Raw genomic sequence first — 114,891 nt, 5'->3', positions numbered from 1 at the left:
CTGATCGGCGACGAGGGGTCGGCGTTCTGGATCGGGCACCAGGCGGCGCGGGAGACCGCGCGCCAGCTGGGCCGGGGCGGTGAACTGAGTCCGCTGGCCCGCACGGTGGCCAAGCGGGTGATCCCGGGGCAGCGGCCGAGCGGTTCGGAGCGGCGTCCGGAGGAGCACGCCCGCGACTTCGCGCGCACGTTGACCTCGGCGCCGCCGATCGGGCTCGCGGAGCTGGCTCCGCTGGTCTCGGAGGCGTTCCTGGCGGGGGACCCGGCGGCCGTGGTGATCGTGAACGCCGCCGCCGGGCACCTGGCGCAGTCGGTGCACCAGGTGCGCACACCCGGGGAGCACCTGCCCGTGGTCCTGTCCGGCGGTGTGCTCACCGGTTCCGCTCCGGTCCGGGAGGCGTTGGCGCACAAGCTCACCATGGGTACCGGCGCGCCGGTGCTGGTGGCGGGGAGTACCGCCGGGGGCGCGGCCTGGATGGCGGCGCTGCGCGCGGGCGCGGACGAGCGGGACGTGGACCTGCACGGCGCGTTCACCCGTCCCGCGGGGTGGTCGGGGGACTGAGCGGTGCCCCGGTTTGCCCGTTTCCGCGTCCGCACCCTACTGTGGGTCCGGTTAGGTTTGCCTAACCTCAAGAGAGTGGGGGAGTCGTGACGGAGCGGCGGGAGCGTCCGAGAAGGACCGTGCACACCGGGCGGGTCGAGCGCGTGGAGCGCCTGACCCCGCACATGGTCCGCGTGGTCCTGGGCGGTGAGGGGTTGTCCGGGTTCGCCACGGCCGGCTGGACGGACAGCTACGTGAAGCTGCTGTTCCCGGCGCCGTCGCCCGACGACCCCGAGCCCTACGACATCGACACGGTCCGGGCCGAGCGCCCCCGTGAGGAGTGGCCGGTCACCCGCACCTTCACGGTGCGCTCCTGGGACGCCGGTGCCCGCGAACTGACGATCGACTTCGTGTACCACGGCGAGGTCGGCCTGGCCGGGGTGTGGGCGGCGGGGGCGCGTCCGGGCGACCGACTCCGCTTCCTCGGCCCCGGTGGCGGGTACGCGCCCGCTCCGGAGGCCGACTGGCACCTGCTGGCCGGAGACGAGAGCGCGCTGCCCGCGATCGCCGCGAGCGTGGCGGCCCTGCCCGAGGGCGCCATGGCCCACGTGTTCGTCGAGGTCGACACCCCCGCCGACGAACAGCCGCTCTCCTCCGGCTCCGACGTACGGGTGACCTGGCTGCACCGCCACGGCGCGGCACCGGGGTCCCTGCTGGTCCCGGCGGTGCGTGCCCTGGAGTTCCCTCCCGGTCAGGTGCGGGCCTTCGTGCACGGGGAGGCGCACTTCGTCCGCGACCTCCGGCGCCTGCTGCGGGTGGAGCTCGCCGTGCCCAAGGAGCACCTCTCGGTCTCCGGCTACTGGCGGTTGGGCCGCGACGAGGACGGCTGGCAGGCCTCCAAGCCGGAGTGGAACCAGAGTGTGGAGGCCGAGGAGGCCGCCGCGCGCGGCCCTGACCCCGGCCCCGCCTCACAGGTCCAGGGCCTCCAGGGCGATCAGGTAGCCCTCGTTGAAGGTCGGGAACTGCGGGATGGCGTCCCGTAGCGCGGCGACCGGAAGCTCCATGCGCACGGCGAGCGCGGCGGTGTGAATCCACTCCGCGGCCTGCGGCCCGAACGCCCAGGCCCCCACCAGCACCCCGCGTCCGCGGTCGGCGACCAGCCCCAGCGTGCCGCGCGGGTCGGTCTCCATGGTCCAGGGCCGGGCCAGCACCGAGGGCAGGTCCGTCTCGGAGGTCGCCGTGTCGATCCCCCGGTCCCGGGCCTGGGCCGAGGTGAGCCCCACCGCGGCGATCTCCGGTTGGGCGAACACCACCCTGGGGACCCCGGTGTAGTCGGCCACCCGGTTCCCGCCGAGGATGTTGGCGCTGACCACCCGGCCCTGGTACTTAGCGACGTGGGTGAACATCGACCGGGCGGTGACGTCGCCCACCGCCCACAGCCCGGGGGCGACCCGGCAGCGGTCGTCCACCGGCAGCGCCGAGCGGTCGAGCTCCACCCCGAGCTCGGCCAGGCCGAGCTGGTCGCCGCGCGGGACGCGCCCGGTGGCCAGCACCATCACGTCCGCGCGTACCCGGTCGCCGCCGGTCAGTTCGGCGAGCACGCCGTCGCCGTCCCCGGTCACGGAGACGACCTCGCTGTTCAGCCGCACGCTGACGCCGTCGCGGTCGAACTGGTCGCTGACCAGCTCGCACAGGCGGGGTTCCTCGCGGTCCAGCAGCCGGGGTCCGCGCTGGACGACGGTGACCCGGGTTCCCATCCGGGCCAGGAACTGGCCGATCTCGACCCCGACGGCGCTGCCCCCGACCACGAGGGCGCTCCCGGGGATCTCGGTGAGGGTGGTGGCCTCGCGGTTGGTCCACAGCACGTCCGGCCCCAGGTCCTCCAGCCCGCCGATAGGCGGGACGAGCACCCCCGAGCCGGTGGCCACGACCACGTGGTCGGCGGTGTACTCGGCGTCGCCGACCGCCACCCGCCAGGGGTCGCGGCCCACGATCCGGGCGTCGCCGCGCAGGACCAGGGCGCCGCGCTCCTCGTACCCGTCGACCTGCCCGGAGTCGTCCAGGTGCCGGATCATCTGGTCCCGGTAGGCGCGCAGGGCAGGCCAGTCCAGGGCGGCGTCACCGACCCCGGCGGCGCCGTCCGCCTCGGCCCGCACCTCGGGTGTGCGCAGCAGGGTCTTGGTGGGGACGCAGGCCCAGTAGGCGCACTCGCCGCCGACGAGGTCGCGTTCGACCAACGCCACCCGGCGTCCGGCGGTGAGCAGACGGTCGGCGACCGTCTCCCCGCCCGGTCCCATACCGATCACGATCGCGTCCAGGTGTTCCATGTGCCTCGCTCCGCCGTGGTCCGGTGTCTCACTCCCCGATGGTCGGCCATCGGCGTGGCGGCGGGGAACCGACACGCCCGGAGAACCCGCTCGGCTCCGCCCCGCCACGCGGCCGGGGCCCTCGTACCGCGGCGCGCCGCCGGGCGGAGCGCACCACCCTCCCGGACGTGATGGAATAGCCGGTCGGTGGTCCGCTCGGTGCCGCCTCGCACCTCGTCTCGCCCGAAGGACCCTCGCGCCGCCATGTCCACGCTCGAACTGTTGCTCCTCCTCGACCTCCTGGGAATCTTCGCGTTCGCGCTGGACGGCTCCCTCACCGCGATCCGCACCGCGCGGGTCGACATCGTCGGTGTCATGGTGCTCGGGATGGTGACCGCCCTCGGCGGCGGCATCATCCGCGACGTCCTGCTGGGTGAGACCCCCGCCACCTTCCAGGACTGGCGGTACCTGGTGACGGCTCTGGCCGGAGGCACACTGGCGTTCTTCCTCAGCCGTCAGCTCACCCACCTGAACAAACCCATCCTGGTGTTCGACGCGGCGGGGCTCAGCCTGTTCGCGGTGATCGGGGCGACCAAGGCCCTGGAGTTCGGGTTCGGCCCGCTCCAGGCGGTACTGCTGGGCGTCATCACGGGCGTGGGCGGCGGCACCATCCGGGACGTGCTGCTCAACCGCGTGCCGACGGTGCTCAGCGCCAACTCGCACCTGTACGCCATCCCGGCGATGATCGGGGCGGTGTTCGTCGTGGTCGTGGACCTGACCGGGTTCGGACCCGGCTGGATCGCGGTGGTGGGTGCCCTGCTGTGCTTCACCATGCGCATCCTGGCCCTGCGGTACCGCTGGAACGCCCCGAGCCCGCCCGGCGCCCCGCCGCTCTAGCCGGGACGCCCCGGTGCGACGGGGTTCGGAGCGGGTCCGGGCGCTCGGTTCAGCCCTCCAGGGTGACCTGCCAGAGGTGGCCGTCGGGGTCCGCGCACACGCCCGAGTACCCCCAGGGCTGCCGCTCGGCCGGGGTGACGACCTCTCCCCCGGCCGCGCCGACCCGCTCCATCAGGTCGTCGACGGCCGACTCGGTGGTGAGCGTCCTGGTCATCAAACACTCGTTGGTGCCGGGCCGGGCCACCCGGCGGCTCTCGCCGAGGACCCAGGCCAGCCCGTCGGCGGGGATCAGTGTGAGCACGGCGTGATCGTTCACCCGCAGGCGCAGGGGTTCGGGCACGCCGTCCTCGGCGGGCTCTCCCAGGGCCGCGAATCCGAAGGCCTCCTGGTAGAAGTCCATCGCCCGCCTCCGGTCGGCGATGGGCAGGGCGATCTCGAAGAGTGGCGCGGGTGTGGTCATGGCCGGTTCCGTCCTTCGCTCGGGCGCCGCGTAGATTCGCGCGGCGCGTGTTCACACCTACCGACCCCCGTCGGCGGCCGAACTCATCGGTCCCTCTCGGGTTCGCGGGCTCCGGGCCGCGGTGCGGCGCAGGGTGGCGACCATGTCGGGGACCGGTTCGGGCGGGCGGGGACGGTGCACGGCGTAGATCTCCCTGGCCAGGTGGGTGCCGCTCAGGGGTCGGCTGACCCATCCGCCGTTGTGCGAGGCGTCGAGGACGCTCTGGGGCAGGAGCGCCACCCCCACCCCCGCCGTGATGAGTGCGAGGGCGACCTCGTAGTCGCGGGTCTCGTAGGCGACGGTCAGGGTCACCCCGGCCGCCTCGGCGGCGGTGTCCAGGCTGACGCGGTTGTGGATACCGGGGGCGCCGCAGATCCACTCCTCGTCGGCCAGGTCCGCCAGGGAGGGTTCGGTGTCCGCGACGGGGTGGCCGATGGGCGCCACCACCCTGAGCGGGTCGACCAGGAGGCGCTCGCGGTGCAGTCCGCCCGCGCGCGGCATCGGCACCCCGGGGTAGCGGTGGGTGATGAGCAGGTCGAGGTCGCCGGAGGTGACCAGCCCGAACCCGTCGGGCGGCTCGATGTCGGACAACGACAGCCGCACGTGGGGGTGCTCGTGTCCGAAGGCGGCGAGCGCGCCGGGGAGCAGGACCTTGCCCGCGCTGGCGAAGGCCCCCAGGGCGAGGCGGTCGGCCCGTTCGCCGGCGACGGCGCGGACGGCGGTCTCGGCGTCGCGCAGCTCGCCCAGGACCCGTTCGCCGTGTTCGAGCAGGACCTCGCCCGCCCGGGTCAGGACGGCTCCGGTGCGGCCGCGCTCCACCAGTCGGCAACCGACCTCGCGTTCGAGTTTGGTGAGCTGCTGGGAGAGCGCGGGCGGGGTGAAGGAGAGCCGTTCGGCGGCGGCCGCGATCGATCCGGCGCGCGCGACCTCCACGAGCACGCGCACCCGGTTGGCGTCCAGCACGCGACCACCCCCTTCCCACGCTTCCCGCCAGGCACGACACCGCCGTACCGGACAAAGTCTGACACAAAGTTCTGCTTCATGATCTTTAGCAGACCCAACTTTAAGTTAATGGTCAGTAGCGGCAGAGTGGGACCATGAGCACCACGACCGCGCCCGCCGTGCCCACGGCCACCGACGTCCGCGCCGCCGCCGAACGCATCGCACCGTACGCCCGGCGGACCCCGGTCATGCGTGCCGAGATCGACGGCCGCCCCCTCACCCTGAAACTGGAGCACCTCCAGCGCACGGGCGCCTTCAAGCTGCGCGGCGCCCTCAACGCCCTGCTCGGCGGGGAGCCCACGGACCGGGTCGTCACCGCCTCCGGCGGCAACCACGGCCTGGGCGTGGCCACCGCCGCGAGCCTGCTGGGCATGCACGCCACCGTCTACGTCCCCGAGACCGTGCCCGAGGCCAAGGCCGAGCCGCTCGCGGACACCGGCGCCGAGATCGTCCGGGTCGGCGAGGAGTACGCCCAGGCCGCCGAGGCCGCGCGGACACGCGCGGAGGCCGGGGGCGTGCGCTACCTGCACGCCTTCGACGACGCCCTGGTCGTCGCCGGTCAGGGCACGCTCGGGCTGGAGATCGCCGCCGACGCCCCCGAGTGCGACTCGATCGTGGTCGCCGTGGGCGGAGGCGGACTGGTCGCCGGGGTGCGGCTGGGCGCGGGCGGCCGCGAGGTCGTCGGGGTCGAGCCCGAGGGCTGCCAGAGCCTGCACGCCGCGCTGGCGGCCGGGCACCCGGTCAGCACCCCCGTGGACTCGGTGGCCTCCTCGGCGCTGGGCGCGGCCACCCTGGGCAGGGTGCCCTTCGAGGTGCTGCGCGCGAACACGGTGACTCCCGTCCTCGTCGACGACGCCGAGATCATCGACGCGCAGACCCGCCTGTGGAAGGAGTTCCGCATCGCCGCCGAGCCCGCCGCCGCCGTCCCGTTCGCCGCCTGGCTGGCCGGGCGCGTGCCCGGCGACCACCCGTGTCTGGTGGTGTGCGGCGCCAACGCTGACTGGCGACTGCACGGCTGACCCCCGCCACCTGCACTGATCCGAGCCGGTTCCTCCCCTTTTCGGTGCGTACGTGACGTGGCGCACTCCCTGTGCGACAGGTCATCGTTACCGGTGAGTCACCCTTACATTGAGGTCGGCTCCGTCCGACAACAAAAGGGAGAACACGTGCTCTACGGTGCGTTGCGGCAGACCGCGGCGGTCCTCGCCCGGACCCTGTGCCGACCGACCATCGAGGGCCGTGAGAACGTCCCGGCCACCGGCGCGGTCCTGTTGGCCAGCAACCACCTGTCGTTCGTGGACAGCGTGGTCATCCCGCTGTCGGTCACCCAGCGCCCCGTCCGGTTCCTGGCCAAGTCGGACTACTTCGAGGGCACCGGGGTCAAGGGGTACGTCACCAGGACGGTGTTCGGTTCCCTGGGAGCCATGCCCGTGCGGCGTGGCAACGCCCGCGACGCCATGATGTCGCTGGACATGATGCTGGACCGCCTCAACGAGGGCGAGGCCTGCGTGGTCTACCCCGAGGGCACCCGCTCCCGCGACGGCCGCCTCTACAGGGGCCGGACCGGCGTGGCCCACCTGGCCCTGGAGTCCAAGGCGCCGATCGTGCCGGTGGCGGTGTCGGGCACCCAGCGGGTGCAGCCGATCGGAGCCAGCATGCCGCGCCCCCACCCGTTCACCGTGCGCTTCGGCGAGCCCATGGACTTCTCGACCGGTTTCGACAGCATGGCCCCCGGCAAGGCCCGCCGGGTCATCACCGACGAGGTCATGGACGCCATCCACGCGCTGTCCGGCCAGGAGCGGGCCGACGGGTACAACGACTTCCGGGGCGAGGAGTAGGGCGCTGGGGCCGGGTCAGCCGCGGGCGCGCGGCCCCGGGCCCAGCAGCCCCACCACGAGCGATGTCACGGCGAGGGCGGCGGCGCACCAGAGCAGCCAGGTGACGCCCACGACCCCCACCACGCTCCCACCGACCAGCGCGCCCAGGGCGATGGCGGCGGTGAAGGCGCCCACGTACAGGCCCGTGGCCTGTTCGACGCGGTCCGGGGCGGCGCGAGTCATCCAGATCTGGCCCGCCACCGACACCCCGCCGTAGGCCAGTCCCCACAGGGCGACGGCCAGACCCGCCGCGACGGGAACCGTGCCGAGCAGGGCCAGGAGGGCCACGGCGGCGGCGATCCCCGCGGCCAGGACGACGAGGGTCGCCCTCTGTCGCCGGGCCGCCGCCGCACCGGCCGCGAAGTTGCCCACCAGCCCGAACAGGCCGTACACCAGCAGGACCAGGGCCACGGCGGAGGCGCCGAGCCCGGCACGCTCCTCCAGTACCGGCCGTACGTAGGTGTAGGCGGCGAAGTGCGCCGTGACCAGCAACACCACCGCGCCCAGACCGACCAGAACCGGCGGTGTGGCCAGGGCGGGCGGGCGTCCCCCTGCGGGGTGCGCGGTGGCGGGCCGGGGCAGTCGCGGCAGTGCGGCCAGCAGCGCCAGGGCCAGGAGCACGGCGGCCGCCGCGAGCAGGGCGAAGGCGGCGCGCCAGCCCAGGGCGTCGCCGACCACGGTGCCCACGGGGACCCCCGCCACGGAGGCCGCCGCGACGCCGCTGACCGTGAGGGAGACCGCCAGCGCGGCGTGGCGCGGGGCCACCAGTCGGAGCGCGACCGCCGCCGCCAGTCCCCAGACCGCACCCATGCCCGCTCCGAGGAGTACCCGGGAGGCCACGAGCGGGCCGAAGCCCGCCGCCAGGGAGGTCAGCAGGTTGCCGAGGGCGAGCACGACCATGGCGGCCGCCAGCACGGCGCGCCGGTCGAGCCCGCCGAGCAGGCGCGGCACCAGCGGGGCCGTGACGGCGGCGACCAGGCCGGTGACGGTGAGACTGGAACCGGCGGCCCCCGTGGAGACGTCCAGTCCCTCGGCCATCGGGGTGAGGACGCCGACCGGCAGCATCTCGGAGGTGACGACGACGAAGGTGCTCAGGGACAGCACCGCGACCGACGTCCACTGTCGTGGCGTGGTGTTCGGCGTGACCGGGCGACGGGTGTGGTCGGCCGGTGGCGGTGTGGGAGGCGTCGATGACGACGCGGTGGTACTCATGGGGCCAGCCAAGCGGGCCCCGGTGCGGCGAACAACGACGATCCGCTCAGCGATCGTTGAACTAGGCTCAACGATATGGCGAGTGCGCGCACGTCCCCGAACGGTACGTTGAACCAGGTCCACGTCCAGCAGATCGAATGCCTGGTCGTGCTGTCCGAGGAGCTGCACTTCGGGCGCACCGCCGAGCGCCTGGGCTACTCCCCCAGCCGGGCCAGCCAGCTCGTCGCCGCCCTCGAACGCCGGATCGGGGCGCGGTTGGTGGAACGCACCAGCAGGCGGGTGGCGCTGACGCGGTTCGGCGCCCAGTTCGTGGACGAGGTACGACCCGCCTACGAGTCCCTGGCCGCGGCCTTCACCCGCGCTCGGGACCGGGCGATGCGCGGGTCGCTGCGGGAGCTGCGCATCGGGTTCCACGGCAGTGTCCACGTCGAGGTCGCCGAGGCCTTCCGGCTGCTGCGGGAGGGGCACGGCGTCACGGTCGCGCTGAGCGAGATCCCGCTGGGGTCGCCGTTCGCGGACGTTCTGGAAGGTCGGTTGGACGCGGCGCTGGTGGAGCTGCCCTCGCACGAGAGCGAACTGACCGTGGGCTTTCGCTTCCCCCCGCAGGAGCAGTTCCTGACGGTGGCCGCCTCGCATCCGTCCGCGCCCGCGGGTCGGATCGGGGTGGAGGAGTTGGCCGGGTTCGACCTGGTGCGTCCGGCGGGCGACGCTCCCGGGTACTGGACGGCCGCGCGGGTACCTCCCACCACCCCGGCGGGCGTCCCGATCCGTTCGGCGACGGGCGTGCGCACCGTGCAGGAGGGGTTGGCCCTGGTCGCGTCCGGTGCGCACGCCATGCTGGTGTGCCGCCCGCTGGCCGAGCAGATCACTCGAGCCGACCTGCGCTGCCTCTCGGTGGAGGGGATGACCGAGCGGTCGCAGCTCGGGCTGGTCTGGCGCACCGACCGCACCGGTCCGCAACTGACGGCGCTGGCCTCCCTCCTGTCCGGTGTGTGCGACTCCCCTCCCACGAAGGTCAAGGGCTGACAAAACACCAGTTCACGACTTGATAGGCAAGTCACAGCTTGCCTATAGTGGGCGTGTGTCCGACGATCTGTTCAAGGCCCTGGCCGATCCGACCCGGCGCCTGATCCTCGACGAGCTGAGCGAGCGATCGGGGCAGACCCTGTTCGAGCTCTGCACACGACTGATCACCCGGCACCAGCTCGGCATGTCGCGCCAGGCCGTCTCCCAGCACCTCGCGGTACTGGAGGAGGCGGGCCTGGTCGAGAGCAGGCGCGAGGGGCGTTACAAGTTCCACACCATGAACCCGGCACCGCTGCGGCACATCGTCGAGCGGTGGCCCGGACCCGACCAAGGGGAGAAGCCGTCATGAGGATTCACATCAACAGCGTCTTCGTCGACAGCCAGGTCAAGGCCCTGGACTTCTACACGAACGTGCTGGGGTTCGAGAAGAAGCACGACGTGCCCCTGGGCGGGCCGGAGGGCGAGAACCGCTGGCTGACCGTGGTCTCCCCGGAGGACCCCGAGGGCGCCGAACTCCTGCTGGAGCCCTCGGGCCACCCGGCCGTGGGGCCCTACCGGACCGCCCTGGTCAACGACGGCATCCCGGCGACCCAGTTCGCCGTGGACGACGTCCAGGCCGAGTACGAGCGCCTGCGCGACCTCGGGGTCACCTTCACCCAGGAGCCCCTCACCATGGGACCGGTCACCACCGCGGTGCTCGACGACACCTGCGGCAACCTCATCCAGATCGTCCACGCGGGCTGACCCGGGCACGGGAGGGCGCGCCCGTGGTCAGTGGTGCGCTCCGTGGTCCGGCTCCTCCGTGGCCGGGGCCGTCATCTCCAGGACGGGCACGTCCAGCACGACCTCGGTACCGCTGGAGAAGTCCAGGGTGACGGCGACGGAGTCCCCGACCGAGAGGGGCTCGGGGATGTCGTTGACCATCACGTGGTAGCCGCCGTCCACGAAGGTGGTGGTGCCCCCGGCCGGGACCGGGATCTCGTCGAGGGTGCGCATGACGGAGGCGCCCGACTCCGTGGTCTCGGTGGTGCACAGCTCGGCGTCGGGCGAGGCGTCGGTGCGCACACCCGTGACGGCGTCGTCCGTGTCGGCGGTGTTGGTGACCGCCAGGTAGACCACGCCGACCTCCGGGTTGGCGGGTTCGGGCATCCAGGCGTCCTCGACGATGAGGGCGTCCGCCTCGGCCCCGCCCCGTTCGGGAGCGGGCGCGGCGGCCTCCTGGACGGTCGTGCCGGAGGAACATCCCGTGGCGAGCAGGGCCAGGGCCAGCAGGGTCGCGGTGCGGGTCTTCATGATGGGGTCCTGAGTCCGGTCGGGCCGCGTCACCACAGGGTGGCGGCGGGGTGGGGATCGTGGGCCGGGGGCACCGCGAAGACGGCGCTCCCCTCGTGGCTGACGAAGGCGTTGAGGGCGTCGCCGCCCTCGTCGAGTTCGCGCTGGACGGCGGTGAACCCGGCACGGGGGTCGGCCTGCCAGGCGGTGAACAGCAGCCCGGCGTCGCGTCGGCCTCCCCGCCAGCCGAGGTCGTAGTTGAATCCGCGCCGGAGCATGCGGGCGCCCAGGGTGCGTTCCGGGCTGGCCAGGCGGATGTGGGCGTCGGCGGGGATGACCGGGTTTCCGTCCCCGTCCCGGGCGGCCAGGTCGGGAAGGTCGTCCTCCCGCTCCCCGCCCAGGGGGGCGCCGTCCGACAGTCGGCGTCCGATCACCCGCTCCCGGTCCGTGGGAGCCAGGTCCGACCACGCGTCCAGGAACATGCGGACCCGACGCACCACCACGTAGGTGCCACCGTCCATCCAGGCGGTGGCGGGGTCGGTGTGGGAGGCCAGGACCTGGGGCCCGAACCGCGCCTCGGCCGGGTCGGGGTTGACCGTGCCGTCGACCTGGCCCATGAGGTTGCGCGGGGTGGCCGAGGGGTCCCGCGCCGTCGCGGCCGCCCGCTGGAACCCGGGCAGCGACCAGCGCACCGTGGCCCGGTCCCGGACCAGTCCGAGCAGGTGGTCCACGGCGGCGCTGACCACGAGCGGGTCCTCGGCTCCCACGTGCAGCATGAGGTCTCCCCCGCACTGGTCGGGGTCGAGCCGGTCGGCCGCGAACGCGGGCAGGTCCTCCAGGGGCGCGGGGCGCCGGTCTCCGAGTCCGGCCCGGTCGAGCAGTCCCGCGCCCAGCCCCAGGGTGACACCCAGCGAGGCCGGGTGCAGCCCCTGGGCGGGCGCCTCGGCTCCGAGCGCGGACAGACCCCGTTCGTGCAGGTCGAAGGCGTGTTCCCCCCACACGGACAGGACCTCCCGCGCCAGCTCTGACACCTCCTCGGGTTCTTCCGCCGCCAGGTCCACGGCGACCACGTGAACGTGGGCGGGAGTCGGGGTGAGCAGCGCCGGCGGACGACCATCCTCGGGACCGCCCAGGGACAGGGTGAGGTCCCGGGCCGGGTCCCAGACGTCCAGGGTGCGGGCGGCGCCCGCTCCCAGCAGACCCCCTGCGGCCAGGCCCGCCGCTCCGGCGGCGCCCAGCCCGGACAGGAGCCCCCGTCGGGAGACCCCGGTTCCGGCGCTCACAGCAGTTCCGAGGCGAGCACGGGCAGCAGCGGGGCGATGTCGTCGGCGCCCACCCCTTCGTCGAACATGCCCGCCGCCTCACCGCCGGGGGTCAGGACCAGGACACGGCCTCCGTGCGAGACCAGGTACTCGCCCTCGGAGACCTCGGGAGCCTCGATCGGGATGCCGTAGTCCAGGGCCGCCCGCACCGTGTCGTCCACGTCCCCGCGCACCCCCTGGAAGTCCGGGTCGAACCGGTCCAGCCAGGTGCGCAGCTGCTCGTCGGTGTCCCGTTCGGGGTCGCTGCTCACCATCACGACGTCGAAGCGGTCGGCGTCGTCCCCGGCCTGCTCCAGGGCGAGGTTGATCTCGGCCATGGTCATGGGGCACACGTCGGGGCAGCTCGTGTACCCGAAGAACAGCAGTGTCAGCCGGTCGTCGGCCACGTCGGCGAACCCCCAGGGCTCACCGTCGACGGTGGTCAACCCGACACCCGACGCGGCCATGGGCTGGTCGGAGAGGTCGAGGTAGTGCTCGGCCCCGGCCAGGTCGGGTCCCCCGCAGGCGGTGGCGCCCAGCAGGGCGGCGGCGAGCACCAGGGAGCGTACGGGGGCCGGGCGTCGGTTCTTCATCGGTCGGTTCCTCACGGGACGGTGCGGTCGGGTCGGGGACGCGGGGGGCGCGGCGGGAGGAGGCGGGGCCTTCACGCCGCCTCCCGGAGCAGGCGGGCCAGGTCGCGGCGGCCCCGGGCCACCCGCGAGCGGACCGTGCCGATCGGGACGCCGGTGAGCGCGGCGACCTCGGCGTACGGAAGACGCTGGACCTGGGTGAGGACGAAGGCGGTGCGCCGGTCCTCGGGCAGGGCCTCCAGCAGGGAGACCAGGGCCAGGTACTCGTCGAACCTTCCCGGCTCCGCGGAACCGGGACCGAGCGCCCGCTCCCAGTCGTCGACCGGTTCGGTGCGCGGCGAGCGCTCCCGGTCGCGGTAGCGGTCGGCGACGGTGTGCCGCGCCACGGACAGCAGCCAGGCGCGCACCGGGGCGCGTCCGGCGTAGCGGGGCAGTCCGCGCAGGGCCCGGTGGAAGGTCTCCTGGGTGAGGTCCTCGACCCAGGCGGGCTCGACCCGGCGCGCGATGTAGCGCACCACGTCGGAGCGGGTCAGGGTGAACAGGGCGTCCAGTGCCCCGGGGGCGCCGGCGCGGGCGCGCAGGGCCAGCCGGGACAGGTCGGAGTGCGTGTGGGCGTCGGAGCGCCCCTCACTTCGGGTCATGCGGATCGGGACTTTCTGTCGCCGCCCACGCGGCCGCCGCGCCGCCGTGGGGCGACGCGGGCCGCGGGGCCGTTCCGGGCAGGCGGTGCCGTGGGCACCGCGGGACACCGAGGGCGGCCTGACGGATACGGGGGTGGGCCCCCGGCCCCTCAAGGGCTCGGTCAGGCGGCCGGAACGTGCGGCGGGCCGCGCAGGACCCGGGAGTGGCGCAGGTAGGGAGCCCGGGCCGGGGGACGCTGGTCGGCGGCGCGGTACCGGGCCGGGGAGGAGGTCCTCTCCACGGTGACGGCGCCGACCACCAGGAGCAGGGGGACCAGCGTCAGCGCCATGAAGCGCAGGAAGGCGAAGAGGGCGTTCTCGCCCCGGTGCAGCCAGAAGGCGCTGACCAGCGCCATCACCAGGTGCATGAGGATCATGGCCCAGGCGGGCATGGGGTCCTGGGAGACCAGGGCCGCCCCGGTGTGGTCGGCGTGCCCGCCGCCCGCCTCCTGTGTGGCGGAGAAGGTGACGTGCAGGGCGAGCTGGCCCCACAGCATCCACGCGGTGAGCATCCCGGGGCCGTGCCTGCGTCCCGTGAGGGCCCAGGCCACGGCGAGGACCACGGCGGTACCGACCAGGAGCCCGGGAACCGGGACGTCGTGTCCGGAGCTGACCGTGTGGCCGATCGCGGACAGGCTCACGCACACCAGGGTGAACACCCCGGCGCGCAGTGGTCGGCACTGTTCGCTGTCGGACATGGTCCCCACATCGTCGCACCCTCCGGCCGGCCTCGGGCACGGGGGTGGGGGATCACCCGAACCGCCGCACCGTCCTCCGTTATGCTCGCTGGCGTCCCCGGCGTGAGAACAGAGGTCGCCCGTGTCCGTCTCCCCGCTCACCCTGCTGCATGAGTGGACAGCCCGCACCGACGAGGCTCCGCTGCGTGAGTTCCTGCTGGTCGGAAGGGTGGTGGATCTCTCCGCCCTCGAACGCGACCTGGTGCCCGCCGCCCAGGATCTGGGCGCGGCGGTCACGGTGCTCGGCACCGCCCGCGAGGAGGCACTCGTGCGGCGACCGGACCGCGTGTACGCGCTGGTCGACCGCCCCGTACCCGACCTGGCCCTGTTGCTGGGAGACGAACACGTGGTGGCCGCCTTCGGCTCCGGACCGCCCTCCGGTGGCGAACGGGTCTGGACGGTGCTGCGCGGCGGACCGGACGGGGTCCCGTGGGCGCTGGCCGAACTCGGCGCCTGGATGTCCGCCTGCGCGAGCGACCTCGCCCTGCCCGCCGCCCTGGCCGAGCGGCTCGCCGCCCTGGCCGACCGGCTGGAGGACCTACTGCTCACCCGGCCCCTGGAGACCCCCGTCCGGGTGGTGCACAACCTGGAGGCTCCGCTCGTCGACCAGCTGCCCGAGGGGCCCGTCGACGAACTCACCCTGCACGCGCCCCTGCGCGGGTACGACGCCCCGGCGCTGGCCGCCCTCACCGGGCGGCTGTCCCCGTCCCGTGTACGGCTGGGCGTTCCCGGGTCCTGGGCCGACCAGGACCGGGAGGACGCCGTACGGTCGCTGGCCGAGGCGGGCGTGGTAGCGATCGCGCACCCCGTGGCGGAGGGTTTCCCGGCGCACGGCGGCCTGGTCGAGTGGTGCGCGGGCGATCGGCGTTCCGCGCTGACCTGCGGGTCGGGCCTGGCAGCGCTGACCCGCACGGCCGTGTCGGGAGCCGCCCTGGAGCTGGGCCTGGTCGTCCCCGCCGACCCCTCGCCCGAGCCCGCCCCGCGAATCGGCGCCACCGCCGACGACCCCCGCCTGTCGGAGGTGACCGCCGAGTTGGAGGAGGCGGGCTGGAGCCTGGAGTCCGATGCGGGCCTGCACCGGGTTCGAGGGGCCTTCACCAATCCGGTACCGGTCGCCGCGCGGGTCGCCGAGCTGCTGGAGGAGGACACCGGTCCCGTCCTCGTGCACGCCGAGGGGCCCAAGGGGTGGGCGCTGATCGTGTGGCGGCGGCCCACGCTGCTGCTCGCCTCCGCTCCGCGGGGCAGCGCCTGGCGTCTGTACCGCGTGAACCCGCCCGCGACCCCCTCCTCCCGTCTGGGCGGGGGCGAGGGCGTGTCCCGGGTGGGTCTGCTGCGCACCAGCGCCCCGCTGCACCGGGTCCCGCACCGCGACGTGCTGGCGTTCCTGGAGTCGTTGGGCACCGACCACATCACCCTGTTGGAGCGGATCGGGCACCTGACCACCCCCTGTGACCGCGCGCTCCGGGCGCGGGGACGGGTGCGCGGCGCGGGCGGGGGCCGCACGTGCCAGATGTACTGACCCGAGAGGTCAGTACACCTAGGGCTGGCCGGACGTCCCCTCGGGGATGTGCCGCTCCCCCCGAAGGAACTGACGGGCGAAGGCGGCCGGGGGACGGACGCTCCGGACCCGGGCCCGGAGCGCGCCCAGACGGGCGCGCGCCGCCCGTAGCGCGCGTCGCGGGCCGCCCGGGGGCGGACCGGGCGCGCCACTCTCCGCGCGATCGCCCTCGGCGCCACGGGCCCGGTCGACCTCGGCGACCCGGGCGTGCAGACGGTCCCTGACCTGTTCGGGGGTGTAGGCACGGCGCTCACGTTCGGCCCGCGCGATCGCCACTCCGGTGGCCGCCACACCCACGAAGGCGGCCACACCCAAGGCCTTCCACCACTTCATGCTCTTAGGCTAGTGCGTGTGGCAGACACGAGCATGGACCTGGACGCGGCCGTCGACCTGACCAGAACCGGTGACGTGTGGGTGTTCCGGGGCACGAGCGTGCCCGACCGGGCCATCCAGCTCACCACCAACAGCCCGGTGAACCACGTGGGCATGTCCGTCGTGGTGGACGACCTCCCGCCGCTGATGTGGCACGCCGAACTCGGCCGGTCCCTGGTGGACATGTGGACCGGCACCCACCAGCGCGGGGTGCAGCTGCACGACCTGCGCGACGCCGTCCTGGTGTGGGGGCGCCGGTACGGGCAGCAGGCCTGGCTGCGCCAGCTCGAACCCCTGGCCGACCGGCTGATGGAGGACGCCGCGCTGCGGATGGTCGCCCGGCTGAACGGCACGCCCTTCCCCTCGACCGCGCAGCTGGCCGGACGGTGGGCGCTGGGCCGGATGCCGTTCGGCGGCCGGGCCCGCGAACGCCGGTTGGAGACCGCCTACTGCGCCGAGGTCATGGCCCTCACCTACGAGGAGATGGGGCTGCTGTCCCGAGGGAAGCGGCCGGGCTACTACGACCCGGGGCGGTTCTGGAGTGGGGACTCCCTGGAGCTGGAGGGCGGCTTCTCCCTGGGCGGGGAGATCCGGGTGGACCTCCCGGATGAGTCGACCGGCCCCGTGTAGTCGACGCGTCGGACGGGCACTGACCTGGTCAGGGCGCAACCTCATCGGAGAGGGACACATGACGGAGCATTCTCTGGAGGCGGTGGCCGAGTCCGACCTCGTCGTACGCGGCGGCACGTTCCGCTGCGTGGCCTTCCGCGACCCGGTCGACGGACGGGAGCACCTGGCCCTGGTCACGGGCGAACTGGGGAACGGCGAGGAGGTGCTGGTCCGGGTGCACTCCGAGTGCGTCACCGGTGACGTGTTCGGGGCGCTGCGCTGTGAGTGCGGCGACCAGCTCGACGCGGCCCTGGCCACGATCCTCACCGAGGGCCGGGGCGTGTTCGTGTACCTGCGCGGCCACGAAGGACGCGGGATCGGCCTGGTGAACAAGGTGCGCACCCAGGTGCTCCAGGACGAGCGCGGGTTGGACACCGTCGACTCGGCCACGGAACTGGGCCTGCCCGTGGACGTGCGCGACTACGGCCCCGCCGCGCGGGTGCTGCGGCACCGGGGCGTGCGTTCGGTGCGGTTGCTGTCCAACAACCCCGCCAAGGTGCTGGCTCTGGAGGCCCACGGGGTGCGGGTGGCCTCGCGGGTTCCGCTGCTGGTCGCCGCGCACCAGCACAACGCCCGCTACCTGACCGCCAAGCGCGACCGTCTGGGGCACGACCTCCCCCACCTGAACGGTGACGCGAGGAGGGCGGGTGGCTGACCCGGCCTCCTGGGCCGTCGACTGGCCCGGCGCGCGGGGCTGGGCTGCGGCCGTTCTGTACGTGTCGCTCGTGGGCGTGGCGCTGGTGGTGGCGGTCCGCCGCCACCAACGGTGGCCGCTGGGCCCGGCTGACCTGGTCACGCTGGTGCGGGTCGGCCTCATCGGCGCGGTGACGGTGCTGGTGGCCGAGGGCGGCCCGGCCGGGCCGGTGGTGGCGGTGGCCTCGGTCGCCCTGGTTCTGGACTGGGTGGACGGGCGGGTGGCCCGGGGCACGCGCACGGAGTCGGACTTCGGGGCCCGGTTCGACATGGAGGCCGACGCGTTCCTCATCCTGGCCCTGAGTGTGTACGTCTCCGGGGTGCTGGGAGCCTGGGTCCTGGTGATCGGGGCGATGCGGTACCTGTTCGGGGCCGCCGCCCTCACGGCGCCGTGGCTGCGGGGCCCGTTGCCGCCGAGCACGGCGCGCAAGACCGTGGCCGCCGCGCAGGGGATCGTGATGACCGTGGTCGCGTCCGGCGTCCTGCCGCTTGGAGCGGCGGAGGTCGTGACGGCGACGGCGCTGGCCGCCCTGCTGTGGTCGTTCGGACGTGACGTGGTGGGGCTGTGGCGGGCGCGTGCCCCCGGGGCCGCGACCGCCGAGAGGAAGAGGTGACGGATGGGACGGACAGCTCGGGCTTTTTGGGTGCGCTCCCCCGGTGTGGGCGAGATCCGGGAGGTGGAGCTGCCCGCTCCCGGCCCCGACGAGGTGCTGGTGCGCTCGCTGGGATCGGGCATCAGCCGGGGGACCGAGACGCTGGTGTTCGGCGGCGGTGTGCCGCCCAACCAGTACGGGGTGATGCGGGCCCCCTTCCAGGAGGGTGACTTCCCCGGTCCGCTCAAGTACGGGTACCTGAACGTGGGGGTGGTCGAGGAGGGGCCCGAGGAGTTGGTGGGGCGCACGGTGTTCACCCTGTTCCCCCACCAGACCCGGTTCGTGGTGCCCGCGTCGGCGGTGTCGGTGGTTCCCGACGCGGTACCGGCCGCCCGGGCGGTGCTGGCGGGCACGGTGGAGACCGCGATCAACGCGCTCTGGGACGCCGCTCCACTGGTGGGCGACCGGGTGACGGTGGTCGGCGCGGGCATGGTGGGCTGTTGTGTGGCGCGCCTGCTGGCCCAGGTACCGGGAACCCGCGTCCAGCTGGTGGACGTGGACCCCGGGCGCGCCGCCGTCGCGGACCGCCTGGGGGTGGACTTCGCCCGCCCCGAGGAGGCCGAGGGCGGGCGCGACCTGGTCTTCCACACGAGCGCCACCGAGGCGGGGCTGGTCCGCTCCCTCAGGCTGCTGCACGTGGAGGGCGAGGTGGTGGAGCTGAGCTGGTACGGGGACCGGAGGGTGATCCTGCCGCTCGGTGAGGACTTCCACTCGCACCGGCTGAGCGTCCGGGCCAGCCAGGTCGGCATGATCTCCCCGGCCCGGCGCTCGCGCTACGACCACTCCGAGCGCCTCAGCCTGGCGCTGCGCCTGTTGGAGGACCCCGCCTTCGACGCGCTCCTGACCGGGGAGAGCCCCTTCGAGGAGCTGCCCTCCCTGCTTCCGAGACTGGCCGCCGGGGAGCTGTCCGCCCTGTGCCACCGCGTCGTCTACGAGACCTGACCGTACCGACCGATCCTGACGAGCCTGGGGAGTCCGCATGTTCAGTGTCACCGTCCGGGACCACCTGATGGTCGCGCACAGCTTCCGGGGGGAGGTCTTCGGCCCCGCGCAGGCCCTGCACGGGGCGACCTTCGTGGTGGACGCCACCCTGCGCCGCCCGGAGCTCGACCCCGACGGCGTCGTCGCGGACATCGGCGCCGCCACCCGGGAGCTGGCCGCGGTGGTGGCCGAGCTCAACTACCGCAACCTGGACGAGGTGCCGGAGTTCGCGGGGAGCAACACCACGACGGAGTTCCTGGCCCGGGTGGTCGCCGACCGTCTGGCGGAGCGGATCGGCGCCGGTGCGCTGGGACCGCACGCGGCGGGGTTGGCGTCGGTCGCGGTGACCCTGCACGAGTCGCACGTGGCCTGGGCCTCCTACGAACGGGAGCTGTGAGCGCCTCGGAGCCCGCGCCGGTGCTCTTCGTCGTGCCCGAGGCGAGCGCGCCCAGCGGCGGGCACACCTACGACCGCAGGATCGCGCGGGCCCTGGAGGCGGTACTGGGCGCGACGGCCCGGCAGGGGCGGTCCAACGGCGCGCACGGAACGATCGGAGGACCGGCGCCGGACGGCGCGGGGGTGTGCGGAGGCGGGGAACCGTCAGGCCCCCCGGTGCGGGTGGTGACGGTGCCGGGCGCCTGGCCGCGTCCCGGCCAGGACGGCGCCCGCGCGCTGGGCTCCGTCCTGGCCGGGGCCCCCGAGGGCGCGCGTGTGCTGGTCGACGGGCTGGTGGCGTGCGCGCTGCCCGAGGTGGTGGTGCCGTGCGCGCGACGCCTCCGGCTCCACGTGCTGGTGCACCTGCCCCTGGCCGACGAGACGGGGCTGGCGGAGGTGGAGGCCCGCGATCTCGACGCCCGTGAGGGGGCCGCGCTGCGGTGCGTCGACGGTGTGGTGGCCACGAGCGCGTGGGCGGCGCGGCGGCTGGTCGCGCACCACGGTCTGGCCGAGGACCGCGTGGCGGTGGTGCGGCCGGGGGTGGAGGCGGCCCGGCTGGCGCCCGGGAGCGGTTTCGAGGCCGGTTCGGGGCGGGTGCCGCGGCTGTTGTGTGTGGCCTCGCTGACCCCGCGCAAGGGCCACGACGTGCTGTTCGACGCCCTCGCACCGCTGGTGGGGCTCGGGTGGGAGTGCGTGTGCGCGGGGCCGGGCACACCTCCCCCGCTGCCCGGCGCCCTCGCGGGGCGGGTGCGCTTCACCGGTCCGGTGACCGGGCCGGAGCTGGAGGACGCCTACGCCTCGGCCGACCTGCTGGTGCTGCCCTCGCGCGCGGAGACCTACGGGATGGTCGTGACCGAGGCGCTGGCGCGGGGCGTGCCGGTGGTGGCCACCCGGGTGGGCGGTGTCCCCGAGGCCCTGGGGCGGGCGCCGGACGGTCGGCTGCCCGGGGTGCTGGTCCCCCCGGAGGACGCGGTGGCGCTGGAGCGGGTGCTGCGGGGCTGGCTGACCGATCCCGGTCTGCGGTCGGGCCTGCGGGTGGCGGCGCGGCTGCGGCGGGAGGGGCTGACGCGGTGGCCCGAGGCGGCCCGGGAGCTGGCGGCGGCGCTGGGCCGCTGACGGTTCCGGTGCGGGTCACCCGTGTGACGGGGTTCTCCGACCGGTTCCTGTCCCGGTGTCGGACCCGGTGGTACCGTGCATAGGGTGCAAAAATTCTTACGATGCATTTTTGCCTCCCCAGCAGAACTCCCCCACCTGCGCGCCCGCACCCGTCACTCGTTCACCAGAGGCCAGCCTTGAGCACCACCCAGTCCCAGGGCACCGCACGCACACCGATCATGCGCACCCTGAGCGGGCTGCTGATCGTCCTCGGCGTGACGATGCTCAGCGGCACGATCGTCTCGGTCGCGCTGCCCCAGATCCTCGGTTCCCTCCAGGGAACCCAGTCCCAGTACACCTGGGTGGTCACCGCGACCCTGCTGGCGTCCACCGCCTCCACACCGGTCTGGGGCAAGCTCGCCGACCTCTTCCCGAAGAAGCGGCTGCTCCAGATCTCGATCGTGCTGTTCATCGTGGCCTCACTGTTGAGCGGGTTCGCCCAGAACACCGAACAACTCATCGCCTTCCGCGCGCTCCAGGGGCTCGGCATGGGCGCCTCCCAGGTCCTGGTCCAGGCCACCATTGCGGCGCTGGTGAGCCCCAAGGAGCGCGGCCGCTTCAACGGGATCATCGGCGCCATCATGGCCGTGGCCACCGTCGGCGGCCCGCTGATCGGCGGAGCCCTCACCGACTCGTCCTGGCTCGGCTGGCGCTGGTGCTTCTTCATCGGCGTCCCGTTCATGCTGGTCGCCCTGGTCGTGCTCACCCGCACCCTGCACCTGGTGGAGGAACGCCGCACCGACGCACGCGTGGACTACGTCGGTGCCACGCTGATCGCCGCGGGTGTCAGCACCATCCTGCTGTGGGTGACCTTCGTCGGCGGCAGCTTCGCGTGGGCCTCCTGGCAGACCGGGGCCATGGTCACCGGCGGGCTCGCCCTGCTGGCCGCCGCCGTGTGGGTGGAGAACCGCGTCGCGGAACCCGTCATCCCGCTGCACCTGGTGCTGCGCCGCGAACCGATGATCGCGATCGTGGCCAGCGTCGCGGTCGGCATGGCGATGTTCGGCGGAGCGGTCTTCCTCGGCCAGTACTTCCAGCTGGCCCGCGGCTACTCACCGACCGCCGCCGGGCTGCTGACCACCCCGCTGATGCTCGGCATGATGCTCTCCTCCACCGTCTCCGGGTGGATGGTCTCCCGCTCGGGGCGGGTGAAGTCCTACGTCGTCACCGGGCTGGTGTTCCTGACGCTCGGCTTCCTGCTGCTGTCCACCATCGACGCGACCACCTCCCTGTACGTGGTGTCGCTGGGCATGCTGGGGGTCGGCGTGGGCGTGGGCCTGTCCATGCAGAACCTGGTGCTGGTGGTCCAGAACTCGGTCCCGCTGCGCGAACTCGGGGCCGCCAGCGGGGCGATCACGTTCTTCCGGTCCCTGGGCGGCACCATCGGCGTGTCCGTGCTCGGCGCGATCCTGGCCAACCGGGTGAGCACGAACGTGACCGACGGCCTGGCCGCCTCGGGTGTGGAGATCCCCGCCGGAGGCGCGGACGGCTCCACCCTGGACCTGGCGGGCATGCCGCCCTTCCTGCGCGAGATCGTGGAGGGCGCCTACGGCAGCTCCACCGGCGACATCTTCCTGGTCGCCGCGGGGATCGCCGTGGTCGGTCTGGTCGTGGCGCTCTTCCTGCCCCGGGTCCGGCTGCGCGACACCGTGGACATGGAGCCGCCCGCGGCCGAGGACGAGGACCCGGAGTCGGCACACCGGCGCGGCGAGGGCGCCCTCTCGTCCTGAGCGCCCCGGTGGCGGTCCCGCCGGGGCCGTGAGGGGAAGGGGAGACAGATCCGGGCAAAGGCTTCCCGGATCGGCCCTCCCGTGCGCGGTGGAACTGGCACCCTGGAAGGAGGCGACCGTCCGCTGACGGCCGTACTCCACCGGGAGGGGTCCCGATGAACCCAGTGTCCGAGAACCCGCCGCCCGTGTTCGACCCGGGGTGGCTGGCCCTGCGCGAGGAGGCCGACTCCGGGGCCCGCTCCCCCGGCTCCCTGGCCCCGCTGCGCGGCCTGCTGTCCTCCCGGGGCGCACCGGCACGCCCGGTCGGAATCGCCGACCTCGGCTGCGGCGCCGGGTCCCAGGGGCGCTGGTTGGCGCCCCGGCTGCCCGGCCCCCAGCACTGGACGCTCTACGACCGCGACCCCGGGCTGTTGTCGACGGCCGGGGCCCGCCTGCCCGCCGTCTCCGCGGACGGCGCCCGGGTGAGCGCACGGATGTGCCTGCGCGAGGTGGGGACCCTGTCCGGCGACGACCTGGCCGGGATCGACCTGGTCACCGGGTCGGCCCTGCTCGACCTGCTCACACGCGAGGAGCTGGACGCCGTCGTCGGGGCCGTCGCCGCCGCCGGGTGCCCCGCGCTGTTCACCCTGTCGGTGACCGGGCGGGTGGAGTTCTTCCCCGGCGAGCGCGAGGACGCGGCGCTGACGGAGGCCTTCAACGCCCACCAGCGGCGCGGCGGTCGCCTGGGGCCGGACGCGGTCGGGGCCGCCGCCGCGTCGTTCGCGGAGCGGGGCTACCGGGTCCTGACCCAACCGAGCCCCTGGCGCCTGGGCCCCGAGCACGCGCCGCTGGTCCGCGCGTGGTTGCGGGGGTGGGTCGGGGCCGCTCTGGAGCAGGACCCGGACGCCGCCGCGGGCGGGTACCTGGAGCGCAGGCTCGGGGAGTGCGACCGGGGCGAGCTGGGTGTGCTGGTACACCACGACGACCTGCTGGTGGTGCCCGGCGGGGGGACGGGTTCGCCGTGAGACGCGCGGGGTGGCCGCGCGCGCTGGTCGGGGCAGCGATCCTGGCGGGTGTCGTGTGGTGGTTCCCGCTGGAGGCCCTCACCTCCGCGTTCGGCGCGGTCGACGCGGCCACGGTGGTGGCCGCGTTGGGAATCGGCCTGGTCACGACCGCGCTGTGCGCGACCCGTTGGGCGGTCGTGGCGCGCGGGGTGGGGCTGCGGCTGCCGTGGACGCGTGCCGTGGCCGACTACTACCGCTCGCTCTTCCTGAACGCGGTGCTGCCCGGCGGGGTCCTGGGTGACGCGCACCGCGCGGTCGCCCACGGGCGCGCCGCCGCAGACCTGCCCCGCGCCGTGCGGGCGGTGCTCCTGGAGCGCATGGCGGGCCAGGTGGTGCTGGCGGCGCTCTGCGCCGCGCTGTTGTTCACGCTGCCCACCGCGCTCCTGGGCCCCGGGCTGCTGGCGGTGACCGCCTCCCTGGGGGTGTTCGGCACGGTCGCGCTGGTGGTGGCGGTGGGCTGGCTCCTCGGCCGCCGCCGGGGCGCGGCCTGGTGGCGGATGCTGTCGGCGACGGTCGCCGACACCCGGGCCGGTCTGTTCACGTGGTCGACCGGCCCGGGCGTGCTCGTGCTGTCGGCGGCGGCGTTGGCCGGACACCTGGTCCTGTTCCTGGTGGCGGCACGGGCGGCGGGCGTCACCGAGGCCGCCCCGACACTGCTCCCCCTCCTGGTCCTGGCCCTGGTGGCGATGGCCGTCCCGGCCAACCTGGGCGGTTGGGGTCCGCGCGAGGCGGTGACGGCGCTGGCCTTCGGAACGGCCGGGCTCGGCGCCGACCTCGGGCTGACCGTGTCAGTGGCGTACGGGTTCCTCGCGCTGGTCGCCTCCCTTCCCGGTGGGGCGGTGCTGCTGTGGAGGCTGCTGCGGGTCGAGCACCTTGAGGTACCCGGAGAACGCCGTCACCAGGTGGGCCAGAAGATCCCGGCCCTCGGTGGCGGTGGCGCGTGAGGGCTGCCCGACCACCCCGGTGCGGGTGTAACGGGAGAGCCCGGTGGTGAGCATGTGGTCACGCCGGTCGGCGAGGTGGTCGGCCTCCTCGTAGCCCGGCCGAACCAGGTCGGGTCGCACGTGGAGCAGCACCGAGGTCTCCAGCTCCCCCGCGTGCATGTCGCGGTCGTTGGTGGTGCTCATCCGCGCGGCCCGGCGCGCGGCCTCCCAGTCGTGCGGTCCGGGAAAGAGCGCCATGGCACCGCGCGAGGCCTGGACGAGGTTGGCCAGCACGTGGTTGCCGCCGTGCCCGTTGACCAGCACCAGCTTGGGGGTGCCCGCCGCCCTGAGCGAGTCCGCGATGTCAGAGGCCATCGCGTACAGGGTGGGCGCGGTGACGCTCACCGTCCCCGGCCAGGCCTCGTGTTCGTGTGAGCAGCCGAAGCTGATCGGCGGCAGGACGCGCAGTCCGGGGTGGGCGTCGGCCAGGCTGCGCGCCACGGCGCAGGCGACGACGGTGTCGGTGGTCAGCGGCAGGTGGGGACCGTGCTGTTCGAGGCTGCCCACGGGAAGCAACGCCACTCGGGCGCCCCGCGCGCGCTCTTCCTCGCTGGTGCTGCCGGGGAGGGGGTCGGTGAAGTCCATGGCCCCATCCTCCCCTGCCGTCACGACGGGACGGAGCGCACCGGCGCGGCGGGCGCGCCGGGGAACCTTGACCTCAACCTCGATTGAGGTGGTGTGCTGGTCTCCGTGGACGTGTTCGCACTGACAAGGAGGAGCCGTGACGGGGAACAGTGACGGGGTCCGCGGATTCACCGCTGAGGGGATCGAGGGGTGGCGGGCCTGGGACGAGGGGCGCGTGCGGATCGGCCCGGCGGTCGGCAAGGAGGACGGAGGCCCGCTGAGCGCCTACTACGCGCGGTTCGACCGGGGGGCGACCGCCGCGCTGCCCGCCCCCTGGGAGGAGGTGTGGGTGGTCCTCGCCGGGTCCCTGATCCTGCGCACCCCCGACCGCACGGTCACGGCGGGACCCGGCGACCTCCTGCACGTCCCGGCCGACTCCCCGGGGGAACTGCGGGCGGAGGAGGACACCACGCTCGCGTGCGTGTCCGTACCGGCGCACTGACCGCGTCGCGTCCGCCGACCACCGGGGGCGGTGCCCGCTCGGCGCGAGCGGACACCGCCTGCCAGTGGCCCAGGCGTCCGCGCCAGGCGGTGAGTGCGTGGGAGGTGCGCACGGCGCGATCGGGGTGGACCGTGGCCACACCCCGGACCAGAGCGTCGGCGACGACCGCGGGCGCCGGTCCCCGGGGCGCAGCCGAGACGGCGCCCACCCCCTGAGCACGGCCGACGATCGCAGGCGCCGGTCCCCGGCGGGGTTCCCCGGAACTGTCCGACCCGCACCGTAGGGTGCGCGCATGGACACCTCCCGACTACGGCCGATGTTGGCCACCGAACACGCCGAGATCGTCGCCGACCTGCGTGAACTGACCCCCGAACAGTGGGACCGCACCTCCCTGTGCGACGAGTGGACCGTGCACGACGTCACCGCCCACCTCGGCGCGGGCATGACGACCGGCCAGCTCGCCTGGATCGCCTCCATCCTGCGCGCGGGCCTGCGCCCCGCCGTGCACAACCGCAGGCAGATCGCGCGCTTCGCCCGGGCCACTCCCGAAGAGACCCTGGCCCGGTTCGCCGCTCTGGGCTCCGAGGGGGGCGAGCCCGTCCGGCTGCCCACCGGCGACACCGCGCCCTGGCTCGGCGAGCTGGTCGTACACGGGCAGGACATCCGTCATCCGCTGGGGATCGGGCGCGAGCCCGCGCCCGAGGCCGTGGCCGCGGTGGCGCGCTTCTACGCCTCCCGCGACTTCGCGGTCAACAGCAGGTCCCAGGTGAAGGGTCTGCACCTGCGCGCCACCGACGCGGAGTTCACCGCCAACGACCCCGGGCTGCCCGTGGTGGAGGGGCCCCAGCTCGCGCTCGTCATGCTCATGGCGGGCAGACCCGCCTACCTGGACCGGGTGGAGGGCTCCGGCGTGCCCGAACTTCGGAGCAGACTGGCGGGCTGACGCGGCGCGCCTCCGGGCGTTCAGTCGTGGGCGGCCCAGTACGCGGGGAGCTCCGTCCCGAGTTCCTCGGCCGCCTGCATGGGCAGGGAGTGGGTGGTCCCGGGCCACACGGTGACGGGTTCCCTGCCCAGTTCCCGGGCCCGGTCCGCGGCCTCCTCCCCTCCCGCGAGGGAGCTGTCGCCGGCCAGGTCGATCCGGACCGGCATCCGCATCGAACGCCACTCCTCGTCGGTGAGGGTGCGCGGCACGAAGGTGGCTGAGGAGTGGTGGCGCGACCCCTCGTCGATCATCACCGACATCGGTGTGCGCTCGCGCACCTCCTCCACCGTGATCCCGCCGATCTCCGCCATACCCCGGTCCTTCCACGACTGCGGTACGGGGAGCAGCAGCAGCGAGGACCACAGGTAGGTGGAGGCGGGCATCCCGCGCACCACCATCACCGGCTCCAGCAGGGTCAGGGAGGCCACCCGGCCGGGGTGCTCCAGGGCGTGGACGGTGGCGACGGCCCCTCCGAAGGAGTGGCCCACCATGTGGACGCGGTCCAGCTCCAGCCCCACGAGCACCTGCTCCACCCAGGCCCCCTGGTCGTCGAAGGAGCCGAACGGCACCGACTGCGTGGACATCCCGGCGTCGCCGATCGCGTCCATGGCGTACAGGGTGCGCTGGCCGATCCAGTGGACGAGGTTCTCGCCCCACATCGGCGCCCCGGAGCTGATCCCGGGCACCAACATCACCGGAGCCGCGTCCCCGCCCCGGCTCCCCTCCTCGTCGGCCGCCCACTCGTAGACGCGCGCGGAGCCGTACTCGGTCATGACGTCGTGGGTCCGGGTCGGCGCGGGCAGGGTCGCCATCACGTCCTGGTAGGCGTCGAGGTAGGCCCCGTAGCCCTCCTGGCTGCGCCAGTGCCCCACGGTGGCCTCCGGCGCGAGGATCGCGACCGCCTTGTCGACGACCAGCCAGGCCACCAGCAGCGCTCCCAGAGCCAGGAGCACCTGGCGGCGCCGGGGACGGCGGCTTGTTCGATCACTCATGACCCCTCCGATAAATACGATCGTATTGACCCCGCGCCCCGAGTCTACACACATCTCAATACAGTCGTATTGACCCTGGGATAGACTGCGGCCATGAGCAGCGCGGACAGTGACCCGAGACGGACCGAGATCCTCCACGCCGTGTGGGGAGTGATCGCCCAGAGCGGTATGGGCGCGGTGTCCATGCGCAACGTCGCCGCGACCGCCGGGGTCTCCGTCGGACGCATCCAGTACTGGTTCCACAGCAAGGACGAACTCATCCGGGCCAGCCTCGTGGCGATGCTCGGCGGCGCGGAACGCCTCCACGCCGACGCCACCGAGGGGGTCGACGACCGCGAGGCGCTCTGGGAGCTGGTCGGCCATCCCATCCCGCGCGCGGAGACGGCGCGCGCCGGGGTGTCGGTCTTCCACCAGTACGTCGCCGCCGCGGTCCACCACCCCGCCCTGGCGGCACTGCTGGCCGAGGCCAAGGACGGCGAGGAGGCCGAGGCCACCCGGCTGCTGGCCCGGCTCGCCCCCGACCTCCCCGACCCGCGCGAGGCCGCCCGCGCCCTCATGGCCACCGCGGACGGCCTGTCACTGCGCGTCCTCATCGGCGGGCTGTCCTCGGCGGAGGCCGAACGGACCCTGGGCGACCAGCTCGACCGGCTCCTGGCCTGACGGCCCGAACGCAGCGCCCCACCGACGCGTTCGCCCCGGTGAGCGGAGACACACACCAGGCCCCCGAACCCACTCACACGCGCGAAAAACCAGGCGAGACGGGACGTACCGTCGCCTAGTCTGGAAGCCGCTGCGGCGTTCCCGGAGGATGCACACCATTCGTCCCGGAATACCGCCGCGACCAGCGGGGTTGACCGTTCGTCGGCACAACCGACACCCCGCCCTTCCCCCTGATCCAGGCCATCTCGAGCGCGCAAGGAAGTACGTGAGCAGGCAACCCGACACACCCACCTCCGACGAGGTCGCGGACCCGCGCGCGACCCGACTCGTCATCCCGCTTCTCCTGGTCTCGGCCTTCGTCGTCATCCTCAACGAGACGATCATGGGTGTGGCCCTGCCCGAGCTCAACCGCGACCTCGGCATCACCGTGTCCACCGGACAGTGGCTGACCTCGGCCTTCATGCTCGTGATGGCCGTGATCATCCCCGTGACCGGGTTCCTGCTGCAACGGTTCCACCTGCGGCAGGTGTTCATCGCCGCGATGACGCTGTTCAGCATCGGCACCCTGATCTGCTTCCTGGCCCCGAACTTCGCCATCCTGCTGTTCGGCCGGATCGTGCAGGCCGGGGGCACCGCGATCATGATGCCGCTGCTCATGACGACGATCCTCAACACGGTCCCCGCCGACCGCCGGGGCCGTGTCATGGGCAACATCTCCATCGTCATGGCGGTGGCACCCGCGGTCGGACCGACCCTGTCCGGGCTGATCCTCAGCGTGCTGGACTGGCGATGGCTGTTCGGCCTGGTGCTCCCGATCGCGCTGCTCGCCCTCGGCCTGGGCGCGGCCTTCATCCGCAACGTCACCGAGCCGCGCGCCGCCCGCATCGACGTGCCCTCGGTCATCGTGTCCGCCTTCGCGTTCGGCGGACTGGTCTACGGCTTCTCCAGCCTGGGCAAGGCGGCCGACCCCGACGCCGCGATCCCGCCGTGGGCGGCCCTCGCGGTGGGCGCCGCCGCGCTCGTGGTGTTCGTGTGGCGCCAGATCAGGCTCCAGAACGAGGACCGCGCTCTGCTCGACCTGCGGGTGTTCCAGTCCCGCCAGTTCTCGGTGTCGATCGCGCTGGTGCTGGTGAGCTTCATGGCGCTGTTCGGCACGATCATCCTGCTGCCGCTGTACATGCAGAACGTGCTCGGACACGACACGCTCGCGACCGGCCTCACCCTGCTGCCCGGCGGCCTGCTCATGGGTCTGCTGGCGCCGTTCGTCGGTCGGCTGTACGACCGCTTCGGGCCGCGCCCGCTGGTCACACCGGGTGCGGGCGTGGTCGCCCTGGTGCTGTGGGGCATGACCCTCTTCGGTACCGACACGCCCATCGGCTACGTGGTCGCCGCGCACATGGCGCTCAGTGCCGGGCTCGGGTTCATGTTCACCCCGCTGCTCACCGGTGCGCTGGGGTCCCTGCGACCTTCGCTGTACTCCTACGGCAGCGCCGTGGTGGGCACCGTGCAGCAGGTCGCGGGCGCCGCCGGGACGGCCGCGTTCATCGCGGTGATGTCGGCCGTGGCCGCGAGTCGGCTGGGTGACGGTGTGGAGGCGGTCGCCGCCGAGGCGGGCGGTATCCACGTGGCCTTCCTGTTGGGGGCGGCCATCGCCACACTGGCGTTCTTCGCGACCTTCCTGGTCCGACGCTCCGAGGCCGGTCAGGAACCCGAAGCGGTCCCGGCGCACTGAGACGCCGGAAACTGAGACGCCGGAAGGGGGCGGCGGTGGCCACCGCCGCCCCCTTCCCGTACGGGGGCCACCGCCCCGGACCCGCTCACTCCGAGAGCCTGAGCAGGCCCGCCCGGGTGCGACCGAAACCGCACGCCTCGTGGAAGGGCTCCAGCCGGGCTTCGTAGTCGACGTGGAGCCACTCGACTCCCAGACTCCGCAGATCCGCCACGAGAGCGGCCACGACCGCCCGCCCCACCCCGTGGCGCCGATGGCTCCGGGCGACGGCGGTGTCCAGGAGGAACGCGTGTGCTCCCCCGTCCCACACCGCGTGCACGAACCCCACCGCCCTGCCCTCGTCCTCGGCCACCACCCAGGAGCGGCTGTGGCGCTCCAACCGCTCGGACCACGGCACCGGGGAGTCAGCGTGGCCGAACGCCTCGGCGTGCAGGCGGGAGAGTTCATCGTCGTCTACCGGGCGGCGAACGTGGACGCGCATCCGAGCGACACTACTCCTCCACCTCGCGGTGGTCGAGGTCGGAGGTGCCACGGGAGCCGGTACCCGTCGACCCCGCAGGTCCCCTCGCGTACGAAGCCGCGCTCCCTGAGCGACCACCCGGTGGTCGCCCCCCCGTGACCGGACCAGCGCAACGAGCGTGGGCCGATGTCCGGCCCGCGACGGCGGCTCGGAGCGCGGACGGGGGTTCAGCGGAGCGCGGCTCCGCCGTCCACGTACAGCTCGTGCATGGTGATGTGCCGGGCCGCGTCGGAGACCAGGAAGCGCACGGCGGCGGCGACGTCCTCGGGCTGGCCGAGCCTCCCCAGGGGGATGCCGACCTTGAAGCGTTCGGGGTCACCGGTCACGAGCGCCTGGGTGTCGCCCGTCATCGCGCGCAGCATCGGGGTGTCGGTGGAACCGGGCGAGACCACGTTGCAGCGCACCCCCAGGGGCGCCAACTCCAGGCCCAGGGACTTGGTGAGCGCGACGGCCGCCGCCTTGGAGGCGGCGTAGGCGGCCATGCCGGACCGGGGCACCCCGGCGGCGTTGGAGGCGATCGTGACCAGGGTCCCCCGCCCACGGGGTCCCATCCGCCGGGCCACGGCCCGCCCCACGGCGAAGACACCGGTGGCGTTGACCGCGATCATCCGGTTCCAGTCCTGGTCCGTGCAGTCGGCGAGGGGTCCGGTGCTGAGGGTTCCGGCCGCGTTGACGACGGTGTCCACCGGCCCGAGCTCCGCCTCGACCTCGTCGAAGAGGGACTCCACGCGGACGGTGTCGGTGACGTCGGCGACCAGGGTCCGGACGGTGTGCCCGTCACCCTCCACGGCCCGGACGGTCCCGGCGAGGCCGTCGCGGTCGACGTCGACCGCCGCGACCCGGGCGCCGCGCGCGGCCAGGTCGGCGGCGACCGCACGCCCGACGCCGCTGGCGGCTCCGGTGACGACCGCCACAGCACCGGTGATCCCGTTCATCCGCACTCCGTCCGCCATCGCCGTTCCCGCTGGGGTTCGCGGCAAGTCTCGGGGCGCCCGGGGGCCGGTGTCAACCGTCCAGCTGTACTCGGACACCACCCCTGTGACCCCACCCCGAGAACGCGTACCGCCGGAGGTGACCTAGCCTGGTTGCGGCCCGGGGACCCCGGACACCACCCCGCGACGAGCCCGAGGAACACCGTTGAGCATCACCGCCCTGACCGCCCGAGCCTTCCGCGTGGTGGCCGTCTTCGAGGCCTTCACCTGGGCCGGGCTCCTTGTCGGCATGTACGTCAAGTACCTCGGAAGCGGCAGTGAGCTGGGCGTCCAGATCTTCGGGCCGGTGCACGGCGGCGCGTTCATGGTGTACGTGGTGCTGACCCTGGCCGCCGCCTACCGGCTGCGCTGGGGCGTGTGGCCGACCCTGGTCGCCCTGGCCGCGTCCGTGCCTCCGCTGGGCACGCTGCCCGCCGACTGGTGGCTGCACCGGACCGGGCGCCTCACCGACCCCGCCGCCCGCACGACCGTCCCGGACGACGCCGGTGGCGCCGCGGAGGAGCCCGCCCGGGTCTCCTGACCCGCCACACCGGCCACGGGGCCCTCCCCTACCTCCGGGGACACTCTGATACCAGAGGAGAACCGGGTCCCCTCCTGTCCGGTACCGGACAACGGAAACTCCCAAGTGACCCTTTGCGTACCGCGAGTCCGCCATGTTCTGGTGAACGGGCACGTCACGGCTCCTACGCAGAAGGGACCCCCATGCCGTACCCACACGGCCCCGACCGGCGCGCCGTCCTCCGGGGCGCCGCCGTCGCCTCCGGCACGGCGCTGGCCGGAGGCGCGTTCGGCGTCTCCACGGCGCACGCCTCCGTCGGAACCGGCGCCGCCGCCGAACCGGCGATGTACTTCCGCGCCGACTGGAACGCCCGGCCGCCCACCACCCCCGTCCAGGTCCTGGCCACACCGCCGAGCTTCGTGGTGGTGCACCACACCGCGACCCCCAACGCCACCGACCACTCCGAGGCGCACGCGCTGGCGCTGTCCAGGTCCATCCAGAACTTCCACATGGACAGCAACGGCTGGGCCGACGCGGGCCAGCAGTTCACCATCAGCCGCGGCGGCCACGTGATGGAGGGCCGGGACCGCGCCGTCCCCGCCGCCCGGGAGGGCAGCCACTGCGTGGGCGCCCACGTGGCGAACAACAACAGCACGTGCGTGGGCATCGAGAACGAGGGCACCTACATGGAGGAGGGGCCCACCCAGGCCCTGACCGGCTCCCTGGTGGCCACCCTGGCCTGGCTGTGCGGCGCCTACGGCCTCAATCCGCATGAGGCGATCCTGGGACACCGGGACTTCAACGCCACGGCCTGCCCCGGCGACGTCCTCTACGCGATGCTCCCGGAACTGCGCGACGCCGTCACCGGCGTGCTGCTGGCGGCGGGGGCGGAGATCGGCACGCGCACGGTGCCCCGCGAGGACCGCCCCTCCTACCCGCCGGTCCCCCGGGACGAGCCCCGGCGCGCGTTCGAACACGGACCCGGCCGGGGTCCCGACGACATCACCCGCTGACCGCACCGTGAGGACGTCTCCCCGTTCGGCGTCACTCACCGGGTGAACCATCGTCAGGGGGCGGTGCCCGTTCCAAGGGGCGCCGCCCCCTGACACGTGTCGGCCGCGCGCGGGCGCGGACCAGCCGACCGCCGCGCTGGTGGACTTCCTCCGGCCCTGCTGGTCTGGGGCGGGCGGAACGCCTGGATCGCGCCGGAACGCTCCCGGGAGCCGTGCCGGACCCGATGATGGACACGCGTGCGGACGGTGCGGCAGGGTGACCGGAGACGGTGCCCTCCGGCACCGGCGGCCACGAGGTTCAGGGAGTGCACGCATGTCCCAACAGGTCCAGGGTGTGATCTCGCGCGCGAAGGGCGCACCCGTCGAACTCACCACCGTCGTCGTCCCCGACCCCGGCCCCGGCGAGGCCGTGGTCCGGGTCCAGGCCTGCGGGGTCTGCCACACCGACCTGCACTACCGTGAGGGCGGCATCAACGACGAGTACCCCTTCCTCCTCGGCCACGAGGCCGCGGGGGTCGTCGAGTCCGTGGGCACCGGAGTCACCCACCTGGCACCCGGCGACTTCGTCGTCCTCAACTGGCGGGCGGTGTGCGGAGAGTGCCGCGCGTGTCGGCGCGGTCGGCCCCAGTACTGCTTCGACACCCACAACGCCGACCAGCGGATGACCCTGCTGGACGGCACCGAGCTCTCCCCCGCCCTGGGCATCGGCGCGTTCGCCGAGAAGACCCTGGTCGCCGCAGGTCAGTGCACCAAGGTCGACCCCGCCGCCTCCCCCGCCGCCGCGGGGCTGCTCGGGTGCGGGCTCATGGCGGGCATCGGCGCCGCCGTCAACACCGGCGGGGTGACCCGGGGCGACTCGGTGGCGGTGATCGGCTGCGGGGGCGTGGGGAGCGCGGCCGTGGCCGGGGCCCGAATGGCCGGAGCAGCCCGGATCATCGCCGTCGACTTGGAGGAACGCAAGCTGGAGTGGGCGCGCGGGTTCGGCGCGACCCACACCGTGAACGCCCGGGAGGCCGACCCGGTGGAGGCGATCCGCGAACTGACCGGCGGCTTCGGAGCGGACGTGGTGATCGACGCGGTCGGTCTTCCCCAGACCTACGAGCAGGCCTTCTACGCCCGCGACCTGGCCGGGACCGTGGTGCTCGTGGGGGTGCCCACTCCGGAGCAGCGCCTGGACCTGCCGCTCCTGGACGTGTTCGGTCGCGGCGGGGCCCTGAAGTCCAGCTGGTACGGGGACTGCCTGCCCTCCCGCGACTTCCCCATGCTGGTCGACCTGTACACCCAGGGCAGGCTGGACCTGGACGGGTTCGTCACCGAGGAGATCGGGCTCGGTGACGTCGAGGAGGCGTTCGCCCGCATGGAGCGCGGCGAGGTACTGCGATCGGTGGTGCGACTGTGAGTGACACGCGAGTGGAACACCTGACCACCTCCGGGGTCTTCACCCTGGACGGCGGCTCGTGGGAGGTGGACAACAACGTCTGGTTGGTGGGTGACGACGACGAGGTCGTGGTGGTGGACGCCCCGCACGACGCCGAGGCGATCGTCGCCGCGGTGGGCGGTCGCCGGGTGGTGGCGGTGCTGTGCACCCACGGCCACAACGACCACGTCAACGCTGCCCCGGCCGTGGCCGACGCGACCGGCGCCCCGATCCTGCTGCACCCCGGTGACCGCGTGCTGTGGGACATGACCCACCCGGACCGGGCGCCGGACGGCGACCTCGCCGACGGCCAGACGGTGCGGGTGGGCGGCACGGACCTGACCGTCCTGCACACCCCGGGGCACGCGCCGGGGGCGGTGTGCCTGTACGCCCCGGAACTCGGTGTGCTGTTCAGCGGCGACACCCTGTTCCAGGGCGGGCCGGGGGCGACCGGGCGGTCCTTCTCGGACTTCCCGACCATCGTGGACTCGATCCGCACCCGCCTGCTGACCCTGCCCGAGGAGACGGTCGTCAACACCGGCCACGGCGGTTCCACGACCATCGGGGTGGAGGCCCCGCACCTCCAGGAGTGGGTGGACCGGGGGCATTGAGCACGTCCCGGGACCGGGGGCCTCGGTCAGGACGCGGAGGTCCGCTCCGTGCACACCTGTTCCGAGGGGGCGATCTCGTCCACGCTGAGCACCGCGATGACGATGAAGCAGTACTCCCGGCCCGGGTCGAGACCGCTGACCCGCGCCTGCCCGGAACCGGGTTCGGCGTCGGCGAGGTTGCCCGGCGTCTCCCCCGCGACCCCGCCGACGACCTGGTGGGCGGCGGCAGGGTCGGAGTTGTCGGTCCAGCTCACCGTCACGGTGTGCCCGGCGTCGTCCAGGGTGACGCCGCCGGGCGCGGCATCCTCGACCAGCCCCGCCGGGGGCGCCGCGCCGCCGGAGGCCTCCCCTCCGGTTCCGGAAGGTTCGGCCGCGTCGCCGGGGGTCCGCGCGGCCTCGGGTGAGGCGACGGCGTCCGGTCGGAGCTGGCGCAGGAGATCGCCCCCGGCGCTCGGGCGCAGGATCGCGACCGCCCCCAGGGCGACGGCGACGAGGGCGATCGCGACGACGGTGACACCGATGAACAGCGGGCGCCGCGCGGCGGGCCCCTGAGGACGGGCACCGACCTCCTGGGGACGCGGCGGCTCCGGCGGGGTCGGCTCCGGCGAGGTCGGCTCCCGGTGGGGTGTCCGTCCGGTCCCGGCCCCCTCCGGGGGCGCGGGGGCATCGTCGACCGCCGGCGCTGCGGGGGCGGAGGTCCCCGCCCAGCCGGGCAGGGCGGCCCAGGCGATCTCGGGATGGTCCGCCAGGAGGCTCGCCGCGGAGGCCGGAGCGGGACCGGCGTCGCCGGAGGGTCGCGAACCCGGCCCGTGGTCGCCCTCCGGCGGGTGGGAGTCGGCCTGTGGGGCGTGCTCAGGGCCGGAAGGACCGCCGGAGTCGCCCTGGACGTCACCGGGCGGGGTCGGTGTGGTCTCGCGTGCGGCGGGGGTGGTGACGGCGCCCGGTACCGTCGCGCCGGTGGCGTCGCCGGGACCGGCGACCGCGCCGGGCACACCCCACGGGTTGGCTGGCGCGGAGGGCACGGGCAGCGGCCCCTCGGCGGCGGAGGGCTCCGGGGCACGCTCCGAGTGCGCGGGGGACGCGGGGGCGTCGGGCTCCCGTCCCGCGTCCCCGGCGGCGGCCCGCTGGCCCGCACCACCCGGTACCGCGACCGCGCCGGGCACGCCCCAGGGGTTCGCGGCGGTGTCGGTCGTCTCGGGTTCCGGCCCGGCACCGGCGGGCGCACCCGCCTGCCCTCCGGGCCCCGAGGGCGCCCCCTCCCCCGCCCCGGCCCCTTCCCCGGCCAGGTCGCGGGCGAGCTCGGCCGCGCTCGGCCGACGGTCCGGGTCGCGGGACAGCACCCGGTCCAGGAGCGCCCGCAGCCGCCCCGGCAGGTCGGCGCGCGGCAATCGGGGTGCGTCCTCCGAAAGGGCCCTCTCCCGGTAGGCGAACGGGTCACCGACCTCCCCCGGCCCGCGCGCGAAGGGCGGATGCCCGGCGAGCAGAGCCCAGAGCACCGCGCCCAGCCGGTAGGTGTCGGAGGCGGGGGTCAGGGGGTGTCGGCCGCCCAACGCCTCCGGGGACGCGTACGCCACCGCGACGGGGTCCAGTCCGACGGGTTCCGCGCGGCCCTCCACCGGCAGGACACCGCCGACGTCCGCGAGTACGGCCCCGCCCGGGGCGCGCAGCACGTTGGCGGGCTCGACCCGGTGGTGCAGCAGCCCGCGTTCGTGCAGGGCGGCGAGCGCTTCCGCCACCGCGCGCCCCACGGCCAGGACCTCCGCGACCGGGAGCGGCCCCCGGTCCGCCATGGCGGACGCGTAGTCCCCCTCCGGGTGGAGGTCCATCGCGACGAAGGCCCGACCGGACGAGGTGCGCCCCCCGCCCACGGCCCGGACCAGCCCCGCGACCCCGGACAGCTCGACCAGTCGGTCCACCTCACCGGCGCCCGCGTCGTCGCGCATGACCTTCAGGGCGACCGGAGCCCCGTCGCCGTCGCGCCGCGCTCGGTAGACGGTCGAGGCCGCCCCCCGGTACAGGACTTCCGGGGAGTGGAACCCCGGTGCCAGCCTGTCGTGCCGTTCCTCGCCGCTCATCGGCGTCCTCTCCGTTGCCGGTCCCGCCCGGGAGCGTCACGCCACACCAGTGGCCGGGGGTCGAACCACCAGGTGAGTCTCCTGGCCCGGGGCCGTGACCCGCGCACCGCGCGCTGGTGGTCCCGCACGGCCCGCCCGGCCTCCCCTGCCACCCGGTCGTCGACGTCGACCCCGCCGCCGAACCCGACGCTGTTCACCGCTCCGGCCAGGCGGTCGAGCCGGTCCGGCGGGGCGTCCGGAACCAGGGCGCGCGCGGCCGCCACGGTCTCGGTGACGGTGGCCCCGGCCTCCGGGACGGCCCCGGCCAGTCGGAGCGTGTCGCGCAGTTCACGCCAGGCCCCCAGGACCCGCGGGGCCGGGGGCCCCGAGTCCAGGCGTGCGGCGCGGCGCCCGAACCGAACCACGGGGACCGCCAGGACCAGGGCGAGCAGTCCGGCCGCGCCGGTCAGCACGAGGGGGACCGCACGCGACTCGTCGGGTCGGGTCCGCTCGGACTCCCCGTCCTCGGTGGCGGGGGACGCGTCCAGCTCTCCGGCCTCGGGGCCGTCCGCCTCCGGTCCGCTCTCGGGGGACTCGTCGGCACCGGCGTCGTCCCGCCCGCCGGGAGTGACGTGGTAGGGCACCCAGCCCACCCCGTCGAAGTACACCTCACCCCACGCGTAGGCGTCTCCGGTGCGTACCTCGTACACGTCGCCGCCCAGGTCTGTCCCGGGCGCGAACCCCACCGCCACCCGGCTGGGCAGCCCGGCGGCCCGTGCCAACAGGGCGAAGGCGCTCGCGAACTGTTCCGAGGTCCCCGATCCGCCCCGGCCCCCGGGCGCGGCCAGGACCGCGTCGACGTGCGCGTAGCCGTGCCCGCCCGCGGACTCCGGGTCGAAGGTGTGGGAGTCGCGCAGGTAGTCGGCGATGGCCCGGGCGCGGTGGTGGTAGTCGCCCTCGGCGGCGATCTCGGCGACGACCTCGTCGAGGATGGGCGGAGCTCCCGGAGGCAGCTCCCGGTAGAGCTCGTACACGTCGCCCACCGGCGGGGCCGACCCCGACAGGTCGACCCCCGACCAGTCCGCCACCGTGCCGACCACCTCGTAGTCGCGTCCGGCGACGGCGCCGTCCCTGGTGACGACGGTGCCGGTGAGGGCGTCGTAGCCGAGCGAGTCGAGATCGACCCGGCGCGGCGCGCCCACCACCGGTGCCCAACTGCCGGGCAGGTCGTCGCCCACGCTGACACGCGCGGTGACGTCGCCGTCCGCTCCGGGAGGCGGCGGGACCGGCGCGGGCAGGACCCGGTCGGCGTTGCGGTAACCGCTCTCGGGGAGCCAGGTGGTGCCGGTGAAGTCGGCGAGCGCCACCCAGCGCAGTTCGACGGGCTGGTCGGACTCGACGGTGAGCAGCGGCTGGTCCGGTTCGGCGGCCCATCCCGGGAGGTAGCTGAGCGGGTTCCGGGCCTGTTGCGGGTCCATCGGCGGGGCGAGCACGGCGCGCGGATCGCCGGGTTCGGCGGTCCAGCCCGAGAGCAGCACCGGCCCCGCGAACACCGCCAGTGTCGCGGTGAGGAGGCAGAGGAGACCGGTGACGGCCGCGTCGCGGACCGGGGAGGGGCCGGCGGGGCGTTGGTCCACCTGGATGCCCAGGGCCGGTGAACCCGTGTCGCCGCCCGTCGCCGTTGCCGACCGCGTGGTCATGACGAGGACCGCCGCAACGCCGATGAGGCCGATCGCGGCGAACCCGGGCGGGGCGACCGGACCGTTGAGCACGACGGCGCCCACGAGCAGCACCAGGCCCGGCAGCAGAGCCAGCCCACGGCGTTCGGCCCGCCAGGCGAGGGCGGTGGCGGTGCCGGTGACCCAGGTCGCGAGCAGCGGAAGGGCGAGCGTGTCGACGGTGAGCGGGGTCGGCGCCGTGCTGGTGAGGATGCGCGCCCCCGAGTGCAGCAGCGCCTCACCCGCCCCGAGCAGGACACCGTCCCCCTCCCCCGGGACCCACGCGGCGGCGGCCACCACACCGGCCAGCGGCAGGGGGACACCGGTGAGCACCGCGCGGAGCGCGCTGTACCGGGCCCGCAGAAGGAGCGCGACCGCGACCGACACCGCGGAGCACACCGCCAGCACGGCCAGGAGGACACCGGAGGAGGCGTAGGAGGCGGAGACCACGACCCCGCCCGCCGCGGTGGACAGGACCAGGCCCGCGCGGGCCGGGAGCGTTCCCGGGAAGGAGGGGGCCGGGCGACCGGGTGGAGCGACCCCTTCTGGGGCGGGGGCGGTCATCGTGGCCATGGTGCCTCGTTCCAGCGATCCGCGAAGGACGCCGCGTCCGCCGCGGCGACGAGCCTGACGGAGTCGGGCGCGGGAGGCGGTACCCGCTGGCCGACGACCACGGCGACGAGGCTGGGGTAGCGGTCGGACAACTGGCCGAACAGACGCAGGTCCGTGGCGTCGGCGGTACCGCTGACCAGGATGGCCGTGTCGCCCTGGCTCCGGCTGCGGGCCAGGTGGAGGGCGTCGGCCAGGTCCGTTCCGGTGGTGGGAGCGGCCTCGGCGAGCAGGTCGAGCAGTGGGGGCAGACCACCCCCGCTGTCCCTGCCGCGTCCGCTGACCAACCGCAGTTCGCAGTGGAGCGAGGCCCGTACCCCGGTGGCCAACAGCGAGGCCGCGGCCCCGGCGACCTCGTCCAGCCGTTCGTCGGCACCGGACGCGGCCCGGTCGTCGACGATCACGCACAGGCGTGTCTGCGAGGTGTCGACGTACTCGCGTACGACGAGTCGGTCCAGGCGGGCGGAGCTGCGCCAGTGGACATGGCGCAGGTCGTCGCCCGGGGCGTAGTCGCGCAGGGTGTGGAAGGTGAGCGTGCCGGCCTTCGCTCCGTCGACCTCGCCGTCCGGGTCGGCGACGCTGCCGACCGGCACCGCCCTCAGGTACTGCCACGTGGGATGGACCCACACGTGGTCGGTGCCACCGTGGGTGCGGGTGCTCCGCGCCAGGCCGAGGGGGTCGGAGCGGCCCGCCCGCAGGGGGCCGAGCTCGATCAGGCCGCGCCGAAGGGGCTGGAGCCAGTAGTCCGACCCCCCGGAGCCGCCGCCCCGCAGCGGGGCCAGGGGCACGTCGTGTTCCCCGTCCGGGCCGACCACCCGTTCGCTGATCCGCACGCCCCGGCGGCCGGTGTTGCGCGCCCGCATGTGGACCCGCACGGAGCGTCCCGGAGTCGTGCGGGTCCCTCCGGGCAGTGAGCGGGTCGTGGTCACGGCGGCGGGTCGGCCCGCGAACAGGGTCGCCGCCGTCACCGCGAGGAGCGCGAGGGCACCGAGCAGGGCGAGTTCCTGGTAGTCGGACAGGATGCCCGCGGCGAGCAGTGACGCCCCCGCGACGGCCACCAGCCATCCCCTCGTGGTCGGCATCAGCGGGTCGCCGTCGCCCCCGGCTGTCCCGGTTGGGGGGCCGGGGTGGCCGACAGGATCTCGTCGAGCACGTCGACACCGGTGCGACCGCCCACGGAGGCCTCAGGGGAGAGCACCAGTCGGTGCGCCCACACCGGCTGCGCCAGGGTCTTGACGTCCTCCGGGGTGACGTAGGGGCGGCCGGAGACCAGGGCGAGGGTCCTTGCCGTGTGCGCCATCGCGACGGTGGCCCGGGTGGACAACCCGACGCTGAGCGCGGGGTGGTCGCGGGTCGACCGGGCCACGCGCAGCACGTACTCGTACACGGCGTCGTCGACGTGGGCACGACGGGCCGCCTGGCGCACGCGTTCCATCCGTTCGGCGTCGGTGTGGGCGGGCAGGGCGTCCGGCGAGGTGAGGCGGTCGCCGCGCATGATGGCCAGTTCGGCGGCGGGGTCGGCGTATCCCACGGTCAGCCGCATCAGGAACCGGTCCAGCTGGGCCTCGGGCAACCGGTAGGTGCCCGACATCTCCACGGGGTTCTGAGTGGCCACCACCAGGAAGGGCGCGGGGACCGTGTGGCGTACCCCGTCCACGGTGACGGCGCCCTCCTCCATGACCTCCAGCAGCGCGGACTGGGTCTTGGGGGAGGCGCGGTTGATCTCGTCGGCGATCACGACGTTGGCGAAGACCGGCCCGGGGTGGAACTCGAACTCCCGGGTGGCCTGGTTGAAGACGGTCACCCCGGTCACGTCCGAGGGCAGCAGGTCGGGGGTGAACTGCACCCGCCGCCAGACCCCGTCGACGGTGGAGGCGACGGCGCGGGCCAGGGTGGTCTTGCCGGTACCGGGCACGTCCTCCAACAGCAGGTGCCCCTGGGAGAGCAGGGCGACCAGGGAGAGCCGCACCACCTCGGACTTACCCAGGAGCGCCGACCCGACGGAGGAGGCCATCGCGTCGAAGGCGTCCGCATGGACCGCCGCCTCGTCCGTCGAGAGCGGCACGGAGGGAGCAGCGTGCAGGGTCACGGGGGTGTCCTTCGGGTTACGGAAGGCGGGTCAGGGAGTCTGCTCCGGGCCCGCGGGGTGTCGCTCCTGGGGGACGAGCGGGGTGTTCGGGTCCTGTGTCTGGGTCTGATGCCCGCGCTGCTCGTTGAGTTCGCGCTGGGTCTGGAAGGCTCCGTAGACCACGATCCCCGCCGCCAGGACGGCGGCGACGATCAGGCCGACGACGACGGAGGGCCACACGTGGTGGCGCCGGCGCCAGTAGCGGCTGGAACCGTACAGCAGGGCGGCACGCAGCTGCCGACGCCGCAGGGCGTCGGCCTGGAGGACGTAGCGCTCGGTGTGGGGGGTGGTCTGGAACGCTTCGGGGAGCGGGGTGGGGGCGGGGGGTTCGGGATGGGCGCCAGCGGGCCCCGGGTCCGGGGCCCGCTGGTGTGGCGGGGCCCCCGGCACACCCTGGGTGCCGTAGGGGGTGCTCACTCGAACAGGTTGTCGAGGTAGCTCTTGGTATCGCGGTAGCCGTCCACCGTGCCGTCGACGGCGTCGATCATCCTGGAGAAGCCCCGGTTGGTCATCTCGAAGGCGATGTCGAACTCGGCCGCCCTGTCCTGCAGGGCCTTCTCACCGCCCTCGAACTTGCTGATGGTGTCCTTGGTCTGGGTGTTGATCTCCTGCATGATGGCCTTGAAGTAGCCCAGGTACTGGCGCTGGTCGGCGCTCAACTGGTCCAGCGCGTCGATGTCCGCGCCGACCTCGTACTTGTTCACGCCCATGGCGTCCTCTCCCCCGCTTCGCTGTTACGAGATCTTCCGGCTCAGGTAACTGAGCTCGTTCTGGGCCTTGGAGAAGTCCTCTTCGCTCTGGACGTCCGCAGAGTTGATCTTCTCCTGACCCAGGTTGAGGTTGACGCCGTACTTGTTGCACCACTCGACGAGCGCCTGGAAGCCCGTCACGAGTTCGGCCTGGCCCTGTCGGTAAGCCCTGAGCGCGCTGCCCTGGAGCGCCTGACCGTCCTGGTCCAGGACGTCGATCAGGGACTGCATGCGGTCACTGAGGCCACGGCTCTGTTCGTCGAGGCGTGCCCCGCCCTGCGACATGGAGTTGGTTTCGTCTGAGGCGACGTTGTTGGCCACGTGTCCCTCCTCTTCCCCTCGGCTCCCCCTGGCCCGCGCTCGACGCCGGTGTCTCAGGGGCGCTCGATCCGTGTGTTCGGGGGAGGTCTGTTCACGGTCACAGATCACGACTCGAACCGGAAAGTAGTGAAGGTCGCGCCCCCTGTCAACGGAAAGTGGCGTTGGGAACGCAGTGTGACCGGAAGAGGACACATTCTCATCGCCCAGGCCCTCACGAGCGTCCCACAGAGTACCGGCACCCTTCACAAGGGCGCCCATCGACACTGCCATCCACCTGGGGCCCGGACCCGGAGCCCCCAGAAGCGACGAAAGGCGGACCATGACCGACTCGGAGGTCGGAGCCGACACCGATGAGGCCCGAGCCGCGGCGCGGATCGCCCAAAGGGTGAGCGGCGCACTGGACGGGGTCACGCCCAGCTTCGAGACCACGGCGGACCTACTCGACGAGGCCGCTGTCGAGGCCAAGATCAACGGCGCCTTCTCCAAGTACTTCATCGACCACAAGCAGGATGTACAGACAGTCGAGAAGAACGGCACGACCATCGCGCACAATGTGGAGGCGGCCGCTCAGCGTATCTCCGACACTGATCACGAGGCAGAGGAGGGCTTCGATCACCGTCCCCTCACCCCGCACGACGCGGGGGTCCAGGATTACGACACCACCCGCCTCCTTCGTGAGATCAACCGCTTCAACCAGTACCCCGCCTGAACCGATTGCCCCCATCCAGCCGAGCACGGAGGAACAGGTACATGCACGACGCGTCAGGCGGCCCCGGTCACACGTTCGAGTTCGATCCTCCCAACACCGGCGTGCAAACCTTGGTTCTGCGCATTCAGTGCGCCACCGCATGGAACCTCGCCCGCCGGATTCTGGGCGACGCGGATGCGGAGCACACTTCCCTCACCAACGCGGCGAAGCAGTTCTCCGATCTCATCAGCGATGACATCAGTTCCGCCGCCTCCTACAACGAACAGGAGTGGCGCAGGGCTTGCCTGGTGTTGACCTATTCGGCCGGCGTGGCGAACTATTGGCTTCAGGACGTGATCGACTTTCGGGAAAGTCGATCTGAACTGATTCGCGACTACGCCAAGGCCGAAGCTGTTCTCAGGCAAATACACCAACCACTCTTCAAGATCAATACTTTCCTCGCAGTCGACGAGGACGTCCTGTCCTCCCACAGAGAAGCTTTCAACACCGCCGCGGCCACGCTCCTACGTGACTACAACAGGCGGGGGGACGACCTCAAGGACACCTTGATAGAAACGGCGCGCGAACGCGCGACCATGCTCGAGGAGGGTCCTGAGACGAAGAATCTGAAGGAAATGGTGGAGGCTGGCGTTCTCGGCTGGAGCGCGTACAACATCCTCGGAGCACACGAGGACATCCCCCTCCCCGTCACGGAGGCCGAAGCCGTAAAGTTGTCGCGGGAACTCGAACCCTACCTGAACGGGGACAAGGAACCGAATGATCGCTTCTACGAGATCCTCGCTACCATAACGGCGGTCAGCACCAGGGCCGCCCTCCTCCAAGAAGCCAACAGGTCTCATTTCGGGAATCCTCGGAACTTGGGCGAGGAGGAGATCGCCTTCCTTGAGAAGTTCTACGAGGAGCTGGAAGGCATGACTCCACACGGCATCGTACGCATCGTGCCGTGGCTGGAGGGAGACGATGGACCGGAATGGAATCCGGAGCAACGTCGGGCCTTCATGTCGAGCGTCGCCGACGGCCTGATCACCCTGTCCGACGAGGGTATAGGCGGAGGCCAGGACAAACTCCCCAATAGCACTCAGAGGCTGGCCAACGGCCTGCCCGCAACTACGTGGGAAGAGGACAAGGGACGATTTGATTGGTTGAGCGACAAGGTCTTCGAGAATGGCCTGAGACCGTTCACCGAATCCGCCCTCGGAATCCATGAACTGGGCTGGAAGCCCACGGGTTCCCTACAGTGGCTCCAGGACGCCGTGGAATTCAGCGACTTGATACAGCACACCTCCACCGACCTCCATGGCGGAACTGAATTCTCCGCCAATCTCACATTGAGCACGGGCCACCACATTGACAACATCACAGGTGATGTACTGAAAGAACCTAGGTCGCACCTGGACGAGCTTCTGAAAATCAACCTCATCGAGGATCCACAGATACCACTATCCGATCTCCTGGACGTGACCACAAGGAATGAGCAGGCCAACTACGACATCCTCACCGGAGAGCGGAGTCACCCCGGCCATGATATCGATGACCCCCGCAGCGAGGGCATGCCGGAGTTCAAGGAGAACTCGCAGGCACTTCTGGGCCTGTACGCCCACAACTGGGATGATGACGGAAAGGCTGTCGCGGGACTCACCGACTGGATTCCGGAATTCGCCCAGGGAACGCCAGAACAGGCACAGATGGCCGGAGAGGCAACCGTCGCCCTCATGGAGACTCTTGCGGGAGGAGAACACGGACAACCTTTTCATGACACGCACGAAGTCGACAGCTCCGACCACAACCGGGCAGTCACCGAAATCAACCCCAAACTCACCGAGTCCTTCAACAAAATTTATCTGACATACGAAGATGACTTTATCCTGAACAGTAAAACCAACGAGTACGGAGCTGTTTCATTTTCCGACGAAGGACTCCTTCTACATACGTCTGGAGAGAACGCCCTTCAGCTCACTCGCAACACAAAACAAGGATTTCTTCAGTTACTGATAGCTGACGACGACAACGTGGCATCAATAGTCGCGGCGACCGAACTCCTGGAGCTCCGTACTATCGACGCTGCCATAGGAAACACCACGGAAGGCGCCGCTGGCATGGCAGGCGCCAAAGTGAGCACTCTACGCAACCTCGTCCACAACGCCATGATCGCGGAGTACGATTCTCGCGACATGGACAGCGAGGACGCCAGACAGCGCGCAGCCGATGAATGGCAGACCTCCTTCAATATCCGCGTGGCCATTAACAACGGACTCCTCGGAGAAATACCCTATGCAGGAGGAGTGGCAGCCAGCACCGGAGAGGTCGCGCTCCGTTTCAATGAAGTCTCTGACAAAGAAAAATTTCTGGAGGAGTGGGACGAGGATGCACGGAAACGGGAACAGGAGCGGAAACAAGAATGGGAGTCAGAGCATGGCGAGGACGCACCGTCCACAGATTTCGTCAACACTGATGGCGCCAACTTCCACGCACAACTCCAACTGCTCCAGATTTACCTGGACCGCGATGCGATCGACCCGCAGACCCTGAAGGAGAAGGGATTCCTCCCAGACCAACATGACGTCGACAAGGACCCCGTGCATCCCGCCGTCGTGGAGACAGTATCCGAAAACCCTGAAGGAAACTTCCCCCGACTGGTCAAGCTTCTCGAGGAGGCCGGTGAAACTTCTGAATTGAGCGGAGGACACGAGGACTGGGTAAAGGACTATCTCGAATGGGTGGAAAAGTCCTACTACCCGGAGGTCCACGTACCGAAGTCACTGAAGCAATGGTGACCGGAATCCGGGTGTCCTCCTCGATGAGGCGATGACGAACCACCACGTCATCGGGCTCACGGCGGTCAGCCGCCGATGCGGACGGTGGAGACCGCCTCATACACGCCCAGGGACCAGACGGCGGCCACGCACATCCCGGCGACCACCGCGATCTCCACCCCGTTGAGCAGGCGGCGCAGCGAGGCCCTGGGGACGTCGGTCAGACGGATCGCGCTCAGCGCGGCCACCGCCACGCACGCCACCAGGACCACGGCGGGCAGCGCCCCGGCCAGGGCGGGATGGGCCGTCGTGGCGGCCACCCCGGTCACGGCCAGGCCCAGCACACCGGTGAGGCGGACCGGCAGCACGTGGGACACCCGGTCGAACAGGCGGGACCGCATCAGCAGGGCGAGCGAGACCAGGGCGGCCAGAACCAGGTCGCGGCGCCCGTCACCGGTGAGGGCCAGCAGGCCCACGGAGAGCGTCGCGGCGACCGACACCCCCAGGATGGTGCCGGTCAGCATGCGGTCGCTGTTGGCCAGGCTCTCCTCGAAGCGCTGGTTGTCGGTCTGGCCCACCTGACGCACCTCGTAGTCCAGCCCCGACAGGCCGCCCAGGGCCAGCGCCATCCGGGGCAGCGCCCCGATGCCCAGGGCCAGTAGGACGGCGAGCAGGCGCACCGCCATGGGCCCGTCGGTGAACAGGCCGAGCCCCACCAGCAGCACCAGTGAAGCGGTGACCACGCTCAGCCCGGCCAGGTAGGGCAGCAGGCGGTGGGCCAGCGCCCAGCCGCCGACCGAGGCGGCCAGCGCCCCGAAGCAGGCGAACAGGACGGTCACGATGGGCGTGGGAGCCGTGGCGCCCACGCCCAGGACGGCCAGCACGGTGGTCAGGGCGCCCCATCCGCAGGCGGCGGACTGCGCGGCGTGGGCCACGCCGGGAAGGTCGCGGGAGCCGGCCAGCCACACCGCGCCCAGCGCCGTCAGCAACCCGAGGACGGACACCGCGAGGTCCAGCGGCGAGGAGCGGACCAGGACCAGGGCGACCATGACCAGCAGCGGCCCCAGGGCGGCGAGGGACAGCCCGAAGCCGAGCGTGGTGGTGGGTTTCCACAGCCACGCGCGCTCGTCGACGCGGTCCTCCACCGTGCCGCGCACGTCGTCCACGAAGGACGGGCGGTCCGGTGCGGTCACCCGGTCCAGAAGGAGGACGTCGCCGTCGCGCACGCCCGCCTCCACGAGCGAGCCCTCGGAGGGGATCGGGGTGCCGTCCACGGCGACCAGGTTCCAGCGGGCGGACCGCAGGCCGTCGTCCGCCGGGGAGCACACGCGCACGACCTGCGGCATCAGCGCCGCCACGGACACCCCTCCCGGCAGGACGAGGTCGGCCCACCGATCCGGTCCGGTCACCGTGACCCGGCAGTATCCGCTCACCTGGGGCTCCCCGCGTTCGTCGTCGGTCGTGATCGGCGCGCGGCCGCCCGGGGGCGGGTGCGAACCGCAGACCCCGCGCGAGGATCTCACCGGGCCGTGGCCCGGTTGTCCACAGACCCGGTGACACCGGTTGTCCGGCACCGCCGGGGCGCGGGATCATCACGGTAGCAAGAGTGCGTTCCCGGCGTACCGGGCGCACGTGACAGGAGAGGTGCCAGTGACGACGACGCTGGTTCATCGGCCCGCCCGTACGGCGGTCCCGGACCCCGGCCGGACACCCCTGGTGATCGCGACCCCGCCGCAGCTACCGGAGAACCCCCCGGCGGCGAGTTCCTCGGCGATGATCATCATGCCGATCATCACCGGGTCGGGCTCGCTGATGATGACCATCACCCTGGGCAACCGGCCGCTGTTCGCGGTGGCCGGGGCCATGATCATGCTGGCCAGTGTCGCGGTCGGCATCGTCATGTTCGTCGCCCAGCGCAACGGGCCGCGCAAGCGCATCCGGGAACAGCGCGAACGCTACCTCGACTACCTGGACCACCTGCGCGAGACCGTGCGCGAGGTGGCGGGGCTCCAACGGGCCGCGGCGCTGTTCCGGCACCCCGAGCCGCACCTGCTGGAGGAGACCGCCCGGCTCACGGCGCGGCGGTGGGAGCGCCGCCCCGGCGACCCCGACTTCCTGGATCTGCGCGTCGGTGAGGGCACCCGGCCGCTGGCCCGGCGGCTGAACCTGAACATCGACCGCACCAATCCGCTGATCGTCTACGACCCGGTCTGCCAGGGCATCGCCGAACAGATCGTCGACCTGTACTCGGAGGTGGCCGAGCAGCCCCTGGTGCTGCGGCTGCGCGAGTGCGGCGTGGTCTCGGTGGTCGGCGACCGCGCCGCCGGACGCCAGGTGGCCCGTGCCCTGGCGGCCCAGCTGGTGACCTTCACCGCCGCCGAGGACGTCCGGCTCGGGGTGGTGCGCCACCAGCGGCTGACGTCGGAGTGGGACTGGGTGAAGTGGCTGCCCCACAACACCTTCGACGGCGCCCGGGACGGCCCGCTGCCCGCGAGGCTCGTGGCGGGGCACACCGTGGAGATGACCGAGCTGCTGACCGCCGAGATCGAGCAGCGCACCATCGACATGCAGCGCAGGCGGGGCGCTCCTCCCGGACCTGGTACGCAGCGGCTGGTGGTGCTCGTCGACGGCGAGTTCCAGGCGACCCTGTCCGGACTCGCGGCGGAACCGCCGGTGACCTCACTGGCCGACATCGGCATCCACCTGGTGTTCCTGGTGGGCGACCGACGGGAGGAGCCCGGCCACGTGGACACCCGGCTGTACGTGGGCGCCGACGGGACCCTGCGGGAGGACCGCGAGCGCGCGCCGCAGCGGCCGGGCGAGGGCCCCGGGACGGACGACGACCCCCCGCTGGAGGGCTCCCTCGACCGGGTCGGCCCCGGACTGCTCACCACCCTGGCCCGGACCCTGGCACCGCTGCGGCTGGCCGCCGGTGACAGCTCCGACACCATGCACGCCACGGTGGGGCTGCCCGAGATCCTCGGGGTGCCCGACGTCGCCCGGTTGGACACCGAGCGGGCCTGGCGGCCCCGGGGCACCGGCGACTTCCTGCGGGTGCCGATCGGCGTGGGACCGGAGGCCAACACCGTCCTGCTGGACCTCAAGGAGTCGGCGTTCGGCGGCATGGGACCGCACGGGCTGGTGGTGGGCGCCACCGGCTCGGGCAAGTCGGAGATGCTGCGCACGCTGGTGGCGTCGCTGGTGATCAACCACCCGCCCGACCAGCTCGCCCTGCTGTTGGTCGACTTCAAGGGCGGCGCGACCTTCGCCGACACCGACCGGCTCCCGCACAGCGCCGGGCTCATCACCAACCTGGCCGACGACGACGGTCTGGTGGAGCGCTTCCGCGAGGCCATGTTCGGCGAACTCAACCGGCGCCAGCAGGTACTCAAGGACGCCGGGAACCTGCCCAACCTGCACGCCTACGAGGCGGCGCGGGCCCGCAGGCCCGAACTGGAGCCGCTCCCGCACCTGCTGGTGATCATCGACGAGTTCTCCGAGCTGCTCACCGCGCACCCCGACTTCGCCGAACTGTTCGTGGCCATCGGCCGTATCGGCCGGTCCATCGGCGTGCACCTGCTGCTGGCCACCCAACGGCTGGAGTCGGGCAAGATCAAGGGGTTGGAGTCCCACCTGTCCTACCGGATCGGGCTGCGGACCTTCTCGGAGTCCGAGAGCCGCGAGGCGATCGGGGTGGGCGACGCCTACCACCTGCCGCCCGAGCCCGGTTCCGGCTACCTGAAGGTCGACACCACGGTGTTCGAGCGGTTCAAGGCGGCCATGGTCTCCCAGCCGTACGTGCCGCCCGCCCAGGAGGAGACCGAGGAGGTGCCCCAGGTCCTGCCGCTGATCTCCTTCAACGGGCTGGCGTCGCTGGTTCGGCCCGTGGAGCAGGCGGACACGGACACGGACGCACCGGAGGCGGACGCTCCCACCACGCTCCAGGTGGCGGTGGACCGGATCGTGGAGTCGGGGCGCGATCGCGTGCGCCCGGTCTGGGTGCCGCCGCTCCCCGACGTCCTCACCCTCGACCAGCTCCTGGAGCGGGTGGACGAGGTCCGGACGGGGTCGGACGGCGCCCCCGACGAACCCGCCCCCGAGGAGGTCCGGGCGATCATCGGCCTGGCCGACCTGCCCCGCGAGCAGCGCCAGTACGCGGCCGACCTCGACTTCACGGGTGGGGAGAGCAACGTCGTGGTGCTGGGCGGTCCGCAGTCCGGGAAGTCGACCCTGGCCAGAACCCTGATCGCCAGTCTGGCCTGGCGCTACCCGCCCGGCCGGGTGGCCGTGTACGCCATCGACTTCGGCGGGGGTTCCCTGGCACCGTTCGCCGAACTGCCGCACGTGGCGGGTGTGGCGGGCCGCTCCGACCTGGAACTGGCGCAGCGCATCCTGGCCGACGTGCGCGTCCAGCTGGACCGGCGGGAGAAGGTCTTCCGCCAGGCGAGGCTGGACTCCTCCGCCGCGCTGCGCCGGGCCCGGGCCGAGGGGCGCCTGCCCTCCGGTACCCACGGCGACGTCTTCCTGGTCATCGACGGCTGGGCGGGGCTGCGCGAGGCCTACCCGGACGTGGACGACGTCCTCACCGACATCGTCTCGCGCGGCCCGTCACTGGGTGTGCACACGGTGCTGACCAGCTCCGCCGCCAACCAGGTCCGGACGAAGTTGCAGTCGCTGTTCGGCGGCCGGTTCGAGCTGCGCCTGACCGACCCGTTCGACTCCCAGTTCGGCCGCAAGGTCGCCGAGCGTATGCCCAAGGACGTGCCGGGCCGGGGGTTGAGATCGGACGAGGCCTTCGTCCAGGTGCCGCTGCCGCGGCTGGACGGCGTGGCCGAGGACACCGACCTCGGGGACGGAGTGCGTGACGCGGTGGCCCGGCTCTCGGCCCGGTGGCCGGACCCGCCGGTGCGCCGGGTACGGGTGCTGCCCGCCCTCGTCCCGCTGACGGAGCTGCTCCCCCGGCATCAGGGCACGGATCTGGTGCTGGGCATGGCCGAGGGCGACCTGGGGCCCGCGCTGTACCGGCCCCGCGAGGACCCGCACCTGATGGTCTTCGGCGACCCGCAGAGCGGCAAGAGCACGCTGATCCGCTCCCTGGTCCGGCAGGTGATCGCCCGCCCGGCCAGCGAGGTGGGCGTGGTGATGGTCGACTACCGGCGCGCGCACCTGGGGCTGGTGCCCGAGGAGTACCTGCTGGCGTACAGCACGAGTCCCCAACAGACCCAGGGCGTGGCGGGTGAGCTGGCCGGGCTGGTGCGCGAGCGACTGCCGGGCCCGGACGTCACCCCCCGTCAGCTGCGTGAGCGCAGCTGGTGGGAGGGGTTGGACGTGTTCGTGTTCGTGGACGACCTGGACCTGGTGGCCGGGCGCAACAACCCGCTGGCACCGTTGGCGGACCTGCTCACGCAGGGCGCCGACCTGGGGCTGCACCTGGTCACGGCCCGGCGGACGGGCGGGGCGTCGAGATCGATGTACGAACCGGTCTCCCAGACCCTCACCGACATGGCCACACCGGGCGTGCTGTTCTCCGGCGACCGGATGGAGGGACGGCTCGCCAACGGGGTCGTCTCCCGCCGCCTCCCCCAGGGCCGGGCCCTGCTGGCGCGCCGGGGTCGCCCCGCCGAGCAGGTGCAGGTGGCCTGGACCGATCCGGTGGAGTGAGTTCGGCCCACGCCCCCTGGGGCCCGCCGATCGGCGGGCCCCGGGAGCAGCAGGGCGTGCCGGACGCCCGGGGCCCACTGGCACCGGGCCGCACCGGGTGTCGGGGCGCGTCACCGAGGGGGAGACCGGGACGCCCGGCTCCGGAAGCACCACGGGTGGTGGCGGCGCCGTCCGTGAAGGCGCCGCCGGGGCGTTCTGCTCCCCTGCCTCAGGGGGTCAGGCCCCGCAGTTGGTGTCCCTGACGGTGAGGGAGCGCTCCCCCACGGCGGCCGTGACGTCGATGCACACGTTCATGGCCTCGATCAGGACCGGACCCGCGCTCGCCCCGGTGCCGTCCCGCCACTGGGGAGCCCCTCCGTCGCTGCGGCGCAGGCCGATGTCGACGTAGGCGGAGTCGCTGTTCGCGACGACGATCGCGCAGTTGTAGCCGTAGGTCGGTTCGTAGAAGACGTAGACCTGGCCGCCGGGGTCACCCGGGACCGACAGGGGCCACCCGTCGGCGTCCTGCGTGTACGCGGGCGCGTCGTCCCTCGGGTGGGCCGCCGTGCACTGGTCCGCGGGAGAGGCGCCCTGGGCCGCAGTGGAGGAGGTCAGCACCATCCCGGACGCCACCAGCGTGGCGGCGGCCGCCACCGCCGCCCAGCGCCCCCTCTTGTTCACGGTCCTCGGCACAGCCGTCCTCCCCGCCCGATCCGTTGACTCGTGCGACACCGCTACCACCTCTCACAGGCCGGGGTGCTCCGCGCGGAGCCGCCCTCCGTGGTCCCCGACCCCAGGGCGGTGACCGTGAACGAGAAGCACCGCTGGTCGACCCGGGTGAAGGTGTGGGACGCGGCCCCGGCCTCCACCGTGGTCTCGGAGCCGATCTCCACACCGTCGCCGTGCGGGGTGATCCGGTAGCCCTCGGCGTTCTCCGCCGCCGTCCAGGTGACGGTCACCGAGGTGCCCGACACGCTGTGCGCGACCCCTCCGGGGGTACCCACCTCGACCTCGGGCATGGTCACCGGGGGACCCGTGGCCGACTCACCGACGACACCGCCGTCGCCCCGTGAGGTGACGCTGAACGTGTAGGTGGCTCCCGGTACCAGCCCGGTGACCTCCAGGGCGGTTTCCCCGGTGGTGCGGTTGCTGGGGGCGGGGGCACCGTCGGCCGTGGCGGAGACGAGGTAGTCCGCCGCGTCGTCCGCGCCGGTCCAGGACACGGTGGCGGTCTCGTTGCCGGTGGCCTCCACGGTGACGGCGCCGGGGGAGCCCGGCGCCTGCGCACCGGGCGTCACCTGCGGGGACTGGGCGGCGGGTCCGGTGCCGTGCGTGTTCGCGGCGCTCACCCGGAACCGGTAGGCCGTGCCGTTGTCCAGGCCGGTGACCACGGTGTGCAGCTCGGAACCGCCGACCGTGGTCTCACCGCCCTCCCAGGTGATCGTGTAGGACTCCACCGGCGCGTCCGGAGAGTAGGCCTCGGGCCAGCTGAGTTCGACGCTGGCGTCCCCGGCCTCCGCGGTGACGGGGGTGGGAGCCCCGGGCGGGCCCGTGGCGGGCGCGGTCTCGCCCCCTCCCTCGGAGGCGGGGGCGCCGGTCTCCTCCTCGGTGGGCCCGTCGCCGCCGCCCTCCTCCGGTCCGGGTCCGTCGGGCGTCCCGCCGGTCGGTCCGGTGGGCGGCGCGGGCGCCACGGGGTCGGGCGCGGTGGTGTCGCCGCGGATCTCGCCGGGGCCGGGCGGGGGGTCGTCGGTGTCCACCAGGGTGGCCTGACCGGACTCGTCCACCACGGCGGCGACGCCGGTCTCCGGGGAGTTGACGAACAGGCTGCCCTCGCGCGCCTGGAGTTCCAGCGCCCCCTCGGCTCCGGGCAGGGTGACGGTGTCCAGTTCACGGCCGTTGGGCGCGTAGGAGCGGACGAGGCCCTCCGCCTCGAAGGGCACGTAGACGCGTCCGGAGAAGGGGACGGCGACGCCGCCGCCGGGTCGGCCGACCGGGAACAGCGTGGTCTCGGCCGCGCCGTGGGGGTGCAGGAGCGTGACGATCTCGTCGTCCTCGGTCTTGGTGACGGCGGCCATCTCCCCACGTGTGCGGGCAGGCATGGCGGAGTCGCGCATGGGTGCGGGCATGGTGACCATCACGGGGTCGTCTCCCGAGCGCATGGCCACCACCTGGTCGCCGCCCCGGTCCACGGCCAGCGCGCCGTCGTCGAAGACGGTGACGCCGATGTCGGAGCCCGGTGAGGCGACGGCGACCGTCTGGGCGACGGCGGCCTCGCCCTCACTGACGGTGATCCCGACGGCGTGGCCCAGGGTGGGAGCGCCCACCCACAGGGTGTCGGAGTCGTCGAAGGCGCCGCCGACCAGGGGCCCCTCCAGGGTGAGGGAGGCCCCCGTGGCCTGGAGGGTGGCGGGGTCCACGGCCCGGATCTCACCGCCCGCGCGGTCGATGACCACGGCGCTCTGGCGTCCGAGCACCACGCCGAAGTCTCCGGAGCCCAGTTCGAGTCTGCCGGAGAAGCCGAGGTCGTTGAGGTCGACCGAGGTGACCTTGCCGGTGAGGGGGTCGGTGAGGATCAGGTAGTCGTCGCTCTGTTCGATCTCCACGGGCCCGTCGCCCGCCTCGGGCAGGGAGGCCACGAGGTCGATCTCGGCGTTGTTGCCGTTGATGCGGACGGCTTCGCTGGTGGCGGCGTTCCACAGCCAGGCCGCGCCGTCGGACATGTCGTCGGACCGGCCCAGGGCGCCGACCCCGAAGGCCGTGCTGACCAGGGCGGTGGCCATGAGGCTGAGCACGAGCCCCGAGGACCCGGCGCGGGTGCGCCGGGCGAGGGAGCCGAGCAGGCGTCGGGACCGGCCCCGCTCACGGGGGGTGGCGTCGGGGCTGGCCGTCCTACGGCTCACCATCCACGTACTCCTTCGGCTTCCGCGGACGTGTCCGGCCTCCCGTGGCGGAGGAGGTGGGACTGGGGGGTTCGCTGGGGGGTGCCCGGGGTGTCGGATTCCTGTACGAAACCAGACGGCGGGTGCGTCGTCAACGCACCGGGGGGCCGTCTGGTTTCGTCTTCTCCGATGCTCCGAACCCCCGGTCCGGTTCCGGATTCCGCCGGGGAATCCGGATCAGCGCCCGCCGCCCGGGTCAGCCGATCCGGAGGGCCGCGATGGTCTCCCCGTCCTCCACGCGTCCGGTCTTCTCGAAGCCCAGCGCCAGGTAGAACCCCTCTGGGCTGCCCTCTCCCGGTACCCAGGAGACGGTGACGCGGGTGAACCCCCGGCGCCGGGCCTCCTCGACGACGCCTTCGACCGCGCGGCGCCCGTAGCCGCGGCCCTGGTGTTCCTTGGCGATGTTGAGCCGCCACAGGTCGGCCCGGCAGTCGGGGTCCTCGTGTTCGGGAGCGAAGGTCGCCATGACGAAGCCGACCGCCTCGTCTCCGTCCATGAGCAGTCGGGGCCAGGCGGTGTCGCGCTGCGTGTAGGCCTGCGCCAGGGAGTACAGGACGGGGGCGACGAACTGCTCCTGCGCCTCGTGGACCTTGATGCGGTTCGCGGCCCCGAAGTTGTCGTCGGTGATCTCGACCAGGCGCGTCGTGGTGGTGTCGGGGGAGGTGGTGCCGGGGGAAGGTGTTTCGGTCATGAGAAGGCACCTTAGAGGGCGCGGCGCGGAGCCGCCACGGGTTTTCCGGGCGCGGGACACGGCACCGGCCCCGTCCGCGCGCGGAGCCGGACCGTCCGTCACGCGGACTCACGGTGAGTGCGCGGTCGGCTCTTGCGGACCAGTAGTCTGCCGTCGCACGACAGACCGGGGCACAAGGGGAGATGATGGATCAGCCGGGATCGGGACCGTACCGGGGCGACGACGCCGACGGCGGGGAGGCGGACGACCCGGCGCCCACGGAGGAGGAGGTCGCGCCCGCCGACCTCGTCCTGGAGCGGGAGCTGCCGGACCTGTTCGCCCGTGTGGCCGGGGTGTACGCGCGCCACCTGGGGGCCCTTCTGGTCGTGTCCGGGGTTCCGCTCGCGCCGCTGGTCCTGGCCGCCCAACTCCACGTGGTCTGGCCCGCGCGGGAGGGGGCCTATCTCGACGGGGCCCTGGAGAGCACCGCCGACCCGACCGGGGGCCCCGCGCTCGTCATCCTGGCGGGCCTGGCGGTGCTCGCGCTGCTGCTCGCGCCGATCTCGATCGGTGGATCGGTCCTGCTCGGCGGCGGAGCCCTGCTCGGTCGGCGGATCTCCGTGCGCGACGCCTGGCGGTGCGCCCTCCGCCGCTATCCGACCACCCTGGCCTGGACTCTGGCTCTCCTCGCCGTGGTGGGCGCGGCGGCCGCGCTCGCGCTGCGGATGCTCTCGTGGGAGTGGCCCGTGCTACTGGTCGCGACAGTGGTACTGCCCCCGACCCTGTTCGTGCTCACCCCGCTGTCGGTGGCGCTTCCGGCGGCCCTCCTGGAGGGGCGCGGCCCCGTCCGCGGACTGGTTCTCGCCTGGAGGGTGGGACGGCACCGTTGGAGGACGCACATGGCGCTGGTGGGCGCGGCGCTGGGTGTCTCGGTGCTGTTCGGCCCGGTGCTGGAGCGCTCACTGCTGCGCTGGTCCGGTTGGTCCGAGGGCGACCTCGTCCTCGTCGGCGTCACCACGGCCGCGTCGGTGCTGGCGGCCCCGCTCTCGCTGCTGCTGATCTGCGCCCCGGCCGTCTACGCGGGCGTACCGGCGCACTGGTACATCACCCCGCCCGCCCTCGACCTCGCCCGGGTCGGGCGCTCGCTCCCCGCGGCCGACGCCGCGCGTTCCGGTGCGCCCCGGGTACGGGCCCGACACCTGGTGACGGCGCCCTCCCTGGCCGTCCTCCTGGTGGTGCCCGCGCTGCTCGGTCCGGCCGCGCTGACCGCCAACCCCTTCGGGCTGCCCGAACTCACGACCTCGCCACTCCCGACCGTGACCGGGGACGTCCAGACGGTGGAGATCGCCGCGACGGAGGAGGGGGCGCTGGTCGGGGCGGCCCACAGCAGCGTCCTGGTCGAACGGTGCGCCCCGGACTGCGAGGTCGTCGTCGACGCGTGGGGGGCCGACCGCGGTGCCGGGTTCTCGGTCGAGGACGGCCGTCTACTGCGCACCCACTGGCGGACGTGGGCGCACGACAGGATTCTCACCCGGGACGAGGAGGTCCGTCACGAGGTGGGGCTCTACCTCGCCGTGTGCGAGGACGCCCTCGACTGCGACACGGACGCGGACGAGGTGTACCTGCGTCCGGTCGTCACCGACCTCCACCAGGCGCGGTCGACGGTCGCGCCCCTGGCGTCCGGGGGTCTGGTCGTGGCCTCGTACACGGTTCCCGACGACCGGATCGACCCGGACGAGGCCTTCGACGGGGACGTCGGAGGCCTGCGCCTGCACGTGTGCGCGCAGGACACGTGCGCGGACCCGCGTGTCCTGGACCTGACCGAGGGAGGGGCCGCGCGGTTGGAGGTCAGCCACCTCGACGCCTCGACCTCGCCCGGGGGAGGTTTCGCGGTGGCCGTGGCGGACGCCGCCTACGGCGCGCTGTCGCTCGTGACGTGCGCCGACGACGACTGCTCGGACCCCGAGGTGACCGAGCTGGTCGGCGACCGGTTCCGGACCGAGAACGAACACGACCTCACGGCGAGGTACGGCGCGCGGGTCGAGCACCGCTCCGACGGCTCCCCCGTGGTCGCCTACCGGGACGCGGTCAGCGGCGAGGCGCGGGTGGTGGACTGCCGCGACGCGGAGTGTTCGGAGTTCACGGACACGGCGGTGACCGGTCCGGGGTGGTCGCGCCCCGTACCGGGGCTGGCGGTCGACTCCCGGGACCAGGTGCGGCTGCTGACCCCGGGCCTGCGGGACGAGAGACTGACCCTCGTCACCTGTCTGGACCGTCCCTGCGCGGAAACGGACACCCGGCCGCTGATCGACCTCGGGTTTCAGGAGGGGCCCGTGGTCACCGCCCTCGCCCTGGACTCGCGGGACCGGCCGCACATGGTCTGGGGAGTGGGGTGGTGGACGGAGGGCCACGGCCCGACCAACGCCACGTCCCGCTACCTCACCTGCGCCGACCCCGACTGCGGGACGTCGCCCGCCACGCCGTGATCGACGGCGAACAGACGCGGGGCGTCACACACGCGCGCCGGGGTGGGATCGTCCAGCTCCGGTGCGCGCATGCCGTCGGGGGCGCACCCCTGGTACACGCCGACGTAGGCGCCGTCGTCGGCCCGGTAGGTGGTGAGGTAGTGCGTTCCGGCGGCCGTCTCGATCAGGAGGTCGTCCCCCACCCCGGGCCCGTAGGCCTGGACGGGGGCCCGGTACTGGCTGTGGGCGTCGCGGTCGAAGCCGTCCACGAACCAGAGCTGCCGTGCCCCGAAGAGGTCCGCCGGGGGGTCGGGGGCCTCCTCCCGAACCGTCTCGCCGGTGCGCGCGTCCAGCACCCGGGTCCTCTCGCCGTTCTGGACGTACACCAGGCCGGGGTCGTCCACGGGGAACCGCGCCCGCCACTCGAACCCGGAGCGGGCGGAGACGGGTTCCTCCGCGTGGGTCCACAGCAGTTCGCCCGTGTCGGTGTCCACCGCGCCGACGTCATCGACCAGGAGGCCCCCGTCCGGGCTGAGGGCCGCGTGATCCCGGCTGGCGAGCCCCTCGGGAAGCGGGACCTCGTCCGTGACCCGTCCGTCCGCCAGGTCCACCCGGCGGAGCAGACGGGGACCGTCGTCCTGGCTCGCGACCACGAACGCGGCGTCGTCGGTCAGGGTGCCCGGTACGGGCTCACCGCCGAGGGAGGCCGACCACTCCACCGCTCCGGTGGCCGCGTCGACCAGGTGGTGGGTTCCGGAGTCCCGCACGCCCTCCAGCAGGACGTGGGTGTCGTTGGCGGGAGGTGTTCCCCGGAGGACGATCCCGGTGTCGGCGTCGACGGCCTCCCACTCCAGGGAGTCCGTTCCGGGGGCGAGGAGGTACGTCGTCCCCTCCCACTCCCGGTTGTCCCCGGCGTGGACGACCAACCGCTCCCCCACCCACTGGGTCGCGTGGACCCGGAAGGCGCGCCCGGGGTCGACCTCCTCGGCCCAGAGCTCCTCCATGGTGGCCAGGTCGAACGCCCGGAAGCGCCCGTGCTCCTGGTAGTGGAGCACCCCGTCGCGAACCGTGGCTCCGGCGTTCACGTGTTCCTGGGGAACCAGGAGGTCGACCGGGTAGAGCCGGGCCAGCGGGGTCCGCACGAGCCCGTCCTCGGGCAGGTGCAGCACGTACTCCCCCTCCAGGGGCAGTGACCAGCGCAGCGCGCCCGGCGCACCGCAGTCGCCCGTGTCCGAACAGGTGACGAGCGTGTCCGGGCTGATCACGGTGGCCTCCTCCGCCACCGGCTCGCGTTCGGGCTCCTCGGTGGAGCACCCCGTGAGCAGGAGCGCCCCCGTCAGGCCGAAGGCGGTCAGGGCGCGGCGGCGGCGCCGGGCGCTCCCGACGGAGAAGGAAGGGCGAACCGGGGTGGACATGCGCGCATCGTAGCGAGTCGGACCGTCACCCCGGTAACGGGACGCGTCCGGTCGCTCACTATCCTGCCCGGGCACCGGACGTCACATCGGAGAGGGAGTCATGAAGTCGGACGACAGGCCGCCGGAGGGTTCGCTCGCAGCCGGGAACGCGCCCGCGGACTCACCGAAAGCGCCGCTCTCCGGGCCCGGCGACCGTGGTGGCCTGCGGTTGGTCAGGAGCGTGCCCGCCGCGTTCCCCGCGGTGGCGGCCGCCTACGTTCGTCGGCTGTGGCCCCTGGTGGTCGTGACCGCGGTGCCCCTGCTGCCCGCGGTGCTGGTGGGTGAGGCGGCGTTCCTGTGGGCCGCCGCGGACACGGTGGTGGTCAACGGGGCCGTCGAGACGCGGGGCGACCCCGGTACCGGTCTCTGGGTGCTCCTGGGGCTGGCCCTCGTCACCGCTCTGGCCGTCGCTCCCGTGGCCCTGGGCGGAGCCGTGCTGGTCGCCGCGGGGGCGCTCCTGGGCCGCCGTGTCCCGGTCGGGGCCGCCTGGCGCCGGGCGCTCCGGCGCTATCCGACCGTCCTGGGGTGGCTCCTCCTCATGCTGGTGTGGGCGTCGGTCGTCCTGGGGCTGCTGTTCACCGGGTTGTTCGTCCTGGAGTTCACACCGTGGCTGGTCCTGGCGGTGCTGGTACCGCCTGCCGTGTACTCCCAGGCCGTCCTGACCGTGGCGCTCCCCGCCGCCCTGCTGGAGGGGCACGGGACCTTCCGTGCGGTGGCCGTCTCCTGGGTGATGGGGCGGCACCGGCGCGCGTCGCACGTGGTCTTCGTGGGTCTGGCCTTCGGCGGTGGCTACCTGGTGAACCGGGCCGAGGAGCGTCTGGCGACGTGGGCGGCGCACCTGCCCGTGGACCCCTACCCGGTCATGGTCGCGCTCGCCCTGTTCGGGGCCCTGCTGGCCCCCCTGTGGGCGGTGCTGGTGACCGTCCCCGCGACGCTGGACAGCACGGGGCGGCCGTGGACGGCCCACCGGGACCTGGACCTGGCGGCGGCGGACCGGGAACTGCCCGGGCACGTACCCGAGGAGGCCGCCCCTCGGGCCGTTCCACGCGGGCGCGCGCTCGCCGTCCCCGTGCTGCTGGCCCTGGCGGTACTCGTGCCGACGGCGCTCACACCGGTCGCCCTGTGGGCCACGGACACCCCCCGGGTGTTCACCAGCCCGGTGGAGGGCCTGACCAACCCCGAGGTCACCGTCGCCATGGCCGGTCGCGGCGACGACGCCCTGGTCACGCACGCGGGCAGGACGGTGCTGGCGTCGGTCTGCGACCCCGACTGCGCCCCGGTCGGCGACGGCCTGTGGACCCGGGGTGCCGGGGCGGCTCCGGCCGGGGACGCCGGGTTCGTGTACACCAACTGGCGGGAGTACCGGCACGAGGACGACCAGAACGCGCCGCACGAGGACTCCGGCCTCTACCTGACGGAGTGCTCCGGGCCCGACGCCGTGGCGTGCTCGGAGGGCAGCCCCGGAACACCGCTGCGCCACTTCGGCGGCGACCACTACGACACCTACAGCGCGGTCGCGCCCCTGGACGGGGGGTGGGTCGTCGCCTCCTACGTGCGCCCCGACCCCCGCACGGACGAACTCCACGGTCTGGACGACGTGGGCGGGTTGGCCGTGCACGTGTGCGAGGACACCGCGTGTTCCGCCCCGACCACCGTGGACGTGCCCGGCGAGATCCGCGTGGGGGGCTTCCTCGCGGACGGGACGCTCCTGGACGTGGCGGCCTCTCCCGAAGGCGGGTTCGCGGTCGCGGCCTACGACGGCGCCCACGGCGGGGTGACCCTGGTCCACTGCCCCGACACGTCGTGCGGCGAACCGGAGGTCACCGAGGTGGCCCCGGCCTCCCTGGTGAACGAGTACGAGGACCGTCTGCTGTCCCGGTTCGGCGCCCGTGTGGAGTACCGCCCCGACGGCACCCCGGTGGTCGCCTACCGGGTCGCCCAGGGCGGTGCCGCGCACGTGGTGGACTGTCACGACGCCGCCTGCGCCGAGTCCACCGACCGCGCGTTGACCGGGCCCGGCTGGGCCCGCCCCGTACCGGGGCTGGCGATCGACTCCCGGGGCAACCCCCAGCTCGTCACCTTCGACATGGCCGATGAGCGGGTCGTACTCGTCTCCTGTCTGGACCCGGGGTGCGCCGAGACGGAGACGGTGCCCCTGCGCGACTTCACGGAGGAACCGGCGCTGACGGCGCTGACCCTGGACGAGGACGACCGCCCGCACCTGCTGTGGGCCCAGGCCGACCCCGCGAGCTGGTTGCGGGAGGACCGGGTCGTCTCCGAGTACGTGCGCTGTCTCGACCCCCTCTGCGGCGCGGCCCCCGGCAGCGCGGACGTCTCGCCCGGAGCCTGATCCCCGCTTCCCCGCGCGGTGTCAGAGTCCGTAGTCGACGGTGAACAGGCGGGGCGCCGCGCACTCCGCCTCGGGGCTGGCCGCGTCCCAGGAGGGCGGCCGGACCCCGTCGGGCGCGCACCCCAGGAAGGCTCCGAGCACGTGGCCGTCCGCGTCCAGGTAGGTGGTGAGGTGCCGGGTTCCGGCGGCCAGTCCGTCGAGGACCACCGGGCGCTCCATCCCGGGTCCCCGCAGCTCGGCGGGGACCAGGTCCAGGGCCTCCTGCGCCCGGGTGGCGTCCTCCTCGGGCACGGCGCCGTCGTCCGCGCGCAGTTCCGGGGGCAGGGCCTCGGCGGGGTCCTGCCTCTGTCCGGTGAACGCGGGCAACAGGGCGTCGGTCTCGGCCGCGGCCTCGGTCCGCTCCGCCACCACCTCCCCGGTGCGCGCGTCGACGGTGCGGTAGCCGCCGCCCCGTGCGACGTGCAGGAGCGTGGCGCCGCCGTCCGTGGTCAGGGAGACGACCGACCCGGTCCCCTCCCTGTGCCAGAGCGTGCGGCCGGTGTCGGCCTCCACCGCGACGAGCCCGCGCGTGTCGCATCCGATCGCACGCCATTCACACCGCCCGGTGTTGAACACCACCTCTCCGGTGTCGGTCGCCCACAGGTCGTACGAGTCGCCTCCGGCTTCCTCCGGACGTTCGAACACGAGGTCCTCCCGCCCGTCCACGACCCGGGCGATCCGGGAGGGCCCGTCCTCGGAGTCCTTCAGCGGTACCGCCAGGTACAGCGCGTTGTCGGCGGCGAGGTTCGTGTTGAGCAGGGTTCCGGCGACCTCGTCGGACCACTCCACCGCACCGGTGGCGGCGTCGAGCAGGAGGACGCGGCGCGGGCCGCGCGCACGGGTGTCCTCGTGCTCCTCACCCACGGCCACGTGGGTGTCGTTGCCGCGGACCCAGACGTCGGCCAGGTCGTCCGGCACCTCCGTGCCCAGGTGTTCGACCCCGTCACCGGCGGATCGGAGCAGGTGGACGGGGGCGCCCTCCTCCCCGGGTCCTCGTGTCCGCACCACCACGGTCTCCCCCGCCGTGTCCACACTCGCGACCGGCTCGTCGAACGCCTCCGACCACAGTTCGGCACCTGTGTCGGCGGCCCTCGCGGTGACCCGGGAGTCGCCGTGGTAGTAGAGCGTCCCGTCCGCGGCCACGGCACCGGGAGCCCGCAGGCCCCGGTCCATCCACAGCTCCGGGGGCACCACCTCCGACGGCCACTCCGGTTCGCGGAACAGCCGGTGGTCGCCCTCCAGGGGCACCGACCAGCGCACCGCGCCCGCCTCACCGCAGTCACCGTTGTCCTCACAGGTGACCAGGGCCTCCGGACTGATCACCGAGGGCGGGGGGCCGTCCGCCCCGTCCGTGGAGCAGGCGGAGAGCACGAGGGCGCTCACCAGCCCGAGGACGGGCAGGGCGGGGCGGCGCGGGGAAGGGGAGGGTGGTGACTGAACAGCGGTGGTCATGCGCGCATCGTAGCGGGCGGTGTCGGCGCCGCCCTGAGGGGACCTCACCGTCGTACGAGGCGCCCGATCGCCCCGTGGCACGGCTTGGAGAACCCGGCACGGACGCGGGGTCGCGGCTCCCGGTGGAACGGTCGCCCGGGTGTTAGCCTGAGCCCGCCCGGAGGCTCCCCGGCACACCACGGTTGACCTGCGCGGGGGCGGACCGAGCGACGCTCCCGGACCAGTGACGGAGGTGGTGCGTGTGGCGCACCGGTACACACCACAGCGGGTGGTCGTGACGCCCCCGGGTTCGGCGCTCTTCCTGGTCGTGACGGTGCGCGACGGAGGGGAGGGTCCGATTCTCGACCTGCTGTCCGACATGGCGGGGCTGCGCCGGACCGTGGGGTTCCGTTCGCCCCGGGGACGACCTGAGCTGCACCGTCAGCATCGGGTCGCGCCTGTGGGACCGCCTGTACGAGGGCGCGCGACCGGCGGGGCTGCACCCCTTCCGCGCCCTGGACGGGGCCCGGCACCGCGCGGTGTCCACACCGGGCGACCTGCTGTTCCACGTGCGCGCCGAACGCGCCGACCTGTGCTTCGAGCTGGCCCGCAGGGTCATGGAACGGCTCGAGGGGCACGCGGACCTGGTCGACGAGGTGCACGGCTTCCGCTTCTTCGACCAGCGGGACCTGCTCGGGTTCGTCGACGGCACCGAGAACCCCGAGGGGGCGCTGGCCGTGGCCTCCGTCCTGGTCGGCGACGAGGACCCGGAGTTCGCCGGGGGCAGCTACGTGATCGTGCAGAAGTACCTCCACGACCTGGGCTCGTGGAACGCGCTGACGGTGGAGGAGCAGGAACGGGTGATCGGCCGCCACAAGCTCAGCGACGTCGAGATCCCCGACGACGACAAGGCCCCCGACTCCCACCTGGCGCTGAACACGATCACCGGCCCGGACGGGCGGGAGCTGAAGATCGTCCGGGAGAACATGGCCTTCGGTTCGGTGGCCGAGGGGGCGTCGGGAACCTACTTCGTCGGCTATTCGCGGACCCCCGACGTCACCGAGCGCATGCTGCGGAACATGTTCCTGGGTGATCCTCCCGGGAACCACGACCGCATCCTGGACGTGTCCACCGCGGTGACGGGCGGCCTGTTCCACGTGCCCACCGAGGAGTTCCTGGAGGCTCCTCCCCGGGCCCGCGACTTCGGCGACGGCGACAGCGGCGGGTGAGCGGGGCACACCGGGGCGACACGCCCATCCGGTGACGCCACGCGCGCCTCCCCGCACGCGGCGCGCACGGACGCCAGACTCTGTGTCACTCCGTGTCGCGGTTCGACCACGCCTGGTTGCGGCGTCCCCCGTCGACACGGTTCCTGGCGTGTGACGACGGTCCGCGCCGACCGGAGATCGGAGCGCATGTGCAAGCCCAGTGGCCGGGTGTGGGGGCCCTCGTGAACAAGTGGAACGCCACCCGCAGGTCCCGTATCGAGCAGGAGCGGGAGGAGACCAGGGAGGGGGCCCGGGAGAGCGCCGGGGAGCCCCCGGCGGCGGACGGGCCCGCGGACGCCGACGACGGCACCCGCGCGGGCGACCTGCTCCGCGTGGCGGCCGACGTCTCCTGGCGCGTCCTGGTGATCGGCGTGGTGGCGGGCCTGCTGATCTTCGCCCTGACCCGCGTGTCGGTGGTCACGCTCCCCCTGATCATCGCGGTCTTCCTCACCGCGCTGCTGATGCCCCTGGCCAACTGGCTGCGCCGCCCCAACCCGATCAGGCGGCGCGGGTTCGGACGGGGGTCGTCCACGGCCATCACCATGCTGGTCGCGCTGGCGGTCTACAGCGGTGCGGTCACCCTCATCGTGACCCCGGCGATCGCGAGCTTCGACGACCTGGTGGAGAGCGTCAACAGCGCCGTCTCCCAGCTCCAGTCCATGGCCCTGCCGTTCGGTCTGGACCCGGCCCTGCTCACCGACGCGATCGACAGCGCCTGGGAACAGGTGCAGTCGCTGATCACCGAGAACAGCAACCAGATCCTGAGCGGCGCGTGGACGGCGACCACCGCCGTGACCCGCGTGGTGCTCGGGATCGTGCTGATCCTGGTACTGACCATCTACTTCGTGCACTCCGGCGACAAGCTCATGGACTGGATCGCGAGCCTGCTGCCGGTGCGCTCCCGCCCGGTCCTGCGCCACTCGGCGCGCGTCTCCTACGAGGTGATGGGCAACTACGTGCGCGGGGTGGCGCTGGTGGGCGTGATCGACGCGATCGGCATCGGTATCGCCCTGCTGTTGCTCATCGACACGAGCCTGGCCATCCCGCTGATCGTGCTCACGTTCGTGGGCGCGTTCCTGCCCATCATCGGCGCCTTCCTGAGCGGACTGCTGGCGGTACTGGTGGCGCTCGTGACGGAGAACTGGGTGGTGGCGCTGATCGTGCTTGGGGCGGTCCTGCTCGTGCAGCAGCTGGAGAGCAACGTGTTCGCGCCGCGCATCTACGGACGGGCCCTGGAACTGCCGTCCGCCGTGGTGCTGATCGTGGTCACGGTCGGCGGCATCCTCGGCGGCATCGCGGGGCTGTTCCTGGCCACGCCGATCGCGGCGGTCCTGGCCGCGCTCCTGCGCAACCGCGCGGTGCGTCCCTCCGACTACTCCGACGTGGACGCGCGCGGGTCCGAACGGGCCGGAGGCGGGTCCGAACGGGCCGGGGGCGGGCCGACCCCTCCCCCGGCCTGAGGCCGCGGCCTGGGGATCGCAGCCCGGGGACCCTCAGCCCCGGGCGCCCGACAGCGCGGGCCGCGCGGCCGCTGACCCACCGTGGACCCGGGCGACGGCCTCGGCGACCCTCTCGACGAGGGGCGCGGGGACACCGGCCAGGTTGATCCGTCCCGAGGGCAGGCCGTGGACCGCGTGTTCGTCGCGGAGCCGCCCCATCTGGTCGGCGGTCAGGGGCAGGCGCAGGAACATGCCGCGCTGTTCCCGGAGCGGCTCGAACGCGGTGGAGCCGGTCCGCTCCGCCAGCGCGTCGGCGAGACCGTCGCGCAGTCGGCCCAGGCGTTGGCGCATGGAGTCGAGTTCACCCAGCCAGTCGGCGCGCAGACCCGGCCGGGTCAGGATCTCGTGGACGATCCGCGCCCCGTGGTCGGGCGGCTGCGAGTACCCGGCGCGGGCGGTGGTCTCCATGACCCCGTAGGCGAGGGCCCGGCGGGCGGGGTCGTCGGAGACGACCACGGCGCAGCCGGTGCGTTCGTTGTACAGGCCCCAGGCCTTGGAGGCGCTGACCGCGACCACCGCTTCGGGGACGACCTCCAGCATGCGGCGCACGCCCTCCAGGTCGGCGTCGAGACCGTCCCCCAGGCCGAAGTAGGCGTGGTCCACGAACGGCACCACCCCGCGCGCGGCCAGGGCGTGGGCGAGCTCCTCCCATCGGTGGCCGGGCATGGCGGTGCCGGTGGGGTTGTGGCAGCACCCCTGGATCAGGAGGGCGTCTCCGGGCGCGGCGGCGGCGACGGCCGCGAGGGCGGCGTCGGGGTCGGGTCGGCCGTCCGGGAACAGCATCGGGTACTCGCGGACGCGCAGTCCGGCAGTGGTGAGGATGCTGCGGTGGTTGAGGTAGGCGGGGGTGCCCAGGTGCACGGTCCGGTCGGGACCGGTGGCGGCCAGGAGTTCGGAGAGCAGGCGCAGGGCACCGGTACCCGCGACGGACTGCACGGCCAGGATCGTGTCGCGGACGGCCGCCGAGGGGAACAGCGTGCGGGTGAGGGCGTCGGTGAAGTCGCGGTTCCCGGCGGGGCCGAGGTACTCCTTGGAGGGCGCGCGTGCGGCCAGGTCGCGTTCGGCCTCGGCGACGGCGCCGAAGACCGGCGACGACCCGGTGTCGTCGCGGTAGACGCCCACGAGGAGGTCGAGGCGGTCGGCGCGCGGGTCGGCGTCGCAGGCGGCGGTCAGACTCCACAGGGGGTCGGTGCGCGGCCGCGGCGGGGAGGGCATCAGCACGAGGGCTCCATCTCGGGTCGGTGGTCTTCGGTGGCGTCGGCGGCCGGGGGCGGCGCGGTGGCGGGTGTCGGCACGGGGGCGGGTGTCGGCGCAGGGGCGGATGTCGGCGTGGTGGTCCGTGAGGCGTTCCCGGCGGACCCGGCGCCGCGGGAGCCGAGCAGGTTGAAGGCGACCACCCCGGCCAGGACCAGCAGGAGGGTGGCGGTGGTGACCGCGGTGACGGGCTCCCCGAACAGCGGGACGGCCGCGACGAGGGTGACGACAGGGCTGAGCGCTCCCAGCGTGGCGGCGACCGGGCCGCCCAGGGCGCGGATGGCGGTCGCGTAGCACAGCGCCGCGAGCACACCGACCCCGATGCCCTGGACGGCGACGTACACCGCGACGTCGCGGGGGTCGGCGCCGAGCAGCGCCGAGGGCGCGGCGCCCAGCAGGACCAGGCCCCCGACCAGCAGCGCCGAGGGGGCGCAGACCACGATCGCGGCGCTGACCGCGTCGAGCCCGGTCGCGCGCAGCGCCAGGGTGTACACCGACCAGACCAGCCCCGCGCAGAGCAGGACCACGACCCCGGTGGCCTGGTCCGGGGAGACGGCGGCGGCGACCGGCACCGCCGCTCCCAGCACGATGAGGACGAGCGCGCCCAGCTGGGCGGCGCGGGCCCGGGTCCGCCAGAGCGCGAACGCGAGAGCGGTGACGAACAGCGGGACGGTTCCGGGGATGACGATGCCGACGAGCGCCGCGCTGGTCAGGGACCCTCCCCAGGCCGCGAGGAGGAAGTACGGGAGACCGGCGCCGACGCACAGCGCCAGCAGCACGCCGGGGCGTTCGCCGCGCGCCCGGCGCAGGGCCCGCGGAATCCACGGCGCCAACACCGCCAGCGGCGTGAGGAACCGCAGGAGCGCGGCGTCGGGGGCGGTGAGGTCGGAGGCGCCGATCCCCCGGATGCTGAGGGCGAACCCGGCCCACAGCACCACGGTCGCGGCCATCGCGGCCAGGCCCGTGGCGAGCGAGGGGGACGTTCCGGCAGGTGTGCTCATGGGTGCGAAGGTACGGGGATCGTCGGGGTCGGCGATTGCCGGTGATTGCCCGATCGGCGCCGCATTTGGCAGAATCTGCCCCATGCGGCGACTGGACGAGACGGACCTGCGGATTCTGCACGAGCTCCAGGGCGACGGACGGATCAGCAACCAGGAACTGGCGGACCGCGTGGGGCTGTCCCCCTCGCCGTGCCTGCGCCGGGTGCGCCGTCTGGAGGAGGCCGGTGTGGTGGCCGGGTACACGGCGGTGGTCGACCCGGCGTCGGTGGGGCTGGACATCACCGCGTTCGTGCGGCTGCGCCTGGACTCGCACAGCACGGGTGTGGTGGAGCGCGTGGAGGAGGCCATCCGGGGTGTCCCGGAGGTCACCGAGGCCTACCTGTTGGCGGGCGACCACGACTACCTGCTGAAGGTGGCCGCACGCTCCTTCCCCGCCTACGAGGAGCTCATGCGGTCCAAGCTGCGCTCCATCCCGTCCGTGTCCTCGATCGAGACGACCTTCGCCATCAGCGTCACCAAGCCGGGTTCTCCCCTGCCCGTCGACTGAGCCGGGCGTTGGCACGGCTGCTCCGTCCGTCGGGGGTCGACGGGTCCGGTGTGGCCGACGCGGCCGGGGAGCGCGATCCGCGGCGATGGCGTCCCCACCCGCGTGCGCCCCCCGGCCGGCTTACGTATGCTGAGCATCTCTCCCGACGACACCTGCTCACTCCGGGTAAGGACGAGTATGAGCCAGACCGCGACCGGACCGCGCGACGCCTTCGACGACGACTGCCCCAGCCGCACCGTCCTCAACCACGTGGCCAGCCGATGGGGGACGCTCATCGTCACCTGTCTGCGTGACGGCCCCCAGCGCTTCTTCATGCTGCGGGACCGGATCGGCGGGATCAGCGAGAAGATGCTCTCCCAGAACCTGCGGCTGCTGGCCGAGGACGGGCTCGTGGAACGCCGGGTCGAACCCACCAGCCCTCCCCAGGTCACCTACACCCTGACTCCGCTCGGCGAGGAGCTGGGCGAACGCGTCCAGGCGCTCGTGGACTGGGTGAGCCTGCGCACCGACGAGATCGTGGCGGCCCGGGAGCGCGGGGCACGGCCCTAGAGGGGCCGCGGCCCCGCGCACCCGGCTCAGGTACCGCCGTCCTCGCCCCCGGTCACGGGCTCGGCACCCCCGGCCGCAGGCACCCTCCTCAAGACGAGGGACACCACGGCGGCCAACACGACCAGGATCAGGGCGGCGACGGCCGCGTTCACCTGGAGGCCGTGGGCGAAGGCGGCGCGGGCCGCGTCCAGGACCTCGGCACCCACCGCCTCGGGCAGGCTCTCGGCCACCTGGTGCGCCGCTCCGATCGTCGACCCCGCCGACCGCGCCTGGGCCTCGGACAGCTCCGCGGGGAGGGAGAGCGACGTCCTGGCCGCGTAGAGCCCCGCGCTCACCACTCCGATGACCGCGATCCCCAGGGCCGCACCGAGCTCCTGCGTGGTCTCGGCCATACCCGCGACGGTGCCCGCGCTCTCCTGGGGTGCCGTGGACATGACGACGTCGGTCCCCAGTGCCGACACCGGCATCAGTCCGGCGAACATCAGTGTGGAACCGACGACCACCACGGCCAGTGCCGCGTCGGCACCGGCCTGGGTCAGCAGGCCGAACCCGAGGGCGGCCACGAGCAGCCCGGTCGCGAACACCACCGCCGGTCGGACCCGACGGACCACCGTGGACGCGGCCAGGACGGACGCCACCCCTCCCGCCACCATGGGCAGCATCCACAGGCCCGCGACCATCGGCGACAGCCCCTGGACCATCTGGAGGTACTGGGCGACCAGGAACTGCACTCCCGCGATGAGAAGTGCGGTGGTGCTCAGGGTGACCAGCGCGGTTCCAAAGGCCCGGTTCCGGAACAGGGTGACGTCGAAGAAGGGGGCGCTGGCCCGGAGCTGGCGCCGGACGAACGACGTCAGCAGGACGGCTCCCACGGCCAGGGCCAGCAGTGGCGTCAGCGCGAGCCCGTCCCTGACCGTCTCCTTGATCCCGTACACGAGGGTGAGCACGCCGGTGAGGGACAGGAACACGCTCACCAGGTCCAGCGGGCCGGGCTCGGGGTTCCTGTGCTCGGGCAGGAGTCGGCCGCCGAAGAGCAGCAGGGGGAGCATCACGGGAACCGCCAAGAGGAAGACCGATCCCCACCAGAAGAACTCCAGCAGGACGCCGCCGACCACGGGGCCGAGCGCCCCGCCGGCCATGAAGCTGGTCATCCAGAGGCTGATCGCCACCGAACGCTGCGCCGGGTCCCGGAACAGCGTGGTGATCAGCGAGAGCGTGGAGGGCGCGAGGGTCGCCCCGGCCACACCCAGCAGGGCCCGGGCGAGGATGAGCATCTCGGGGCTGCTGGAGAAGGCGGCCAGGACGGACACCGAGGTGAAGGCGGCGGCCCCGATCATCACCATGCGCCGCCGCCCGAGGCGGTCGCCGATCGTCCCCATCGTGAGCAGGAGCCCGGCGACGAAGAACCCGTAGACGTCGGTGATCCAGAGCAGTTGGGTACCGGAGGGATCGAGGTCCGCGCTCAGCTGCGGCACGGCCAGGTGCAGCAGGGTGAGGTCCATCATCACGAGCATGGCGGGGACCAGCAGGAGCGCGAGACCCGCCCATTCCCTCCGGCCCGCGCGGGGCGGGGCGTTCACGTTCTGGGTCACGGTGGGATCTCCTCACTCGGCCATGCGGCCCGCGGTCACTGGTGGAACGTGGGACACCCTAGGAAAGCTGGCCATTTTTCGTAAGTAGCCACCTGTGAGTAAGTCGCTATACAAAAGTGAGCCTGCAGGTGAGAGCGGTGACCCTCGCTCTATTGGTCCCGGATTTCGGAGATCCTGCGTTCGACCCCGTCCAGGAGCCAGGCCAGCGCCCGCTCGAAGACCTCCTCCGGCGTGGGGGGCGGCGCGTCCATGCGTTCGATGGCCGGATGGCGCCCGGGCTCGATCCACCGCGCGAGGTAGCCCTCCTGCACGCTGGCGAAGGACTCGCCGTCCGGGGAGGTCCAGCGTCCGGCGCGGTCCGCCTCGACCACCCGGCCGACGTGTCCGCGCACCAGCCCGTCGACCGCGCCCACCACCGCGTACGCCTCCTCCTCGGGCAGACCGGTCCCGTCCAGGGCCCGCAGGGCGGAGTCCATCCAGGCGAAGCCGTTCGGCCCGACGTAGGGGCCGGAGGTCATCTCGACCAGCCAGGGGTGGGCCCGGAAGGAGGCCAGGTCCTCCCGGGCCCAGGCCTCCACCCTCTCCCGCCAACCGCCGGGGCGGGTGTGCGGCGGGGTGGCCTGGCCGACCATCTCGTCGACCATGAGGGCGAGCAGGGCCGCCTTGTCGGGCACGTAGGTGTACAGGGTGGCGGTGCCGACACCCAGACGGGCGGCGACCCTGCGCATGGACAGCGCCTCGACACCGTCCTCCTCGGCGACGGTCATGGCCGCCTCGACCAGGCGTTGCACGGTGAGCTGGTGGCGGGGGCCGCGCCGGGGGCGCCCCAGCCCCGACCAGAGCAGGTCGAGTGTGGCCTCGATGCTCTTGCGTGTGACTCCCATACGCCCCCCACCTCGGACGACCCTCGCCCTTTGCCATAACTCCATACACCGTTCTATCCTCATCGAACACTGTACGGAGTTTTTGGGGGAGCGCCATGGACGAGTCCACACCGAGGACCGGACCCCGCCCGGTGCCGCGCGGCACCGGTCGCACGCTGGCCCTCGCCCTCGTCCCTCTCGCCGCCCTCGCCCTGACCTCCTGGACCATTCGGGCGTGGGCCGAACCGCTCCCGGGCCCGGTAGGGGAACCGCTGGTGCGTTGGGCGCTACCGCTCCTGGTGCTGGTCCCCCTGGTCGGGCTCCTGTGCCGCGCCGAGCGCGTCCCCCCGGCGGCGATCGGCCTGACCACCCCGGGCCGCGCCTGGCGCCCGCTGCTCGCCGCGCTGCTGGCCTGCCCCTTGGCCGCCGCACCGATCGTGGGCGGCGCGGTGCTGACCGGCGGCGCCAGTCTCGACACGTCCGCGCTCGCCCCGGCAGCGCTGGCCGCCCTGGTCGCGGCCCTGCTGACCAGCGGGCAGGTCGCGGCCGAGGAACTGGTGTTCCGAGGTCACCTTCAGCACCGGCTGGGTACGTTCCTGTCGCCCCTGGCGGCCCTGTTCACCCAGGCCGCGCTGTTCGCCGGAGTGACGGGCCTGGTCCTGGGAGAGTCGGCCGACCCGTTCGGCCTCGTCCTATCGGGCGTCCTCTTCGGCCTCCTGCGCACGGTCAGCGGCGGCGTCTGGGCACCGGTCGGTGCCCGCCTGTCGCTGACCTGGACCACCGTTCTACTCGCGCAGGCCGACCTCGCCTTCGCCTCGAACGCGCCGTTCTGGAACACGCTCCTGAGCGTGGCGACCGGCGTGGCCGCCTACCTGGCGGTGCGCCGGACGTGCCGCACCGGCCACCAGGGCGCTCCCCCCTCCCCCGAGGAACCCGCCCCCCGTCACCGGCGCGCCCTTCCGGTGCGCGGTGTCCTGTACGACGTCGGGTCCAGCTACGTGCCCGGCCAGCACTCCCGCGAGCGCTGGAACCCCGATGCCGTCCACGAGGACCTGCGCGTGATCCGCGAGGATCTGCACTGCACGGCCGTCACCCTGTTCGGGCACGACCTGGAACGGCTGGAACGGGCCGCCCTTTCCGCCCTCGGCCACGGCCTGGACGTGTGGTTGCAGCCTCGCTCCCACAACGCCAAGCCAGCGGAGCTGGTGGAGCACGTGGGGCACGCCGCCGACCTCGCCCGGCGACTGGACGCCGACCACCCCGGCCGGGTCGTCCTCAACGTGGGCTGCGAGCTGACCGTCCTCAACCGGGGCATCCTGCCCGGCCGCGACGTCGACCGGCGCGCCCGGGCCCTGGCCGTGTTCGGCCTGTTCCCCGCCTACCACGACGCACGCCTGAACGCGCTGCTCCGCCGCCTGGCGGCCACCGCTCGCGAACGCTTCGCCGGGCCCCTCACCTACGGGTCGGGGACATGGGAACGCGTGGACTGGACCCCCTTCGACCTCGTGGGAGTGGACTACTACCTCGACGAACTCACCCGGCCCACCTACCGCCGGGGGCTACGGGCACTGGAGCGCTGGGACAGACCGGTGGTGGTCACCGAGTTCGGCTGCTGCTCGTACCGGGGGGCCGAGGCACTGGGCGGGGGCGGGGCCGACGCGCTGGACTGGAGCGACCTGGACGACCGACGGGTCACGGGCGGCCTGGTCCGGGACGAGGGCGTCCAGGCCGACACCGTCGAGCGGCTGCTCGACGTGTACGAGACGGAGAACGTGCACGGGGCGTTCCTGTGCATGTTCGTCGAGGGCGACTGCCTCCCCTCCGACGATCCCGCCCGGGACTGCGACATGGCCAGTTTCGGGATCGTCCGCCCGCCGCCTCTCGGCTCGGGCCTGTCCTCCGACGACGGCCACTGGAAACCCAAAGAGGGTTTCCACGCCCTGGCCCGCCGCTACGGAGCGGACGCCGAGGTTCCCCGGTAGGACCATTCCGAAACTCCGCGAGAATGGCCAGCCCTTCCATTACCACGAACGGGGGCCCGGGCACAGCTTCCCGGACCGCCCATTCATCCGCCCGGAATCGGCCACCCGAGGGGCCATGTAAACGATCTTGCGATTGGCCTCGGTGCGACCCGGCTCCATCTCCGGTCAACCATTCGTCGTTCACCCCAAATGCCCGAATCGACCTGGGGAAAAGGAGGCCCTCCCCAGGAGAACACCGAACCGGACCATGCGCGCGGCTCCCGCGCCACCGCCGCCGGGGCGACGGCAGCACCCTCATCCTCACCTTCCTGAGCTGGGACGATGACAAGACTCCCCCCAACGGGAGTCCCTGCGGCCACCTCCCCAGGACGGGGCGCGGCCGACGCACCCTCACCTACCCCGCACCCGAGAAATTCATACTCCGACACCCACGAGAATTCGCGGAACCGACGACCGGAGTAACGAAGTTCCTGGCCAGGATCGTGTTCCACCGATTCCCTTGACACCGGCCCAACCGGGGTGAAACTAATACTGTCGACCCTCCGGACACGATCCACGCTCCACCACCGAAGGCCACCGCAGTCACAACAATGGCCCTCACCCCCATCCAGGCGAACGGCCCACCGTACTCGGGCGTCGCGCCACCCTTTCCCGACCGACTCCCCCAGAAGGAATCCGTCACACCCGGAGGACGACCCGACACCCGAGCACGAACAAGGGGCGAAGACTTGACTCACACGTTTCCCCCGGAACTCGACGACGCCCCCGCCCGGCGGAGCAGGTTCACGGAGTCCGGCTACCTCGTCCTCCCCGGCTTCCTCCCCGCGGCCCTCGTCCACCGTCTCCTTCCCGAGGTCGACCGCTGGGTGGACGAAGGACTGCGCGCACGCTCCATCGCCGCCTGCCTCGACCCCGACACCCACGGAACGCCGCCCGTCCTGGAACTGGAACTGCCCGCACACGGCGAACTGCTCACCCACGAGCCGCTCATGCGGGTGGTCGCCGAACTCACGGGCCCCTCCTTCGTCTTCCACCACCTGCACAGCGACCGGCACGGCGACGCGACCGGCGGCAAGGCCTGGCACCACGACCACGAGGCCCACGACGGCCAGGACCCCGGCCCGCTGATGGTCCACGCCCTGCACTACCTCGGCGGTCTCGACCCGAGCGTCGGCCACCTCGCGGTCCTACCGGGCTCCCACCGGGAACACGCCGCCAAGCAGGCCCGCGCCCACCTGGGCACGAAGGAGCTCCCGGGCGAGGTCGTCATCGACCGGCTCCCGCCGGGGTCGACCGTCCTGATGAACTCCGCCCTGTTCCACGCGCGCAGACCGGCCCCCGAGGGAACCGGCGACACACGCCCCCGCTACTTCGTGGACGCCTCGTACTGCCAGACGAGCGCCAGGTGGCGACCGGTGAAGCCGTACTGGCGCCATATGCTCACTCGGGCGCGCGAGCTCGACCTCAGCGGCGGGCGCTGGCCCGAGCTGTTCGCCGAGCGCCACTTCACCGAGTACACGACCACGGGACAGGGCTCCACCACATGAGACTGATCGAGACGGTGCCGTTCTCCACGGTGCTGGAGGTCTACCGGGGCGACCACCCGGTCGACCGCCCCCACGCCTCCAACACCAACCAGGACGGCGAGGACGTCCTGCGCATGGCGGACCACCTCCTCGGCACCTGGCACCGGGTCCTGCTCTCCCGGGAGGAGGTCCTCGGCGTGGTCCTGCCCTGGCACCTGAGCGAGGGCGGCGGACGCGTGCTCGTTCCCCGGTCGGGGCGGACGGTGGGCGAGGCCGCCGACCTGGTCCGCGAAGGCGGAGCGCGGATGAGGGCGGCCAACCCGGTCTGCTCGGACAAGCTCGCGCTGTTCCGTGAGGCGCCCATGACCCCCGTCTACCTCAGCACCGTGCCGGTCCCCCACCCCGACTACTCCGACCTGGAGACGCGGACCGGGCTGATCCACCTGGACGGTCTGCACCGGACCGTCGCGTGGGCCCTGTCCGACCGGCTCCCGGAGGACGAACGCACCGAGGCCTTCGTCGCGGACACCCCCGACACCGCCCCGCCCGGGGCGCCCCGCACAGGCACCGTCTGAACTGGAGGCCCACGCCCTTGACAGGTACGACAGACCCGGCCCTGACCCTCTCCGACCTGTTGGCGCGCGGGGCGCGCTCCCACCCCGACCGGCCCGCGCTCTCCGACGGGGTCCGCTCCCTCGACTACGGGGAGCTGCTCTTGGCCGCCGACCGGGTGGCGGCCCGCCTGGCCGTGCGGGGCGTGGGCCCGGGCGACCGGGTCGCGGTGCTGGGTCCGCGCGACGCCCGGGTCGTGACGCTGTTGTACGGGGTGCTGCGCGCGGGGGCGGCGGCCGTGGTCGTCGACCCCTCCTGGAGCGGTCCGGACGTGCGCGGGCGGCTGGAGGCCACCGGTGTACGGCACGTGCTCAGCGCCGACCCCGACCACACCGCCCCCGCCGGGCACCGGAGCGAGGTCGTGGACCCGGCCGCACTGCCCGCCCCCGGCCGGGTGTGGGCGGGCGGCGAGCCCCCGCACCGGGTACGCGCCTCGGACCCCGCCTACCTGTCCTTCACCTCGGGGTCGAGCGGGGAGCCCAAGGCCGTCACGGTCACGCACGCCAACACCGTGCACTACGCGCTCTCGCTGCGCGACCGCCTCGGCCTCACCCGCACCGACGCGCCGTGCGTCGCCCACGTGACCACGCTCGCCGCCGACCTGGGCCACACCTCCTGGCTGCTCGCGCTCGCGACCGGAGGGTCGGTGCACGTGGTGCCCGACGACCGCACCCGCGACCCCGAGGCCTTCTGGGAGGCCCTGGCCGCCGCGGGTGTGTCGGTACTCAAGACGACCCCCTCCCACCTGACGGCCCTGCTGGAGGGACGGCCGCGCCGCGCCCCGAGGCTGCACACGCTACTGCTGGGCGGTGAGGCGCTGCCGCGTCCACTGGCGGCCGGACTCCTCGACCGCGGGGTGGCCGCCCGGGTGGTCAACCACTACGGTCCCACCGAGGCCACCATCGGCGCGAGCTGCTTCGTGGCGTCCTCCGCCACCGACCTGCCCGTGGACGAGGCCACGGTGCCCATCGGCACGGCGATCGGCCGCAACGTGCTCCACCTGGTCGACGCCGAGGGGCGTCCGGTGCCCGACGGCGTCGACGGGGAGCTGCTGATCGGCGGCCCCGGCGTCACCGCGGGCTACTTCGGCCGACCGGAGGAGACGGCCCGGGGCTTCCTGCCGGGAGAGGACGGTCCGAGGTACCGGACCGGCGACCGCTGCCGCCGCCGCGAGGACGGCGGCCTGGTCTTCTCCGGGCGCGCCGACCGACAGGTGAAGATCCGCGGATACCGGGTGGACCCGGCCGACGTGGAACAGGTGATGGACGGCTTCGCGGGCGTGGCCCGATCGTCGGTGGTCGTGCGCCGGACCCCGGCGGGAGCCCAGCTCCTGGCCGCGGTGCGCCCGACCGACCCGGGCGGCGACCCCGGTGCGCTCCTGACCTCCCTCGACTCGTACCTGCGGGACCGGCTCCCGGCCTACTCCGTCCCGCGACCGGTGGTCGTGGTGCCCGAGTTCCCCACCGGGCCGAACGGCAAGCTGGACCGGGACGCCCTCTCGGCCCTGGTGGACCGGGCCCTGGAACGCGGCGGCGACCCCGGCACGGGGTCCGCCGGGGGGTCGTCCGACGGGGGATCGGACCCGGCGCCGGACGCGGACCCCCTGGTCACGACCATCCGCGACCTCTGGGCGAGCGCCCTCGGACTCCCGCTCGTGGCCCCGCACGCGGACGTGGTGGAGCTCGGCGGCGACTCGATCCTGGCCATGCGCACGGTCACGGCGCTGCGCCGGGCCGGGTACCGGGTGGCGTTCGAGGACTTCTACCTGAACCCCACGCCCGCGCTGCTGGCCGCGTCCGCCACCCCGGTCGCACCGGACCCCGAGCCCGCGCCCGCGACGGGCACCGACACGGCCGGGCGGCTCGCCCCGGCACAGCGCTGGCTCTTCCGGCAGCCGCTGCGCGACACCCGGCACTGGAACCAGTCCGTCGTCCTGCGGTGCGGGGTACGGGTGGACCCGGCCGCCCTCTCCTCGGCCGTCGTCCGGGTCCTGGACCGCCACACGGCGTTGCGCCGACCCGTGGGGGCGGGAGGGCCGGGTGTGCCCCGCCCGGCCGCCGAGGTGGACGCGGTGACCTTCTCCTCTCTGCCCCGCGACCCCGGCGAGGTGGCCGAAGCGGTCGAGGAGACCTGCTCGGAGCTGCACCGGGCCCTGGACCCCGAGTCCGGCCGACTGGTGCGCGTCCACCTGTTCTCCGGAGCCGACAGCGTTGCCGGCTCCGGCCGGGCCGCCCGGGCGGGCGGCGCTCACGACCCTGGCGGCGCTCACGGGTCAGCGGGGACTCCCGGGTCGGCCCGGGAGGTCGGTCCTCCCGGGACGCTCGGCGCTCCGGAGGCCTGCGCGACGACCGGTACCGACGACCGGCTGGCGGTGATCGCGCACCACCTGGCCGTCGACGGCCTCTCCTGGCGGATTCTGCTCGACGACCTCGCGCACGCCTACCGCTCGGCACTCACCGGAACCCCCGCCCCGATGCCCGCGACCGCCGACTTCTACCGCTGGGCGGCGACCACCGCTCCCCCGACGCCCCGGACCGCCGCACGCAACCTCCGCCCGCCCGCCTCCCCCGACGGCGTTCCCGCCGCCCTGACCTGGGCCCTGGACGAGGACGCCACCGCCCGTCTGGTCGGCCGCCACGGCCGCTCCCAACGCCTGGAGGCCTTCCTGCTGACGGCCTTCGCCGATGCCGCGCTGCGCCGGAGCGGACACCCCGACCTCACCGTGGAGGTCGAGACCCACGGCCGCGACACCACGGCCCGGGGCGACGCGTACATGGACACCGTGGGCTGGTTCACGGCCGTCAAGCACCTGACGCTGCCCGCCTCAGAGGCCTCGGGGCCCGCCGCCGACACCGGGGCGAGCGGCTCCGTGGACGTGCGCACCGTGGTCCGCACCGTCTCCGCCGAGACCACCACACGGGTCGAGCGCCTGGTGCGCGAGACCCCGCAGATGCCGATGGACACGGACGCGCCGCGCCCCGACACCGGGTTCAACTTCCTGGGCACGTTCGAACTACCCGACGAACCGTCCCTGGCCTGGACGGTGGCGCCGGAGTCGGCGGGGGCGGCCCGCTGCCCCGGAGCGGACCCCCACCACCGCCTACGGCTCACCGCGAGGATCGTCGAGGGGCGCCTGGTGGCCGACCTCGTGTACGCCCGCCCCCGTACCTCCCACGAGGAGGCCCACGCGGTCCTCGGGGAGTTCGGCGCGACCGTGTCAGCCGAGGTCGGGAGCGCTCCCGCTCCACCCCGTGAGAGCGCCGTCTCCACGTCCGGACAGCTCCTGCTCACCGGGGCCGCCGCACCCCGGACCGCCCGCCTGGGGGTGCGCGAACCCGTCCGGGCACTGCTCACCGGAGCCACCGGCTACCTGGGGCGCCACCTGCTGAACGCACTGCTGGAGCGCGGCGCCCGGGTCACCTGCCTGGTCCGGGGCCGCGACGACGCCGACGCCGCCGCCCGCCTGTCCGGGACGTCGGACCACGGACCGAACCCCCGCAGCGGCCGGTTCGACGTGGTCGCCGGAGACATCGGCGCGGCGGGGCTGGGGCTGTCCGAGCGGGGCCTTGACCGGGTCCGGGACGTGCGGGCCGTCGTGCACGCCGCCGCCGACGTGCGCCTGGTGGCTCCCCCCGGCGACCTGGAGCGCACCAACGTCGAAGGGGTACGCCGCCTGCTCGCGTGGATCGACGCCGAGGTGCCCGGCGCCCGGCTGCACCACCTGTCGACTCTCGCGGTGGCGGGCGGCGTGGACGGGGTCCCGCGCCGGTTCAGCGAGGCCGACCTGCGGATCGGCCAGCGCTTCCGCACCCCCTACGAGAGGACGAAGTTCGCCGCCGAGGAGGAGGTCCGCGCCTGGGCCGCCTCGGGCCGCCCCTGCTTCGTCCACCGCAGCGGACACGTCGCCGCGCACAGCCGCACGGGCGCCTTCCAGCGCAACGTCGAGGACAACCGCATCTACCAGCTGGTGCGCGGCTACGTGTTGGCCCGGGCCGCGCCGAGCCGCCCCGCGGAGTCGTTCGCCTTCTCCCACGTCGACACCGTGGCGGCCGGGATCGCCGCGATGGTGTCGCACGCCCACGCGGCACCCGGGGTGTACCACGTGGAGTCCCCCTACACCGTGCCGCACGACGAGCTGGTGGACTGGCTCGTCGGCCTGGGACACCCCGTCCGGCTGACCGACGACCACGGGTTCGCCGAGGCGCTGTCCCGGGTGGAGCGGGATCATCCGACCGCCGCCCGGCTGGCCTCCGCCTGGTCCCAGCTCGGATCACGCAACGTGGTGGTGGACAGCTCCCACACGACGTCCGCGCTCGAACGCGTCGGCGTGCGCTTCGCACCGCCGACCCGCGCGTGGTGGTCGGCGGCCATGGCCTGGGCCACGGACGCCGGCTTCCTGCCCGCACCGCCCCGGTGACACCCACGACGAAGGGAACGGCCCGCCAGATGAGCGAGAACACCACGACCGAGATCGGTTGGGGGAGCACGACCCTGGACACCCGTCGCGACCTGTGGTCGATGGCGCTCGGCGACGACGAACGCGCCCTGCTGTGGCGGGACGCCCGCGCCGAGCGGTGGGAGGACGCCGCACCGCTGCGCGAGCGGCTGCGTTCGTTCGGCTCGCAGAGCCTCCGAGCGGTGGGTTTCGCGCACGTGCCCAACCTGATCGACCCGGCGGCGGGCGAGGACGAGGTCATCGCCGCGCTCTCCTTCGTCCTGCGCGACTTCGGCGAGATCATCCCCCAGAACGCCGAGGGCGCCCTGTGGCGGGTGCTGCGCGACCAGGACGGCGACGGCAACACCGAGCTCGGCTTCCACTGCGACACCTGCGACCTGCTGGTCCTGCTGTGCCTCCAGCCCGCCGTGCGGGGCGGCGGGTACACCAAGCTCGCCAGCGCCCGCCACGTGCGCGGCATCATCGGACGGGAACGCCCGGACGTGCTCGCCACGCTGGAGGAGGACTGGACCTTCGACCGCACCGGCCGGGCGGGCCAGCAGGTGATCGTCTCCCCGATCCTGTACTCCGAGGAGGACGGGACCGTGGGCTGCTACTACCAGACCCGGACCGTGCGGACCTCCCCCGAACGCGGCGGGCCGCCGCTGACCGCACGCCAGTGGGAGGCGCTGGACGTCCTCGACGAGGTCCTGTACCGGCCGGAGATCGCCTTCCAGCTGCGGCTCGAGGCGGGCGACCTGCTGGTGATCCGCAACTCCCGGGTGCTGCACGGACGCTCACCCTACGTGGACGTGCCCGGCCCGGGCAGCCGACGCGTGCTTCGGGCGTGGATGAGCGCGGGTGCCCGGTGAACGCGGCGGACGAGGGCGCGCGCCACGGGCGGGGCGTCGCGGTGGTCACCGGCGGCGGCAGCGGACTCGGCCGGGCGGCGGCGCTCGCCCTCCTGGCGGACGGCTGGTCGGTGGCGGTCGCGGGCCGCCGCAAGGAGGCGTTGGAGGAGACCGTCGCCCTCGCGGGCGCCGACGCCGACCGGATGGCGGCGGTACCGACCGACATCTCCCGGACCGAGGAGGTCACGGCGCTCTTCACCGCCGTACTGGAGAGGTTCGGCCGGGTGGACCTGCTGTTCAACAACGCGGGGGCGGTCGTGCCCCGCGTGCCCGTACGCGACGTGACCGTCGACGATTGGAACCGCATCATGGACACCACGGTGACCGGCACGTTCCTGTGCGCCCGGGAGGCGTTCCGCGTGATGTGCGAACAGTCGCCCCGGGGCGGGCGCATCATCAACAACGGCGCGCCGTCCGCGCACGCCCCCCGGCCCAACGCCGTCGCCTACACCACGGCCAAGCACGCCGTCCTGGGGCTGACCAAGGCGCTGTCCCTGGACGGCCGCGACCTGGGGATCGCCTGCGGTCAGATCGACGTGGGCAACGTCGAACCCTCCGACGGCCTCCCCCAACCCCCGGCCCGTCAGGCGGACGGGAGCACGGCGGTGGAACGGACCATCCCCGTGGAGCGCTTCACCGAGGCCCTGCTGCTGATGGCGTCGATGCCGCCGGGGTCGAACGTGCAGTACCTGACGGTGCTGCCGACGACCATGCCCTTCGTCGGGCGGGGGTGAACGGGTGTTCGTCAGCGCGAGGAACTTCGACGAGTACCGGTCCATGTTCGGGCTCACCGACCACGACCTGTCGCTGAGCCTGCTCGACTGCCCCGGCGGCGCCGCCAGCTTCGCCGCCGAGGCGCGGGCCCGGGGCACACGCGTCACGTCGGTGGACCCGGAGTACGGGGCCGGGCGGGGGAAGCTGGCCGAACTCGCCCTGTTGGAGAACGAGCACAAGCACGCGGAACTGGTCGAACCCGGGGCCGACTTCGTGTGGACGTGGTTCGAGGGCCCCGAACAGTACACGCGGCTGCGCTCGGAGTCGGCGCGCAGATTCGGTGACGACATCGCCGCCCACCCCCGGCACTACGTGGAGGGCGCGCTGCCGCACCTGCCCTTCCCTGACCGCTCCTTCGACCTCGTGCTCAGCTCGCACCTGCTGTTCTCCTACGGCAGGCAGCTGGACGAGGGGTTCCACCGCGAGGCGCTGCTGGAGCTCGTGCGGCTGGCCCGCTGGCAGGTGCGTCTGTACCCGCTGTTCCAGCACGCCGACTTCACGCGCTACCCCGCGCTGGAGCGGATGCGCCACTTCCTCGCGGACTGCGGGGTGACCTCGCGGGTGGAACCGGTGGAGTACGCGTTCGACCCAGGAGACCAGGAGATGCTGGTGCTGGAGTGCGCCGAGCGCGGCGTGCTGCCCCGCAGCGCCGACGTTGCCCACCAGCGCGACCCCGTGCGCTGGCGGCACCGGGACGGCTGAGGGCCGCGGACCCCGGGGGCGCGCCCGTCGCGGGCGCGCCCCCGGGGCCCACACGGGCCCTCAGGCCTTGCGGGCCACACCACCGTACTGGTCCAACCCGCGCCGGGCGGCGAGCTCGCCCTCCAGGGGACGCCACCGGGGGCAGGGGACCACGCCCGGCTCCAGCAGCTCCAGGCCCTCGAAGCGCGCGGCGACCGCCTCCGGGCTGCGCAGCCGGTACGGGTTGTCGCCGTGCTTGTTGCCCTCCTCGATCGCCGCGTTGTAGGCCTCGCTGGTGTTGGTGCCGTCGTAGCTGGCCAGGTAGCTCCCGGAGGGCAGGGCGTCCAGCAGGGTCCGGACGACCGGCTGGAGCTCCTCGTCCGTGACGTGGCCGAGCACGCCCATCAGCATGAGCGCCACCGGCTGGTCGAAGTCCAGGGTGCGGGCGGCCTGTTCCAGGATCGCCTCGGGGTCGCGCAGGTCGGCGTCGACGTAGTCGGTGACTCCCTCGGGGGTGCCCACCAGGAGGGCCCGGGCGTGCGCGAGCACCAGCGGGTCGTTGTCCACGTAGACGACACGGCACTCGGGGGCGATCCGCTGCGCGACCTCGTGCGTGTTGTCCGCCGTGGGCATGCCGGTGCCGACGTCGAGGAACTGGCGGATGCCCGCGTCCCGCGTCAGGTGGGTGACCACGCGCTTCAGGAAGTCCCGGCTGGTGCGAGCCAGGTCCACGATCTCCGGGAAGGACTCGGCCACCTGGTCGCCCGCGACACGGTCGATCGGGTAGTGGTCCTTTCCGCCCATCCAGTAGTTCCAGATCCGGGCCGAGTGGGTCCGGGTGGTGTCGATGGGCGAGGGGCCGGGGAACCCGCCGGAGACGGGCGTGGGTGCGTCGGACATCGGGGCGCCTACCTCTACACGCAGGGGGTCGTGCCCCACGGCCGGGTGGCCGCCGGTCGTTCGGGGACGGCGGTCGCACCCGTCCCGGGGCCGTTCGCCCCCACCTTAGGGGAAGGCGCCGCGAATGCGCGTATGTCAGGCATGTGCCGTCGGTGGCCCGTACCGCCCGGACCGCCCGAATCCGGGCACCACCCGCCCGTCGGCGGACCTCCCGCCCGCCGAGGCCCCCGCCGATGAGGGGCCCCAACGCGCGGAGACGTCAGCCGGGGTGGGGGCAGGCGGGCGGGGGCAGGGGGCGGGGGTAGGCGGGGCGGGGACGTCAGTGGGGACGTCGCCCCGTGCGGATCAGGCCGGGCCGTCCCGGAGCTCGCGCTTGAGGATCTTGCCCGAAGCGTTGCGGGGCAGCTCGGAGACGATCCGGACCGTCTTGGGGACCTTGAACGGCGCCAGGTTCGCGCGCACGTGCTCCACCAGCTCCCCCGGCAGCGCGTCCGCGTCCGCGTCGGCCGTCGGGACCACGAACGCCGTCACCGCCTCGATCCACCTCTGGTCGGGCGTCCCGACCACGGCGGCCTCGGCCACTCCCGGGTGCGCGAACAACACGTCCTCGATCTCACGGGAGGCCACCAGGACCCCGCCGGTGTTGATCACATCCTTGATCCGGTCGACGACCTCGATGTACCCCTCGGTGTCGGCGCGCACGAGGTCACCGGAGTGGAACCAGCCGTCCCTGAAGGCGTCCGCGGTCTCCTCCGGCTTGTCCCAGTAGCCCTCGCACAGCTGCGGCGACCGGTAGACCACCTCGCCCAGCTCCCCCGGGGCGACCTCCGCCCCCTGTTCGTCGACCACCCGCAACTCCACGAACAGCACGGAGCGCCCCGCCGAGGAGGGGCGGGCCGCGTGGTCCTCGGGGCGCAGCACCGTGGCCAGCGGCCCGATCTCGCTCTGCCCGAAGCAGTTGTAGAAGCCCAGGTCCGGCAGGGCGGCGCGGAGACGGTCCAGGACCGGCCCGGGCATGATCGAGGCGCCGTAGTAGGCCTTGCGCAGGCTGGACAGGTCGCGGTCGTCGAACGAGGGGTGGTTGGCCATCGCCACCCACAGGGTCGGGGCGGCGAAGAAGGCCCCGTGCCCGTCCGCCTCGATCCGGCGCAACAGGTCCTGGGGGTCGGGCGCCTCCACCAGGGTGTTGCGGGCGCCCAGCGACAGCCACGGCATCAGAAAGACGTGAAGCTGCGCCGAATGATAGAGGGGCATCGCGTGCAGGGGGTTGTCACCGGCGTCCATGTCCAGCCCCACCAGGCACGACAGGTACTCGTGCACCAGGCCACGGTGCGTCATCATGGCGCCCTTGGGCCTCGACGTGGTGCCCGAGGTGTACAGGAGCTGCACCAGGTCGGTGTCGGCCACGTCCGTGTCCAGCGCGAGCACCGAACCCCGCGACGCCTCCTCCAACAGCGACCCCGGGGCGTCCCGCAGCTCCAGCACCTGCTCCACGCCGGTCTCGGTGCGCAGGGCGTCCACGGCCGACCGCAGCGCCGGGTCGACCAGGGCCACCGTGCTGCCGGACTGTTCCAACAGGTAGGCGAGTTCGGCCCCCTGGAGGGCGAAGTTGATGGGCACGTGTACGAGCCCGGCGCGGGCACAGGCCAAGAACCCGATCAGATAGGCGTCGGAGTTCCTGCCGTAGGCCGCGACCCGGTCGCCCTTGACGGCTCCCGTGGCCAGGAGGCGCGCGGCGGCCCGGGTCACGGCGTCGTCGAGCTCCGCGTAGGTCCACTCTCGGTCGGCGAAGACGAGCGCGGTGTTACCCGGAGATCGGACGGCGCTCCGGTGAAGGAGGTCGTCCACGCGGCTGGAGGTCGTCACTGCGGTCATGGCACCTGGTCTCTTCCCGTCGGTGCGGCCCGGAGGGAGCCGGGCCGCGCACACGGCCACCATCCTGTTGCCCCGGGTTCGTCCCGGCAAGACCCACAGACACGGGAACGCCCGGTAGCTGGCCGGTGGGAGCCGACCGCAGGGCCCAGACGCCCGAGGTGCCCCCTCCCAGCGAAGGCGCGATCCAGTCGGCGCGCGGAACCCGGGAAGGCAGGTCAACCCTCACTGTCGGGAAGCCGGTTCACCGTGACCACCGACCACACCGTCACACCGGCCAAGACCACCCAGACGGCCCACATCACCCAGAGCACCCAGAAAGCGCCCACGGTCACCGTGGCCGAGCCCAGGGCGATGAGGGTCATCCCGGTGGAGGTCACCAACAGTCCGGTCGTTCTTCGGGCTCGTTTCAGGTCCTCGTCCATGGGGAGACCCTAGGAGTTTCGGCAGGGGCCCAACCCACGGCATGGGGTCACTGGCGCCCGGCATCGAGCGAGCGGTCGGCGACCGGCCCGTCCCCCGTGGGGCTCACCGACCGCCATCGATGCGGAGCACCAGGCAGGTCGGTCCGTCCCCCCGTGGGCTCACGGCGGCGCTGACGCTGACTCGGTAACGCCCCTCCCCTCCTTACCGGGTGCGGCTCCTCATGCCCGCTTGCCCTTGGCGATCTGGTCCACGCGGGCCGGACTGATACCCAGCTCGGCGGCGATCGCACGCACCGTCCGCCCCTGATCCCGGAGTTCGGCGACGGCAGGCTGACGGACGGCCTTCAGGGCCATCTCGATGTCGGCGAGAGCGGCCAGGAGGTCCCCGACGAGTTGCGCCCGGGTGAGAGGGTCGGGCTCTTCGGCGAGCGCGCCCGGGAGGGTGGTGGGGAATGTGCGCAGGTGTACGAGGGTTTCGCGTGCGTCCATGTGTCGAGTCTAGGCGTCTGGACATGACCTCCGGGCAGACACCACGCGTAGCCCCAGGGGTCGCCAGGTCATCGACCCGGGGACGGTGTCACGACACGGACCACCAGCCCGACGGTCGAAGCTCGCCAGACTGCGCACAAGTGGCGGGTTCACCCGAACCATTGCTGTTTGACCAGTGACGTCCCCTCGAACTCCTCCGGGATCGCGTCCATCAGCACTTCGTTCACCGTCTCCCCCAACCAGCGGTTGGAGTTGCGGCGCACACCCTGACGTTTGAACCCCGCCTTCTCGTACGCCCGGATCGCCCCCGTGTTCGGCTCGAGGACCGTCAGGTACACGCAACGCAGGTTGGTGACGTGGAACGCGTAGTCCAGGACCAGCCACGTCGCCTCCGAACCCACCCCTCGACCACGGCCTTCACCCATCGCCACGACGTACTCGCCATTGCCGCGCGGCTGGTCGGTATACACCTTGGCGATCCCGACCGGTGTTGGCTCCTGACCGGTGAGGTCGTAGATGGTGAAGCGGAGTTCGTGATCCGAGGCCCGATCGTAACCGTCGACAAGGATCTGTTGAGTGACCTGGAGCGGCTGCGGCGTCCGCCGGTTGTAGCCGACGATCGTGGGAATCTCCTGCTCCCACCGCCAGTACCGTTCGACCAGATCCGGCCGGATCGGACCGATCCCGGCTAGGACACCGCGCAACCAGATCAGAGGTTCGCTCATGTGATCTTCTCCTTCGGGGGTGGCGCCAGCACGAGGGCGCACCTGCGGATGCGCTCTTCTCATCGGGGACAGCTCTCGCTGGCCCATCCCCACGTGTGTGGGGCTCACGTCCTGCGCGAACTCACACTGGAGGCTCAGTCCGGCCCATCCCCACGTGCGTGGGGCTCACGCTCACCCGAACGGGTGTTCAGCGTCAGAGGGATTGAAGCGCCGACAGCAAACTAGCCTCTCCAGAATCATTCAACTACGTTGGGTAATGGAATGTGTTCAATGTGAAAGCTGGAGAATCCTTGCGAACCCCGCTGCTGTTCAACACCGCCGCGTTCGGCACCACGGTGGCCGTCGTGCTCGCCCTGGCCAGCGGCCCGGCCATGGCGGAGGAGCTCACCTTCGAGCGGGCGATTTCGGCTGCGGTCGGCGCCACCGCGAGCGACCACGTCTCGGTCGACCAGACTGGTCGGAGCGCGCAGGCCGCGACGCTCGAGGAGCGAGTCAAGAAGGTCATCGCCGCGCAGCTCGACGTTCCTGAGGACCGGGTCGTCAACACGGCGTCCCTGACCGAGGACCTCCAAGCCAACGACCTGGGAATGATCGAGCTCGCCCAAGGCTTGGAGGAGGAGTTCGGCATCACCATCCCTGATGAGGAGATCGAGTTCACGACCGTTCAGTCGGTCATCGACTACGTCGAGGGCAAACAGGCCTGACCAGGACACTTCTCGTGGGCGAACACGGTCTCCGAGCGGCCTGTGCCGCTCGGAGGCTTCCGCGAAATGCCGTACCCTCTCCCCGCGACGGCACGCCCCCGGCAAGAGAACACGGCTGCGCACCACAGCAGCGATCCTTCTCCTCCAGCGCCCGAGTGGGACGTGCGCCCCTCCAGATCCGGAGACGACGCCCCGGAGCCCGGACCCCTCCCTCCTTTCGGGGACCCCGCTTTGTCGGCCTCGCGTGACCGGAAGGAAGTTCCGGTCAGCCTGAAGGCACCCCGCAAAAGGGACATGTCCTGAACAGTCTGGCCGGTCACACCCCCGTTTTCCGGGGCATCACCGCCAGACACGCCTCAGCGGGCCCACCATGGAGGCTCCACATCCGACCTCCACACAGAGTGAGCCCGAATGAGTGACACCGCCCCCGAGGGCTGGCACGTCAAACTTGAGGAGAAGTGGTGGGGCTACCGTCTCCACCTGAGCGCCCCGGTCGTCGAAGCCATCGAGGAGACCAACGAGTACCTCGATCCGGTGCACTTCGTCCTCGCCACCATCGAGAACGAACCGATCGGCTGGGCGATCGAGGCCTACCTGGTGAGCGAAGCCCTGCTGATGGGCCTGGAAAAGAACGACAAGGGCGTGGTCCTCAACGCGAGCTGGCTGGCGATCTTCGTCATCGTGCCGACCCCGGGAGAGATCGACTGGAACGACGCGGCCGCGGTTCACACCCCGACCGTCGACCCCAGGAGCATCGACACCTCGGCCGAGGGGACCAAACTGCGCTGGAGCGTCTTCGATGGCACGCGCTGGGGGCCTGAGGTCGCCTTCCCCCTGGACAACGTGCACTCCAGCGGGGTGGCCGCCGCCGTGTACCAGGACAGCCTCTACTGTGTGCATCGCGGCGGCGGCTCGGACACTACCCTGTACTGGTCCCGGTTCGATCTGAACGCCACGGGACCCGGGCAGAAGGGCGTCCTCAAGAATCAGCAGTTGCCGGGGCAGAGGTCATGGAACCGACCGGCGCTGACCGTGCACGATGATGGTCTCCTCCACTGCGTCTACCGCAGCGCCGATGAGAGCGCCGACCTGTACGAGACGACCTTCGACGGCACTGCGTGGAGCTCGGCCCAAGCCATCAAGGGCCAGCGTTCCTGGACCGTGCCCGCGTTGGTTTCGGCGGGCGGGGTCCTGCACTGCGTCTACCGCAGCGCCGACGACAGCGGCACCCTCTACCGGACCATCCGTAACGAAGGCACCTGGCAGCCAGCCGAACCCCTGCACGCCGAGGGCGTGCCCACCTCGTACTGGTCGACGGACACGCCCCCGTGCGTGGCCGTGCTCGTGGAGGACTTCGACGCCCGTCTCTACTGCGCCTTCACCGACAAGGACAGCCAGGAGCTGTGGTTCTCCAGTACCCGGGTGTGGCAGGACGACTGGTCGGCCCCGGAGAAGATCTCCGGACACCGCACCTCCACCGGAGCGGGCATCGCGAGCTGGGCGACCCCGGAAGGGCCCTCCGCCGTTCTGGCGGTCAGTGAGGCGATGAACAACACGGCCTTGGGCTGGAGCGAGCTCTCCCCTGACGGAGATGTGCGTGGTCCCTTCGCCCTCTCGGACCTGACCAACCGATCGGCTCCGGTCCTGGTGCCCTTCCACCCGGTCAACGACGAACTCAGTACTCAGGTGATGTGCCTGCACATGGCCGACTGACACACCCGGGACCCGCTGCCCCGAAGCAAGTGCCCGGCCGCGAGTCCGGCTGTCCAGGACGCTGCGATCGAAACGGAGAAACGCATGTCCGACCTTTTCTTGGCCCTGGGGAAGTGCCGCGGCCACATCTCGCTCCAGTGGCAGGTCGCGAACCCCGGAGCGTGGGACTCGGTCGCGCTGTACGACCGCGAACCCGCTCAGGCCGGGGCCGACGGCTACCTGGCCAACCAGTGGCAGTGGGCCACCAGGGGCTATCCGGCCGACTACGGGCACGGGGCCTGGGCCACGACTGGCAAGCTGTACGAGACCGGCTACACCTACGACGGCCGCCAGTACTGGGCCGCCTACATCACCTACGATTACGGACGCGGTGCCTACCGGGTGACCCACCAGTACGGACCGGCCTCGCGCGAACTCGACTTCGCGCACGCGAGGTGGACCGAAGTGCACTGAACCCAAGATCGCTCCGGCCACACCATCACCACCGTCCAACGGATGTGACGGCACCACGAAGGCGGTGGTGATGGGTGGTGCCGGGTCCGTTTCTTCCCTACTGGCACTAGTTCGGGTCAGAAGGGACGCATCTGTGGGTAGGCGGCCCAGTCGCGGAGCTAGGCCGTGCCCGCCGTGGCCGACGTCGCCGGTTGTTCGGTTCTAGCTAGCAGCCACCGGCACGAGACAGGGGCTCACGCCCTGTCTGCGTTGGTGTACCAGGGACTGTCCGGTCCATCCCCACGTGCGTGGGGATCACGCCGGACTCGTGACCGACATCAAGGCCACCCGCGGTCCATCCCCACGTGCGTGGGGCTCACAGATCGTCGATGGTGACGGTACCGGCGAGAACCGGTCCATCCCCACGTGCGTGGGGCTCACGGCCTTCACGTCGTTGATGAAGTCGAGCAGGTCGGTCCATCCCCACGTGCGTGGGGCTCACCGATGCCGATCGGCCATTCGGGGTCCCACCACAGGTCCATCCCCACGTGCGTGGGGCTCACCTCTCCCACTACTGGATCGACCGCCGCAGCACCGGTCCATCCCCACGTGCGTGGGGCTCACCTCTCCACCCACTGCCTCGCACGCAGCGCGCATTGGTCCATCCCCACGTGCGTGGGGCTCACTGCGCGCACCCCGCACGGTCGTGAATCAAGAGGGTCCATCCCCACGTGCGTGGGGCTCACGGCGCCTCCTGGCCGAACCTGCCCATGCCGAGCGGTCCATCCCCACGTGCGTGGGGCTCACCCGGTGCCAGCAGGCCGGGGACGATGCGAACCCGGTCCATCCCCACGTGCGTGGGGCTCACCGACCGTCTCCGGCCCCGCGTAGGCGGTTAGCGGTCCATCCCCACGTGCGTGGGGCTCACCTGGTCCTCGGCATGGTCCTCGGCGCCCTCGCCGGTCCATCCCCACGTGCGTGGGGCTCACTAGCGCCCGGCGTCGAGTGAGTGGTCGGCGACCGGTCCATCCCCACGTGCGTGGGGCTCACTGCCACAGCCATCCGAAAATGGCGCCCATGGCCGGTCCATCCCCACGTGCGTGGGGCTCACGTCGTCCCCTACCCCCGCCGAGGGTGGGGGATCGGTCCATCCCCACGTGCGTGGGGCTCACCGGACTTGCTCCGCTCCGGGCTGGGGATGCTGCGGTCCATCCCCACGTGCGTGGGGCTCACCTGAGTTGGGCGTGGTCGCCCGCCCACACCACCGGTCCATCCCCACGTGCGTGGGGCTCACGGGACGAGACGACCCAAGGCGCGAGCAGGGATCGGTCCATCCCCACGTGCGTGGGGCTCACAAGATCGGGATCACGCCCATGGCCGGCCCCCGCGGTCCATCCCCACGTGCGTGGGGCTCACGCCGACGACTGGTGATCGCAGATACCTGGGTACGGTCCATCCCCACGTGCGTGGGGCTCACGATCATCGCGATTGAGCGCACATACCGCATGTCGGTCCATCCCCACGTGCGTGGGGCTCACACCTGGACGAGCACGCCGACCGGTTCGACCTGCGGTCCATCCCCACGTGCGTGGGGCTCACGAGGCCGTCGAGCAGCTGGGCACGATCCGCGTCGGTCCATCCCCACGTGCGTGGGGCTCACTTCGGTCCGCTGCAATCAGCGGTGAGGCGGGGCGGTCCATCCCCACGTGCGTGGGGCTCACAACCCCCGCGTGAACCATTGGTTGAACTGTTGCGGTCCATCCCCACGTGCGTGGGGCTCACGTCACCCATTACTCCGCCCAGTACTCTCTCCTCGGTCCATCCCCACGTGCGTGGGGCTCACCAACGTCAGCGGGACCGTGCTCGGACACCGCGACGGTCCATCCCCACGTGCGTGGGGCTCACCCATCCAGCTTGATGTTCGTGAAGATCACGGCCGGTCCATCCCCACGTGCGTGGGGCTCACTGAGGGGCCGGGAGAGGTCCTCCCAGCCCCCCGGTCCATCCCCACGTGCGTGGGGCTCACTCAGGACACCGACGCTGGTTCGGCAGCACGTCGGTCCATCCCCACGTGCGTGGGGCTCACCGGGTCACAAGATCCCGCTTTCCCTGGTGCTGCGGTCCATCCCCACGTGCGTGGGGCTCACCGCCTCGGGGCCGAGGCACCCCGCCTCGGCCCCGGTCCATCCCCACGTGCGTGGGGCTCACGAAGAAGCCGGTGAACCGTTGCCGCTGGACACGGTCCATCCCCACGTGCGTGGGGCTCACGCGGCCTTGTCAGCCACCAACTCCGGCACGGCCGGTCCATCCCCACGTGCGTGGGGCTCACCTGGTGGGCGACCTGATGGTCGCGGAGGCGGACGGTCCATCCCCACGTGCGTGGGGCTCACCCAGCATCAAGGCAGCCGCCTCGGCCACTTCACGGTCCATCCCCACGTGCGTGGGGCTCACGCATGTACACGGGTTTCACAGGGCCTCGACCTCGGTCCATCCCCACGTGCGTGGGGCTCACCTTAGCGACAGCGGGGTTTCGGTAGATGACGCCGGTCCATCCCCACGTGCGTGGGGCTCACCTCAGGAACCACAGAGGAAGATGAGGAGTCGCCGGTCCATCCCCACGTGCGTGGGGCTCACGGCGGCCTGGTCGCCTCCGCCGACGGCATGCGCGGTCCATCCCCACGTGCGTGGGGCTCACGTCGGGGTGTTCGTCCACCAGGCGCGCCCCGTCGGTCCATCCCCACGTGCGTGGGGCTCACCTGGCGAGCCCGCCCCGGCCGCGCCTGTGGAGCGGTCCATCCCCACGTGCGTGGGGCTCACAGGGGCCTTCTTAGTGGCGACGCGCGAGGTGCCGGTCCATCCCCACGTGCGTGGGGCTCACGTCATCATGTCGAACACCGCGACCCCGGGGGGCGGTCCATCCCCACGTGCGTGGGGCTCACGCTTAATGACCTGCGACAACACAGGCCGTTATCTCCGCGAGACCTACTGGCCGGTTAAGTAATGGCCGACCCCGGCCAACCCTCACGAAAACCCCACCAACTGTCACTCGCCAACGCTAACTTTGCCTCATCTGATGCTCGCACGCCCCTTGGAGCACTCCCGGAATGGCAGCCAACCCCCCTACCCTCCCTGACCCCGATGATGCACACCCACGCATCGACCTCGATTTGTGGGCCAAGGCCCGCCACCTCAACGGCCACCGGTACCCGTACGTCCTCCACGCCCTCGACGCCACCGCCGCCGCGCTCGTTCTGTGGGACGTCGTCCTGTCCGACGGCCTGAAGCGTCGAATCTCCGCGGGCCTGGGCACGGACGATACCCATGCCCGCGCTCTGGTCGCCTTCTGGGCCGGGTGCCACGACGTCGGCAAGCTCATCCGCGAGTTCCAGGAACAGATCGACCTCGACCTGTCCGCCTACCCCGCCTACCCGCATCCCGGGGATCAGTCCGGCCACGCCTCCGTCACCCACCAGTGGCTGGTCACCGCGCTCGGCGCCCTCGGTTACGACGACGACCACGGATTCACCGCTCACCTGGTGGCACAGCTCCTGGGCGGCCACCACGGGGTCTATCCGGACCCCCTCGACCAGTACACGACGCCCCGCTTCCAGAACGACGTCTGGCAGGGGCAACGCGAGGACGCGACCCGAATCGTCCACGAGGCGGCCGGTTCCCCAGAACCGCCCGCCCGCTTCGAGACCGCGGCCGCCCCGCTGGTCTGTGGCCTGGTCATTCTCGCCGACTGGCTGGTCAGTCAGGAGCACTTCCTCCTCGACCGGCTCAGGACCCCTCCCGGCGACGGTGGGCGTTCGGCCCTCCTGGCCCACGTCCAGGCCTCCGCCGCGAGGATCTCCGACCTGGTGCGGGAGGCCGGGCTGCACCGCCTCACCGTCTCCCCCGCCACGTTCACCGAGTCCTTCCCGGGGTTCACCCCCAACGGTCTCCAGAGTTCCCTGGCCCGCCACCTCCCCGACCTGTGCGCCGAAGGAGGACTGGTGCTCATCACCGCTCCCCCGGGTGAGGGAAAGACGGAGGCCGCCCTGTACACAGCGGACCTGTTGGGCGCGGCGACCGGGCACGACGGCCGCTTCCTGGCCCTGCCGACCATGGCCACCGCGGACCAGATGTACGGCCGCCTGAGGGCGTACGCGCGAGGCCGCTCAGAGGTCAGGTCGCCCCTGACGCTCCTGCACTCCATGGCCTGGCTGAACCCCGAGTACGCACCCACCGACCAGGAGCTGTCCCGCGCCGACGACCTCGCCCCCACGAGCTGGCTCATGAGGGCCAAGCGCGGCCTGCTCGCCTCCTGGGCGACCGGCACCATCGACCAGGCCCTCATGGCGGTGCTGCCCTCGCGGCACAACGCCGTCCGTATGTTCGGCCTGGCGGGGAAGGTCGTGATCGTGGACGAGGTGCACTCGACGGACCCCTACATGCAGATCCTGCTGGAGCGTCTGCTGCACTGGCTCGGCGTCTACCGCGTCCCGGTGGTCCTGCTGTCCGCCACCCTGCACCACTCGGTGGCGAACTCGTTGGTGAAGGCCTACGTCACCGGTTCCAAGGGCAGGGTGAAGCGTTCCGCGCCCGCGTTCGTGGAGAAGATCCAGTACCCGGGTTGGCTGCACGTCCACCCCGACAGCGGAAAGGTCACCACCCAGCCCGAACCCTTCGCGACCACGGAGCGAAACCCCCTGAGGGTCGATCTGGTCCCCGTCCCCCTCAAGGATCGGCGTCCCGATCGGGAGCGGGCGCTCCGCGACCTCCTGGCCCCGCTGGTCGCCGAGGGCGGGTGCGCCGCGGTCATCTGCACCACCGTCGCCGAGTCCCAGCAGACCAGGGACCTGTTGGCCGCGTGGTTCGCCGCTCTGGACGACCCTCCGGAGCTGTTCCTCCTGCACGCCCGCTTCCCCCAGGAGCAGAGGACCCGCATCACCGCGGAACTCACGCGCAGATTGGGCAGGAAGGGGGCCGAGAACGGCGACCGACCCACGCGGGCCGTCATCGTGGCCACCCAGGTCATCGAGCAGTCCCTCGATCTCGACCTGGACCTGCTCGTCACCGACCTGGCCCCCGTCGGTCTGCTGTTGCAGCGCGCGGGCCGCTGCTGGCGGCACGAGCACCTGAGGATCGTCACACGCCCGGCCTGGGCCACGGAGCCGCGGATGGCGGTCCTGGTCCCGCGGGAGGAGCAAAGCGCGCGACACGTCCCCCGTTCCTGGCAGTACGTGTACACCCCGTCCCTGCTGATGCGCACGCACACGCTGCTGGCCCGCAGGGAGGGCGCCCGCGTGAGGATTCCGGAGGACATCCAGTCCCTGGTGGACGACCTGTACGACGATCCGACCCTCATCGAGGACGTCACCGCGGACCTCACGCGGATCGGCGAGGAGTTGGCGCTGCGCACACACGGACGCAACGCGGTCATCCCCAGCAGCCGGGAGGTTCACGGGGACCTGTCCCGGCTCACCCGGGCCGACTTCGAGATCGGTGAACACTTCCTGGCCACACGGTTCGGTGCCGACTCGGTACGGGTCCTGTGCTGCTACCGCGACGCTCGGGGCCGCCTGTGGCTGGACGAGGACCTGACCCGACCCCTGCCCGCCACCGACTCCAAGGGACGGATGTCCGGGGACGACCTGCGTTCGGTGATGGCCCGCACCATCCCCCTGCGCGCCGACCGCAACACCCAGCCGCCGCTGGCCGAGGCCAACCGGGTTCCGCAGGGCTGGGAGCTCAACTTCCACCTGCACGACCTGGTGCTCCTGGTCCACCCGGTCCGCGGCGGCACGACGGGGGAGGCCGCCCTCGGCGACAGACGCCTCTACCTCCATCCCGACAACGGCCTCGAAGAACGTGCCTGACCCTGACCCGGACCCTTCGTCCGGCCGACCTTCCACGGAGTGACGGTGACCCCCTCATACGACCTGGCCGAGCGGCCCTGGCTACCGGTGCGCGCGGCGGACGGGACGCCCGCACCCGCCGTAGGGCTCCGGGAACTGCTGTCGCGCGCCCACGAGTTCTCCGACATCGAACTGCCGATTCCGCCCGCCTCCGCCCAGCTGTGGCGGGTGCTGACCCTGGTGGCGGCCCGTGTCACCGGTCTGGACCTCGCCGACGATGTCGGCGACTGGTACCGGGCGCGCCGCCGGGTCCTGGACGCGGGCGCGTTCGACCCTGACCGGGTGGAGGCCTACTTCTCCTCCCTCTCGGGCCGCTTCGACCTGTTCCACCCCGAACATCCCTGGTGTCAGGACCCGCGCCTGAGTCAGCAGTGCGCCAAGGCCTCGGGGGTGAACAAGCTCGCCTGGGGCCGCACCGCCGGTCAGAACCAGGTGTGGCTGGGCGGCCACCACCACGACCTGGCCCCGGTGCCCCTTCCTCCCGACGAGGCCGCCTGGCACCTGCTGGCCACCCTCGGGTACGGCCCCTCCGGGCGCTGCACCTCGCGCACGGTCGACGGTCGTTCCGAGGCCAACAGCACCGCGGGGCCCCTGCGCGGGACGGTGTCCTTCCACCCGTTGGGGCGGACCCTGTTCGAGAGCCTGGTCGTGAACATCCCCTTCGACGGGGACAGCGAGGACGAGGCCGGGGACGTCGAACCCGCGCCGTGGGAGCGCGACACACCGCCCGATCCGCTGGGGGCGCCCCAGGAGTCCACCGGACTGGCCGGAACCCTGCTGAACCAGGCCTCTCACGCGGTCCTGCTGGTACCCGACCCGGGCGGCGACAAGGTCGTCGACGCCTACGTCACCTGGGCCCGGCGGGACCGCCCGGTCCCGCCCACCGACCCCTACCTCATCCACCTGTTGAGCAAGAAGGGGCAGCGGTACGCCCGCCCCGCCGACGCCACGCGTGCGGTCTGGCGCGACCTGGACTCGCTTCTGTCGGAGGACACCCAGGAACGCTTCCGGCCCGAGCTCCTCGGCCACCTCACCAGCATGAGCCACCTGCCCGGTGACCTGTACCGCGCGTTGCGGCTGCGGGCCTTCGGCTTCGACCAGGACGGGCAGACCCGGGACCGGCAGTGGTTCACCGCCACCACGCCGGCGGTCCTTCGCTGGCTCGAGGACTCCGCCGACCCCTCCGAGGAGGCCGTCGCGGCGCGCACCCGGATTCGGCTCGCACGCCGCTCGGCCGAGTCCCTGGGGTCGCGGCTCAAGAAGGCCCTCACCGAGGCCTGGAAGGAGGGGAACAGCCCGAGCGGCGGCTCCGGGCGGACCGATACCGGGACGGGCCCCTGGCTGCGGCGCGGGCTGTCCCGGTACTGGGCGGAGGCCGAGAGGGAGTTCTGGCGGATCGCCATGGACGCCGACGCCAAGGGCCCCGGCACCGTCTTCTCCCGTCTGGCGCTGGCCTCCTACGACGAGGTGACCGGGCCCTACTGTTCCCGCCCCCGTGTCGCCGCGGTCGTGGAACGGCACCGGCGACCACTGTTCCCGAGGCGGCCCGGCCGCCGCACCGACCAAGGAGGCGACACATGATCGAGACGAAGACACAGGAGAGGGAACGGAAGAAGGGGTGGGAGAAGGAGCCGGTGACGGATCGGCACGTTCTCCGCGCCGCCGACCGGATGGCGGACCACCTCGAGGAGCGGGTGCGCAACGAGCCCGCCGTGCGGGCCGTGCTGCGCAGGGCGAGCGGCAAACGGGTCGACGACCCGGCCGTCCTGCCGGTCCACGGTTTCGTGGCCCGCTACCTGGACCGACTTCTCACTTCCATCGAGGACGACGACCGGGCCCGGTGGCGGTTCCGCGAGGCGGACGTGGAGCGCGCCTTCTACGGGGTGGCCGCGATGATCGCCGCCCAACCCCGTCAGGCTCGCGACCGGACCGGTGTGGAGACCGGTGTGGAGGACTCCGAGTCCGGCCAAGAGTCGACCGAGGAGTCCGCAGGGGGCTCCGCCGGGCAGACCCCGCAGGCCGCGTCCGACCTCGACCAGACCGCCTCCGGCACCGACCAGGGCACGTCCGGCACCGACCGGGACACCCCCGGCACGGACACGGAACGGCGGCCCGCCGACCCGCTGAGGAGGCACTCCAACCTCGGGGCCGTCCTCGGCGACGCCGTCACCCGGGGGCGGCTCAACGCGGACACCACCGAGGAGCGCCTCCACCTGCTGTGCCGTCAGTCCGTGGACGGGGTACACGCACAGCTCCCCCGCCTGGTCCTGCACGCCTGCGACAAGGGCGTCACCCTCGACTGGGGACGTCTGGCCCTGGACCTGTCCCGGTGGGGAGCCGACCGGGACACCGTGGCCAAGGAGTGGGTGCAGTCCTACCACCGCACCATCGAGACCGAGAGGGCCAGGCGCGACGAGGCCCGGGCCCAGAACGACACCGACGACGATTCCGAGGACCACACCGCATGAGCACCCCCGCCTTCCTGGACGTTCACGTCCTGCACACGCTCCCCTACTCCAACATCAACCGCGACGACCTGGGTTCTCCCAAGACCCTCGTCTACGGCGGAACCGAGCGCACCCGCGTCTCCAGTCAGAGCTGGAAGCGCTCCGTCCGGCACCGGGTCGAGGACCGCCTGGGCGACCCGGCGGTCCGTACGCGACGTATCGTCGGAGAGATCGCCCGACGACTCACCGCTCTCGGCTGGGAGCCCGCCCTCGCCGAGCAGGGAGGCCGTCAGGTCGTCCTGTCCGCGGCCAAGAACGGGATCAAGCTGGAGAAGGAGAAGGAAGGGGAGTCGCAGTCGACCTCCGTGCTCTTCTACCTCCCCGTCTCCGCGATCGACGCCCTGGCCGCCATCGCCGACGAGCACCGTGAGGCCGTGGCCAAGGAGTCCGCCAAGAAGACCCCCAAGGGGGTCCTGCCCGCCGACGACGTCGTGGCGGTGCTGCGCTCGCGCAACGCCACCGTGAACCTGTTCGGCCGCATGCTCGCCGAGATCCCCTCCACCGAGGTGGACGGGGCCGTGCAGTTCGCGCACTCCTTCACCACCCACGGCACCAGCGTGCAGGCGGACTTCTTCACCGCGGTCGACGACGTCCCCAAGCAGGACGACCACGGCAGCGGCCACATGAACGTCGGCCAGTTCAGCACCGGCACGTTCTACCGGTACGCCAACATCGACCTGGCCGGGCTGCTGCGCAACCTCGACGGGGACACCGCGGCCGCCCGCGAGCTGGTGTCGGAGTTCCTGCGCGCCTTCCTGGACACCGTCCCCTCGGGCAAGCAGAACGCGACGGCGGCGATGACCCTGCCCGACCTGGCCCACGTGGCGGTGAGGTCGGACCGACCGGTGTCGTACGCGCCCGCGTTCGAGGCGTCGGTGCGCGGCGCGGAGGGGTACGCGCCCGCCTCGGTGTCGCGGCTGAGCGAGTACGCCGGGCGGCTCGGCCAGCTCTGGTGGCCCGGAACCGTCGTGTCCTCCGTCCACGCCGGGGTCGACGGCAAGCCGGTCGACCACCTCGGCGAGCGCCTGACGAGCTACCCCGAGCTGGTCGAGGCCTCCGTGACCGCCGCCTACCCCGGGGACGGGTCGTGACCGGTCTCCTGCTCCGCCTGGCCGGACCGATGCAGAGCTGGGGCGAGCACAGCGTGTTCGGTGAACGCGACACCCTGTCCTTTCCCAGCCGGTCCGGCCTGGTGGGCATGTTCGCCGCGGCCCAGGGCGTGGGGCGGGAGGAGAGCCTGGAACGCTACGAAGGGTTGAGGCTGCTTGTCCGCGTCGACCGACCCGGTGTCCGCATGAGCGACTTCCACACGATCGGCGGAGGCCTGCCCCGGGAGCGGACGGTGCCCACCGCCGAGGGCAAGCGGCGCCCCGAGGGCGCGACCACCATCGTCACCCGGCGGGCCTACCTGGCCGACGCGGTGTTCACCGTGGCCGTCACCGGGCCAGGGGCCGAGGACATCGGCCCCGCCCTGTCGTCCCCGCACTGGCAGACCTACCTGGGGCGGCGCTCGTTCGTGCCCGACCCTCTGCTGGTGTTGCGGGACCGGGTCCCCGACCCCGAACACGAACTGCGCACCACGGTCCCGCTGCCCCACCGCCGTGTCCCCGAGGGGCGGGAGAGCCTCGAGGTCGACATGGTCTCCGAGCAGGTCTGTCCCGGTGAGGCCGACGGCCGGGCCGTCCTCAACGACGTCCCCGTCTCCTTCGCCTCGGCCCGCCGCCGGTACACGAGCCGGGAGGTGCGGGTGGAAAGGACCGCGGTGCCCGCGGCACTGGTGGCGACCAGCATCCGCGCGTACCAGGAACGCCTGTTGGACTATGTCGTCAAGGAGCATCGTTGACCTGGCTCACGAAGATCACCCCCGACCTGTCGGCGCGGCGGGCCCGGGCCGCCTTCGCCAACGCCGGGGAACTGCACCGGCTGATCATCGGCCTGGCCGCACCCCACCTGGGAGAGGAACCCGTGTCCTCTCCCAGGCAGCGCGCCGGTCTGCTCTTCCGGGTGGACGAGGGCCCGGCCGGGCCGCTCCTGCTCGTCCAGAGCCGGGACCGGCTCGACCTGACCCGGGTCGGCGACGGCATCGGGCAGACCGCCGAACGCGACCTGACGCCGTTCCTCGACGGGCTGGAGAAGGGGCGGGAGGTGCGCTACCGGCTGGCCGCCGCCCCCTCCAAGAGGCTTGGCAAGTCGGAGAAGAACGCCGAGCGGCTCGGTGACCGCGCACGGCCGGGCGTGCGCGCCTACACACGACCGCTCCACGGAGAGGACGCCGAACGATGGTGGCTCGACCGCGCCGAGCGCCACGGACTGGAGCCGCACCAAGTGCTGAGCGCCGGGCTGGGACCGGCCCTGGACCCGGGTAGGAGCGGCAGGCGCGGGATACGCCTGCACATGACCCGGTTCGACGGATACGCGGTGGTCACCGACCCCGACGCGGTGCGCCAAGCCGTGGTGGAGGGCGTGGGGCGGGGCAAGTCGTTCGGCTGCGGGCTGCTCAGCCTCGCCCCGGCGGAGTGGTGAGGCCGATGACCGGCGTGAGTGAGCCCCGGGCGGCCAAGAAGCTGGCACGGCCGACCCTGGCGATGTTGCCGAAGGTGTCGGAGAACCTGTCGTTCCTGTACGCGGACATCTGTCGGATCGTGCAGACCGACACCGGGGTGTGCGCCGAGGTCGCCGCCGGGGCGGGCAGCGTGCACCGGGTACAGATCCCCACAGCGTCCCTCGCGTGTCTCCTCCTCGGCCCGGGCACCTCCATCAGCGCACCGGCGCTGGCGACGTTCATGCGGCACGGCACGACGGTGGTCTGTTGTGGATCGGGAGGCATCCTGCACTACGGGAGCACGGTGCCCGAGAGCCGCACCACCGCGTGGCTGGACCGGCAGGTACGGGCCTACGCCGACGACCGGGCCCGTATGGCCGTGGCCCGGCGCATGTACGAGATGCGGTTCGGGGAGGAGGTGGAGGCCGGGATCGGTATCGAGCGCCTGCGCGCCCTGGAGGGCCAGCGCATGAAGGCGCTGTACCGGACCCTGGCGACCAAACACGGGGTGAAGCCGTTCAAGCGCAACTACGATCCGGCCGACTGGGACGGTCAGAACCCCGTGAACAAGGCGCTGTCGGCGGGGAACGCCGCCCTGTACGGGGTGGTGCACTCGGTCATCGCACACCTGGGGTGCTCCCCCGCCCTCGGCTTCGTGCACTCCGGAAAACAGCAGTCGTTCGTCTACGACATCGCCGACCTGTACAAGGCCCGGACCACGATCCCGCTGGCGTTCTCCCTGCACGGTGCGCAGAACCCCGAGGGTCGGGCCCGGACCCTGCTTCGGACGGACCTGCGGCTGTACAAGATGATCCCGCACATCGTCCGGGACATACAGGTACTGCTCGATCCCGGCCTCGAGGACGAGGACGACGAAGGGCCGGAGACGGCGTCGCGTCGGTGGCGGGTGGTCGACCTGTGGGACCCGTCCTCCGGTGCGGTCTCGGGAGGGGTCAACTACGCGGGGACGGGGGACTGATGGGGTCGATGGTGGTGATCGCCACGACCGCGGTTCCGGATCGCGTACGCGGCGCCCTGTCCCGGTGGATGACCGAACCCGACGCGGGGCTGTACGTCGGCACGATGAACGCCCGGGTGCGCCAGGAGTTGTGGTCCGCGGTGAGCGCCTCCGTCGGGGACGGAGCCGCCGTGTGCCTGCACCCCGCGGACAACGAGCAGGGATACGTCGTGCTCACGGCGGGCGAGCGGCGCCGGAGGGTGCTGGACTTCGACGGCCTCCAGTTGATTCGGATGACGGCGCAGGTCGAGGAGGTCGAGGAGAGGGCGCCGGAGTGGCTCCCCGAGGCTCCGGAGCCAGCGGCCGGGAGCCCGGAGGGGGCCGAAGGCGCGGAAGCGGGGTTCGGGGCGCAGGAGAGCCCCTTCGACGACCTGCCCGAGGAGGGTTGGGGGCCGGACCGGTAACGCGACAGGCTGGTCCTCGCCGGGCAGACGCACGGATGCCGAGGCCGTGCGTCACGTTCTCCGGTGAGGTCGAGAGGCCGGGGGGTGTCGTCCACGCCCCGGCCTCGTCGGTGTCGGCCCGTCCCCACATGCGTGGGGCTCGCCACCATCCGCCAGATCCAGGAGGGGAAGGGGATCGGTCCATCCCCACGTGCGTGAGGCTCACAGCCCTGCGGCGTCACCGTACGCGGTGTGGACGGTCCATCCCCACGTGCGTGGGGCTCACGGCGCCGGTGACCCGTCACACACTGCAAATGGAGGTCCATCCCCACGTGCGTGGGGCTCACTTCCAGGACCTTTGGTCGGACGTCCAAGACACTGGTCCATCCCCACGTGCGTGGGGCTCACTACGCCGCCGGCATGTACACCGCCACCGAGTACGGTCCATCCCCACGTGCGTGGGGCTCACGCGAGGCCAGCCATCGACGTGGCAGACTTCGTAGGTCCATCCCCACGTGCGTGGGGCTCACTGGCCGCAATCTCGAACAGGGCGCCAGACTGCCGGTCCATCCCCACGTGCGTGGGGCTCACCGCGCACGGGCCTCGGTCCGCTGCGCCATGACCGGTCCATCCCCACGTGCGTGGGGCTCACCACGTCCTGTGGGTCCGCGTCGAAGAACCCGACGGTCCATCCCCACGTGCGTGGGGCTCACGTCGGCCCGGCCACCGAAGCACTGGTGGACGCCGGTCCATCCCCACGTGCGTGGGGCTCACGCTTAATGACCTGCAACAACACGGGCCGTTATCTCCGCGAGACCTACTCGCAAGTCAATGGAGCCGCCCGTGTGCCGACTACATCCCCCAGCATGTTCTCACGTCCCTGATACACAGCCACTGCCATCGTCGCCGGCGGTGATGCCGATCCCGTACGCACCGGATCACGCGGGCGACTCCACCGGGTCGTTGAGGGCACTTCCGTCCTCGACCCGAGGGCCGAACCGGATCGAGGCCAGTTCCCGCGCCCCGCGCCGGTCGAGTGTGAGCAGGCTGCGCGCGCCCGGCGCGAACGCCGTGGGCCCGCGCCGGGTGGCTGCGCGCAGTCGCCGCCAGCGGCGCGAGTGCGTCCGGTGACTGCGCTCGGTCACCCGCCGCCCGCGCACAATCTGCCCTGTGCGGGCCTCCTGCGGGGTGGCGTCGATCATCAGCACGTGCATCTCGTACCGGCGCAGTCGGCAGAGGAGGGAAAGCAGCACACGGACCGAACCCCGGGTTCCGCACTCGTGGACCACCACCGGCCCGCCGCCGCTCAGCGCGAGGGCCACGTGGACGAGGTGGAGAAGGTGCACCACCCAGCGCCACAGCGGGTACGGGACCCGGGCGAGCAGCCCCCTGAGCTGGTAGCGCGACTGGAGCGAGTCGATGACCCGCACACCGTCCGTGGTGGTCACGGCCCGCTCCTCGTCCCCGCGCAGACCGAACAGCCGCCGCAGCAGGGTGCTCTTCCCGGCTCCGGGCACCCCGGCGACCAGCACCAGGGACCGCCGAGGGTAGACAGCCCCGCACACCGTCTCGTCGTGCGCCATGGGCGCGTACCGCACCCGACCCTGAAACATCTTCGGTAGCTCCTCAAAGCGACCTCGGTGCCGGTGGGGGCTCGGCTCTGCGGTGGGTGTCACCAACGCCGTGGTCGACGACACCACCGCCAACCTACTCCCAGTCGAAGGGCGACGCTCCCCCGAAAGCCCTTCGTAGTCGGGGATGCGTGGCCCGGAGGGCCCACGCCTCGCGCGGCGTCGTCGGGGGCGCGCGGCGGCGGCCCGACGGCTCCTCAGGAGGTGGCGCAACAGGGATCGCGGTTACCGTGGCCGCTCCCGGAACGGTGCCGCTCGCCGCGCCCCGCATTTCGGCCTTCTCCTTTTTCTCGATCCCCTACCTGAGCTCGGTGTATTTCTCCCCCTGGGACGGATGGAGTTCTTGTCCACTTGGCGGTAATCGGCCAGGGACGCGTCGCGGTTCCGGCTCCCGGCCTGAGGGGAGTCGATTCTCTGATCAGGGGGAATCCGCCGATCGGCCAAGAGACTCGCGTCGGAAACGCCCCATGTGTCCGGGGCGGCGCCGGGCCCCCGGTCGGCTTCGGCGTGGCAGCGCCCTGGGGCAGCTCGCAGCCCCAGGTAGTGGGGGCGTGCGCTGTCATCCGGCAGGAGGCGGCCGCCGGTGTTGGAGAGCCGCGACGCCCCGGCGACCGGGCGTGGTTCGGCGCCGTATTCGTGCGGAGAAAAGCGAAACCGAGGGCCTCGAAGACGATCACGAAACTCGGGGTTCGCGGTGGGTTCATGCGCGGAGGGTGACACGCCACCCATGAGGGGTAAACAGATATGGACACGCAAGAGGTCGAAAGACCGCTATTGAGGGCGCGTGAATGGTGTGATTGCGGATATTCATGGTCCGCCTGCGATTCTTGGTGTCGCGGTGGACGGCACGGGCCCTGGTGCCCGGGTTCGGCGACGCGTGCCGCGTCCACCAGGAGGCGCTCGCCCGGGCACGCCCCGGTTCGCCCTCTCCCCTACGTGGGCCTGCCGGTCCCCCGGGAGGGCGTCCACGGCGCCGAGTCCGTCCCGCGCGCCCTCGTCGGCCGCCCCTCACCGGGCCGCGCAGATTCACCCCCTGATCCGCACCCGTGCCCGAACCCGCACACCGCCGGAGGAATCACCGTGACCGACACCGCTCCCGCCGTCCCCGAGACGACCACGCTGACCGCGCTGTTGGAGGAGGTCCCGGACCTGCGGCGACGCCTGGGCGGCACCTCCCAGGACTGGACGATCGACGAGGTCGGCGACGCGAACGTCAACTTCGTGTTCCGCGTGGGCGGCCCCGAGGGGGCCGTGTGTGTGAAACAGGCTCCCCCGTACGTGCGCGTCGCGGGCCGTTCCTGGCCGCTCACCCCGGAGCGCGTCGTCTACGAGTACCGGGCTCTGGAGGAGCACGGCCGGGCGGCTCCGGGCGCGGTCCCCACCCCTTTGCACTTGGAGCGCGACGCCCACCTGCTGGTCATGGAGTTCGTCGAGGGGCAGACCGTGCTGCGCCACCACCTGTCCCGCGGCGGCGTCCACCCGGGTCTGGGCGAGCAGGTTGGCGGTTACCTGGCCCGCACGCTCTTCGCCACCTCGGACCTCGGGATGGACGCCGGGCGCAAACGCGACCTGGTCGCCGAGTTCGAGACCAACACCGAGATGTGCCGGATGACGGAGGACATGGTCTTCACGGAGGTCTACCACGACTTCCACCGCAACTGGTGGACGACGCCCGACCTGGACGCCGAGGTGCTCGCCCTGCGTTCGGACCCGGAGGTGCTGACCGCCGTGTCCCGGCTCAAGTACCGGTACCTCACCAGCCGGGAGGCGCTCCTCCACGGCGACCTGCACACCGGTTCGGTGATGGTGGGGGCCGGGTGCAGTCGGGTGTTCGACCACGAGTTCGCCTGCTTCGGTCCCCTGGGTTTCGACATCGGCGGTTTCCTGGCGCACCTGCTCATCGCCTACTTCGCGGCGGACGCCCGGGACGGAGGGCGCCGTCGGGCCGTGGCCGGGGAGAGCGTCCAGCAGATGTGGCTGTTGGAGGAGGTGGAACGGACCTGGGACGCGTTCCGGGAGGGGTTCTTGGACCGGTGGCGCTCCGCTGCGCACGGGAGCGCCTTCCCGGCGCGGCTGTTCACCGGCCCCGGGGCCGAGGTGGCGTTGGAGGCCGAGCGCAGCGCCTACCTGGAGCGGGTTCTCACCGACGCGGTGGGGTTTTGCGGCGCGGAGCTGATCCGGCGCCTGGTGGGGTTCGCGCGCCCGGTCGACCTGACGGGGATCGGGGACCGGGCCACCCGGGCGGGGTGCGAGATCCGGGCGATGCGGTTGGCCCGTTCGCTGCTCACCGAGGCGGACGGGTACCGGTCGGTGGCCGACGTGACGGCGGCGGCGCGCCATCTGAGGGCCGGGTGGTATCCGGGCTGACCCGCCCGCCTCACTCGTCCCGCGACCCGAGTACCGCCAGGTACTTGTGCCGGTCGCGTCGAACCGACACGAGCCGCCACGGCGAGGGGCGGACCAGCTCCGCCAGTTCGTCCACACTGGCGAACAGGTAGTCGAACCACTCCGTCGCCAGGGCCCCCTGCCTGTTGCGCATGCGGATGCGCCCGGGGAGGTGTCCCGCGGCGCGGTTGCGCTGCTGGTAGGCCAGGTGCTCGGCGTTCGTGGTGCCCGGGTCCATGCCGGTGCCGAGCAGTACGGCCCCCGGCGCCGCCAGGGCCGCCAGGTGCGCCAGGACCGCGGGGGCCCGTTCCGCGTCTTGGAGCAGGCCGAGGTTGTTGCCCAGGAGCAGGAGCGTGTCGAACCGGCCGAGCCCGGTCGGTGGTCGGGCGATGGAACCGTGTCGGGCGTCGACCCCGCGTAGGCGGGCGACCTCGACCGCTCCGGGTGAGGGGTCGATCCCCACGACGGTCCGGCCCCGTTCGTGGAGTGCCAGGGCGTGGCGACCGGCCCCGACTCCCACGTCGAGAACGCTGCCCCGGGCGAGTTCCAGGGCCTCGCGGTCCAGGGGAGGGAGCCGCGCGGAGGGTGTGAAGTACCGGCTGGCGTCGGCGGCGTGGATGACGCCGTCGTCGCGCTCGATGATCTCGAAGGCGGAGCCCGGCGCGGCCCGCGCCTCCCAGCAGCGCCGGAGCGTCTCTCCGAAGGCGTCCCCGACACGGGGACCGGCGTTTCCCATGATGCCGGAGCCTTCCCGTGCAGGCCGGGGCCCACACCCGCCTGAGGACATCGGCCGCCCCCGGGTGCGGGACCGCCCACGAGGTCCGGCCCAGGGGAACGGTTCGTGGGCCCGGGGGACACTGGGGCCCCTCGGGTGCGGCGTTCCCGGCATGACGTCCGCGGTCCGGTGTTCCCGGTCCGCCGCCCCGGCGCATCGGCGCGGCCGAAACCGGGCTTGCGGAGGCCCCGGATGCCCGCCCCGCGTCATGACAGAACACCACCAACCATGACACGTGAGCGTCCACCGGGCCGATCCGGCACGAGGTCGACCCGGTCGTGGGAACGTACCCGGCGTACCCCCGTCGACCCCCGCGAAGGAGCCAGACCCATGAGCGGAACCGTCCTGGACGTCACCGATGCCGACTTCGACGAGAAGGTCCTGAGGCCCCCCTCCCTCGTCCTCGTGGCCTTCCGGGCCGAGTGGAGCGCCCCGTGCCGGGCGCTCGACCCGGTCCTGGCCGAGGTCGCCAAGGAGTACGAGGGCCGGGTGACGGTGGCCCGGCTGGACATCGACCGGAGTCCCGAGACGCCCCCCAAACACGACGTCACGGCGATCCCCACCCTGTTCGTCGTCAAGGAGGGCACCAAGGTCGCCACCCGGATCGGCCCGGCCACCAAGAACAACGTGGTCAACCTGATCTCCCCGCACCTGTGACCGTCGCCGGGCGCTCCACCCGGGCGCCCGGCACCCGCCTGCGGCCCCCTCACGACTCGTCGAGGGGGTCGTGTCACCGCCCGGGCCCGAAGGAGACGCCGGTGGGGACGGCGCCGGTCGCCGGTGCCCGGTTCCGGGTGGGCCCCGCCGGTCGGGCCGTTTCGCCTCCGACCGGGGCCGCTGCCCGGCGCGGATCAGGTTCCGAGGCGTTCCAGCACCGTGCGCGCCGTCTCCAACCGGGCGTGCCGCACCTGGGCGAAGAGCGCGAAGTCGGCCGGGTTCGCCTCGATCAGCTCCTCCTGGGCCCGTGCCTCCGCGTCGCGCCAGGTTCCGACCACCGAGGCCTCCTCCTTGCAGGCCACGTCCGCCACCGCCGTCGCGGCCTCCTCGGCGGTCGGTCCGTCCCGCTCACCGTTCCAGCGCGCGTCGGCTGACGCCTCGGTCGGGGTGGCGTACTCCAGGTCCCGGTCGGCCATGCACGCGCTCCAGGCGGCGAAGGCGCCGACGACCTCGGGCGCGGCCTGGGAGGCCTCGAAGCCCGCGTGGATGTAGGAGTTCAACAGATCGGTGTCCAGGTCCGGGACACCCTCCGTCACCTCCGCCTCCGCCTCTTCGACGCACCCGGCCCCGTCTTCGGCCCCGTAGGCGGCGCGGTGCTCGGTGGCCAGCAGGGTCAGCCGGTCCTGCCGCACCTCCTCCACGAGGCCCTCGTCGGCCGACCCGGGGGTCGCGCCGTACCCGAACCGCTCGGCCACTCGGGTCTCGACCACGCCGTACCTGCCCCGGTGCGGGGGGTCGGTTCCCTCCTCCTCAGGAGCCGGGACGATCCGCCAGTCCATGCCGTTACCCCTCATGCAGTCGCGCACGAGCAGGTCCTCGGCGTAGTCGAGTGTGCGCATCTCGAAGGGGGAGAGCGTGTACGCGTCGAAGGGCAGGGTCAGCGACCGCACCGGTTCCTCGGCGGGTAGGTAGCGGTCCCCGCCGTCCCCGTCGTCCGGGACCCCGCAGGCGGCCAGGACGAGGGCGACGCACAGCGCACCGGCCGCCGGGGCGGGACGTCGTCCGTTCATCGCTGTCTCCACTCCGTGCAGAGGGTGCCGGGAAGGCCGCGCGCCACGCTTCGCGCGGTTCCTCCCCGGCACTTCGGTCAACTGGCCGTCAGCTCGGTCACCAGATCCGGACCGAGCTGATGTTGTTGTCGAATCCGTTGTTGGTCAGGTCCTTGTCCTCGGATTTCTTCTTGGCGAAGTAGGACGGCCCCTTGTAGTTCGCGTCCCGGTAGAAGGAGGCGTCGTTGGACTTCTGGTTCTTCATGGAACTGGCGTTGTCGTTGACGACACGGCAGCCCGATCCGCTCCAGCAGTGGTTGGCCAGGTTGGCGGCGTTGCCGGAGGTCCGCCAGGAACCGCCCTTGAAGTTGTCGTGTTCGTAGAGGTAGACGTACGTGGCCTGCGCCTCGACCATGGGGATGCTCGCGGCCGAGGCCGTGGGAGCGGTGGCGAGCACACCGGCGGTGGCGACGGAGGCCGCCAGGGCGGCCGTGGCGAACAAGCGCTTCTTGACAGACATGGATTCCTTCACATGACTGGAGGGATCGGCGATTTCCGCGACCGAAATGCTTCCGGCCGTGTATCGCCGCGTTCACCGACGACATTAGGCGAGAGACCACAAAAGGAGAAGGCGAAAAATGGCCGCAAGAGGCCAACCCCAGAACATCATTCGTCAAACATTCCCGCATATCGGGACAATAACGGAGAAAAATGGCTAACCGGAGATTCCTCCGGAGGCGGGGCCACACCACACCCGCCACCCCCGAGCCCGCGCACCCGTCCACCCACCCGAGCCCACCCGCTCGCCCCCACCCGCACTCGCATCCGCACCCGAATAAGGGAAACAACTGTTACCCTCACCCCATGCCCGACTCCCGCCTACCTCCCCCGTGGCTACTCCCCCTGGTCCTGGCCGCGTTCGCGGTCCAGACGGACGACTTCGTCATCATCGGCGTGCTCGCCTCCATCGCCTCGGACACCGGGGTCTCCGAGGCCGCCGCGGGACAACTCGTCACCGTCTACTCCCTCGTCTACGCGCTCACCGCGCCCCTGTGGGCCCTTCTCCTCGCCCGGATTCCGCTCGGGCGATCCCTGGTCGTGGCGCTGGCGGTGTTCTCGGCCGCCAACCTCGCCGTGCCCCTGGTCGACGGCTACCCCGCCCTGATGACCCTGCGCGTGACGGCGGCGCTCGCTGCGGCGGTGGTCCTGCCCGCCGCCCTGGCGCTGGCGAGCACCCTCGCTCCTCCGGAACGGCGGGGCCGCCACCTGGCCACCGTCATGACCGGGCTGACCGGTGCCGTACTGATCGGCGTCCCCCTCGGCACGTGGGTGGGAGCCCTCTGGGGCTGGCGGGCCACCTTCGTGGGATGCGGGCTCCTGGGCCTGGCCGCTCTCGTGCTGGCCGCCCGGTCCCTGCCCGCGGGGCCCGTCGAGGAGGACGACCGCGGCCTCCGTGAACTGGTCCGCCCCCTGGCTGACCGGACCGTGGCCGCCGTCCTCGTGGTCACCGTTCTGGTCGTGGCGGGGAACCTGGCGTTCCAGACCTACGTCGCCGTGGTCCTGGCCGAGCTCGCGGGTGTCACCCCGGCACTGCTCGCCGCGCTCCTGGTGTGCTCGGGGATCGGCGGACTCGCGGGCGCCCAGGCGTCGGGCCGCCTGGTGGACCGGTACGGACCGCTGCGCGTGTTCCGCTGCGCGGTGGCGCTCTTCTGCCTCACGATGACGGCCGTGGCCCTGCTGTGGCTGGGCCGCCCGACGTCGCCGTGGACGGTGGCGCCCCTGCTGGTGGCCTGGTCCGCCGCGGCGTGGGCCGTGCCGCCGAGCCTCCAGTCGCTCCTGCTCGACCGTGCGGGCGTGCGGGCTGCGGCGCAGTCCGTGGCGGTGCACAGCGGTTCGGTGTACGTCGGAGCGGCGCTGGGCGGCGCGCTGGGCGGCGCGGCGGTCTCCGCGAGCCCCGGCCTGGTCCCGGTGACCGCGACGGTACTCGCCGGGCTCGGGCTCCTGTTCGTCCCACGACCGCGCTCCCGCGACCGTGGCGCCTGAGAACCGCGCCGCGAGTCGTCGCGAGCCCATCACCGCGCCCCACGGCCCGCGAACCTCTCACCACCGGCAGTCCTCGGGTTCCGACACCGAGGAGCGGACCGATCCCCTGGGAACCGCACGCGTGAAGGGGGAAGACCTCCCTGGGGCCGCGCCGAACCCGACCGGTCGTGGCCCGGAGGCCTACCCCGGGCCACGACCGGGCCCTCACGCGGGTCGGCGGCCCTGAACCGTGTAGATCAGGCAGGAGGAGGAGCGGAACGAGGGGTCGGCCAGCACCCGGCGCACACGCTCCAGGCCCTCGTCGGTCATCCCCACGCCCAGGAACGCCTCACGCAGGTGGCGCGTGTGGTGCGCGATCAGGTGGACACCCGGCGACTCCGCGTTCCACTGCTGCACGTGCGGACGCGGATCGATGTCCACCAGGCCCGCCCGGCGCATCGCCTCGGGGGCGCGGCGCCCCCAGGCGGGGTCGGCTCCGGCCCGTTCCATCACCCGGACCTTGGCGTCCAGGAACCCCTCGTAGACCTCCCTGGCCTGCGCGTCGGGCATCAGCAGGGACGGCCCGTAGGTGATGTCGAACTCGTCCAGTTGAAGCACGCCGCCCGGTTTGAGGGCGCGCACCAGCCGTTCGAGGACCGCCTCGCGCTCGGGCAGGTGCAGCAGGACCAGGCGGGAGTGGATCAGGTCGAAGGAGGCCTCCGGCAGGGGGTCGCGGGTGACGTCGTGGCGCAGCACCTCCAGGCCCGGTTCCGGATCGATCCGCTCCGGTTTGATGTCGGTGGCGACCACCGAGCCCCCGGGGGCGACGCGTCGGGCCAGCCAGCGGGCCACCGATCCGCCCCCGGCTCCCACCTCCAGGCACCGCCAGCCGGGGCCGACCCCGGTCTCCTCCAGTCTGCTGGTGGTCAGCGGGTCGTAGGCGGCGGCCAGGAAGCTGTGCTGGTCGCGGGCGTGTTCGCTGTGGTTGTCGAAGAGGTAGCCGGGCTCGGTGGCGGTGTCGGTCATCGAGGATCTCCTGTGAGGACGGTCGTTCGGGCGCGTACGGCCTCGGCCGCCATCCGGGTGAGGGTGCCCGTGCACACCTTCCCGGTCGGGCCGAGCGGTACGGAGGGCAGGAACAGGACGTGTTCGGGAAGGAGACGGGTGTCCATGCCGTGCCGGTCGCGCAGGTGCGCGAGCAGCTCCTCCTCCGTGGGGGCGGCCCCCGGTGAGGGGCGGACGCAGGCGCACATGCGCTCGCCCAGGTCGGGGTCGGGGACCGGGACGCAGTGGGCCTCGTCCACGCCCGGGTGCGCGGACAGGGCGTCCTCGACCCGCGCCGGATAGAGGGTGACCCCGCCCCGGATCACCGTGCGGCGCAGACGGTCGACGACCCACAGGTCCCCGTCCCCGCCCAGGCGTCCCACGTCTCCGGTGCGCACCCAGCCCTCGCCGGAGCGACGTTCCCGGTCGAGTGCGGGAGCGGCTACGTGACACAGGGGTGTCATCGGCCCCAGGGCCCACACCTCCCCGAGCTCGCCCGGCGCGACGGGACGCCCCTCGCGGTCGCGCACACTGATCCGGGCCACCGCAGGGTCCGGACGCCCGGCCAGCCCCGGCTCCCACCTCCACGGATCGCGGGCGGTGTGGCAGTTGACGCCGTCGGTCGATCCGTAGACGTTGACGACGGGACGGCCGAAGCGCCGGACGCACAGGTCGTACACCTCGCCGTGCAGCGGTGCCCCGCTGGCCACGACGGCGGTCAGCGAGGAGGTGTCGGCCCCGTGGTCGAGCAGGGCCATGCGCCGCAGCATGGTGGGCACACCCACCAGGTGGGTGGGTCGGTGCCGTTCGATCGTCTCCAGGGTCCCGCCGGGGTCGAAGCGCTCCGAGGTGACGAGGGTGGCGCCGTGCCGGACCAGGGCGACCAGTCCCAGGGAGCCGAAGGAGGAGGCGGTCGAGACCAGGAGGAGCACGCGCGGGGGTTCCTGTCCTCGGATCAGGGCGCCCACGTAGGAGCCCCGCCCCCCGGCCATGGCGTTGTGCGAGTAGGCGACCATGGTCGGCTCCCCCTCGGAGCCGGAGGAGAGCAGGACGCGGGCCGGTGACTCCGGGTCCGGGCGATTCCGGCCGGGGCCCCCGGGCAATCGCTCACCGGCGCCCCGTGGCCCCGCGCTCCCCCGGACGTCGGCGACCGTGCCGTCGCGGGGCTCCCCGGGCCCCTGGCACGCCGGGGCGCCGGTGTGCGGGGCGGTCACCGCGTCGACGGCCGCGACGCGTGCCCGCCCCCGGTGAGCCCGTGCGATCCGTGCGGCGCGGGGGCCCTCGGTCACCAGGAGCGCGCCGCGTGCCCGTGTGAGGAGGCCGAGCGCGTCGGCGTCCGAACGCCCGGGCGGGACGGGTAGCACGACGGCTCCCAGCGCCGCCGCGGCCAGGTCGAGGGTGGTCGCGTCCCTGCCGTTGGGCAGCAGCACTCCCACGACGTCGCGTTCGCGCACGCCGTGCGCGGTCAGCAGCGCGGCCGTGGCGCGCACCCGCCCGTCCAGGTCCGCGTAGCTGAGGGTGCCGCGTTCGTCGACGACCGCGTCCCGGCCGGGGTGGGCGCGCACCCGTTCGAGGAAGAGGGAGTACAGGTCGCGGTCGGGGCACCACCCCCGCGCCACCCAGTCGGCGCGCAGCGCGGCCGGGACGAGGTCGGTCAGGACGAGCCCCTCGGCGGAGGTCCAGGTGGTCATCGTCGCGCCACCGCCGACGGGGCGAAGGCCCACGGTGAGCGGGCGTGCGCGATGCCGTCGACGTCCGTAAAGGAGTCGGGGAAGAGGTCGACGACGTGCCGAAGGTCCTCGACCGGCAGGAGCGCGGAGGGCCCGCGGTTCCGCGCGCCGACGCCAACCCCGCGCAGCAGGCGGGCGGCGTCGACCAGACCGGTACGGGCCTTGACTCCGGTTCCGGCGCGGGTACGCAGCGCCAGGGCGGCCGTGACCGCCTCGGCCGCGATCATCCCTCCGAGCACGTCGGTGACGGTGAACAACGAGGGCGCGGGCGGTTCGCCCCCCGCGGCCCACAGGTGGGCCAGGCCCCCGTGGGCCTGGACCAGGTAGTCGGTGGCCGGGGCGGGGGCGTCGGGCCCCTCGTGCACCCACCCGTCGACGTGGACGTGCACCAGCCCCGGAGCCCGCTCGGCGAGGTCGTCCGTGCCCAGGCCGAAGCGTTCGGCGCGTCCGGGCGGCCAGTTGTACAACAGGACGTCGGCACGGGCCGCGAGGTCGGCGGCGGCCTCGCGGCCCTCCGGGCTCTTGAGGTCGGCCTCCACCGCGCCCTTGCCCCGGTTCAGGGCGGTGAAGCGGGCCGAGACGCCGTGGGCGAGCGGCGGTACGCCGCGCATGGGGTCGCCGCCGGGTGGTTCGATCCGCACCACGTCGGCCCCCAGGTACGACAGCAGCAGTCCGGCGAGCGGCCCTTGGATGCGGTTGGTGATCTCCACGACCCGCACCCCGGCCAGCGGCGCCCCGACACGGTGGGCGCGTGGTGACCGGGCGTCGGGGCCGCCGAGCCCGCGCAGCCGCCACGGCGAGTCCGGGCCGGGTTCGGTGGCCGGGCCGGGAGGGCGCAGCGCGACCACGCCGACGCCGGTGTCCAGGGCGGTCGCGCGCACCCGCTCGTAGGGGGTCGCGGCCAGGGTCGCGGCGAGTTCCCCCGGCAGGGGGCAGACCGCCGTGGCGAAGCGCCGCTGGAAGGGCGGCCACCCCGAGGCGACGGCGGCCGCCGGAGCGCCCAGGCGGGTCCAGAACCGCAGCCAGGCCTCGGCGTCCAGGGTCTCGATCTCGAACACGGTCCCCTCGACGGAGCGGAAGGGGGGTCGCGGCCCGCCGCCCCGCGCGGGCGGTCCGTCCGCCGAGGCGGCGGCCTCGGCGACGTGGGGGGCGACGGCCGTCAGGGCGGCACCGGTCACCGAGACCGTCGACCGCACCGGACCGGACGTCGCCGCCGCCATCACCGCCTGGGACGCCAGCACACCCGCGCACACCGACGCGTAGTCGACGGGCAGGTACCGGGCGCCGCCCAGGGAGCGGCCGTGCAGGTGGGCCAGGCCGCACAGGGCCTGGACGTCGCGTTCGTCCTCCGGTTCCACGGTGCTCCCCGGCGGTGCCCACGTCAGGTCGCAGGCGCTGTCGTCGGGTTCCCCCGCCGTCGTGGCCAGGAGTTCGACGCGGCCGACCGGTGCGCTGGCGGGCGGGCGCCCGCCCCCCGCGACGACCTCGCACCCGGCCGCGCGCAGCCGGTCCAGGGCGACCCGGACCGCCGTCGTGTCGCCGACCCCGCGCACGACCGCCCCCGCCAGGGGGGCCGCAGGGGTCGCGTTCGCGGTCACGTCCACCGCCCGGTGCCCGGGGCGCCGGGACGCAGCCCCAACAGGTCGCGCAGTTCTCCCCTGCGCACCTTGCCGGTGCCCGTGCGCGGCAGCTCGTCCCAGGTGAGCACCACCGGGTCGGCCATCGCGGGCTGGTCGGCGACCGCGTTCCGCCACGCCGTGAGGTCCAGCTCCC

The 114,891-nt window shown here is 72.7% G+C and carries 98 protein-coding genes, 2 pseudogenes and 2 CRISPR repeat arrays (2 of these 102 cut by a window edge); of the genes and pseudogenes, 56 read left to right on the top strand and 44 right to left on the bottom strand.

Annotated elements, in window-relative coordinates; all coding sequences use genetic code 11:
• Both ACFYL4_RS08485 and ACFYL4_RS08480 read left to right on the top strand, forming a co-directional pair.
• Positions 1–561, top strand: partial view of a BadF/BadG/BcrA/BcrD ATPase family protein gene (locus tag ACFYL4_RS08485; protein WP_357764557.1) — the 3' portion only. Its footprint begins 480 nt before the window's first position; 561 of the gene's 1,041 nt are visible here — the last part of the coding sequence; the start codon falls outside the window, past its left edge; it ends in the stop codon at positions 559–561.
• A 119-nt stretch (positions 562–680) separates the two neighbouring features.
• Entirely contained in the window at positions 681–1,583 is a 903-nt protein-coding gene (locus tag ACFYL4_RS08480; RefSeq protein ID WP_387517501.1) for a siderophore-interacting protein, read from the top strand.
• Here ACFYL4_RS08480 and ACFYL4_RS08475 read toward each other — a convergent pair.
• Positions 1,509–2,867, bottom strand: coding sequence for a dihydrolipoyl dehydrogenase family protein (locus tag ACFYL4_RS08475; protein WP_387517499.1), 1,359 nt, complete (start codon positions 2,865–2,867; stop codon positions 1,509–1,511). The genes ACFYL4_RS08480 and ACFYL4_RS08475 overlap by 75 nt on opposite strands.
• 243 nt (positions 2,868–3,110) lie before the next feature.
• On the opposite strand from ACFYL4_RS08475, the gene ACFYL4_RS08470 reads away from it, so the two are divergent.
• A complete protein-coding gene (locus ACFYL4_RS08470; protein ID WP_357764548.1) occupies positions 3,111–3,743 on the top strand; it encodes a TRIC cation channel family protein in 633 nt (210 codons plus the stop codon).
• Between the two features lie 49 nt (positions 3,744–3,792).
• On the opposite strand, the gene ACFYL4_RS08465 is transcribed toward ACFYL4_RS08470, so the two are convergent.
• Entirely contained in the window at positions 3,793–4,203 is a 411-nt protein-coding gene (locus ACFYL4_RS08465) for a VOC family protein (RefSeq protein ID WP_357764545.1), read from the bottom strand.
• 57 nt (positions 4,204–4,260) lie between these two features.
• Positions 4,261–5,205: a LysR family transcriptional regulator gene (locus ACFYL4_RS08460; RefSeq protein WP_387517496.1), complete on the bottom strand. Its 945-nt coding sequence runs from the start codon at positions 5,203–5,205 to the stop codon at positions 4,261–4,263.
• Positions 5,206–5,339: 134 nt separating this feature from the next.
• Here ACFYL4_RS08460 and ACFYL4_RS08455 point away from each other — a divergent pair, with 134 nt between their 5' ends.
• Together ACFYL4_RS08455 and ACFYL4_RS08450 are read left to right on the top strand one after the other, a co-directional pair.
• The gene (locus ACFYL4_RS08455) at positions 5,340–6,263 is read left to right on the top strand and encodes a serine/threonine dehydratase (protein ID WP_387517494.1); all 924 of its coding nucleotides are present in this window, start codon (positions 5,340–5,342) and stop codon (positions 6,261–6,263) included.
• Positions 6,264–6,410: 147 nt separating this feature from the next.
• A complete protein-coding gene (locus ACFYL4_RS08450) occupies positions 6,411–7,082 on the top strand; it encodes a lysophospholipid acyltransferase family protein (protein ID WP_387517492.1) in 672 nt (223 codons plus the stop codon).
• 15 nt (positions 7,083–7,097) lie between these two features.
• Here the strand turns inward: ACFYL4_RS08450 and ACFYL4_RS08445 are convergent, their stop codons facing one another.
• Positions 7,098–8,333 carry an MFS transporter gene (locus tag ACFYL4_RS08445; protein WP_387517490.1) on the bottom strand — a complete coding sequence of 412 codons (1,236 nt, stop codon included), beginning with the start codon at positions 8,331–8,333 and terminating at the stop codon, positions 7,098–7,100.
• Positions 8,334–8,408: 75 nt separating this feature from the next.
• Here ACFYL4_RS08445 and ACFYL4_RS08440 point away from each other — a divergent pair, with 75 nt between their 5' ends.
• From ACFYL4_RS08440 to ACFYL4_RS08430, 3 genes are read left to right on the top strand one after another with little or no spacing between them, the layout of a single operon-like run.
• Entirely contained in the window at positions 8,409–9,359 is a 951-nt protein-coding gene (locus ACFYL4_RS08440) for a LysR family transcriptional regulator (protein ID WP_387517488.1), read from the top strand.
• A 55-nt stretch (positions 9,360–9,414) separates the two neighbouring features.
• Positions 9,415–9,708, top strand: coding sequence for a metalloregulator ArsR/SmtB family transcription factor (locus ACFYL4_RS08435; RefSeq protein WP_357764528.1), 294 nt, complete (start codon positions 9,415–9,417; stop codon positions 9,706–9,708).
• Positions 9,705–10,103: a VOC family protein gene (locus ACFYL4_RS08430; RefSeq protein WP_387517485.1), complete on the top strand. Its 399-nt coding sequence runs from the start codon at positions 9,705–9,707 to the stop codon at positions 10,101–10,103. Before ACFYL4_RS08435 ends, ACFYL4_RS08430 begins: the two co-directional genes overlap by 4 nt.
• Positions 10,104–10,130: 27 nt before the next feature.
• Here ACFYL4_RS08430 and ACFYL4_RS08425 read toward each other — a convergent pair whose 3' ends face one another.
• The 5 genes from ACFYL4_RS08425 to ACFYL4_RS08405 all read right to left on the bottom strand — a co-directional run bounded on the left by ACFYL4_RS08425 (position 10,131) and on the right by ACFYL4_RS08405 (position 13,900).
• Positions 10,131–10,652 (bottom strand): copper chaperone PCu(A)C, encoded by a 522-nt coding sequence (locus ACFYL4_RS08425; RefSeq protein WP_387517484.1) that lies wholly within the window; start codon positions 10,650–10,652, stop codon positions 10,131–10,133.
• Between the two features lie 29 nt (positions 10,653–10,681).
• Entirely contained in the window at positions 10,682–11,914 is a 1,233-nt protein-coding gene (locus ACFYL4_RS08420) for a Dyp-type peroxidase (protein ID WP_387517482.1), read from the bottom strand.
• Entirely contained in the window at positions 11,911–12,525 is a 615-nt protein-coding gene (locus ACFYL4_RS08415) for an SCO family protein (RefSeq protein ID WP_387517481.1), read from the bottom strand. Before ACFYL4_RS08415 ends, ACFYL4_RS08420 begins: the two co-directional genes overlap by 4 nt.
• 71 nt (positions 12,526–12,596) lie before the next feature.
• Positions 12,597–13,163, bottom strand: a complete 567-nt coding sequence (locus tag ACFYL4_RS08410) for a sigma-70 family RNA polymerase sigma factor (RefSeq protein WP_357764513.1) — start codon at positions 13,161–13,163, stop codon at positions 12,597–12,599.
• 161 nt (positions 13,164–13,324) lie between these two features.
• Positions 13,325–13,900: a hypothetical protein gene (locus ACFYL4_RS08405; RefSeq protein WP_357764510.1), complete on the bottom strand. Its 576-nt coding sequence runs from the start codon at positions 13,898–13,900 to the stop codon at positions 13,325–13,327.
• A gap of 121 nt (positions 13,901–14,021) precedes the next feature.
• Between ACFYL4_RS08405 and ACFYL4_RS08400 the strand changes: the two genes are divergently transcribed.
• Positions 14,022–15,458, top strand: coding sequence for a hypothetical protein (locus ACFYL4_RS08400; protein WP_387517477.1), 1,437 nt, complete (start codon positions 14,022–14,024; stop codon positions 15,456–15,458).
• Positions 15,459–15,476: 18 nt separating this feature from the next.
• Here ACFYL4_RS08400 and ACFYL4_RS08395 read toward each other — a convergent pair whose 3' ends face one another.
• Positions 15,477–15,830, bottom strand: coding sequence for a hypothetical protein (locus ACFYL4_RS08395; RefSeq protein WP_387517475.1), 354 nt, complete (start codon positions 15,828–15,830; stop codon positions 15,477–15,479).
• 33 nt (positions 15,831–15,863) lie between these two features.
• Here ACFYL4_RS08395 and ACFYL4_RS08390 point away from each other — a divergent pair, with 33 nt between their 5' ends.
• The 9 genes and pseudogenes from ACFYL4_RS08390 to ACFYL4_RS08350 all read left to right on the top strand — a co-directional run.
• Complete coding sequence (locus ACFYL4_RS08390; protein WP_387517799.1) at positions 15,864–16,499, top strand: hypothetical protein; 636 nt, start codon at positions 15,864–15,866, stop codon at positions 16,497–16,499.
• A gap of 58 nt (positions 16,500–16,557) precedes the next feature.
• On the top strand, positions 16,558–17,193 hold the full coding sequence (locus ACFYL4_RS08385) for a GTP cyclohydrolase II (RefSeq protein WP_357764502.1): 636 nt from the start codon (positions 16,558–16,560) through the stop codon (positions 17,191–17,193).
• Entirely contained in the window at positions 17,186–17,845 is a 660-nt protein-coding gene (locus ACFYL4_RS08380) for a CDP-alcohol phosphatidyltransferase family protein (protein WP_387517473.1), read from the top strand. The genes ACFYL4_RS08385 and ACFYL4_RS08380 overlap by 8 nt, the downstream gene beginning before the upstream one ends.
• A gap of 3 nt (positions 17,846–17,848) precedes the next feature.
• Positions 17,849–18,826 carry a dehydrogenase gene (locus tag ACFYL4_RS08375; RefSeq protein ID WP_387517471.1) on the top strand — a complete coding sequence of 326 codons (978 nt, stop codon included), beginning with the start codon at positions 17,849–17,851 and terminating at the stop codon, positions 18,824–18,826.
• Between the two features lie 37 nt (positions 18,827–18,863).
• Positions 18,864–19,262 carry a 6-carboxytetrahydropterin synthase gene (locus tag ACFYL4_RS08370; RefSeq protein ID WP_357764493.1) on the top strand — a complete coding sequence of 133 codons (399 nt, stop codon included), beginning with the start codon at positions 18,864–18,866 and terminating at the stop codon, positions 19,260–19,262.
• A complete protein-coding gene (locus ACFYL4_RS08365; protein WP_387517469.1) occupies positions 19,259–20,416 on the top strand; it encodes a glycosyltransferase family 4 protein in 1,158 nt (385 codons plus the stop codon). The genes ACFYL4_RS08370 and ACFYL4_RS08365 overlap by 4 nt, the downstream gene beginning before the upstream one ends.
• Before the next feature lie 218 nt (positions 20,417–20,634).
• Positions 20,635–22,185: an MFS transporter gene (locus tag ACFYL4_RS08360; RefSeq protein ID WP_357764706.1), complete on the top strand. Its 1,551-nt coding sequence runs from the start codon at positions 20,635–20,637 to the stop codon at positions 22,183–22,185.
• A 155-nt stretch (positions 22,186–22,340) separates the two neighbouring features.
• Positions 22,341–23,189, top strand: coding sequence for an SAM-dependent methyltransferase (locus ACFYL4_RS08355; RefSeq protein WP_387517467.1), 849 nt, complete (start codon positions 22,341–22,343; stop codon positions 23,187–23,189).
• A pseudogene (locus ACFYL4_RS08350) lies at positions 23,108–24,001 on the top strand (YbhN family protein); the annotation flags it as partial. The gene ACFYL4_RS08355 and the pseudogene ACFYL4_RS08350, both read left to right, overlap by 82 nt.
• A 15-nt stretch (positions 24,002–24,016) precedes the next feature.
• On the opposite strand, the gene ACFYL4_RS08345 reads toward ACFYL4_RS08350, so the two are convergent.
• A complete protein-coding gene (locus ACFYL4_RS08345; protein ID WP_357764484.1) occupies positions 24,017–24,796 on the bottom strand; it encodes a creatininase family protein in 780 nt (259 codons plus the stop codon).
• Between the two features lie 136 nt (positions 24,797–24,932).
• Here ACFYL4_RS08345 and ACFYL4_RS08340 point away from each other — a divergent pair, with 136 nt between their 5' ends.
• Together ACFYL4_RS08340 and ACFYL4_RS08335 are read left to right on the top strand one after the other, a co-directional pair.
• Positions 24,933–25,277, top strand: coding sequence for a cupin domain-containing protein (locus tag ACFYL4_RS08340; RefSeq protein WP_357764481.1), 345 nt, complete (start codon positions 24,933–24,935; stop codon positions 25,275–25,277).
• Positions 25,278–25,569: 292 nt separating this feature from the next.
• Positions 25,570–26,220 carry a maleylpyruvate isomerase family mycothiol-dependent enzyme gene (locus ACFYL4_RS08335; RefSeq protein WP_387517464.1) on the top strand — a complete coding sequence of 217 codons (651 nt, stop codon included), beginning with the start codon at positions 25,570–25,572 and terminating at the stop codon, positions 26,218–26,220.
• 20 nt (positions 26,221–26,240) lie between these two features.
• Here the strand turns inward: ACFYL4_RS08335 and ACFYL4_RS08330 are convergent, their stop codons facing one another.
• Positions 26,241–27,251: an alpha/beta fold hydrolase gene (locus tag ACFYL4_RS08330; protein WP_387517462.1), complete on the bottom strand. Its 1,011-nt coding sequence runs from the start codon at positions 27,249–27,251 to the stop codon at positions 26,241–26,243.
• A 93-nt stretch (positions 27,252–27,344) separates the two neighbouring features.
• On the opposite strand from ACFYL4_RS08330, the gene ACFYL4_RS08325 reads away from it, so the two are divergent.
• Both ACFYL4_RS08325 and ACFYL4_RS08320 read left to right on the top strand, forming a co-directional pair.
• Positions 27,345–27,911, top strand: coding sequence for a TetR/AcrR family transcriptional regulator (locus tag ACFYL4_RS08325; protein WP_387517460.1), 567 nt, complete (start codon positions 27,345–27,347; stop codon positions 27,909–27,911).
• 265 nt (positions 27,912–28,176) lie between these two features.
• Positions 28,177–29,643: an MDR family MFS transporter gene (locus ACFYL4_RS08320; protein ID WP_357765636.1), complete on the top strand. Its 1,467-nt coding sequence runs from the start codon at positions 28,177–28,179 to the stop codon at positions 29,641–29,643.
• 85 nt (positions 29,644–29,728) lie between these two features.
• On the opposite strand, the gene ACFYL4_RS08315 is transcribed toward ACFYL4_RS08320, so the two are convergent.
• Together ACFYL4_RS08315 and ACFYL4_RS08310 are read right to left on the bottom strand one after the other, a co-directional pair.
• Complete coding sequence (locus ACFYL4_RS08315) at positions 29,729–30,121, bottom strand: GNAT family N-acetyltransferase (protein ID WP_387517458.1); 393 nt, start codon at positions 30,119–30,121, stop codon at positions 29,729–29,731.
• A gap of 206 nt (positions 30,122–30,327) precedes the next feature.
• Entirely contained in the window at positions 30,328–31,095 is a 768-nt protein-coding gene (locus tag ACFYL4_RS08310; protein WP_387517456.1) for a 2,3-dihydro-2,3-dihydroxybenzoate dehydrogenase, read from the bottom strand.
• A 202-nt stretch (positions 31,096–31,297) separates the two neighbouring features.
• Here ACFYL4_RS08310 and ACFYL4_RS08305 point away from each other — a divergent pair, with 202 nt between their 5' ends.
• The 4 genes from ACFYL4_RS08305 (at position 31,298) to ACFYL4_RS08290 (ending at position 34,692) form a co-directional block, all read left to right on the top strand.
• On the top strand, positions 31,298–31,672 hold the full coding sequence (locus ACFYL4_RS08305) for a DUF3817 domain-containing protein (RefSeq protein ID WP_387517454.1): 375 nt from the start codon (positions 31,298–31,300) through the stop codon (positions 31,670–31,672).
• A gap of 182 nt (positions 31,673–31,854) precedes the next feature.
• A complete protein-coding gene (locus ACFYL4_RS08300; protein ID WP_387517452.1) occupies positions 31,855–32,664 on the top strand; it encodes a peptidoglycan recognition family protein in 810 nt (269 codons plus the stop codon).
• A gap of 313 nt (positions 32,665–32,977) precedes the next feature.
• On the top strand, positions 32,978–34,063 hold the full coding sequence (locus tag ACFYL4_RS08295) for an S-(hydroxymethyl)mycothiol dehydrogenase (protein ID WP_387517450.1): 1,086 nt from the start codon (positions 32,978–32,980) through the stop codon (positions 34,061–34,063).
• Positions 34,060–34,692: an MBL fold metallo-hydrolase gene (locus tag ACFYL4_RS08290; protein ID WP_387517448.1), complete on the top strand. Its 633-nt coding sequence runs from the start codon at positions 34,060–34,062 to the stop codon at positions 34,690–34,692. Before ACFYL4_RS08295 ends, ACFYL4_RS08290 begins: the two co-directional genes overlap by 4 nt.
• 26 nt (positions 34,693–34,718) lie before the next feature.
• Here ACFYL4_RS08290 and ACFYL4_RS08285 read toward each other — a convergent pair whose 3' ends face one another.
• From ACFYL4_RS08285 to ACFYL4_RS08255, 7 genes are all read right to left on the bottom strand, one after another.
• Entirely contained in the window at positions 34,719–36,767 is a 2,049-nt protein-coding gene (locus tag ACFYL4_RS08285) for a protein kinase (protein WP_387517446.1), read from the bottom strand.
• Entirely contained in the window at positions 36,764–39,037 is a 2,274-nt protein-coding gene (locus ACFYL4_RS08280) for a transglutaminase-like domain-containing protein (RefSeq protein ID WP_387517444.1), read from the bottom strand. Before ACFYL4_RS08280 ends, ACFYL4_RS08285 begins: the two co-directional genes overlap by 4 nt.
• Entirely contained in the window at positions 39,025–40,155 is a 1,131-nt protein-coding gene (locus tag ACFYL4_RS08275; RefSeq protein ID WP_387517442.1) for a DUF58 domain-containing protein, read from the bottom strand. Before ACFYL4_RS08275 ends, ACFYL4_RS08280 begins: the two co-directional genes overlap by 13 nt.
• Complete coding sequence (locus tag ACFYL4_RS08270; protein WP_387517797.1) at positions 40,155–41,087, bottom strand: AAA family ATPase; 933 nt, start codon at positions 41,085–41,087, stop codon at positions 40,155–40,157. Before ACFYL4_RS08270 ends, ACFYL4_RS08275 begins: the two co-directional genes overlap by 1 nt.
• Before the next feature lie 105 nt (positions 41,088–41,192).
• Positions 41,193–41,618 (bottom strand): ABC transporter permease, encoded by a 426-nt coding sequence (locus ACFYL4_RS08265; protein ID WP_387517440.1) that lies wholly within the window; start codon positions 41,616–41,618, stop codon positions 41,193–41,195.
• Positions 41,615–41,911: a hypothetical protein gene (locus tag ACFYL4_RS08260; protein ID WP_387517438.1), complete on the bottom strand. Its 297-nt coding sequence runs from the start codon at positions 41,909–41,911 to the stop codon at positions 41,615–41,617. The genes ACFYL4_RS08265 and ACFYL4_RS08260 overlap by 4 nt, the downstream gene beginning before the upstream one ends.
• A gap of 24 nt (positions 41,912–41,935) precedes the next feature.
• Complete coding sequence (locus ACFYL4_RS08255; protein ID WP_387517436.1) at positions 41,936–42,271, bottom strand: hypothetical protein; 336 nt, start codon at positions 42,269–42,271, stop codon at positions 41,936–41,938.
• A 319-nt stretch (positions 42,272–42,590) separates the two neighbouring features.
• On the opposite strand from ACFYL4_RS08255, the gene ACFYL4_RS08250 reads away from it, so the two are divergent.
• Together ACFYL4_RS08250 and ACFYL4_RS08245 are read left to right on the top strand one after the other, a co-directional pair.
• Positions 42,591–42,980 (top strand): type VII secretion target, encoded by a 390-nt coding sequence (locus ACFYL4_RS08250; protein WP_387517434.1) that lies wholly within the window; start codon positions 42,591–42,593, stop codon positions 42,978–42,980.
• A gap of 41 nt (positions 42,981–43,021) precedes the next feature.
• Positions 43,022–45,754 (top strand): hypothetical protein, encoded by a 2,733-nt coding sequence (locus ACFYL4_RS08245; protein WP_387517432.1) that lies wholly within the window; start codon positions 43,022–43,024, stop codon positions 45,752–45,754.
• Positions 45,755–45,819: 65 nt separating this feature from the next.
• Here ACFYL4_RS08245 and eccD read toward each other — a convergent pair whose 3' ends face one another.
• On the bottom strand, positions 45,820–47,166 hold the full coding sequence (gene eccD / locus ACFYL4_RS08240; RefSeq protein ID WP_387517430.1) for a type VII secretion integral membrane protein EccD: 1,347 nt from the start codon (positions 47,164–47,166) through the stop codon (positions 45,820–45,822).
• 340 nt (positions 47,167–47,506) lie between these two features.
• Here eccD and eccCa point away from each other — a divergent pair, with 340 nt between their 5' ends.
• The gene (gene eccCa, locus ACFYL4_RS08235) at positions 47,507–51,394 is read left to right on the top strand and encodes a type VII secretion protein EccCa (RefSeq protein WP_387517795.1); all 3,888 of its coding nucleotides are present in this window, start codon (positions 47,507–47,509) and stop codon (positions 51,392–51,394) included.
• Between the two features lie 216 nt (positions 51,395–51,610).
• On the opposite strand, the gene ACFYL4_RS08230 is transcribed toward eccCa, so the two are convergent.
• From ACFYL4_RS08230 to ACFYL4_RS08220, 3 genes are all read right to left on the bottom strand, one after another.
• The gene (locus tag ACFYL4_RS08230; protein WP_357765583.1) at positions 51,611–52,066 is read right to left on the bottom strand and encodes a hypothetical protein; all 456 of its coding nucleotides are present in this window, start codon (positions 52,064–52,066) and stop codon (positions 51,611–51,613) included.
• 41 nt (positions 52,067–52,107) lie between these two features.
• Positions 52,108–54,276 carry a fibronectin type III domain-containing protein gene (locus ACFYL4_RS08225; RefSeq protein WP_357765580.1) on the bottom strand — a complete coding sequence of 723 codons (2,169 nt, stop codon included), beginning with the start codon at positions 54,274–54,276 and terminating at the stop codon, positions 52,108–52,110.
• A gap of 232 nt (positions 54,277–54,508) precedes the next feature.
• A complete protein-coding gene (locus tag ACFYL4_RS08220; protein WP_357765578.1) occupies positions 54,509–55,003 on the bottom strand; it encodes a GNAT family N-acetyltransferase in 495 nt (164 codons plus the stop codon).
• 185 nt (positions 55,004–55,188) lie between these two features.
• Here ACFYL4_RS08220 and ACFYL4_RS08215 point away from each other — a divergent pair, with 185 nt between their 5' ends.
• Positions 55,189–57,468, top strand: coding sequence for a DUF3488 domain-containing protein (locus ACFYL4_RS08215; protein ID WP_387517426.1), 2,280 nt, complete (start codon positions 55,189–55,191; stop codon positions 57,466–57,468).
• Here ACFYL4_RS08215 and ACFYL4_RS08210 read toward each other — a convergent pair.
• Positions 57,417–58,862, bottom strand: coding sequence for a PQQ-binding-like beta-propeller repeat protein (locus ACFYL4_RS08210; RefSeq protein WP_387517424.1), 1,446 nt, complete (start codon positions 58,860–58,862; stop codon positions 57,417–57,419). The genes ACFYL4_RS08215 and ACFYL4_RS08210 overlap by 52 nt on opposite strands.
• 100 nt (positions 58,863–58,962) lie before the next feature.
• On the opposite strand from ACFYL4_RS08210, the gene ACFYL4_RS08205 reads away from it, so the two are divergent.
• A complete protein-coding gene (locus tag ACFYL4_RS08205; RefSeq protein ID WP_387517422.1) occupies positions 58,963–61,251 on the top strand; it encodes a hypothetical protein in 2,289 nt (762 codons plus the stop codon).
• A gap of 21 nt (positions 61,252–61,272) precedes the next feature.
• Here ACFYL4_RS08205 and ACFYL4_RS08200 read toward each other — a convergent pair whose 3' ends face one another.
• Complete coding sequence (locus tag ACFYL4_RS08200; RefSeq protein WP_387517419.1) at positions 61,273–62,742, bottom strand: PQQ-binding-like beta-propeller repeat protein; 1,470 nt, start codon at positions 62,740–62,742, stop codon at positions 61,273–61,275.
• 407 nt (positions 62,743–63,149) lie between these two features.
• On the opposite strand from ACFYL4_RS08200, the gene ACFYL4_RS08195 reads away from it, so the two are divergent.
• Entirely contained in the window at positions 63,150–63,950 is an 801-nt protein-coding gene (locus tag ACFYL4_RS08195; RefSeq protein WP_387517793.1) for a Dyp-type peroxidase, read from the top strand.
• A gap of 188 nt (positions 63,951–64,138) precedes the next feature.
• Positions 64,139–65,449, top strand: coding sequence for an AI-2E family transporter (locus ACFYL4_RS08190; RefSeq protein WP_387517417.1), 1,311 nt, complete (start codon positions 64,139–64,141; stop codon positions 65,447–65,449).
• Positions 65,450–65,482: 33 nt separating this feature from the next.
• Here the strand turns inward: ACFYL4_RS08190 and ACFYL4_RS08185 are convergent, their stop codons facing one another.
• Together ACFYL4_RS08185 and ACFYL4_RS08180 are read right to left on the bottom strand one after the other, a co-directional pair.
• Positions 65,483–66,703 carry an aromatic amino acid transaminase gene (locus tag ACFYL4_RS08185; protein WP_387517415.1) on the bottom strand — a complete coding sequence of 407 codons (1,221 nt, stop codon included), beginning with the start codon at positions 66,701–66,703 and terminating at the stop codon, positions 65,483–65,485.
• On the bottom strand, positions 66,703–67,743 hold the full coding sequence (locus ACFYL4_RS08180) for a DMT family transporter (RefSeq protein ID WP_387517413.1): 1,041 nt from the start codon (positions 67,741–67,743) through the stop codon (positions 66,703–66,705). The genes ACFYL4_RS08185 and ACFYL4_RS08180 overlap by 1 nt, the downstream gene beginning before the upstream one ends.
• 82 nt (positions 67,744–67,825) lie before the next feature.
• On the opposite strand from ACFYL4_RS08180, the gene ACFYL4_RS08175 reads away from it, so the two are divergent.
• A complete protein-coding gene (locus ACFYL4_RS08175; protein ID WP_357765554.1) occupies positions 67,826–68,290 on the top strand; it encodes an Lrp/AsnC family transcriptional regulator in 465 nt (154 codons plus the stop codon).
• Between the two features lie 177 nt (positions 68,291–68,467).
• Positions 68,468–68,839: a helix-turn-helix domain-containing protein gene (locus ACFYL4_RS08170; protein WP_357765551.1), complete on the top strand. Its 372-nt coding sequence runs from the start codon at positions 68,468–68,470 to the stop codon at positions 68,837–68,839.
• Positions 68,840–68,865: 26 nt separating this feature from the next.
• Here ACFYL4_RS08170 and ACFYL4_RS08165 read toward each other — a convergent pair whose 3' ends face one another.
• Together ACFYL4_RS08165 and ACFYL4_RS08160 are read right to left on the bottom strand one after the other, a co-directional pair.
• Positions 68,866–70,431 carry an MFS transporter gene (locus ACFYL4_RS08165; RefSeq protein ID WP_387517411.1) on the bottom strand — a complete coding sequence of 522 codons (1,566 nt, stop codon included), beginning with the start codon at positions 70,429–70,431 and terminating at the stop codon, positions 68,866–68,868.
• 149 nt (positions 70,432–70,580) lie between these two features.
• Positions 70,581–71,315, bottom strand: a complete 735-nt coding sequence (locus ACFYL4_RS08160) for a TetR/AcrR family transcriptional regulator (RefSeq protein WP_357765546.1) — start codon at positions 71,313–71,315, stop codon at positions 70,581–70,583.
• Positions 71,316–71,410: 95 nt separating this feature from the next.
• Between ACFYL4_RS08160 and ACFYL4_RS08155 the strand changes: the two genes are divergently transcribed.
• From ACFYL4_RS08155 to ACFYL4_RS08125, 7 genes are all read left to right on the top strand, one after another.
• Positions 71,411–73,276, top strand: a complete 1,866-nt coding sequence (locus tag ACFYL4_RS08155; protein WP_387517408.1) for a type II CAAX prenyl endopeptidase Rce1 family protein — start codon at positions 71,411–71,413, stop codon at positions 73,274–73,276.
• 728 nt (positions 73,277–74,004) lie between these two features.
• On the top strand, positions 74,005–74,823 hold the full coding sequence (locus ACFYL4_RS08150; RefSeq protein WP_387517406.1) for a phytanoyl-CoA dioxygenase family protein: 819 nt from the start codon (positions 74,005–74,007) through the stop codon (positions 74,821–74,823).
• Positions 74,820–75,377 carry a DUF6309 family protein gene (locus tag ACFYL4_RS08145; protein ID WP_387517405.1) on the top strand — a complete coding sequence of 186 codons (558 nt, stop codon included), beginning with the start codon at positions 74,820–74,822 and terminating at the stop codon, positions 75,375–75,377. The genes ACFYL4_RS08150 and ACFYL4_RS08145 overlap by 4 nt, the downstream gene beginning before the upstream one ends.
• Positions 75,378–75,394: 17 nt before the next feature.
• A complete protein-coding gene (locus ACFYL4_RS08140; protein WP_387517403.1) occupies positions 75,395–79,831 on the top strand; it encodes an AMP-binding protein in 4,437 nt (1,478 codons plus the stop codon).
• Positions 79,832–79,860: 29 nt separating this feature from the next.
• Complete coding sequence (locus ACFYL4_RS08135; protein ID WP_387517401.1) at positions 79,861–80,721, top strand: TauD/TfdA family dioxygenase; 861 nt, start codon at positions 79,861–79,863, stop codon at positions 80,719–80,721.
• A complete protein-coding gene (locus ACFYL4_RS08130; protein ID WP_387517399.1) occupies positions 80,718–81,494 on the top strand; it encodes an SDR family oxidoreductase in 777 nt (258 codons plus the stop codon). Before ACFYL4_RS08135 ends, ACFYL4_RS08130 begins: the two co-directional genes overlap by 4 nt.
• Positions 81,495–81,498: 4 nt before the next feature.
• A complete protein-coding gene (locus ACFYL4_RS08125) occupies positions 81,499–82,236 on the top strand; it encodes a methyltransferase domain-containing protein (RefSeq protein ID WP_387517398.1) in 738 nt (245 codons plus the stop codon).
• 60 nt (positions 82,237–82,296) lie between these two features.
• Here ACFYL4_RS08125 and ACFYL4_RS08120 read toward each other — a convergent pair whose 3' ends face one another.
• The 5 genes from ACFYL4_RS08120 to ACFYL4_RS08100 form a co-directional block, all read right to left on the bottom strand.
• Positions 82,297–83,115: an SAM-dependent methyltransferase gene (locus tag ACFYL4_RS08120; RefSeq protein WP_357765525.1), complete on the bottom strand. Its 819-nt coding sequence runs from the start codon at positions 83,113–83,115 to the stop codon at positions 82,297–82,299.
• 345 nt (positions 83,116–83,460) lie between these two features.
• A complete protein-coding gene (locus ACFYL4_RS08115) occupies positions 83,461–84,990 on the bottom strand; it encodes a fatty acyl-CoA synthetase (RefSeq protein ID WP_387517396.1) in 1,530 nt (509 codons plus the stop codon).
• 215 nt (positions 84,991–85,205) lie between these two features.
• Positions 85,206–85,412, bottom strand: a complete 207-nt coding sequence (locus ACFYL4_RS08110) for a hypothetical protein (RefSeq protein ID WP_387517394.1) — start codon at positions 85,410–85,412, stop codon at positions 85,206–85,208.
• Positions 85,413–85,631: 219 nt separating this feature from the next.
• Positions 85,632–85,901, bottom strand: coding sequence for a hypothetical protein (locus tag ACFYL4_RS08105; protein WP_387517392.1), 270 nt, complete (start codon positions 85,899–85,901; stop codon positions 85,632–85,634).
• Between the two features lie 149 nt (positions 85,902–86,050).
• On the bottom strand, positions 86,051–86,626 hold the full coding sequence (locus ACFYL4_RS08100; RefSeq protein WP_387517390.1) for a GNAT family N-acetyltransferase: 576 nt from the start codon (positions 86,624–86,626) through the stop codon (positions 86,051–86,053).
• Between the two features lie 473 nt (positions 86,627–87,099).
• On the opposite strand from ACFYL4_RS08100, the pseudogene ACFYL4_RS08095 reads away from it, so the two are divergent.
• The 11 genes and pseudogenes from ACFYL4_RS08095 to cas2e form a co-directional block, all read left to right on the top strand.
• Positions 87,100–87,330: pseudogene (locus ACFYL4_RS08095) on the top strand (acyl carrier protein); the annotation flags it as partial.
• Positions 87,331–87,741: 411 nt separating this feature from the next.
• A complete protein-coding gene (locus ACFYL4_RS08090) occupies positions 87,742–89,043 on the top strand; it encodes a hypothetical protein (RefSeq protein WP_387517388.1) in 1,302 nt (433 codons plus the stop codon).
• Between the two features lie 84 nt (positions 89,044–89,127).
• Entirely contained in the window at positions 89,128–89,496 is a 369-nt protein-coding gene (locus ACFYL4_RS08085) for a hypothetical protein (RefSeq protein ID WP_387517386.1), read from the top strand.
• Positions 89,497–89,765: 269 nt separating this feature from the next.
• A CRISPR array of direct repeats spans positions 89,766–92,414; the repeat unit is 29 nt; unit sequence CGGTCCATCCCCACGTGCGTGGGGCTCAC.
• A 228-nt stretch (positions 92,415–92,642) separates the two neighbouring features.
• Positions 92,643–95,336: a CRISPR-associated helicase Cas3' gene (cas3, locus tag ACFYL4_RS08080; RefSeq protein ID WP_387517384.1), complete on the top strand. Its 2,694-nt coding sequence runs from the start codon at positions 92,643–92,645 to the stop codon at positions 95,334–95,336.
• A gap of 45 nt (positions 95,337–95,381) precedes the next feature.
• Positions 95,382–96,956 carry a type I-E CRISPR-associated protein Cse1/CasA gene (gene casA / locus ACFYL4_RS08075; RefSeq protein WP_387517382.1) on the top strand — a complete coding sequence of 525 codons (1,575 nt, stop codon included), beginning with the start codon at positions 95,382–95,384 and terminating at the stop codon, positions 96,954–96,956.
• Positions 96,953–97,843 carry a type I-E CRISPR-associated protein Cse2/CasB gene (gene casB, locus ACFYL4_RS08070; protein ID WP_387517380.1) on the top strand — a complete coding sequence of 297 codons (891 nt, stop codon included), beginning with the start codon at positions 96,953–96,955 and terminating at the stop codon, positions 97,841–97,843. The genes casA and casB overlap by 4 nt, the downstream gene beginning before the upstream one ends.
• A complete protein-coding gene (gene cas7e, locus ACFYL4_RS08065; RefSeq protein WP_387517378.1) occupies positions 97,840–98,973 on the top strand; it encodes a type I-E CRISPR-associated protein Cas7/Cse4/CasC in 1,134 nt (377 codons plus the stop codon). The genes casB and cas7e overlap by 4 nt, the downstream gene beginning before the upstream one ends.
• Complete coding sequence (cas5e, locus tag ACFYL4_RS08060; RefSeq protein WP_387517376.1) at positions 98,970–99,725, top strand: type I-E CRISPR-associated protein Cas5/CasD; 756 nt, start codon at positions 98,970–98,972, stop codon at positions 99,723–99,725. The genes cas7e and cas5e overlap by 4 nt, the downstream gene beginning before the upstream one ends.
• On the top strand, positions 99,722–100,405 hold the full coding sequence (gene cas6e / locus ACFYL4_RS08055; RefSeq protein ID WP_357768791.1) for a type I-E CRISPR-associated protein Cas6/Cse3/CasE: 684 nt from the start codon (positions 99,722–99,724) through the stop codon (positions 100,403–100,405). Before cas5e ends, cas6e begins: the two co-directional genes overlap by 4 nt.
• Positions 100,406–100,410: 5 nt before the next feature.
• The gene (gene cas1e, locus ACFYL4_RS08050) at positions 100,411–101,403 is read left to right on the top strand and encodes a type I-E CRISPR-associated endonuclease Cas1e (RefSeq protein ID WP_387517374.1); all 993 of its coding nucleotides are present in this window, start codon (positions 100,411–100,413) and stop codon (positions 101,401–101,403) included.
• On the top strand, positions 101,403–101,846 hold the full coding sequence (gene cas2e, locus ACFYL4_RS08045; protein WP_387517372.1) for a type I-E CRISPR-associated endoribonuclease Cas2e: 444 nt from the start codon (positions 101,403–101,405) through the stop codon (positions 101,844–101,846). The genes cas1e and cas2e overlap by 1 nt, the downstream gene beginning before the upstream one ends.
• 115 nt (positions 101,847–101,961) lie before the next feature.
• Positions 101,962–102,599: direct repeats of the CRISPR family, unit length 28 nt; unit sequence GGTCCATCCCCACGTGCGTGGGGCTCAC.
• Between the two features lie 164 nt (positions 102,600–102,763).
• Here cas2e and ACFYL4_RS08040 read toward each other — a convergent pair.
• Entirely contained in the window at positions 102,764–103,438 is a 675-nt protein-coding gene (locus ACFYL4_RS08040; RefSeq protein WP_387517370.1) for an AAA family ATPase, read from the bottom strand.
• A 1,098-nt stretch (positions 103,439–104,536) separates the two neighbouring features.
• Here ACFYL4_RS08040 and mtnK point away from each other — a divergent pair.
• Positions 104,537–105,823: an S-methyl-5-thioribose kinase gene (mtnK, locus tag ACFYL4_RS08035; RefSeq protein ID WP_387517368.1), complete on the top strand. Its 1,287-nt coding sequence runs from the start codon at positions 104,537–104,539 to the stop codon at positions 105,821–105,823.
• A 10-nt stretch (positions 105,824–105,833) separates the two neighbouring features.
• Here mtnK and ACFYL4_RS08030 read toward each other — a convergent pair whose 3' ends face one another.
• Positions 105,834–106,577 (bottom strand): class I SAM-dependent methyltransferase, encoded by a 744-nt coding sequence (locus ACFYL4_RS08030; RefSeq protein ID WP_387517366.1) that lies wholly within the window; start codon positions 106,575–106,577, stop codon positions 105,834–105,836.
• A gap of 369 nt (positions 106,578–106,946) precedes the next feature.
• Between ACFYL4_RS08030 and ACFYL4_RS08025 the strand changes: the two genes are divergently transcribed.
• The gene (locus ACFYL4_RS08025) at positions 106,947–107,273 is read left to right on the top strand and encodes a thioredoxin family protein (protein WP_387517364.1); all 327 of its coding nucleotides are present in this window, start codon (positions 106,947–106,949) and stop codon (positions 107,271–107,273) included.
• 194 nt (positions 107,274–107,467) lie between these two features.
• On the opposite strand, the gene ACFYL4_RS08020 is transcribed toward ACFYL4_RS08025, so the two are convergent.
• Together ACFYL4_RS08020 and ACFYL4_RS08015 are read right to left on the bottom strand one after the other, a co-directional pair.
• Positions 107,468–108,343, bottom strand: coding sequence for a hypothetical protein (locus ACFYL4_RS08020; RefSeq protein ID WP_387517362.1), 876 nt, complete (start codon positions 108,341–108,343; stop codon positions 107,468–107,470).
• A gap of 97 nt (positions 108,344–108,440) precedes the next feature.
• The gene (locus tag ACFYL4_RS08015) at positions 108,441–108,842 is read right to left on the bottom strand and encodes a peptidase inhibitor family I36 protein (RefSeq protein WP_357768806.1); all 402 of its coding nucleotides are present in this window, start codon (positions 108,840–108,842) and stop codon (positions 108,441–108,443) included.
• A 344-nt stretch (positions 108,843–109,186) separates the two neighbouring features.
• Between ACFYL4_RS08015 and ACFYL4_RS08010 the strand changes: the two genes are divergently transcribed.
• Positions 109,187–110,365: an MFS transporter gene (locus ACFYL4_RS08010; protein WP_387517359.1), complete on the top strand. Its 1,179-nt coding sequence runs from the start codon at positions 109,187–109,189 to the stop codon at positions 110,363–110,365.
• A gap of 204 nt (positions 110,366–110,569) precedes the next feature.
• Here ACFYL4_RS08010 and ACFYL4_RS08005 read toward each other — a convergent pair whose 3' ends face one another.
• The 4 genes in view from ACFYL4_RS08005 to ACFYL4_RS07990 are tightly spaced (each overlapping or abutting the next) and all read right to left on the bottom strand, a layout consistent with a single transcriptional unit that may run on beyond the window.
• Positions 110,570–111,370, bottom strand: a complete 801-nt coding sequence (locus ACFYL4_RS08005; RefSeq protein WP_387517357.1) for a class I SAM-dependent methyltransferase — start codon at positions 111,368–111,370, stop codon at positions 110,570–110,572.
• On the bottom strand, positions 111,367–113,079 hold the full coding sequence (locus tag ACFYL4_RS08000) for a class I adenylate-forming enzyme family protein (RefSeq protein ID WP_387517356.1): 1,713 nt from the start codon (positions 113,077–113,079) through the stop codon (positions 111,367–111,369). The genes ACFYL4_RS08005 and ACFYL4_RS08000 overlap by 4 nt, the downstream gene beginning before the upstream one ends.
• On the bottom strand, positions 113,076–114,716 hold the full coding sequence (locus tag ACFYL4_RS07995; protein WP_387517354.1) for a CoA transferase: 1,641 nt from the start codon (positions 114,714–114,716) through the stop codon (positions 113,076–113,078). The genes ACFYL4_RS08000 and ACFYL4_RS07995 overlap by 4 nt, the downstream gene beginning before the upstream one ends.
• Positions 114,713–114,891 carry the 3' end of a class I adenylate-forming enzyme family protein gene (locus ACFYL4_RS07990; RefSeq protein WP_387517352.1) on the bottom strand. Its footprint extends 1,441 nt past the window's final position, so 179 of the gene's 1,620 nt are visible here — the last part of the coding sequence; its start codon lies off the right edge, out of view — the gene reads right to left on this strand; it ends in the stop codon at positions 114,713–114,715. Before ACFYL4_RS07990 ends, ACFYL4_RS07995 begins: the two co-directional genes overlap by 4 nt.

The sequence above is a fragment of the Nocardiopsis sp. NPDC006938 genome (assembly GCF_042869555.1).
Classification (GTDB): domain Bacteria; phylum Actinomycetota; class Actinomycetes; order Streptosporangiales; family Streptosporangiaceae; genus Nocardiopsis.
The sequence above is the reverse complement of the archived record's forward strand: the minus strand, read 5'-3'. Positions and strand labels throughout refer to the sequence as shown.

Coding starts and splice junctions, on each gene's coding strand:
- ACFYL4_RS08170 (WP_357765551.1), top strand. CDS start 68,468: ATGAGCCAGACCGCGACCGGACCGCGCGACGCCTTCGACGACGACTGC.
- ACFYL4_RS08465 (WP_357764545.1), bottom strand. CDS start 4,203: ATGACCACACCCGCGCCACTCTTCGAGATCGCCCTGCCCATCGCCGAC.
- ACFYL4_RS08015 (WP_357768806.1), bottom strand. CDS start 108,842: ATGTCTGTCAAGAAGCGCTTGTTCGCCACGGCCGCCCTGGCGGCCTCC.
- ACFYL4_RS08145 (WP_387517405.1), top strand. CDS start 74,820: ATGAGACTGATCGAGACGGTGCCGTTCTCCACGGTGCTGGAGGTCTAC.
- ACFYL4_RS08090 (WP_387517388.1), top strand. CDS start 87,742: ATGAGTGACACCGCCCCCGAGGGCTGGCACGTCAAACTTGAGGAGAAG.
- ACFYL4_RS08250 (WP_387517434.1), top strand. CDS start 42,591: ATGACCGACTCGGAGGTCGGAGCCGACACCGATGAGGCCCGAGCCGCG.
- cas2e (WP_387517372.1), top strand. CDS start 101,403: ATGGGGTCGATGGTGGTGATCGCCACGACCGCGGTTCCGGATCGCGTA.
- ACFYL4_RS08295 (WP_387517450.1), top strand. CDS start 32,978: ATGTCCCAACAGGTCCAGGGTGTGATCTCGCGCGCGAAGGGCGCACCC.
- ACFYL4_RS08285 (WP_387517446.1), bottom strand. CDS start 36,767: ATGAGCGGCGAGGAACGGCACGACAGGCTGGCACCGGGGTTCCACTCC.
- ACFYL4_RS08085 (WP_387517386.1), top strand. CDS start 89,128: ATGTCCGACCTTTTCTTGGCCCTGGGGAAGTGCCGCGGCCACATCTCG.
- ACFYL4_RS08220 (WP_357765578.1), bottom strand. CDS start 55,003: ATGACCGAAACACCTTCCCCCGGCACCACCTCCCCCGACACCACCACG.
- ACFYL4_RS08010 (WP_387517359.1), top strand. CDS start 109,187: ATGCCCGACTCCCGCCTACCTCCCCCGTGGCTACTCCCCCTGGTCCTG.
- ACFYL4_RS08430 (WP_387517485.1), top strand. CDS start 9,705: ATGAGGATTCACATCAACAGCGTCTTCGTCGACAGCCAGGTCAAGGCC.
- ACFYL4_RS08280 (WP_387517444.1), bottom strand. CDS start 39,037: ATGGCCACGATGACCGCCCCCGCCCCAGAAGGGGTCGCTCCACCCGGT.
- ACFYL4_RS08110 (WP_387517394.1), bottom strand. CDS start 85,412: ATGGACGAGGACCTGAAACGAGCCCGAAGAACGACCGGACTGTTGGTG.
- ACFYL4_RS08275 (WP_387517442.1), bottom strand. CDS start 40,155: ATGCCGACCACGAGGGGATGGCTGGTGGCCGTCGCGGGGGCGTCACTG.
- ACFYL4_RS08180 (WP_387517413.1), bottom strand. CDS start 67,743: ATGAGCACACCTGCCGGAACGTCCCCCTCGCTCGCCACGGGCCTGGCC.
- ACFYL4_RS08205 (WP_387517422.1), top strand. CDS start 58,963: ATGAAGTCGGACGACAGGCCGCCGGAGGGTTCGCTCGCAGCCGGGAAC.
- ACFYL4_RS08455 (WP_387517494.1), top strand. CDS start 5,340: ATGAGCACCACGACCGCGCCCGCCGTGCCCACGGCCACCGACGTCCGC.
- ACFYL4_RS08105 (WP_387517392.1), bottom strand. CDS start 85,901: ATGGACGCACGCGAAACCCTCGTACACCTGCGCACATTCCCCACCACC.
- ACFYL4_RS08445 (WP_387517490.1), bottom strand. CDS start 8,333: ATGAGTACCACCGCGTCGTCATCGACGCCTCCCACACCGCCACCGGCC.
- ACFYL4_RS08375 (WP_387517471.1), top strand. CDS start 17,849: ATGGGACGGACAGCTCGGGCTTTTTGGGTGCGCTCCCCCGGTGTGGGC.
- ACFYL4_RS08160 (WP_357765546.1), bottom strand. CDS start 71,315: ATGGGAGTCACACGCAAGAGCATCGAGGCCACACTCGACCTGCTCTGG.
- ACFYL4_RS08370 (WP_357764493.1), top strand. CDS start 18,864: ATGTTCAGTGTCACCGTCCGGGACCACCTGATGGTCGCGCACAGCTTC.
- ACFYL4_RS08175 (WP_357765554.1), top strand. CDS start 67,826: ATGCGGCGACTGGACGAGACGGACCTGCGGATTCTGCACGAGCTCCAG.
- ACFYL4_RS08155 (WP_387517408.1), top strand. CDS start 71,411: ATGGACGAGTCCACACCGAGGACCGGACCCCGCCCGGTGCCGCGCGGC.
- ACFYL4_RS08410 (WP_357764513.1), bottom strand. CDS start 13,163: ATGACCCGAAGTGAGGGGCGCTCCGACGCCCACACGCACTCCGACCTG.
- ACFYL4_RS08385 (WP_357764502.1), top strand. CDS start 16,558: ATGACGGAGCATTCTCTGGAGGCGGTGGCCGAGTCCGACCTCGTCGTA.
- ACFYL4_RS08100 (WP_387517390.1), bottom strand. CDS start 86,626: ATGAGCGAACCTCTGATCTGGTTGCGCGGTGTCCTAGCCGGGATCGGT.
- ACFYL4_RS08395 (WP_387517475.1), bottom strand. CDS start 15,830: ATGAAGTGGTGGAAGGCCTTGGGTGTGGCCGCCTTCGTGGGTGTGGCG.
- ACFYL4_RS08310 (WP_387517456.1), bottom strand. CDS start 31,095: ATGAACGGGATCACCGGTGCTGTGGCGGTCGTCACCGGAGCCGCCAGC.
- ACFYL4_RS08415 (WP_387517481.1), bottom strand. CDS start 12,525: ATGAAGAACCGACGCCCGGCCCCCGTACGCTCCCTGGTGCTCGCCGCC.
- ACFYL4_RS08325 (WP_387517460.1), top strand. CDS start 27,345: ATGAGCAGCGCGGACAGTGACCCGAGACGGACCGAGATCCTCCACGCC.
- ACFYL4_RS08345 (WP_357764484.1), bottom strand. CDS start 24,796: ATGGACTTCACCGACCCCCTCCCCGGCAGCACCAGCGAGGAAGAGCGC.
- ACFYL4_RS08120 (WP_357765525.1), bottom strand. CDS start 83,115: ATGTCCGACGCACCCACGCCCGTCTCCGGCGGGTTCCCCGGCCCCTCG.
- ACFYL4_RS08185 (WP_387517415.1), bottom strand. CDS start 66,703: ATGCCCTCCCCGCCGCGGCCGCGCACCGACCCCCTGTGGAGTCTGACC.
- ACFYL4_RS08135 (WP_387517401.1), top strand. CDS start 79,861: ATGAGCGAGAACACCACGACCGAGATCGGTTGGGGGAGCACGACCCTG.
- ACFYL4_RS08425 (WP_387517484.1), bottom strand. CDS start 10,652: ATGAAGACCCGCACCGCGACCCTGCTGGCCCTGGCCCTGCTCGCCACG.
- ACFYL4_RS08390 (WP_387517799.1), top strand. CDS start 15,864: ATGGACCTGGACGCGGCCGTCGACCTGACCAGAACCGGTGACGTGTGG.
- ACFYL4_RS08040 (WP_387517370.1), bottom strand. CDS start 103,438: ATGTTTCAGGGTCGGGTGCGGTACGCGCCCATGGCGCACGACGAGACG.
- ACFYL4_RS08000 (WP_387517356.1), bottom strand. CDS start 113,079: ATGACCACCTGGACCTCCGCCGAGGGGCTCGTCCTGACCGACCTCGTC.
- ACFYL4_RS08475 (WP_387517499.1), bottom strand. CDS start 2,867: ATGGAACACCTGGACGCGATCGTGATCGGTATGGGACCGGGCGGGGAG.
- ACFYL4_RS08025 (WP_387517364.1), top strand. CDS start 106,947: ATGAGCGGAACCGTCCTGGACGTCACCGATGCCGACTTCGACGAGAAG.
- ACFYL4_RS08225 (WP_357765580.1), bottom strand. CDS start 54,276: ATGGTGAGCCGTAGGACGGCCAGCCCCGACGCCACCCCCCGTGAGCGG.
- ACFYL4_RS08300 (WP_387517452.1), top strand. CDS start 31,855: ATGCCGTACCCACACGGCCCCGACCGGCGCGCCGTCCTCCGGGGCGCC.
- eccCa (WP_387517795.1), top strand. CDS start 47,507: ATGATCATCATGCCGATCATCACCGGGTCGGGCTCGCTGATGATGACC.
- ACFYL4_RS08115 (WP_387517396.1), bottom strand. CDS start 84,990: ATGACCGCAGTGACGACCTCCAGCCGCGTGGACGACCTCCTTCACCGG.
- ACFYL4_RS08200 (WP_387517419.1), bottom strand. CDS start 62,742: ATGACCACCGCTGTTCAGTCACCACCCTCCCCTTCCCCGCGCCGCCCC.
- ACFYL4_RS08245 (WP_387517432.1), top strand. CDS start 43,022: ATGCACGACGCGTCAGGCGGCCCCGGTCACACGTTCGAGTTCGATCCT.
- ACFYL4_RS08355 (WP_387517467.1), top strand. CDS start 22,341: ATGAACCCAGTGTCCGAGAACCCGCCGCCCGTGTTCGACCCGGGGTGG.
- cas1e (WP_387517374.1), top strand. CDS start 100,411: ATGACCGGCGTGAGTGAGCCCCGGGCGGCCAAGAAGCTGGCACGGCCG.
- ACFYL4_RS08215 (WP_387517426.1), top strand. CDS start 55,189: ATGGATCAGCCGGGATCGGGACCGTACCGGGGCGACGACGCCGACGGC.
- ACFYL4_RS08005 (WP_387517357.1), bottom strand. CDS start 111,370: ATGACCGACACCGCCACCGAGCCCGGCTACCTCTTCGACAACCACAGC.
- ACFYL4_RS08330 (WP_387517462.1), bottom strand. CDS start 27,251: ATGAGTGATCGAACAAGCCGCCGTCCCCGGCGCCGCCAGGTGCTCCTG.
- ACFYL4_RS08470 (WP_357764548.1), top strand. CDS start 3,111: ATGTCCACGCTCGAACTGTTGCTCCTCCTCGACCTCCTGGGAATCTTC.
- ACFYL4_RS08270 (WP_387517797.1), bottom strand. CDS start 41,087: ATGGCCTCCTCCGTCGGGTCGGCGCTCCTGGGTAAGTCCGAGGTGGTG.
- cas7e (WP_387517378.1), top strand. CDS start 97,840: ATGAGCACCCCCGCCTTCCTGGACGTTCACGTCCTGCACACGCTCCCC.
- ACFYL4_RS08030 (WP_387517366.1), bottom strand. CDS start 106,577: ATGGGAAACGCCGGTCCCCGTGTCGGGGACGCCTTCGGAGAGACGCTC.
- ACFYL4_RS08360 (WP_357764706.1), top strand. CDS start 20,635: ATGCGCACCCTGAGCGGGCTGCTGATCGTCCTCGGCGTGACGATGCTC.
- ACFYL4_RS08315 (WP_387517458.1), bottom strand. CDS start 30,121: ATGCGCGTCCACGTTCGCCGCCCGGTAGACGACGATGAACTCTCCCGC.
- ACFYL4_RS08260 (WP_387517438.1), bottom strand. CDS start 41,911: ATGGGCGTGAACAAGTACGAGGTCGGCGCGGACATCGACGCGCTGGAC.
- ACFYL4_RS08405 (WP_357764510.1), bottom strand. CDS start 13,900: ATGTCCGACAGCGAACAGTGCCGACCACTGCGCGCCGGGGTGTTCACC.
- ACFYL4_RS08335 (WP_387517464.1), top strand. CDS start 25,570: ATGGACACCTCCCGACTACGGCCGATGTTGGCCACCGAACACGCCGAG.
- casB (WP_387517380.1), top strand. CDS start 96,953: ATGATCGAGACGAAGACACAGGAGAGGGAACGGAAGAAGGGGTGGGAG.
- ACFYL4_RS08020 (WP_387517362.1), bottom strand. CDS start 108,343: ATGAACGGACGACGTCCCGCCCCGGCGGCCGGTGCGCTGTGCGTCGCC.
- ACFYL4_RS08440 (WP_387517488.1), top strand. CDS start 8,409: ATGGCGAGTGCGCGCACGTCCCCGAACGGTACGTTGAACCAGGTCCAC.
- ACFYL4_RS08210 (WP_387517424.1), bottom strand. CDS start 58,862: ATGTCCACCCCGGTTCGCCCTTCCTTCTCCGTCGGGAGCGCCCGGCGC.